The organism is Flavobacteriaceae bacterium GSB9 (assembly GCA_022749295.1).
In the GTDB taxonomy this organism is placed as follows: domain Bacteria; phylum Bacteroidota; class Bacteroidia; order Flavobacteriales; family Flavobacteriaceae; genus Flavisericum.
In genome coordinates this window covers 1,903,160-2,018,502 of the sequence record CP062007.1, presented here as the reverse complement: position 1 = coordinate 2,018,502, position 115,343 = coordinate 1,903,160, and the positions used below count along the sequence as shown (strand labels likewise).

The following is a 115,343-nucleotide window of genomic DNA, read 5'->3' as shown; positions in this document are numbered from 1 at the left end:
TGGAAATTAAATTCACGGTTTCGGGACCGCCCATTGGAGGCGCGAAGTCCGGTGTAAATTTCGACCCCACCGACCCAAGAAAAAGAGGTGTTCTAGAACGATGGTACGCCGTAGTTTCGCCCTTATTAAAAAGTTATTATGGTACTGGAGGCGATTTAAATGTCGATGAAGCTCACGAGGTAATACCCATTACAGAAGCAAGTGGTGTTTGGCATCCGCAAGAAGGGGTTTTTAATGGGTATTTTAAGCCTACCGAAGCCGATAAGATAAACCGAATTGGGCAGTTGCGCCAAGGTGTTATAAAGGTGATTGAAAACCCTTTGTATTCGCCAAGTGTTTCAAGAAAATACACCATAGCCGATATGATAACCGGTTTTGGCGTAGCCGAAGCTGTTAAACACTATTACAATATCTATGGTGGTTCGGTAAAAGGGAAAAGAGCTGTGGTGCAAGGTTTTGGTAATGTTGGAGCTGCAGCAGCCTTTTATTTAGCTCAAATGGGGGTTAAAATAGTAGGCATTATTGATGCAACAGGAGGTTTGATTAATGAAAATGGTTTCACTCTAAATGATATAAATCATTTTTTTCTTACCAAAAAGGGCAATACATTAGTGGCTGAAAATTTAATACCTTTTGAGGAAATTAATGAACAAATATGGTCGTTAAAAACCGAAATATTTGCACCTTGTGCAGCGTCACGATTAATAACCATCAATCAGATAGACGAAATGATTGATAGTGGATTGGAAGTGGTGTCTTGCGGAGCCAATGTTCCTTTTGCCGATAAAGAAATTTTCTTTGGCCCTATTATGGAGCATACCGATTACAAAATAAGCCTTATTCCCGATTTTATATCGAACTGTGGTATGGCTAGGGTTTTTGCTTATTTTATGGAACGCAGGGTGCTGATGACTGATGAAGCTATTTTTAATGACACGTCCAATAGGATTAAAGAAGCATTGCAAAAAATTTACAATAAGAATAAATCAAAAACCGAAATTAGTGCAACAGCCTTTGAAATTGCATTAAAACAAATTATCTAACACTAAATTATATGGAATCAGCGATTATTTTCGTATTTGTTATGGGCTATTTAGCCATCACTTTAGAGCATAGTATAAAAATAGACAAACTCATACCAGCATTGGTAATGATGGCCATTTGTTGGGCATTGATTGCTCTGGGTATTGATAACTTTCCGCAATGGTTCGATTCGGGCGCGCATGCTTTACTAGAAAACTTTGGGCTCTTGGGGCATGAGGAAAAAATGCACCTTATGGAAGAAACCTTATTACACCATTTAGGGAAAACTTCCGAAATATTGGTGTTCCTTTTAGGAGCCATGACTATTGTTGAAATTATTGATTATTTTGATGGATTTTCAACTATTAAAGGGTTTATTAAAACCAAAAAGAAATCCAAAATACTATGGATTTTCGCAATTTTAGCATTTATACTATCTGCTATAATAGATAACTTAACAGCTACAATAGTATTGATTTCAATACTTCAAAAAATTGTTAAAGATAGAGAGGTGCGTATTTGGTACGCAGGTTTGATTATTATAGCTGCCAATGCCGGAGGGGCATGGTCTCCAATTGGTGATGTAACAACAACTATGTTATGGATTGGCAACAAAGTCACAACAGGCCATTTGGTAGGATACTTATTGGTGCCATCGTTTTTATGTATGGCGGTACCTACCCTTATTGCGAGCTTTTTACCTGCCTTTAAAGGCGAATTGGAAATGCCAGAATCAAACGATAAAGATAAGCACCGCTTTAGTTCTACAATGTTGTATCTTGGTTTAGGGGCGATTGTATTTGTGCCTATATTTAAAACGGCGACTCATTTACCGCCATATGTGGGTATGATGTTGTCTTTAGGAATTGTGGCCACTTTTGCGGAGATTTATAGTAGTACAAAGTTTAGTTTGACTCATCATGATGCGGAAGAAAGTGATGCCCACGCACACCATAGTCCAGTGCATTATTCACTTTCAAAAATAGAATTGCCAAGTATCTTGTTTTTCTTGGGTATTTTAATGGCGGTAGCGGCATTAGAATCTTTAGGTATTTTGTTTGGTTTTGCGGCCTCTTTACAAGAAAGTATGCCAATGATGGGTACCGAGTTGCACCATGCTGGTGTATCTGATTTGGTAGTGTTATTGTTAGGTGTTGGTTCTGCCGTTATTGATAATGTTCCACTGGTAGCGGCTAGTTTAGGAATGTTTTCAGAACCTATGGACAATGAGCTTTGGCACTTTATTGCTTACTCTGCAGGAACCGGTGGTAGTATGTTAATTATTGGTTCGGCAGCTGGCGTTGTTGCTATGGGTATGGAAAAAATAGATTTCTTTTGGTACTTAAGAAAAATTGCATGGTTGGCATTTGTTGGTTTTTTGGTGGGTGCTGCGGCATTCATGGTAACCAGAACATTGTTCTAAACTTTGTTGTTTAACGATATTTAAAATGGAAAGATTAGGGTTTTTTGCCCATCTTTCCATTTTTGATTATGTAAATAATACTTAAAATATTTTTTATTATACTTTAGCGAAAAAACAAGCGTTATTAATTTGCATTAAATAGAAACTTTATGCTAAACACATTGATACAAAACACACAAGAAGGTGCAGAAGTGCCTATTGATGGTGAATCGGTTGAAAAAACACTTTCAATAATTGAGTTGATTACGAGTGGAGGAGTTGCTGGACAAGTAATAATAGCCCTTTTATTTTTATTACTCGTTGGTGCCATCTACATCTATTTTGAACGTATTTTTGCCATAAAAGCAGCATCAAATGTAGATGCTAATTTCATGAATCAAATTAAAGACCACGTGAGCAACGGAAAAATTGATTCAGCGCAAATGCTTTGTGCGCAAGTTAATTCACCTGTTTCTCGCTTAATTGGTAAAGGTATTTCAAGAATAGGAAAACCATTGGCCGATATCAATACGGCTATTGAAAATGCTGGCCGATTGGAAATTTATGGACTCGAGAAGAACATCAGTATTTTGGCTACGATTTCTGGTGCAGCACCCATGATTGGATTCCTAGGAACTGTAATTGGTATGATTTTGGCAATATTCGAACTAGCCAATGCTGGCGGTACCATAGAAATGGATGTATTGGCAAGCGGACTTTACACAGCCATGACCACCACGGTTGCTGGTTTAATTGTTGGTATTGTGGCTTATATGGCGTATAACCATCTGGTAGTAAAAACAGATAAAGTTGTCTATAAAATGGAAGCCAATTCTCTAGAGTTTTTAGACCACTTAAACGAACCAACCTAGATAAAATGAATTTTAGAGGAAGAAATAAAGTTACGCCAGAATTCAATATGTCGTCCATGACGGATATTGTATTTCTGTTGCTTATCTTTTTTATGATAGCATCTACCTTGGTCACCACTAATGCCATTGATATCTTGTTGCCCAAGGCTAGTGGTAAAACCGAAAATAAAAAATCGGTAGCCGTTAGCATAAAAAAAGATTTAACTTATTATATAGACCAAAAGCGCGTTGGTGAAAGTGTGCTGGAGAACGAATTGTTAGCAGCTCTGTCTTCTCAAGAAAAGCCAACCATTGTTTTGAGGGCCGAAAAATCGGTGCCCGTTGAAAATGTGGTAAAAGTTATGGATATTGCCAACAGGAATAAGTTTAAGGTAATCCTTGCGGTTAAGCCAAAATAAGTTACTTACAGTAAATTGAATAGAGTTTAAATAACATGAAATACTTTAAGACCAAACATGAAAGGAACTCAGCGAAATTAACCGCTTTAATTACGGTTATTATCGTTTTGTTGCTGTTTGTGGTTGGAACAAAGTATATGGATCCTCCAGAAGAATACGGTGTTGCCGTTAATTTTGGTAATTCTAATGTCGGAAGCGGCAACGTTCAGCCCTTAAAACCAGTGAAGTCTGAACCTAAAAAGGTTGAAGAACAGCCACAGCCCGACGTGTCTAAATCAGAACCAGAACCTGCAAAGTCATCTGAGGTGAAAGAAGAAGTTTTAACTGCCGATAATGCTGAAGAAATCGCCATAAAAAAGCAAAAAGAGGCAGAAGCCCGAGCTAAAGCAATAGCTGAAGCAAAAGCCAAGGCTGAAGCAGAGCGGATTGCTAAAGAAAAGCGCGAACAAGAAGAAAAGAAAAAAAAGTTGGACGCTTTGATTGGTGGCGTAAGCAAATCTGAAGGAACTGAAACTGGTAGCGAAGGAAACGATAGCCAAGTAGGTGATAAAGGGCAGTTGGATGGTAACCCGTATGCTCCAAGCTATTTTGGGGGCCAAGGAACAGGCAGTGGTGGTGTAGGTTACGGACTTAATGGTCGTGGTAAAGCATCCTTTAAGAGATTGAAGCAAGATTGCAACGAATCGGGTATGGTAATCGTCAAAATTGTTGTAAATCAAAATGGCAATGTTGTAGAAGCCGTTCCAGGTGTAAGGGGGACAACTAACACAGCGCAATGCTTGCTTGAACCAGCCAAAAAAATAGCTTTATCACATAAGTGGCCTGCAGATTCCAAAGCACCAACCCGTCAAATAGGTTTCGTTAGTGTTAACTTCCAACTTAGTCAGTAATTGCAATGACATACCAAAACACATTAAATTGGATGTTTTCGCAACTTCCTATGTATCAGCGTCAGGGTAGTGCGGCATTTAAAAAAGACCTGTCGAATACTTTAAAGCTTTCAAAGCACTTAAACTTTCCTGAAAAAAACTTTAAATCGGTTCACGTAGCCGGTACTAATGGAAAGGGCTCTACCAGCCATATGCTTGCATCTATTTTACAAGAAGCGGGATACAAGGTGGGATTGTACACCTCCCCCCATTTAAAAGACTTTAGGGAACGTATTAGGATTAACGGAAAACCTGTAGATGAAGAGTTTGTTGTTTGTTTTATTGAACAGAATAAACCTTTTTTTGAGAGCAATAAGTTATCGTTTTTTGAAATGACCGTCGGTATGGCATTCGATTATTTCTCTAAGGAAAATGTTGATATAGCCATAGTAGAAGTAGGTTTGGGCGGACGTCTAGATTCAACAAATATTATCACCCCAGAGGTGTCTGTGATTACTAATATAGGTTTGGATCACACGCAGTTTTTAGGTACAACGCTAAAAGAAATTGCTTCCGAGAAAGCTGGTATAATAAAACCAAGAGTGCCAGTAGTTATTGGTGAAACACAAAGCGAGACGACAACGGTATTTAAAGAAATAGCATACAAGAACGGGGCTGAAATAATATTTGCAGACCAAGAAAATCATGGTATTTATAAATCTGATTTGCTTGGCAGCTACCAGCAAAAAAATATAAAGACCGTTGTTGAAACTATAAAATTTTTGCAAAAGAAAGGATACAAGGTGTCCGAAACAAACTTAAAGGATGGGTTGTTGAATGTAGCTAAAAATTCTGGTTTGTTAGGGCGCTGGCAGGTTTTAGGAATTAAACCAAAAATAGTGTGCGATACAGGTCACAACCGTGAAGGCCTAAGTTTGGTTATGAACCAAATAAATGGAGAGAGCTTTGAGAAGTTACATATTGTTTTTGGAGTTGTAAACGATAAGGATTTAAGTTTGGTTTTAGACCTATTGCCCAAAAAAGCTATCTATTATTTTTGTAAGCCAGATATACCTCGAGGATTAGATACAGGAAGCCTAAAAGACCAATTTTTAAAACAAGGTTTTAAAGGAGAGGCTTATAGTTCTGTTAATGAGGCTTATAAATCTGCTTTAAATCAAGCTAACGAAGACGATTTTATTTTTGTTGGTGGAAGTACGTTTGTGGTAGCCGAAATAATTTGAAAATTTTTTGAAAAAGTTTTTGCAATATTAAAAACTAGCTTATATTTGCACACGCTAACAGCAAGGGCGCGTAGCTCAGTTGGTTCAGAGCACTTGGTTTACACCCAAGGGGTCAGGGGTTCGAATCCCTTCGCGCCCACAAAATCCTAAAACATTTGTTTTAGGATTTTTTTTTGCTCAAAATTTAAATAAATACTGATGGCAATTAGTATTTTTGGGAAAACCTCCCAACCAAATGAATTTTAATAGTATAAAAAGTACGTACAAAGAAATATTTAAATCTTATAATGTTCCATCTTTAGAAACGCATATTAAAAAAATCATTGAATCGGATGCCTTTTTGCCCTACAGCTCCACTTTTTTTTGCATCACTAATACCCAAGAGTTGTCTTTCGAGTATATTAGTAAAAACTATAAAGCCTGTTTGGGCTTAGATAGAAACACTCTAAAAGCAAAGGGGATGCGCTATTTTTGGAGCCGTATTCATCCAGACGATTTAGAGTCTTGGCTACAAGCACTTAACGACTTAATGAAGTTTACGTTAAGTGAGATTGACTTAACTGACCGTGGCAAAATGAGTTATACGTGGAATTACAGATTTAAAGATGTATCTGGTGAATACGTTAATATCATCCAAAATACAACGCCTTTAGAATTCGATTTAAATCAAAAGCCTATTATTGGTTTGGCACATTATACAGTGGTATCTGGTGAGCTTAAATTACCTATAACAGCTTCTGCCAAACTTCTTAATGAAAATAACGAATATAACACTGTTTACTATAATAATTTCTCACAAAAATTACTTGCTGATGGAGTTAGTAACCGAGAACGTGACGTAATCAGACTATTGGCACTCAATTTTTCCAGTAAGCAAATTGCCGAAAAACTTGGTATAAGCCCTAATACTGTTGATACGCATCGCAGAAATATTCTAAAAAAGCTGAATGTTTCATCAACGGGAGAGCTTATTGGAATGCTTAAAACAAGTAAAAAGTTTTTTTATTGATAAAAAATACTCAAATTGAGTATTGCTTTTAGGGTTTTATTCTTGCAACTTTGTTAGGCTATTAATTAATACTTAGGGAGTATAATTATAAAGTGCCTGTTAAAATCGAATTACTATTTTAAGGGCACTTTTTTTGTGCAATGATCAAACCTGTATTTTGGAGTTGTTACCTTGACAGGGTAGAAGTCACTGGTTCGAATCCAGTATGACCCACAAATTACAGTAATTCTAAAATCCGTTCTAAGGCCATACCACGTGAGCCTTTTATCAAGAGTGTGGTATTTTCAAGCTTAGATAAGCCGAAAGTTTCCTTAAAGACTTCAAAAGTATCGTATTTGTTAACTTTATTTTGGGTTGAAACTGTTTTGTAGAAATTCTGTCCAACAAGAGCAATTTCGTCAATATTTAAAGAACTTGCTAAATCCGCAATGTTTTGGTGTTCATGTTTGGCGTCTTTGCCCAATTCGAACATATCGCCCAAAATGGCTATTTTAAAACCATTCTGTTTTTCAAAATTACTCAGTGCAGCGGCCATGCTGGTTGGATTGGCGTTATAGGCGTCCAAAATAATTTTATTGGTTCCTTTTTGAATGATTTGCGACCTATTATTTGAAGGTGTATAGCTTTCAATGGCCTTTTTAATGTCAGTGTGGGAAACTTTAAAATAGTGTCCAATGGCAATGGCTGCGGCAATGTTGTTAAAATTGTATTCGCCAATAAGTTGACTTTTTATTTGTAAATTATTGTAATGGCATTTTACAAAGGGTTGGGCTTCTGTAAAGCTTATACCAACATTAGCGGATTGTTTGCTGTTTCCGAAGGAAAATATTAAAGCGTTTTGCGTTTTTTCAACTTGAATGGAATCATCTACATTAACAAAAATGGTTTTGTTGTTGGCAATGAGATAATCATACATTTCACTTTTGCCTTTTATAACACCTTCAACGCCACCAAAACCTTCTAAATGGGCTTTGCCGAAATTGGTAATGTAGCCGTAATCGGGTTGGGCAATGTTGCATAAAAACTCAATTTCCTTTAAGTGGTTGGCTCCCATTTCAACAATGCCAATTTCGGTGTTACCGTCCATAGACAGTAAAGTTAACGGAACGCCTATATGGTTGTTTAAGTTGCCAATAGTTGCCGAGGTTATAAACTTTTGTGATAGTACGGCGTTTATCAATTCTTTGGTGGTGGTTTTGCCATTGCTTCCCGTTAAAGCAATAATAGGAATTTTCAAAAAATTTCGATGAAATGTAGCGAGATCCTTTAATGTTTCAAGGACGTCGTTAACCAGTATTGTTTTTTCAGAAGAATGATATTTGGCTTCATCAACTATAGCGCATGCAGCTCCGAGCTCCAATGCCTTTTCAGCATAACTGTTCCCGTTAAAATTCTCGCCTTTTAGGGCAAAAAACATATCGTTCGGTTTTATTTTACGTGTATCGGTATTAGCGGCGTTACAGTTTAAAAACAGGCTGTGGAGTGCTTTTATTTCCAAAAGAGATGATTTTTTTTGTGGAATTAAATGTATAAAAAAAGTCCTGATACATCATCAGGACTTTTAAGGATATTTTTAAAAAACTAGGCTTAGTTTTTCTTTTTGTGTTTCATTTTACTTTTTGAGCCTACACGAGACATAGCACATCTAAACCCAATATAATCGGTAGCCATATCTTGTGGGAAGTAACGTCTTTGCGCTGGATCTAACCAATACTCTCTGTCTTTCCATGATCCACCTTTGTAAACCCTTACCTCGTCGTTGATTAAAGAGGTTCTAGTGTTGCTCTGGTCGTACTCTCTAATTATGTTTCCAAGAGAATCTCTTGTAATTCGGTGTTTTGGAGAGTTGTACATATTGCTAGTTGAAGAGGTTTCGCTGCCCTCATCTTCACCAAAACTTTGGTAATAGTTACGAGAAGAACGTCTGTCGCCATCTCTAAAGTTAATTTCATTACTTCTATTAAAATTAGTTCTTAAGTACGTTTCGTTTTCGTCAACAGGTACTTGCTTAATTTCACCCGGAAGGTTTCTTGCTATTACTTTTCCGTTAGAAAGGGTATCGTAAACAATTTCATCGGCAGTAACCACTTTAACGGTCCCATCTTCATTTAAGGCATTTTTGGTGTAAACATTACCACGGTAGTAGTTAAAATCGTTAAATTCATCATCTATAATAGGTCTGTAAACATCGGCTACCCATTCAGCTACGTTTCCGGCCATATCATACAATCCAAAATCGTTCGGTTCGTAAGATTTAACAGCATTGGTTATGTCGGCACCGTCATCAGACCAACCAGCAATTCCGCCGTAATCACCTTTTCCTTGTTTGAAGTTGGCTAATTGGTCACCACGGTATTTACGAGAGCCATTACGTGTATATTGGCCTTCCCATGGGTATTTTTTACGTCCACGATATAGATTATAGCTTCTAATTTCACTTAAGCCTAAAGCAGCGTATTCCCACTCTGTTTCGGTTGGTAGTCTGTATTTTGGAGGAATAACCCCAGTTTCACGAGAGGCATACACGCCAGACTCATTACCTTCTTCATCTACTCTAATGTTTCTGCTGCCACGTTCAGGTCTTAAAATTTCTTCATTGCCACCAAAAGCTTCTGTTGGTGCATTAATGTAAGTGTCTGTGCTAAACGTTTGGTCGGCATTTTCTTCAAGATGTGAGCCACGTTTTAGATAGCCTTCCATTTGCAGTGCGCGTTGTGCTACTTGGTCAGATCGCCAGTTAGCAAATTCAACAGCTTGAATCCAGCTAACGCCAACAACAGGGTATTCACTGTATGCTGGGTGGCGTAAATAGTTGTCTGTCATAACTTCATTATACCCCAAACGGTTTCTCCAAACTAAGGTGTCTGGCAAAGCGCCGGTGTAGATGGCTTTGTACATATCTTCAGAGGGTGGATATACACGTTTTAGGTAATCCAGATATTCAACATACATGATGTTGGTTACCTCGGTTTCATCCATGTAAAAAGATTGTACGTGCTGTTGGTTAGGACTGTTGTTCCAGTCGTGCATCACGTCGTCTTGTACACGGCCTTTAGTAAATGTACCGCCTTCTATGAACACTAGACCAGGTGAGGTTTCTTGTTCTTGAAAGTCAGTATTATATTGAAAGCCGCCTTCTCTCGAATTAATTTGCCATCCGGTTGCTCTTGAAGTGTTCTTGGAGCTCGAAGATTTTTTACAACCAGTTGCAGTGACTACTAGTGCTGTAACTAATAGAAACTTTAGTGCTACTACTTTTTTCATATCCATACTTTTTAAGTAAGCTAATAATGTTTTGGTGGTGCAATATAATAATTAAAGCCAATAACACAAGCTATTTTTTGCATTTTAACCAAAAAAATGTGTATTTCACCCTATTTTTTAAACCGTACATCGATGTTTTTGTCGTTTTTTGACGGTGTTTTGTGTTCTACTAACGCCTATTTTACCAATTTATTATTGTATTTTTGATCTTGTTTACGAAATTGTTATGTTTTTAATAATAACAAGGTGTTAATGACGTTATTTTAGCGATGAAAAAGAATATTTTAGTAATACTGTTGTTGGTTTCAACAACAATTTTAGCACAACAAAAAAATTATACGCTTACTTGGGAGGCTACAAAAACATTAGCCGTAGGTGATACGTCTGTTAAGGTTCCTGGTTTTGATAATGCGCATTTTATGTTTGATTTTGATCAGGGTTTGCAGTTTGTCGACCAATGGGAAACTCAGGGCACTGTTGACGAAAACTCGGTTTCAATAACAAATGTGTCCTATCAGCCAATATCGAAAGACGCCTTGGGCGATGTAAACCAAGAAACGGTACCTTCAGATTTAAAGTTCAGTTTAGGAAATTTAAAGTCACGCAATAAAATATATGCTCTTTTTCGACTTTCACCAATTGTGAAAGATGCTAATGGGCAGTTTAAAAAAATTGTTTCGCTTCAACTCAACTACAAAAGTGAATTAACACAATCCAGAAGCATTGCTCGTAGTAAGCGTGCGCAAGCCTCAAAAGTTATTACGAATTCTGTTTTAAGTTCTGGGGACTGGTATCGTTTTTATATTGATACCACGGGCGTTTTTAAATTGTCGAAGAGTTTTTTACAACGTTTGGGGGTTAATGTTAATAGTGTAGACCCAAGAACCATAAAATTATTTGGCCACGGGGGCCGAATGATTCCTTACTCCAATGCCGAGCCGTACCCGTTTGATGTTCCCGAAAACGCCATTAAGTTTGTGGGTGAGGAAGATGGGGTTTTTGATAACAACGATTATATTTTGTTTTATGGTGAAGGACCAAAAGGTTATAATAGCGATAGCAGGACACACATAAATTGTTACACCGATAAAACTTACTACTATATTAATGTAAGCTCTGGGAACGGTAAGCGTATTCAGCCTTTTACCCAGCCTTCTGGAGCTCCAAATCTCACGATTGGTACTTTTGAAGACTATCAATTTCATGAAGTAGATGAATATAACCTAGTTTCGTTAGGCAGGCGATGGTTTGGAAACCGCTTTGATGTGGATAACCAAAAAGAATTTGAGTTTGATTTCCCCGATCTTGTAACATCACAACCTATAAAATTAGCGGTTATTGCAGCAGCGGCAGGACAATCTGGAAGTGCGATGAACGTTCAGGTAAACGGAAACAATCAGGCGACATTATCGTTTCCGGGTGTGAGTAAGCCTTCATATGCCAGTGGATCAACATTTAGTGGCAATGTAAGCGTTAATTCATCAAAAGTCGTTGTAAGATTAGATTTCGATAATAGGGGCAACCCTAGTACTTTGGCGTATTTAGACTATATTTCGGTGGAAGGTTTTAGAAGTCTAAATTTCAACAATAAACAATTTCGGTTTAAAAACAGCATAACTGCAACCCAAACGGGTATTGCTCAATATAACATTACCAATACAGAACGACTTTCAGAAATATGGGATATTACCGATATCTATAATATTTCAAATTTCATAAACTCAGAAAACAGTTCAAGTTTAAGCTTTAAGGCAAACATGGGGAGTTTAAATACGTATTTGGCCGTGTCGCCTTCTGACTATTTTGAGCCTAAGTTTGATGCCAATACCACAGTAAGTAATCAAAATATAAAGGGCAGTATTTTTCAAAATGGCCAAGGTCAATTTCAAGATGTAGATTACATAATCGTGGCGCCAAACAATATGGTCAATCATGCTGAACGTTTGGCTCAGATTAATAGAAACCAATACAATTTAAATGTTAAGGTTTTAGGGCTTAACGAAATATATAATGAATTTAGTTCTGGCAACCCCGACATTGGGGCCATTAGGAACATGGTTAAGTATGTTTACGATAATGCCAGCTCGCCCGAAAACCGTATCAAGTATTTGTGCCTCTTTGGAGATGGTTCTTTTGATTATAAAGACAGGGTGCCCAACAACACCAATATAGTGCCCTCTTGGTATTCCTATAACAGTTTTAACTTAGCAAGTTCTTTTGTGTCTGATGATTTTTATGGTATGATGGATGATGACGAAGGCGATATGGGAACCTCCGATGGTCTAGATATTGCCGTTGGGAGGATTTTGGCAGATTCACAGCAGCGCGCCAAAGAATTAGTCGATAAAATAGAATCGTATTATGCCAAAGAATCTTTTGGGAGTTGGCGTAATAACTTTGTGGTGGTTTCTGATGATGTGGATCAAGATTGGGAAGGGCTACTTCAGGAAACCACAGATGAGGTAGGTAATTTGGTGACCAATGAAAAGCCCTTTATGAATGTGGTAAAAATACATTCTGATGCTTTTCAGCAGGAGTTTTCGGCCGGTGGTGAACGATATCCTGATGTAACGACCGAAATAGCCAATGCCGTAGATAACGGAGCCTTAGTGGTTAATTATTTTGGGCATGGAGGCGAGGACGGATTGGCCGAAGAACGTATTCTTCTTAAACCCGACGTAGAGAATTTCCGTAACTATAATAAACTCAACTGCTTTGTTACAGTTACTTGTGAGTTTTCAAGATTCGATAACCCTTACAGGCAAACAGCTGGAGAATTTACCTATTGGAATAAAAATGCAGGAGCCATAGGTTTAATTACCACAACCCGACAAATTTTCGTGAGTTTCGCGGTTAATTTCAATCGTATTTTGGGGCAGTATTTGTTTTCTTATAGTGACAACGATAACTTTGGCGATTATGAGTACCCGTCAATGGCAGAAGCTTTAAGACTGGCAAAAAGCGATGCGGGTGTTGCCAATTCCAGTCAAAAGCGCTTAATATTTTTTATAGGCGATCCAGCCATGAAATTGGCATTTTCTCAACCTAATATAAATCTAACTAAAATAAACGACGTTCCTATTGCACAAGCAACAGACACATTAAAAGCTTTAAGCTATGTTAAGCTATCGGGTGAAGTCACAGATCTTGCTGGAAATTTATTGACAGGTTACAATGGAAAGCTCTCAACAATCATCTATGATAAAGACATTGAAAGGCAAACCCTGGCGAATGATGGTGTTACTCTAAATGGAGAACTGGTTAAGCTTGACTTTAAAACGCTTGGCGAAATTATTTTCAGAGGGCAAGCCTCAGTGACAAACGGGCAGTTTGAGTTTGATTTTGTAGTGCCGAAAGATGTTGGGATACCTGTGGGTTATGGAAAGGTTAGTTTTTATGCTAAGAATGAAGAGTTGACTCAAGATCGTGCAGGGGCTAGTGTTAATACCGTAAAAATAGGAGGCCTTAATGAAAATGCGGCTGAAGACAACACAGGTCCTGTAATTGCCCTTTACATGAATGACGAAAGTTTTGTTTCGGGTGGTATTACAAACGAATCTCCTACTTTGTTGGCAAAAATTGAAGACCCTAATGGTATCAACACCGCTAGTGGTATTGGGCATGATATTGTGGCGATTATTGATGGAGACGAAACCAATCCAATTATTTTGAATGATTATTATCAAACAGAGGTAGACGATTATACTAAGGGTACGGTAAGTTTTCCAATGCGCGATTTAGATCCTGGGTTACATACCCTAACCCTCAAGGCTTGGGATGTTTATAATAATTCTTCTGTTTCTGAAATCCAATTTATCGTCTTCGATAAAGATCAGGATTTGGTCATCAATAATGTGCTCAATTACCCTAATCCGTTTGTTAATTACACAGAATTTTGGTTCAATCACAATAGTTCGGAGCCTTTAGACGTTTCTATACAAATATTCACCGTTTCAGGTAAATTAGTAAGAACCTTAAATGGACAAACTTCTGGTGGTGCCATAACGAATAGCTCACTGTCGAGAGATTTAGTTTGGGATGGCCGGGACGATTTTGGCGATAAAATAGGTAAGGGGGTTTACGTTTATAAATTAAGAGTACGCTCTAGCCTTTTAAATAAAACGGTCGAGAAAATAGAGAAACTTGTAATACTATAATAAAGATTTATATTTGCTAACTAAAAATTAATTCATGAAGAATCGAATATTGCTATTATTAGCATTAGCCATTGTTATAAAAATCAATGCCCAAGAAACCACTGTAATTATCCCTAACGATAACGATTCGAGGGTTATAACAACGGGTGTGCCTTTTGTGTTAATTGCTTCAGATGCGCGCGCAGCCTCAATGGGCGATATGGGGGTGGCCACCAGTGTAGATGCTTTTTCGCAACAGTGGAACTCCTCTAAATATGCGTTTTCAGAAACAAAATCTGGTGTCGGTGTAAGTTACACGCCATATTTGAGCAAATTGGTAAACGATATTTTTTTAGGAAATCTAACATACTTTAATCGCTTGGATGAACGTAGTGCCTTTGCAGCTAGTTTGAAATATTTTTCGTTGGGCGATATAGAATTTGTTGAGGATGAATTCTCTGAGGCTCTAATCCAACGGCCCAATGAATTAACAATTGACGCCTCGTATGCTTTGCGTTTGTCAGATCAATTTGCCATGTCCGTTGCTATGCGCTATTTGCGTTCAGATTTAAGATTGAATGGTATTGATGGTGATGCCTCGGCAGCCAATACTTTTGGTGTAGATATTTCAGGGTATTATCAAAGTGAAGAGCAAGCCTATTCAGATTATAATGGAAGGTGGCGTGGTGGTTTTGCCGTTCAAAACCTTGGCCCTAAATTTAAATATGATGAAGGTGGGGCAGAAAACTTTCAGCCAACAAATTTACGCTTAGGAGGCGGATTCGATTTTATATTTGATGACTACAATAAAGTATCGGTTACTGCTGAGGTGGCCAAACTTTTAGTGCCTACTCCTCCTAAATTAGGAACAGAGGTTGTTTTTGATGATTTAAACGGAAATGGAACTTATGAAGAAGGTGAAGACGATTTGATTAGTGAAACAGATAATGTTATTTACGAAGGTAAATCGCAAGACGTTAGTTTCCTGTCGGGAATATTCCAATCTTTTGGTGATGCGCCAGGCGGATTCAGTGAAGAATTAAAAGAGTTTACTTGGGCTTTAGGTGCCGAATATACCTATCAAGATTCCTTCGCTTTCCGTGGTGGTTATTTTAATGAAAGTGAAGAGAAAGGAGCAAGAAAATTTTTAGCCTTAGGCGCAGGCTTTAAGGCTAATGTGGTAAATATTGATTTATCGTATTTGTTCTCGGCGTCAAAAGTGCAAAGCCCGTTAGAAGGAACGTTACGTTTTTCTTTAACGTTTAATATCGGTGCTGGAGAGTATTACGAATACTAGAAATTGTATGTTATGCTGAACTTGTTTTCAGCATCTCATTCTACGTATATAGATTACAAAAAAAACTATTGCCACGGCAATAGTTTTTTTGTTTGTAATAGTTTGTTATTTTTACTGTGTACCTATTATGTATGAAAGAAATTAAATTAGAGTCGACATTGCAGCTTTTTGAAAGCCTTGAAACATTACCGCCTGAGGTGTTAGATTTAATGCAAAAGGCCATCGAAGCTAGAAAAAAGGCATATTCACCATATTCAAATTTTAGTGTAGGGGCAGCTATTCTTTTAGATAATCAAGAAATTGTAACTGGCAACAACCAAGAGAACGCATCATACCCATCGGGTTTATGTGCAGAGCGCACCGCTATTTATTATGCGGGTTCTCAGTTTCCTGACGCCAAGATTAAAACAATGGCCATTTGTGCAGGGTCTTTAAATCAGCCAACAGTAAGTCCAATTCCGCCTTGCGGTGCTTGTAGACAAGCTATAGCCGAGTATGAAATTAAACAGCAAAGAGCAATTGAAATATATTTTATGGGTGAAAAAGGACATGTAGCGAAATCTAGCTCGTTGAAAAACCTATTACCTTTTATGTTTGATAAATCGGTATTGTAAAGTCTATAAAGCTCTTTTATTGATTGATGTAATCGATTGAATTTTAAATAAAAACACTAAAGAATCAAAATAATTAATAAATGTTTAAAGATGAAAGAAAGAAGTAAATTATTTGTATTTTTTCTACTTTAGTTAAATTGGGTTTTTCCAATACAGTACAAAGTGTTACTTTTGTATTTCGCTTATTAATATTATATATAGTATTCCATGCAAAAAATTACAAAAGAGGTTTACCTCAAATGGTATGAAGACATGTTATTCTGGAGAAAGTTTGAAGACAAACTAGCTGCAGTGTATATTCAACAAAAAGTAAGAGGATTTCTTCACTTGTACAATGGTCAAGAAGCCGTGTTAGCAGGAGCTTTACACGCTATGGATTTGACTAAAGACAAAATGATAACCGCCTATCGTAACCACGTACAGCCTATTGGTATGGGTGTGGATCCAAAACGTGTTATGGCAGAATTGTATGGAAAAGGTACCGGTACCTCGCAAGGATTGGGAGGCTCAATGCACATCTTCTCTAAAGAACACCGTTTTTACGGAGGACATGGTATTGTAGGTGGCCAAATTCCATTGGGTGCAGGCATTGCATTTGGCGACAAGTATCACGGCAGTGATGCGGTGACTTTATGTTGTTTCGGTGATGGTGCAGCACGTCAAGGTTCGCTTCATGAAGCTTTTAACTTGGCTATGCTGTGGAATCTTCCTGTAGTATTTGTTTGTGAAAACAATGGCTATGCTATGGGTACCTCTGTTGAGCGTACAGCAAACCATACTGAAATCTGGAAATTAGGTTTAGGGTACGATATGCCTTGTGCTCCAGTTGATGGTATGAATCCAGTAAAAGTAGCCGAAGCTTTCGATGAAGCCATCCAAAGAGGACGTAATGGTGGGGGGCCAACATTTTTAGAGCTTAAAACTTACCGTTATAGAGGTCACTCCATGAGTGATGCTCAACATTATAGAACAAAAGATGAAGTAGAGGAATACAAGAAAATAGACCCGATTACTCAGGTTAAAGATGTAATTCTAGAAAAGAAATATGCTTCTGAAGACGATATTAAAGCCATCGACAAACGAGTGAAAGAACGCGTTTCAGAATGTGAAAAATTTGCTGAAGAATCGCCATTCCCAGAAAAGAACGTAATGTACGATGTGGTTTACGAGCAAGAAGATTATCCATTTATTCAACACAAAATATAAACTATGGCAATAGTAGTAAATATGCCGCGTTTAAGCGATACCATGGAAGAAGGTACCGTTGCGGCTTGGTTAAAAAAAGTAGGAGATAAGATTGAAGAAGGAGATATTTTAGCTGAAATTGAAACCGATAAAGCAACAATGGAGTTCGAGTCCTTCAATGAAGGAACCTTGCTTCACATTGGTGTACAAGAAGGGGAAACTACAAAAGTAGATGAACTATTGGCTATTATTGGTGAAGAAGGAGAAGATATATCAGATTTACTGAATGGAGGGGGTAGTGCTTCAGAGGATGGAGATAATGAAGAATCAGATGATTCTACTGAAGAAGATGCATCGTCCAGTGAGGAAGCAGCTAATGAAGCATCAGGTGGGTCTGCAGATTTGCCAGAGGGTGTAATTGTAGTTACCATGCCACGCTTAAGTGATACTATGGAAGAAGGTACGGTTGCTACATGGCTTAAAAAAGTTGGAGACAAAGTTGAGGAAGGTGATATTTTAGCAGAAATAGAAACCGATAAAGCAACTATGGAATTTGAATCATTCCAATCGGGTACTTTATTGGAAATTGGCTTACAAGAAGGCGAATCTGCAAAAGTAGATGAGCTATTAGCGATTATTGGCCCTGAAGGAACCGATGTTTCTGGTGTGGCTTCTAATTTTTCCGCGGCACCGGCCAAAAAGGAAGAGGCTCCTAAGGCTGAGCCTAAAAAAGAAGCGCCTAAAGCTTCTGCACCAGCACCTTCAAAACCAAAATCGAGTGCACCTGCGCCAACACCGGTAACCGAAAACGGCCGTGTTTTTGTGTCGCCGTTAGCTAAAAAATTGGCCGAAGAAAAAGGAATTAACCTAACTAAAGTTCAAGGTTCTGGTGAAAACGGACGTATAGTTAAGCGCGATATCGAAAATTATGAACCAGCTGCAGGCGCAGCTGCTGCAGGTAAGTTTTTGCCATTAGGACAGGAAGATTTTGACGATGTGCCAAACTCGCAAATGCGTAAGGCTATTGCAAAATCGTTAACCAAATCTAAATTCTCTGCGCCACATTATTACTTGGCCGTAGAGTTCGATATGGATAATGCAATCGCTTTTAGAACACAGTTTAACTCCATTCCAGATACAAAAATATCGTTTAACGATATCGTAGTTAAGGCTTGTGCGTTAGCGTTAAAAGAACATCCGCAAGTTAATTCGCAATGGTTTGACGATAAAATGAGATTGAATAACCACGTACATATTGGTGTAGCAGTCGCTGTTCCTGACGGTTTGGTAGTGCCTGTTGTGCGTTTTGCTAATGAGCAATCGCTTCCACAAATTGGAGCAGGTGTCAAAGAGCTTGCCATTAAAGCCAAGAACAAAAAACTTACTCCAGATGAGATGTCCGGCAGTACGTTTACAGTGTCAAACTTAGGTATGTTTGGTATTGATTACTTTACATCTATTATCAATCAACCTAATTCGGCGATTCTGTCTGTTGGTGCTATTGTGCAAAAACCAGTAGTTAAAAATGGCGAGATTGTAGTTGGTAATACCATGAAATTAACATTGGCTTGTGATCACCGTACGGTTGATGGCGCTACAGGAGCTCAATTCCTTCAAACTTTAAAAGGATACATTGAGAACCCAGTAACCATGTTAGTGTAAGTTATATTGAAAACGTGTCGGTCTGAATTAAATTTCAGTATCAAAGCATTTATAAAAAGCAAAAACCTGTTTCAAATTTGAGAAACAGGTTTTTTTATGCCTTTTAATTATTGGGTTTTATGTTTTGATTAACCCTAAATAAATTATCAGGATCATATTTTGCTTTTATTTTTGTTAATTGCTGGTAGTTATGTTTATAGCTAGCTTGAACGCGTTCTTGTCCCTCTTCCATCATAAAATTAGAATAGGCTCCTCCTGAGGAATAAGGATGGAGTGCTTCCCAATAATTTTTACACCAATTAGTAATCTTTGCATCGTCTGAAGCGTCGGGTGAAACTCCAACAATAACTCCGGCATACTTAGCATCACGATATGCCCATGGCGTTTCTTCCGGCCCCACACGGCTTGCTGCACCAGTTATGGGATATAGGTGCATTTGAGAAAGTGGTGTAGGGATTTTTGATCCAAAATTTAAGTGTTCGGCCCTTATCTCTGGGCCAAGTTCATTAAAAAAATCAGCTCTCCAGTACCAATGTAGCCCAGGAGGCATTAGCCCATCAAATAAAGTTTGAATGGCTGGATATGGCATTTCGCCAACATGGCTAAAAACAGGTTCCAAATCTAATGCAGGTTTTATGAGTTCGTCAAAATCATCCTGACTGCCCGTATAGCACCAAACAATGCCACAGTATTGGTTGCCATGCAAAAAATCTGGAAAAGGAGGCCCAGGAATAACCATTGTAGCAATAAAACCATTTAATTCCTCTGGTGCATTGTGAATAAATGCATGGTACCATTCCATGATTTCTTCGGTTCTTTCAATTGGCCATAAGGTTGGCCCGCCAATTACCGTTTTTAAAGGGTGTGCCTGAAATTTAAACGATGTTACAATCCCAAAATTTCCGCCTCCACCCCGAATAGCCCAAAACAAATCGGTGTTTTGTTTTGCATTAACCGTAACAAATGAGCCATCCGCCAAAACCATATCGGCTTCCAGCAGGTTATCAATTGTTAAACCGAATTTTCGTGATAAATGGCCAACACCACCACCTAGTGTTAAGCCACCAACTCCGGTAGTGGAAATAATTCCTGCGGGCACCGCTAAACCAAACGCATGAGTGGCATGGTCAACTTCGCCCCAAAGATTACCACCGCCCACTCTAACGGTATTGTCTGATGTGTCTACACGTACAAACTTAATTCCAGATAAATCTATTACTAAGCCTCCGTCGCATAAACCTAAACCACCGCCATTATGGCCGCCGCCCCTTACGGCTATCAACAGGTTGTTTTCTCTACCAAAGTTTACAGCCGCAATAACATCGGCAACATCTACACACATAACGAATAAGCCAGGGTGTTTATCTATCATCCCATTGTAGACTTTTCTTGTAGCGTTATAGTTTTTGTCATTTGAACTGATAATTTGGCCTCTTAGCTTTGAGGCTAAAGCCTCTAACAACTCTGGTTTTAAGTCTTCTACTAATGTTTTCATGATTTTAGTTGGATTTATTTACCGATGATCATGTCTTTTAATGACCATAAAATTGATAGCACTTCTTTTTTTGAGTCTTCATCAATATTGTTTTTATCTAGTGCTATAAAAATGTCATCAACGACATGCATGTATTCTTCTGGACTAATGTTCATTCCAGTATGCGCTGTTACCATATCTTTGCCCGTATATTGGTTTGGTCCGCCACTACCAGCCGCGAAAAAATCAACGGTATGTTGTTTAATAATAGATAAGTGTTCTGGCCGTTCTAAAAATGGTAAAAACCGAGCATTAACATGTGGGTTTTTCATGTGTTCGTTAACGGTGTCTTCGACGATTGAAGATATACCGCTATTACCTCCAAGGCGTTCAAATAGTGTTTTCATAATTCTAATTTGATTGGTGTTATGCCATTAAAATTATAAAAGAAGAAATAAACCTACCTCTACATTTAATTCAAATAAGTAGAATTTTGAACCATGGAAGAAACAGAGCAGATAATATGTTTTTTAAGCTAAATGCTGTTGAATATATGTTGAAGGAAGAATGCCGTACTTGCTTAAAAAACATTTTGAGAAATAAGCGGCACTGTTAAAACCAGCTTCAAAAGCTATTTCTGATATATTTCCTTTTTGATTTCGAAACAGATCTAAAGCTTTATGTAACCTATATTCTTTTAAAAAATTATTGGGTGATTTTCCACTGAGGTTGGTTAGTTTTCTGTAGAGTTGAGATTTGCTTAAACCTAAAGACTTGCCAAAGTCGTTGACTTTTAAGTTAGGATTGTCCCATGTGGTTTCTAAAAAATCAACGAACTGTGTTAAGAATTTTTCTTCGCTTGGTTTAAGCGTTTTAACGAGTTTATTGTCAATTGATGCATTTTGATTTTCACTTTCGTACAAAAGTTTTACATCATTAGAAATAACGAGGGGTTCTTTTACAAAGTTGCACATTCTGGTACTTAATGCTATAGTGTCTTCAAAAATATTTTCTTTTTGAGTTACGGGAACACCACAACTTAAGCCAATGTTAAGTTGAACAACACCAGAATCGGGTTTACAGAAATTAGAACTATTCATAGTATTTGATGCACATAAAACGGCATCTGTAACAGAATGAAATGAAATTAAGTAATTGTTATGGTCTTTTTTTACAACCCTTCCGTTAAATTTTTTTATTGTTTCAGCTATATTTTTGTGAAGCTTTTGGGCAAATAAATTGAATTGGAGGTCTTCAATTTCACTGAAGTAATAGCTTAGTTCAACAGCCATAAGCACCCTAAAAGCAGGGTCGTTTATAATATTTAGTTCCGTGTTTTGAGATTTTTCGGGGTCTTCAATTCTCCCCAAAAAGGATTCTACAATATTTTCGTCCACTTCAATTATTCGCAAAGGGACATCTCCATGTGCATTTTCATGGAGTTCTTTAATAGCTTTTTTATTTGGAGCTTCGATAAGACAGAAAGCTGTTTGACGCTTTTCATCGCACCAATAAGTAAGGCCTCTACAATTAAATTCATGTTCAATTTTTAAATCGGCTTGGTGCATTTCAGCAACATGTTCTGCTGTAACGCCATTTGGCATTTCATGACGGTCTAAATAAATTGGCATGGCTTTAAGTTTCTAACAAATTAGTGAATTTTAATGGGTTATGCAAGATGAACGATTTCTAATACTTTTTTGTATAATTAAGGCTGTTAATGTACTGCGCTTTAACGAAGTTTTTTATCTTTAATTTTTTACAATTTTTAATATGAATAAATTTTTGGTTTTAATAGGCTGTTTGCTCCTCTTGGCCTGCGGTTCACAAAAGAAAACGGCTAACGTGATTGGTAAAACACCTGAAGTTATCATTCCCAAAATGCCTGAAACCGATATGAAATCGGCCTTGGAATATTTAGCTTCCGATGCCTTAAAAGGCAGACAAACAGGAACTATTGGAATTGAGGCTGCAGCAAAATTTATAGAATATATTTTCCAAAAGCATAACGTACAACCCTATTTTAAAACCTACCGAGATAGTTTTAAGGTAAAAAAACTTAATGGTTATAATGTAGTGGGTTATTTGGAGGGTAGCGACCCCGAACTTAAAAACGAGTTTGTTGTTTTGGGTGCCCATTACGACCATATTGGTGTCGCTAAAGAAGTTGATGGCGATAAAATTGCCAATGGCGCTAACGATGATGCTTCTGGAACTGTAGCTGTTTTGGAGTGGGCCAAATATTTCTCAAAAACCAAAAATAACAAACGGAGTCTTTTGTTTACCCTGTATGATGCTGAAGAAATGGGGTTAAAAGGATCAGAACATTTGGCAGATAAACTTAAAAATAATGGACTAAACCTCTATACCATGATTAATTTCGAAATGGTAGGTGTGCCAAGGGCAGCAGGTGAAGCCATGGCTTATATCACGGGGTTTAAAATGTCGAATATGGCTGAAAAACTTAACGAATATGCGCAAAATAAAATTGTTGGGTTTTTGCCTCAAGCCAAGCAGTATAATTTGTTTAAACGCTCGGACAATTATCCGTTTTATAATGCATTTAAAATTCCGGCCCAAGCTATTTCAACTTTCGATTTTACAAATTTTGACTATTATCACCACGTAGATGATGAGGTCGATAAAATGGATTTTAAACATATGCAGGATTTTATAAATCAAATGATTCCGGCATTGGAGGGTATGATAAATGCACCAACCCAAGAAATACAATTGAACAATGAGTAATAACATTATCATAACAGGAACAAGCAGAGGCATAGGGTTTGAATTGGTAAAACTTTTTGCAAAGGCAGGACATCAAGTATTGGCGCTTTCGCGGAATGAAAAACCAGTTAGAGATTTAAAACTAAAAAATGTATCATGCTTTTCTTTTGATTTGAGTGAAGTTGAAGCCTATAAAGCGGTTGAAGATTTTGTGAATGAGAATTGGAAGCAAGTTGACGTATTAATCAACAACGCAGGGATGCTGGTCAACAAGCCCTTTTCTGAAATCACTATGCAGGATTTTGAAGCGGTTTACAAAACCAATGTTTACGGTGTTGCCGAACTCACCCGAGTGGTATTGCCATTTATGAGCAAAGACAGCCATGTAGTTACAGTTAGTTCGATGGGTGGCGTACAGGGTAGCGTGAAATTTCCGGGGTTAGCTGCATACAGTTCCAGTAAAGCGGCCGTAATTACGCTAACCGAGTTACTGGCTGAGGAGTATAAAGAATCGGGGATTTCGTTTAATGTTTTGGCATTGGGAGCAGTGCAAACAGAAATGTTAGAAGAAGCCTTTCCGGGTTACAAAGCGCCCACTACCGCCTTGGAAATGGCAGAATATATATTTGGGTTTTCTTTAACGGGACAAAAATATTACAACGGAAAGTTGTTACAGGTTTCTAATTCTACGCCATAAATTTCGTCGTAATTTTCTGTATAAAAACCGAAAAGCGCGGATAACTTGAGAGCTTTTTCTATTTTAGTCTCATGAAGAATATTCTTGCGTTACTATTTCTGTTTTTTAGTTTTGGTTTATCGGCTCAAATTACCTTAACTCATAATGTGGGTAATACGCCTATTGAAACAGGGATGCCTTCTTGTGAAAGAGACGAATCATGGGCACGTGTGTTTAAATTATCGGAATTTGGTATATCTACATCTGAACAATTTATCGTAAAATCAGGGCAAGTTGCTCTAAGTAAAGCATACGGAGGTGCATCCATTGGGTTTGGAGTTTTTAGTATTGATTCAGATTTTCCTGAATCTACGCCTCGTTATTTGGGTGGAGGTGGATTAGCAACTTTACCTGTTGTAAGTGGGGCTCCTCAAATTTTTCAAGTAGACTTCAATCATCCAATCGTAGTACCAGCAGAAGTTGAAAGAATATTGGTAGTGGTAAACAAAAGAGACGATTCTTATAACTCCAATTCCGCTGAGGTAGTTATTGCGGGTACTGAACTGGATAATGCGGAATCGTGGTATTTGGGTTGTAGGAAGTATTATAATTATGTAACGACCGAAAACCTTAATAATCCGGTACCCAATGCAAATTTTTTCATAAATGTTACAGGCGAGACATATGATAATAAAAGCTTAGGAGCATCTACAACTTTAACCCATAATGTTTGCGACCAGCCTATTTGGGTAAACCAATATGGATGTTCAGGAGGGGCTATTAATTTTTCTAGAAGATTTGTTTTGGATGATTTTGGAATCTCGAATAATGAAGAGTTTGTAATAAATAATGGGCAAGTTGCCTTTTCTGCTGTAGGAGATTGGGATGTTAGGATCCAATTCAATATTTATAAAATAGATGCAAATTTTCCAAATTCTTTTTCAGAGTCAGATTTAATAGGCAGTAGTCAAGAATTAAGACTCCCACCTTCCAGTGATAGACTTAATCCTAAAATTTTTAATTTAGAATTTGATTCACCAATCGTTGTACCTAAGGATGTGGAATACTTACTTGTTGAAGTAAACCATTTGTGGAGCACAGGGTATTCAGCAGCTTTTATTGCTGGTACCGAGTATGATAATGATGTTTCTTGGATTAAATCTAACACACCAGGATGTACTCCACATGGATATTATGAATCAAGAGACATTAGCTATTACATCAACGTAACAGGAAACGTAAATCATGTGACCAACAACTTCGAAATGAACATTTCAAATATTTGTTCAGAATTTTTAAAGGAATTCAGTGTAGAAAAGAAAGATGATGTAGCTTCTGTTATATGGGATTTTGGCGACCCCGCATCGGGGGCTGATAATACGTCAACAGATTTATCTCCATTTCACGATTTTTCGGCAGACGGGACTTATACCATCACGGCAATGGTTACGGGAAATGACGGTTCAGTTGAGGAACTAACAGAAACTTTTGATGTAAAAGAACCACCAAATGCCAATAGTATAGACGATATTTATGCTTGTGAAGATGATTTTTCTACTGGTTTTTCATCCGCTTTTGATGTTTCTGCAGTTAAACAGGAAATTTTAGGTGGGCAAACCAATAAGTTGGTCAAGTTTGTTGATGGGTCAGGTAATGAATATGATGATCTGCCAAACCCGTTTACCAATACGGTTAAAGATAGAGAAACGATAACGGTTCGTGTAGCCCATAACGACAATCCGTGCTGCTATTCAGAAACCACCTTCGATTTATTGGTAAGGCCGCTACCAAATTTAATTTCGGTTGAAGATTTAGTTTTGTGTGATAGCCAGACCAATGGCTATGCTTATTTCGATTTACAAAAGGTTAAGGATGGTATTTTAGAAAACAACTCCGGAATCAATATTGAATTTTACCATGAAAATGGCCAAAAAATACAAGAACCTTTAAATGCTGTTGAAAATAAGATTGTAAATGAAGAGGTGATACGTGTTCGCGTAATAAACATAAGTACAACTTGCTTTAGCGAGAGTATATTTAAATTAAAGGTAAACCCTTTGCCTGAAGCAAATACTTTAACCGAGCTGATTGGTTGCGACGAGAATAATGATGGTATTTCAGAATATTTCGATACAACTAACATTGAAGATGAGGTTTTGGGTAATCAAACAAATATGATAGTATCTTACTATGATTCCAATGGAAATATGTTAGGTGGCCCGTTGCCAAATCCGTTTACTAATTCAATACCAAACCAAGAAATTATTACTGTTAGAGTAACAAATCCTTTAACATCTTGTTATGCAGAAACGCCTTTGACCCTAACTGCTGCAGCACAGCCCAAAATAAATAAACCATCAAATTTGTACGCCTGTGATGAAGGCGGTGGGTATGGCACTTTTAATACCGCTGCAATTGAAAGTGAAATTATAGGAAACCAAACTGGTTTGAATGTGTTATATTTCGATTCGGCAGGTAATTCATTGACTGATACTTTTTTGTCGTTCGAGAATACAGAGGCATGGTTTCAAACTATTTATGTTCGCGTTGAAAACCAACAAAATAATTTATGCTATTCTGAAACCAATTTCGATTTGGTAGTGAATAAATTACCAAAGGTTAGTATTGAAGAAACCTATTTTTTATGCAATCTAGAGCCTTATTTGTATACAAATATAGACTTAGGATTTGATACGTATTCGTGGCAATATGAAGATGGGCAAGTGCTTTCAAATACTAATGAAGTAGATTTGGTTGATGCGGGACATTATAAATTGACTGTAGGGAAAAACAAAAATGGAATATATTGTGAAAATAATTTTGAATTTCAATTGATACGTTCCGTTCTTCCAGCAATTGATAAGGTCAATTACAAGGAGCTTTCAGACGATAACTATATAGAAATTTTTGCCTCTGGTGATGGTGATTTTGAATATTCGATTAATGGTGTCGATTATCAAGATAGTAATTTGTTTACTAGGCTTGCAGGAGGCATTTACACAGCTTATGCACGCGATAAGTTTGGATGTGGGGAAGATTCCATAGAAGTGGTGGTTATTGATTACCCCAAATTCTTTACCCCGAATGGAGACGGCATAAACGATTATTGGCAAATTCGAGGGGTTTCTGCTTATCCCAATGCTGAAATATTTATTTATGATAGGTATGGTAAACTTTTAAAGCAAGTTTTAGCGCGTAATAAAGGTTGGGATGGAACGTTTAAAGGGCAAAATATGGGTGCGACAGATTATTGGTTTACGGTAAAGCTCAACGAGAGTCAAAAGTTCAATGGACATTTTAGTTTAAAGCGCTAGATAATATAAAAGCATCACCTTTTCCATCCTTTATATTTATCATGTAGCCCTTCGTCATTTAAAATTTTGCCACAGCACTTTTCAATTCTAGACACACGGGTTTTAGATTGTTTGGGAGCCGAAAAGTAAAGAATGTAGCCACGTTGTCGCCCTGGGGTTAGGGCTTCAAATGCATTTTTTATGTCGTTTTTAAGTTTTTTTATTCTTTCAGAGGAGGTGAATTTAATCAAACGGACTGCTTGTGAGTTTTCTCCGGGTTTTTCCAAAATGTTCTTGGTGTCGTTGAGTAAAGCTCCTTTAAAAAAACTAATGGCACAATAGTGTTTAAAGGCGCTAACCATCAAAACATTTTTATTGTTAAAAGTGTAATAGGGCATGCCCCATTTACTTTCTTCGGTTAAGCCACATTGTAGAGCCAATCTTCGTAATAATTCTAACGCCTCAGTCCATTAGTGAACTTTGCAATTGGGTGTGCCTCCAAGCGAACACCTTCCACAGCCTTCTTTAAAATATTGTTCTACACGTTCGGTTATGCAATTTTTATTTAAACATTGTAGCCCAATTTCAGTAAACTTTTCAGTAAAGTCAAATTTCTATTTGCTAAAAATCCATTATTTTAGCGGTAATGCAAGAAACGCTTCAAAACTATATTCCGCCTAAGGCCATGTTGAAAGTTTTAGACTTATTGGAACATGATAACCTTTTGGTTAAAATAAAAAAGGAGCGAAAAACACGTCATGGAGATTATGTGCGATTTCCGAATGGGAAACATCAAATTACGATAAACTCAAACCTAAATCCGTATCGTTTTTTAATCACTTTAGTGCATGAAATAGCACATTTTGAAGCTTACAACACCTACGGAAGATTTATAAAACCGCATGGTATAGAGTGGAAACGAACCTTTCAGCATTTAATGCTACCATTTCTAAATCCTGAAGTTTTTCCGCACAATTTATTACCTTTATTAGCGAAGCATTTTAAAAACCCTAAAGCTTCGAGCGATACAGATGCGGCATTGGCGCTAGCTTTAAAACAGTTTGACGAACCAAATGATAAAAAATTTGTTTTCGAAGTGGCATTTGGGCAACACTTTAAGCTGTATAACGGGCGGATTTTTAAAATGGGTAAAAAGCGTGTAAAGCGTTTTGAGTGCGTTGAGGTGAAAACAGGAAAATTGTATTTGTTCAATCCCAATGCCGAAGTAGAATTATTAAATTAACTGAAGTAAAGAGGCTTCTTGGATACTTTATAATTATAAAAAGTAAAAAACGGTCACTTTAATAAAATGGAAATAAATGAAAAACAATTATTACGCCATATTAATGGCAGGAGGAGTAGGATCTAGATTTTGGCCAGTTAGTACACAGGAATTCCCTAAGCAATTTCATGATATGTTGGGGACAGGAGATACATTAATACAGAAAACATTCCATCGCTTGGCCGATTTAATACCTAAAGAAAACATTTATATTTTAACCAACGAACGCTACAACGATTTGGTACTAGAGCAATTACCAGAAGTTGCCCAAAAGCAAGTAGTTTTAGAGCCCGCCATGCGTAACACGGCACCATGTATTTTGTATGCCTCGTTGAAAATACAAAAAGAAAATCCAGACGCGGTAATGATTGTTGCGCCTAGCGACCATTGGATCGAGGACGAAAAAACCTTTTCCAGTAATGTAAAACAGGCTTTTGAATTCTGTTCAAAAAATGATGCCTTAATGACTTTGGGCATTCAGCCAACATTTCCAAACACAGGCTATGGTTACATTGAATTCGATAAATCTTCGTCTGAAGCGATAAAACCTGTAAACCAATTCAGGGAAAAACCAGACTATGAAACAGCAAAAAAGTTCATTGAGCAAGGAAATTTTTTATGGAATGCAGGGATATTTATGTGGAGTGTGAAAAGTGTTGTTGATGCGTTTAAGAAAAACCAACCCAGTCTTTTTGCGTATTTTGAAGCAGGGATTTCAGTATATAACACCAATGAAGAAGCAGCCTTTATAGAAGAGAATTATCCGAAAGCTGAAAACGTATCGGTAGATTATGCCATTATGGAAAAATCGAATAACGTATTTGTTATCGCCGCAGATTTCGATTGGAACGATCTAGGTACATGGGGCAGTCTTTACGATAAATTGGATAAAGATGGGAACAATAACGCTGTTGTAAATGCACGAACATTAGCCGAAGATGCTAGCGGAAATATGATTAGTACCCGCAAAAATAAAATAGTGGTTGTTGATGGCATTCAAGATTATATTATCGTTGATAAAGACGAAGTTTTACTTATCTTTCCTAAATCAAAAGAACAAGATATAAAGAAAACCCTCCAGCAGGTTAAAGACAAGTTTGGAGAGCAATATGGCTAATCATGAACGAAGAAAGTAAGTTTGACTTTTCTGAAGAAGAGAAAAAGAAAGAAACTAAGGTTGAGCAATCAAAAGAAGCCGTAAAAAAAGATGCTCAAGGGTTAGTGGCGAGTATCAACAAATTTCTACGCGAACTTTTGGATTTTAGAGACGATACCGATAGAGATTCTACTATCAAAGCCATACAGACCGATATTTCGTTTAAAGGAGCCACAGCATGGATTTTGGTTTGTTCCATTTTTGTGGCCTCAATTGGGTTAAATGCCAACTCTACAGCGGTGGTTATTGGGGCTATGCTAATATCGCCATTAATGGGGCCTATTTTAGGGGTAGGGCTTTCCATTGCCATAAACGATGTAGACACTTTAAAGCGGTCCTTAGTTAATTTGGCTATAATGATTGTTTTAAGTTTAATAACAGCATTTTTATTCTTTTGGCTGTTTCCTCTTAGTGAAGATACTTCAGAGCTTTTAGGAAGAGTTAAACCAGATATTCGAGATGTTTTAATAGCGTTTTTTGGTGGATTGGCATTAATAATTGCACGTACAAAAAAAGGTACCATTGCATCGGTTATTTTTGGAGTGGCTATCGCAACGGCTTTAATGCCACCATTATGTACTGCTGGTTATGGTTTGGCTAAGGGTAAGTTCGATTATTTTCTTGGTGCAATGTACTTGTTTACAATTAATACCATTTTTATTGCGTTGGCAACATTTTTAGTTTTAAAGGTATTAAGGTTTCCCATGCTAAAATATGCCAATTCCGTAAAACGAAGACGTATATCAAGAATTGCAACAACGCTTGCAATTGTAGTGATGATTCCTGCTGTATGGACATTTGTGCAAGTTTTGAACGAGAGTAATTTTAAAAGGGATGCAAGTAATTTTGTTGAAAGGGAATTAGCGGCTTTACCCCATGCCGATTATTTAAAGAGAAATGCCTCTTTTAAGTATTCTGATAAAAAGAGCTCTGTTATAGAACTCAACACTTTTGGTTTGGACGATATTCCAGAATCTACAATTGCGCTTTTACAAAGTAGAATGGATGAGTACAGAGCGTTGAAAGATTGTAAGTTGGTAATTAACCAAAACCAATCTAAAAGCCTAGATAATTTTAGGTACATGGAAGAACTGAGAACCAGAGACTCCTTAGATTTGTTGTCACAAACACAGAAAATAGCCTTTCTGGAAAATAAGGTGAGAAACCTTTCAAAGCTAGAAAAGGGCTATATCGCCTTTGAAGAACTTGCCAAGGAAGTTAAAATTAATTATGAAACGGTTGAGCAGATTTCTTATGCTAATGTCATTAATTCAAATTTTACTAAAACAGACACTGTTTCGGTGTTTTCAGTAAAATGGATAGATTCTTTAGCTAAAGAAGAAACTAGAAAAAAGGATATAGATAGGCTTGAAAAATGGCTAAGGGTTAAGCTTAACTTAGATACTTTAGTAGTAAAGCGCATCAATTGATTTCCATTCGTTTTGTAATAATTTAAAATTTTCTTCTCATTGCATTTCAATAAAAATAAAATATGAAACAAGTATTATTTTTTTTAATAGTGACTTCACTTCTCTTTACATGTAAAAGTTTAAATCAGAGTGAGAAAATGCCAGTGCCTTCATCAAAAACGGTATTAAAAACTGCTGAGAAAGTAGCCGATTGGCAAATTGAAACTTTTGAGGACCAAGGAAAATATAGAGCTTTGCCTTCTGGCGAAAGACAGCCTTGGCAAAACCGAGAGAAACACCATGAATTAGATTGGACTAATGGAGCTCTTTATGCTGGAATGTTTGAGTTAAGCAAAGTGTCTCACGACCCTAAATACATCAATTGGCTTATACGAATGGGGGAACGGAATAACTGGAGACTACACAAAAGAATGTACCATGCAGACGATCACACTGTTGGCCAAACATACCTTAACTTAAGGCGGGTAAACGGGAGAAAGGAAATGCTGCAACCTACTAAGGAACGTTTCGATTCCATAATGAAAAGTGAAAAAGGAAAAGAGTACCATTGGGATTGGTGCGATGCCCTTTTTATGGCGCCTCCCGTTTGGGCAAAATTAGCTAGAATTACAAAAGATAGTACTTATTTAGAGTATATGGATAAGCAGTACCGCATGACTTATGATGAACTTTGGGATGCTAATGAGCAACTGTTTTTCCGTGATAAATCGTATTTTAATCAAACAGAAAAGAACGGTAACAAAATATTTTGGGCTAGAGGAAACGGTTGGGTTTTTGGTGGACTGGCCAATATAATTCCCGAATTGCCTGATGATTGGCAGGGTAAGGCATTTTACGTGAATTTGTTTAAAAAAATGGCCGAGACTTTAATTAAAATACAGAGGCCAGACGGAACTTGGTCTGCCGGTTTATTGGGCGACATAAAAGATTACCCTAATGTGGAGACCAGTGGTACATCGTTTTTTACTTTTGGACTAACTTGGGGCGTTAATAATGGCTTGTTGGACAAGGCTATTTACGAACCTGTATTGCTGAAAGCCTATAATGCACTCGAGAAATGTGTAAATGAAGAAGGTATGTTGGGCTATGTGCAACCCATTGGTGCAGCACCAGGAGAAAGTTTTAAAGACTATACCGAGGTTTATGGTATCGGTGCATTTTTGGCGGCAAGTTCAGAACTTTATAAGTACCTTAATAAATTCTATCCCATTGAGAAAGTAACCAACCATACAACTTTTATGGAAGATGGCGGTTGGTGCTGGTACCAAGATCCAAGAGCTGTTATAAGTAACGACAAATTGGTTATGGGAGGCATAAGTGGGCAGAGCGGCGATGTAAGATTGGGAGTTTACGACCTTAAAAAGGAGAAAATAGATAGTACTTTAGTTTTAAGCAAAAACTTTCAGAAAGACGATCATGATGTTCCTGCTTTGTATAAAAGACCAGATGGCAGTTTACTGGCCGTTTGGGCAAAACATGTGAATGAAAAAATTCATCATTACAATATTTCAGCACCCAACAATTATTTAAAATGGGGAAGGCCTAAAGAATTTCATCATCATTACGATAGTAAAGTGGGCGTAACCTATATGAATTTATTTTATTTAAAAAACGAAGGTCTACTTTACAATTTCTTTAGGGATGGACTAACGTTTAATCCTGCTTTTATAACCTCAGACAATCATGGAGAAACATGGGGGAATAGAACCCATTTTATAGTGAATGATGTTACGGGTTTTCAACGACCTTACGCAAGATATATGCAATTAGATGACAATACAATAGGTGTCTCTTATACTGATGGCCATCCCAGAAAGTATGGTAATAGTTTGTATTATGTAGAATATCGTGACAATAATTTTTATAAGGTTGATGGTACAAAAATTAAAAGTTTAGATGAAGGTCCATTAGTTACTATAGAGGGCGAAAAACTCTATCAAGGCAGTGAAACCAAGAAAAAGCCAGTGGTAAATGAAAGTGTGCCAAATAGTGCTTGGACATGTGCTATGCAGAAAGATAGTGATAATAACCCACATATTGGGTATACACTTTACTTAAACGATAGTGATCACAGGTTTAGAATATCGTCTTGGGATGGCAAAAAATGGAATGATCGTGAAATTGCTTATGCAGGAAAATGTTTGTACAAGATTGAAAGCAGCTATACCGGTTTAATGGCATTTGATCCTACCGATGTTACCAATATCTTTATTTCAACAGATGTTAATCCATCAACTGGTGAGGACCTAGGCGGAACCCACGAAATATATCAAGCTAACATTGGTCCTAATGACGATATCTCAACGATTAATTGGAAACCAATTACGTCTAATTCAAATTATAGAAATATCCGTCCAATAGTTGTTGCAGATAATGGATATAAAGTGCTATTATGGCTATACGGACCTTGGCACACTTACACAAATTACGATTCTAATGTTGTAGGTGTAATTTTAGAAAAGCCTTAACACCAACAATAAAGCCGTTAAAATGTAAAAAATCTTTACAGAAATACACTACGGTTAGCATCATAGGAAAAACATAACTAAATTATTTCGAAAATAACCTAGTTCATGAAGGGGCAAAGAAAACCCAAAAAAGCATTTCAGACTTAAAGTTGTTTATAAAGAATCCTTACAGCAGCAAAAAAGAAACAAATTACTGATTTTCTTCCAAGTACATTTTTCGTACTTTTTTAAATAATTCTGAAGAATAAACAAAATCGGTAACCGCTTTGTTGTCTGTTTTGAAAATAGTTTCGTTAGATCCTTCCCATTCCTTAATCCCATTTTTTAAGAACACAATTTTCTCACCAATTTCCATCACCGAATTCATGTCGTGAGAGTTTATTACGGTAATAATTTGGTACTCATCTGTAATTTCCTGGATTAGATTGTCAATTACAATGGCTGTTTTCGGGTCAAGTCCTGAATTAGGTTCGTCGCAAAACAAGTATTTAGGTTTGTTTACAATGGCACGAGCAATAGCTACGCGTTTCTGCATCCCGCCCGAGGCTTCACTAGGCATTTTTTTATTCGCGTTTTCTAGGTTAACACGTTTAAGAACAAAGTTTGCTCGGTCTTGCATTTCACTTTTGCTCATTTTTGTGAACATTTTTAACGGAAACATAACGTTTTCTTCAATGGTCATAGAATCAAAAAGAGCACTACCTTGAAAAACCATGCCTATTTTTGCACGTAGGTTGCGCTTTTGGTCTTCCGATAGTTGCGAAAAAATCTTTCCGTCATAGGCAATACACCCTTTTTCATAATTAAATAGGCCTAATAAACATTTTAAAAACACGGTTTTTCCTGAACCACTCTGGCCAATGACAAGGCTTGTTTTTCCTTTTTCAAATGTTGTACTAATGCCTTTTAGAATATGGGCGTCACCGAACGATTTATGTAAATCTTTAACTTCAATCATTATCCTAGCAGCATATCGGTTAATAAATAATTCAATAATATAATGGCAACCGAAGTCCAAACAAAAGCTGTTGTGCTAGCTTTGCCAACTTCAAGTGCACCTCCTTTCATATAGTAACCGTAATATGAAGGAATGGTAGCCAGTAAAATGGCGAAAACAAATGTTTTTATAAACGCATAAATAATATGGAAGGCTTCAAAATCTGTTTGTATACCCATAATGTAATCTTCTAAAGAGGAATACCCTCCAAAAACACATGCCGCCATACCGCCTAGAATACCCAAAAACATACCAATAGCTATAGCAAAAGGGTATAACATTAAGGCGATGGTTTTAGGAAAAACCAGATAATTTAACGAGTTTATCCCCATCACTTCGAGTGCGTCAATCTGCTCGGTAACGCGCATGGTGCCTATGCTGGAAGTGATGAACGACCCTACCTTGCCGGCCATGATAATGGATGTAAAAGTAGGAGCAAACTCCAAAACAACAGACTGTCTGGTGGCAAACCCAACCAGGTATCTGGGGATAAGTGGGTTGTCTATATTTAATGCGGTTTGTATGGTAATAACTCCTCCAACAAAAAATGATATAAAAGCTATAATACCAAGAGAGCCTATAATGAGGTCGTCGATATCTTTGAGTATTAATGTTTTCATAACCGACCATTTGGTGGGTTTTCGAAACATTTCGATAACCATTAAAAAATAGGCGCCAATGTTTTTAAGGTAAGTCATATACAAATTTGTCTATGCTAAAGTAAAAAAAAGTTAGAGGTATTTAACTTTAATTTTAAATAATGATGTGTTTAAATATTTATTTTTGGTCAAAATTAAAATGAAGATGAAAAATACATTAATAGCTGTTTTTATTTTGGCCGTTGGACTTTCCTCTAAATCGCAAAACCATGTGGTTTCAGCAAAACACGCCAATGAGTCATCAAAACCTAAATTGGTTGTTGGTATTGTAGTAGACCAAATGCGGTACGATTATTTAACTCGTTTCTATAATAAATTTGGCGATGGTGGTTTTAAGCGTTTGGTAAATGAAGGTTATAACTGTAAGAACAATCACTATAATTATGTGCCAACAAAAACAGGGCCAGGGCATGCTTCCATTTTCACAGGAACAACGCCAAAATACCATGGTATTTTGGGTAATGATTGGTTTGATAAAAGGTTAAGAAAAAACGTAAATTGCGTTGAAGATAATACGGTAAATCCCATTGGGACACAAAGTAAGGATGGTAAAAAATCGCCACACAGAATGTTGGCGACCACCTTTGCTGACGAAAACAGATTGTTCACCCAGTTTCGAGGGAAAACCATTGGTGTATCATTCAAACATAGAGGTGCTATTTTACCTGCTGGACACACCGCTAATGCGGCTTATTGGCTAGATTATGAACACGATGGTTCGGGTAATTGGATAACCAGTTCGTTTTATATGGAAAAATTACCAAAATGGGTATACAACTTCAATAAGTCGAATATTGCTGAGTCTTATTTTAAAGAATGGAACACACTTTACGATATAGAAACCTACACCGAAAGCGGAAGTGATTTGAATCCTTATGAGGGTAGTTTTAAAGGGAAAAGAACATCTGTATTTCCACACGATTTGAACCGACTTAAAGATGATAATGGGGTATATGATGCTATTGGCCATTCACCTTATGGAAACAGTTTAATTACAGATTTTGTTATAGCTGCCATTGAAGGAGAACAATTGGGAAAAGACAATTATACAGATGTTTTAACTATAAGTTACTCAAGTACTGATAAAGTAGGCCATAAGTTTGGGGTTAATGCAATAGAAACGGAAGATACCTATTTAAGGTTGGATTTGGATCTAGAAAGGCTGTTCAATACGTTGGATCAGAAAGTTGGTGTTGGGCAGTACACGGTATTTTTAACCTCTGACCATGGTGCGCCCTATGCGCCCGGTTATTTGAAATCAAAAAAAATACCTGCAGGCTTTTTTAATGAAAGTGAGATGCATAAAGACCTTAATGCCATGTTGCTAAAAAAGTATGGCGTTTCTAATTTGGTTTTAAGTAGAATAAATTATCAAATATTTTTAGACCATGAAGCTATTGATAAAAATAAATTACAATTAGAAGTCATTAAGGAAGATGTGGCTAAAAAGCTATTGGAATATGAATTGATTGACAAGGTGTATGTTACTTCCGGTATCAATCAACTGGAAGTCCCTGAGGGTTATATTGAAACTTTATTACAGAATGGCCATCATCAAAAACGTTCGGGCGATGTATTGTTTGTGTACAATCCTTCTGTTTTTAAAGATGTCTCATGGAACAGAACAGGTACTGCTCATGGAACGGGATTAAATTACGACACGCATGTACCTTTGTTGTTTTACGGAAAAGGTATTAAGCACGGGCAAACCTTAAAGAAAACAGAGATTACTGATATAGCTCCTACAATTTCTACACTTTTGGGTATTAGTTTTCCCAATGCCTCCATTGGTCAGCCATTGGAGTTTGTTTTTGAATAATGAGTAAAAGAACGATTTATTCGATTATCGCCATTGTTATTGTTGTTGCGATTTATGGCTATGAGCATTTTTTAGAGGAAGAAGAAAAAGCCGAAGTAGTTGCCGATGGTAAAACCATAAAAACAGAAACCAACGAATACTTATTACCAACCAGTACAACCGGACAAGTTGTGCATCATTACGGTTATTCTTTGTCTTATAGCGAAGTCCACGAGCAGGCTGAATGGGTAGCATACGAACTAAAAAAATCGCATTTATCCAGAACCAATTATAAACGGCCTTATTTTGAAATTGACGAAGCCGTAAAAACCGGTGCAGCCCATTGGCGTAACTACAAAAACTCTGGTTACGACCGCGGACATCTTTGTCCAGCAGGCGATAGACGTTACAGTGAGCAAGCATACAATGAAACTTTTTTAACAAGTAATATTAGTCCGCAGCAGCACAAGTTTAATGCTGGTATTTGGAACAGCTTAGAACAGAAAGTACGCTATTGGGCCAACAAATACGATGGCGTTTTTGTAGTTACAGGCGGTATTTTCAATGACGATATGAAACGTATTGGAGATGAAAATGTTTCAGTACCCAATCAATTTTATAAGATTTTGATTGATAATAACAGCACCAACCCCAAAATGATTGCATTTTTGATTCCACATGCCGACTCAAATAAACCATTATACGAATTTGTGGTTTCTATCGACTCTATTGAAAAACTTACCGCAATTGATTTTTTTCCAGAACTTGAAGATGGCATTGAAAACAAATTGGAGGCTTCTAGTGTATATAAAAACTGGAGTTTTAACTAATTGTCGATGATATTTGCATTTGAAATCTTAAATAGTGATATAATTTACTTTTTTCATAACTTATAGGGAATATTAATTTGTTAATCAATTAGTTATGAAAGTGAAGATACTCTCGAGAACCCCAAATCACGTTTTAAAATTCAGTAAAACCTTTCTCTTTTTACCATTATTTTTGATTGGGATATTTAGTCTTACGGCTCAAAATCATAATTCCAATGAAAATGCAACCGTATATGGAGGGGATATTACTTTTGCTGATGGCGAAACCTATAACAGTGTATGTGTTGGTGATGGCGAACCCGATTATGTAGACGTCATACTAGAAAATGCTTCAGGACGAGTAAAGCAATGGATTGTCACTGATGAAGACGGCGATATTTTAGCCTTGCCCGATAACCCTTCAGATATCAATTTTGATGATGCTGAAGTGGGAATATGTTTAATTTATCATCTTGCTTATAACGGTATAAAACCTTTGATTGATCCTTCCGGTCAAGGTAAGTTTACAAAAAATATTAATGATATTGTGGGAAGGTTTCATTTGTCTGAACCCATTATGGTTGAAAGGTTTTTACAGCCAACAGGAGGCACCCTAGAAGGGGGCCCATTTGAGTTTTGCGTGGGAGATGGAGCAGTTGATAATATTCCAGATGGAGCCATCACGCTTTCGGGGAACAGTGGCACGAACTCGGCCTGGGTGGTAACGGATTCAGAGGGTAACATTTTGGGATTGCCAGCATCGCCATACGATGTGAATTTTGATGAGGCGCCAGCAGGCCTGTGCTTGGTTTGGCACTTAAGTTATGAGGACAACGTAAGTTTGGATATTGCCAACGCTAACGAGTTAATGGGGTGTTATGCGTTGACGAACCCCATAGAGGTCAATAGGTACCAACAGCCAACAGGAGGCACCCTAGAAGGGGGCCCATTTGAGTTTTGCGTGGGAGATGGAGCAGTTGATAATATTCCAGATGGAGCCATCACGCTTTCGGGGAACAGTGGAACGAACTCTGCCTGGGTGGTAACGGATTCAGAGGGTAACATTTTGGGATTGCCAGCATCGCCATACGATGTGAATTTTGACGAGGCTCCAGCAGGCCTGTGCTTGGTTTGGCACTTAAGTTATGAGGACAACGTAAGTTTGGATATTGCCAACGCTAACGAGTTAATGGGGTGTTATGCGTTGACGAACCCCATAGAAGTCAATAGGTACCAACAGCCAACAGGAGGCACCCTAGAAGGGGGCCCATTTGAGTTTTGCGTGGGAGATGGAGCAGTTGATAATATTCCAGATGGAGCCATCACGCTTTCGGGGAACAGTGGCACGAACTCTGCCTGGGTGGTAACGGATTCAGAGGGTAACATTTTGGGATTGCCAGCGTCGCCATACGATGTGAATTTTGATGAGGCGCCAGCAGGCCTGTGCTTGGTTTGGCACTTAAGTTATGAGGACAACGTAAGTTTGGACATTGCCAACGCTAACGAGTTAATGGGGTGTTATGCGTTGACGAACCCCATAGAGGTCAATAGGTACCAACAGCCAACAGGAGGCACCCTAGAAGGGGGCCCATTTGAGTTTTGCGTGGGAGATGGAGCAGTTGATAATATTCCAGATGGAGCCATCACGCTTTCGGGGAACAGTGGCACGAACTCTGCCTGGGTGGTAACGGATTCAGAGGGTAACATTTTGGGATTGCCAGCATCGCCATACGATGTGAATTTTGACGAGGCTCCAGCAGGCCTGTGCTTGGTTTGGCACTTAAGTTATGAAGATAATGTTAGTTTTGAAGGTGTAGAAAATGCAGATGACCTTATGGGATGCTTTGCTTTGTCCAATTCAATTTCTGTTGTTAGAACTGAAGTTGATGGAGGGACAATTACTGGAGGAACAGAAAATAGTTTTAGCTTTACAGTAGGTGACGGTAATGAAGATAAAATTCCCGTCGATGGTATCATGCTAGAAGGTAATTTGGGTACAAACTCTGCCTGGGTAATAACTAATGAGGATGCCACGGTTATTTTGGGTTTACCTGAAAATTATTCAGATGTTAATTTTGATGAGACTGAAGCAGGTACTTCTTTAATTTGGCATTTAAGTTATGAAGATGGTCTTGAAGGGTTTACGCCACCTGATGAAGGAGATCATTTAATTTCAGGCTTATCGGGGTGCTTTAGCCTATCAAATTCAATTTCAGTAATTAAAACTCAAGCAAGTTCTAGTAGAGTATCGGTTTACCCTAACCCTTCAAAGGGCTCAATAAATGTAGATTATAAAGGCATTGCGAATGCAGATGTTAATGTTGGTATTTACAGTCTGAGAAACGTACTGTTGGTGAGTAAGGATTATCGAACAGCGAATAAAAAAGTAGTTCTAGATGTTAGTGAGTACCAAAATGGAATTTATTTTGTTCGTGTTACTGATAACAGAACGGGGGAAAGTATTGTAAGAAGATTGGTTATAAATTAAGCGTATAGAGTAAATATAAGAGAAGAGAGGTGCAAAACACTAATTTGCACCTCTTTTGTTTAACATCCCTTTCCAACGTAGGTTGCGAATAAATTTCCCTTCATCTTCTGAAACTAAAAATTTGATTTTTTCTTTTTTTGCTTTAAAATAACCTATCAAATAATCTTTAAACAAAGAGAAACTACCTTTTTTGTAAGCCAGTTTTAGGGCAGAAATAAAGGTGATTAGAAAGCCATAACGCATTTTGTACATGGCTTCACCCTGTAAGTATTTTGAAGCTTTGTTGTAGCTTATTCCTGTTGGTTTGAGATGTTTAACGTGTAATGATTCGTCCGTTAAAATATCCCAACCGTAGTATTTTGCCAAAAGCTCATCCACAGTATCCCATCCCATGGAAGGTTTTAGTTTTCCCATTTCTAAAAAGCATGCTTTTCTGTAAGCTTTCAAGGCCCCGCGAATGTGGTCTTTTCGGGTTAAATTTTCTAAAACCCAGTCACCTTTTCTTTCAATATAGCAAAAACCAGAGGCCATGCCTAGTTTTGGGTTGTTGTTAAAATGAATGACGAGTTGTTCTAAATAATCTTTTGGAAAAATTAAATCGGCATCAAATTTACAAATCACATCATAATCATCATCTAAAATCTCATAACCTTTATAAAAGGCATTAATGATTTTTGAACCTGGCAAGTGCTGGTTTGAAGATTTTGAATTTACCAACGAAATAAAGTTGTATTTTTCGGTGTAAGCCTCAACGATGTCCTGCGTGTTGTCTGTTGAGTTGTCGTTAACAATAACCACTTGTTTAGGCAGAAGAGACTGGTTTAAAAGGGAGTCTAGAGTTAGCCCAATAGAACTTTCTTCGTTGTGTGCAGGTATGATTATACAAAATTTCATTTTGTAAATCTCAATATAAAAAACACAAAATCCAATTAATTAAGATTTCAATTTATTACAATTTCGATGTAGATGGTAATATATCTTGAAATAAAATAACCAAAAACGGACCAATTCTTGTTTTTTTTAGAATTGGCCATTTTTGGCTATTTACTATTTTTTTATTGTATTTTGAAAGCTTAATTAGTCCGTTTTAATAATCTTTAAGGTTACAGGTTCAGACAAATTAATTTTTAAGAAATACAATCCAGAAGGTTTATCTGTAATATCCAGTTGGAAGTTTTTTCCGTTTAATTCATGATTTTGTATAGAAATCAAAGCGCCATTAGTGTTATATAATTCACTACTGACATTACTAATGGACATAGGAAGATTAATATCATAAATACCATTAGAAGGATTTGGATAAATATTTATGCCTTCTGTTATGTTCTTTTCAGCCACATCTAATGTTCCCCCGGTAACCAATTGGATATTAGGAGCAGGTGGTGTATCCATTCCGCCGCCAAAATAAAAACTAAGATTAGGAGGCTGGTTATATGAATTCATCTGCCATGCAATAGCAGATCTGTAGTTAGGGTCATGCATTAAAGTGTACATTCTTTGCTCTGTTGGGTAAGGCGTAACAAAAACAGCCAGACCAGTATTATCAGAAAGCCTGTAAATAACTTCTTCTCGCCAATCTCCTAAAATATCAGCCATAAGGCAAGGATTGGATTTAGAACCGTTATTGTCAGAAATTGATGCTATATTATATAAAGTAGCTACCCTGTCTGTACCATTTCCATTCCATTTGGTAATTACAGTTCTATCGAGTATTTCACGTTGAACATCACCATCCCACCAGACACCAAAATTATAAGAATTTCCACCTCCTGCGGTAGTTGGTATTGAGGTTGATATAAGTTGACCAGTACAGCTACGAAGACCAGAACCATCAGACCCCCATACTTCCATACCTTTGTGGTTTGCATCTACATCGGCAGCCATACATCTTCCTATATCACCACTTGACCAGTTTGCCCATTGTACTTCACCAGTCATGGCATTTCTTATTGATATGCCGGGAACTGATCCTCCAGCATGCTCTTGGCAGCTAAAATATTCCATACCGTCAATATTAGGATTAATATCTGCTAAATGCGCAGCATCGCCATGACCAAAAGTGGTAGAGTAAAGGCCATTACCGTTTTCGTCAACGGTCATACCTCCGTAGGTTATCTCATCTCTACCATCGCCATCAACATCGCCGGCAGCAAGATTGTGGTTGCCTTGTCCGTGATAATCAGAGGCTATCCCGTTAGGACTACTATCCCAAGCCCATTCCTTTGTCAAAGTTCCATTTCCAAAATTCCATGCTTCAAGTTTTATACGTTCATAAATTCCCCTGCCAATTACAATACTTGGATTTACACCATCAAGATAAGCAACTGCCCACATACACTTGGTAGCTCTGTGGCCAAGTTGAGAAAGGTTTTGGCCTGGTCGTCCCCATTGTTCTATAGGGGTTAAACTGATGTAAAAGTCCCATGCAATCTCTTCACCGGTTTGACCATCAAATATTGATATATAATCAGGGCCATAGGTTCTAAACCAAAAAGGCCCATTTTGTACCGCTGAAGCACGATAATCGATAAATCCGTCTTCATCTCTGTCGCCAATATTATTACCTAAGCCATCAATCATGCCATCTGATGTTCTAGTGGCAACTTCGGCCTTACCGTCATTATCAAAATCATACACCAAAAAGTTCACCTCTACCGCATGTAATAAATTAGGCCCCAAATCAACGGCCCACATAAATGTACCATCAAGTTCATAAGCTTCAAGGTAGTGGTTGTAGGGTGAATTAGGAGATTCATCATTTGAAAGTCTTTTTATAACAATTTCGTATTCGCCGTCTCCATCTAAATCGCCAACAGAAGCATCATTTAAATGATGAGTGTTGTAACCACCATTAACCGATCTTACTGGAATAGTAAAATACGCTCCTGATATACGGGCTTTACCTGCTGAACGTTCTTGCTCTGTTCCGTCAATGACAGCTGCTACACTATAATTGCCAGGAAAGAATGCCTGTGTATCGATATAATTTGAAACACTCAGGTTTGATGCAATTTTTGTTGACCCTCGATATACGTTATAGGTAGCATTCTGGGCATATTCTGTGCCGAGAATTCGCCAACTGACCAATACTGAGTTAGTGCCAGTTTCCATGGCAAATACTCCTCTGTCAAGGTTTTCCATGTAACGTTGTCCGTGAAGTGTAAAACTCCAAAGCGTCATGATACAGATCAAAGACAGGCTCATAAGTAACCTGTTTTTTAATAATTTTTCAACCATAACTTGGTGGGTTAATAGCGTGTTTTTAATGGTAAGCTTCGTTTTCATGAATCAGCTTTTAAGATTAAGATATGATGTTTAGTTATACTGTTGGGTGCTGGAGCATGTATGTTAACCGTTTTATTAAGTTGATTACTGTTCCAGTGACACAAATTAGTTTGGTTGATGGTTTGCAAGCGTATTAAATATACTTAATTTAGCAATTTATAACAAAAATATTTATGGTTTTACAACTTTCCGTCCTGTACTTACCCGTTATAAATTTATATTTGCAAATATTTTGAAAAATAGAAGATAAATCCATCATGTTTTGTAATTTTTGATTAACTGAAATACAATTTGACATATAATCTATCTTAGTTGTATTAGGTTGGTTTTTTTTAAGTTTTTATTTTCTAAAGTAAATCATATGAATGAGTTAAGCTTTTATTTGGCAGAAGGGATTCGACACATAACAGACCCTAAAGGTTTTGACCATATGTTGTTTGTAGTAACCTTATGCTCTTTTTATCAATTGAATGAAATAAAAAAAATATTAATTCTTGTTACGGCTTTTACAATAGGACATTCGGTTACTTTGGCACTTTCTTCATTGGATATTATTCGAGTAAACCAAACGGCGGTTGAATTATTAATTCCAATTACAATCTTTCTTACCAGTATGTTCAATATTACTGCAAAACAGAAAATAAATTCAAAATTTGGTCTAAATTATTTGTTGGCTCTTTTTTTTGGTTTGATACACGGCATGGGTTTTTCCAACTTTTTTAGGTCTATGATGATGGGGATTCAAGACGGTTCCATCGCCTTACCGCTGTTCGGATTTAATTTAGGCATAGAAATTGGTCAGTTAACAATAGTAGCTGTATTTTTAGTACTATTATTTGTATATACCAATCTTTTTAAAGGCGTACATAGAGATTGGAAGATTTTTTTTAGCGGAGCGGGAGCAGCACTATCAATTTCTTTAATTTTAAATCAATTATAAAATGAAACGGTTTATTTTATTTTCGATACTCGTATTTTCTTTTGCTTTTGCTGAAGCCCATCCCATAAAGATGACTACCGGACGTATATTTTATGATAATGACCAACAAAAAAGCTTCTTGCTGATAAATTTCTTTACCGATGATTTAGCAAAACATCTCGCCGAACTTTACCATACCCCAATTAACGAAGATAATATTACAGAACAGTCGAATAGAGAAATGTTTATGGATTATTTCAGAAAAAAATTTTCCATTTATGAAGGTGCTAAAGAAGTTTCCTGTAAAACGGTATATATGAAACACTCTGATGATAATGTTTTACAAGTAAAATTTATTTTGAATAATTTCAATATCAAATCAAAAGAAGATATTAAAGTGATAAATACCTTGATGTTTGATGCTTTTGATAATCAATCCAATATTATCCATTTTGAGTTAAAACCCCAAAAAGAAATCGTTCTTTTTAGCGTAACTAAGCCATTCCATGTGTTTCATTTATAAGGTGTGAAATAAAACCTGCTCCCCTTTATTTAAAATACTTCTTGTTCCATTTCTTAGCAAAGTCTTTGTAGCGCAAAACTGCCCATGTTTGCTTCTTGCAAGCTTCACTGAGCTTGTAATGATTTAACATGAGAACAATGCCTTTCTTGGTGAGATAAAAATCAGGAAAACGAAACGTTTTTTCATGAGTATAAATACACTTTGAATTATTTATTTCTTTTGCGTAAGAATCAATTATATATTCTCTTATCTTTTTTTCAAAAACCTCACTTCGATATTTAAAATATTCACGAGATCCATTGCGAGGCGTTGTCCCTTCTCCCAGCCAAAGTAAATCTTCAATATTTAACTTCTTAAGGTTCTTTAAATCTAAAGTTAAATAGGTAATAGAGGCAGTTGCTTTGGTGTTGCTTATGCTGCTCTTTGTTGACTCAACCATGCTAAGTATATAAGGGCTCACATAGGAAATATTTATTTCTGTTTCGTAATTTTCATAATTATATGCGTTTAGTATATCTTTTATAAAAAAGCTTTCAAGATAATTATTTATTTTAACCATTGTAGAATCTGAAAACCCTTCAATAAAACGGAATAGTTTGGTATGCGAAATTGTTTCGTTAAGCCATTCTATTTTTATTCCTTTTTTAAATTTTTGAACAGATATTGGTTTATATTCTATATCTCTAAGAAGACTGTAATTGTATGGTGATAATTTCTTTTTTAATTTTTCGCTATTTAGTGCATGAGGTACAGGTTGCGTTGTTTTAATAGGGCGCAGGAAAACCTTTTTTATCTTGCTATCTGAAGTTATTTGTTCTCCGTGCCAATTATTTAGAGAATCTTCGGTTATAACAATCTTGTTATATAATTCCTGTTTATTTGTTTTCTGGTTGTATCGTAGCGATTTTAGAGTAAATGTAAGAGAATCAAATTCAACCTCCATATAGATAGGTTTTTTTTCATCACGGAAACAATATCTGCCATTGTAATAGCCCTCAACATTTCTAATCTCCATAATTACCTCTCTATCCCCTATGGTACCTTCTAAGCTGTATACCTCTTCTATGTGTGCCAATGCAGTTATGGTAGAAAAAGAACAAAGCAGATATAATAGAAACGTTTTTTTGAAATTTATCATAGCAATTGGTTTTGGAAACTCAAACGCCCAAATTAAGAATATAAATTAGCATAAATTAGGCTTGGTTTGATGGGTATAGAACTTTTTTTAAATATAGAAAAAACAGGAGGTATTCACAATTTTCAATTTTTTTTAAAGTGAGTGGCGAGTTGTTCTAAATCATAATGTTTCAGAAAAATTAAATAGGCATCAATTTTATATACGTTCGGCGTAAACTATATAATATCTTGGAGTAAACCAACGCAATATTGGACGGACACCAATTTTTTTGGTCGGGTTGGTCCATTTTTGTCTGTCCAAAATTTTCCAGCCTGTTTTTTCTAAAAGCCAATCGAATTGCCAATCTTCAAATTCGTGGTAATGGCGGTCCCATTTGTCTGTTTTGCTTCTGTAAGCAGGGGAGAACCATAGTTTTAAAGGCACACTAGCTACAAGTTTATCTGATTTAATAGATTCTAAAACGGTAAACGGAGATAGCAAATGTTCAAAAATTTCAAAAGCGGTTACCACATTGGCATTCGAGTTTTTAATTAAAGAAGTGTCGATATCTAAATCTTCTCCCTTGGTGTTTTCAACAAAGTAACCGTGTTGTTTCATAATTTCTGAAAAAGGGTTGGTTACTCCCAAATCCAAAATGCTTTCAGAAGTAGAAACGTGCTTTTCCAAAAATTCTAAAGTATATCTAAAGCGTTTATTTGGAAATGTGTTTTCGTACATTCGTAAGTCTACAAGTGTTAATATTGATAAACAATAGCATTAATATGCATGCCAGCACCTACGCTTGCAAAAATAACAACGTCACCTTTACTGATATTATGGCCTTCCAATTGGTTGCGTTTAACCAAATCAAAAAGCGTGGGTACCGTAGCTACCGAACTGTTGCCTAACTTTTGGATACTCATGGGCATAATGCCTTTAGGGATTTCAGTTTTATACAAACGGTAAAAGCGTTTTAAAATGGCTTCGTCCATTTTTTCGTTAGCTTGATGTATAAAAATCTTTTTAACGTCTTTTATGTCAATACCGCTGTTGTCCAAACAGGTTTTCATAGCCTGAGGTACGTTGGTGAGTGCAAACTCATAAATTTTTCGGCCATCCATTTTAATGTAACGTGTATCCTGTGGAAGCTCTGGGTTATTTGATTTTCCAAAGAACAAATAGTAGGCTTCGTCATATGTAAAACTTGCTGTTTCGTGCGCCAGAATACCACCTTCTCCATCACTTGCTTCAATAATGGTAGCGCCAGCACCGTCTGAAAAAATCATGGCATCTCGGTCATGTTTATCAGTAACACGCGATAAGGTTTCTGTACCAATGACTAAACAGCGTTTGGCCATGCCAGTTTTTATAAATGCCTGTGCTTGAATAACACCCTCTATCCAACCTGGGCAACCAAATAAAATATCGTAAGCTACACATTTCGGGTTTTTTATGCGTAAACTGTGCTTAATGCGCGACGCCAACGATGGCAGCATATCACTTTGGATGGTATTATGCTTAACATCACCAAAGTTATGTGCCACAATTATGTAGTCAATCGTTTCGGGGTCTATTTTGGCATCTTCAATGGCTTTTTCGGCAGCAAAAAAACCTAAATCTGAAGAGTTTAGATGGTCTTTTGCATAACGACGTTCAGCAATTCCAGTAATTTCTTTAAACTTCTCTACGATAACCTCATTTGGTGCGTTTAGGGCCGATCCATCAGTATTTAAAAAGTGGTGGTTATGGAAGGCTGTATTTTTTTCAACAGTACTTGGAATGTAGCTGCCTGTACCAGTGATTTTAATATTCATAAATCAATTTGCCTTAATAATTTTAGTATCGAGCAAGATAGTGGCTTTTTGCAAAACAAAATTTTCATTTGATTAAAATTTACGATGTTCAACATACTTTTATGCTTCGGCATAGGCTTCAATAGGTGCGCAAGAACACACCAAATTTCGGTCGCCAAAAGCATCATTCACACGTCTTACGCTTGGCCAAAATTTATTGTTTTTAATATAGTCCAAAGGATAAGCAGCCTCTTGCCTAGAGTATGGGAAATGCCATTCATCGGCGGTTAACATACTTAGTGTGTGTGGTGCGTTTTTTAAAAGGTTGTTGTCGTCTTCTTTTGCGACTTGATCAATTTCATTTTTAATAGAAATTAAAGCATCACAAAAACGGTCTAGTTCTGCTTTACTCTCGCTTTCCGTTGGCTCAATCATTAGGGTTCCAGCTACTGGAAAAGATACTGTAGGTGCATGAAAACCGTAATCAATTAAACGTTTGGCTATGTCTGACACTTCAATGCCATTTGCTTTAAAAGCACGACAGTCAACAATCATTTCATGTGCTGCTCTTCCACGTTCGCCGGAATATAAAGTTTCAAAACTCCCCTGCAAACGTTGTTTTATGTAATTGGCATTTAAAATGGCTGTTTTAGTAGCTGCAGTTAACCCTTCGGCACCAAGCATTTTTATGTAGCCATAAGAAATAAGGCATGCTAAGGCCGATCCATAGGGTGCTGCGGAAATGGCTGTAATTGCCTGTTTGCCGCCAGTTTTTAAAACAGGATTGCCCGGCAAAAACGGAACAAGCTGTTTGGCCACACAAATGGGGCCAACACCAGGGCCACCACCACCATGCGGTATGGCAAAAGTTTTGTGGAGGTTGAGGTGACATACATCGGCTCCAATATTCCCTGGGTTTGTTAATCCCACTTGGGCATTCATATTAGCGCCGTCCATGTAAACTTGCCCGCCATTATCATGAATTATTTTGGTGATTTCTTTAATTGCCGATTCATAAACACCGTGGGTTGATGGGTATGTTACCATTAAGCATGATAGGTTGTCTTTATAAAACTCTGCTTTTTCACGTAAATCGTCTACATCAATATTTCCTTCATCAGTCGATTTGGTAACAACCACTTCCATGCCTGCCATCACTGCACTAGCAGGATTGGTGCCATGCGCAGAAGAAGGGATTAGGCAAATATTTCTATGGTGTTCTCCTCGAGATTCGTGGTATGCTTTTATTACCATAAGTCCGGCAAATTCCCCTTGGGCACCAGAATTTGGTTGTAGTGAGGTTGCAGCAAACCCAGTGATTTCAGTAAGTTGGTCTTCTAGTTCTTTTAGAACTTTAGCGTATCCTTTGGCTTGTTTTAAAGGTGCAAACGGATGGATGTTGCCCCATTTAAACCAACTTAACGGTAACATTTCCGCAGCGGCATTGAGTTTCATGGTGCAAGAGCCCAATGAAATCATAGAATGGTTCAAGGCTAAATCTTTGCGTTCAAGAGATTTGATATAACGCATCAATTCGGTTTCAGAGTGGTATTGGTTAAATACAGGTTCAGTCAAAAAATCTGTAGTTCTTTGAACGAACTCATCGATATTGTTTTCTTCAGAAATACTTGAAATGATAATTGTTTCTTTTTTTGCAGCTTCAGCAAAAATCGAAATTAAATAATTAAGGTCTCTAATCGAGGTTGTTTCGTTAACGGAAACCGTTACTGTTTCTTTATTGGGGTAATAAAGGTTTATCTTTTTTTCGGTGGCTACTTTTTTAACTTTTTTAGCCTTGGTTTTTATTTGAAGCGTATCAAAATAAGACGAGTTGATTTGTTCGTAACCCAAACGCTTCAAGGTATTTGCTAGAATTACCGTTTTGTTATGTACTTTATTAGCGATAAATTTAAGTCCTTTAGGACCGTGATACACCGCATACATACCGGCCATAACCGCCAATAAAACCTGAGCGGTGCAAATATTGGAAGTAGCTCTATCTCTTTTTATGTGTTGCTCTCGTGTTTGTAGTGCCATGCGTAGTGCGCGATTTCCATCGGCATCTTTGGTAACCCCAATTATGCGACCAGGCAAAAAACGTTTGTAAGCTTCTTTGGTGGCAAAGTAAGCGGCATGCGGGCCGCCATATCCCATAGGTATTCCAAAACGCTGCGTAGTTCCTACAACAACATCCGCCCCAAATTTGCCAGGGGCTTCAAGTTTTACCAAGCTTAAAATATCGGCAGCAACAGCTACTTTTATTCCAGAGGTATTGGCTTTTTCTATAAACGATTTTATATCTGTAATCTGTCCATGTTTTCCTGGATATTGTAAAATAGCACCAAAGAAATCCGAAGTAAAATCAAAAGATTCCTCACTGCCAACAACCAACTCTATGTCAATAGGCGTGGCTCTAGTTTGTAGTGTTGATAAGGTTTGGGGTAAGATGTGTTCGGAAACAAAAAATTTGTTAATCCCTGCTTTTTTCTGTTTGCGAGAACGGACAGCAAAAAGTAAACCCATAGCTTCTGCAGCAGCGGTTCCTTCATCGAGAAGCGATGCATTTGCAATCTCCATGCCAGTTAAATCCATGACCATGGTTTGGAAGTTTAAAAGAGCTTCCAATCGTCCTTGGGCAATTTCAGCCTGATAAGGCGTGTAAGCTGTGTACCAGCCCGGATTTTCGAGAATATTTCGTTGTATTACTGCTGGGAGAATTGTTGGGTGATACCCTAAACCGATATACGTGGTGTAAGCTTTATTCTTTTTTGAAAGCTCATGAATATGTAATAGATATTCATGTTCGGTCATGGGTTCATCTAAATTCAACTCTTTTTTTAAACGAATATCATCTGGAATGGTTTCATAGATTAATTGATCTAAACTATCAAGACCAAGGGTTTCCAACATGTGTTTTTGGTCCTTTTCACTTGGGCCAATATGTCTAAGTGCAAAAGCATTTGTGTTCATGAAAATGGGTTTTCAATATATAATTCGCAAAAATACGTATTATTTAAGCGGTTTTATTGCATATAATGGAAAGTTTTCAACCATGCCGATGCCTTATTAACAGTTTGTTTATTTTTGTTCGATGAAGGTACTTAAACACGCGTTCAACTTTTATATCCATGCCAGTATTCATGTGGCTTTGGCTGTGTATGCATTGTCGTGGGTAACACTTATTGAATTCAGAATTCCTTATGATGAAAATGTGCTGTATTTCATTTTTTATGCATCTATTACAGGATATAATTTCGTGAAGTATTTTGGTGTTGCCAGATTTCATCACAGGAGTTTGGCTAATTGGCTTAAGGCTATTCAGGTTTTTTCCTTTTTTTCCTTTTTGCTGATGTGTTATTATGGTTGGCAACTCAGCAAAACGACGCTCATTTACATTGCAATTTTTGGAGCTGTCACTTTCTTTTACGCCGTTCCGTTTTTACCAAAACATTTTTATGTGGACAGCCAGAATAACCTAAGGAATATAAGTGGAATAAAAATTTATCTGATTGCTTTAGTATGGTGTGGTGTTACGGTTTTTCTCCCGTTAATAAATAATTACCATGCTTTGAACTTTAATGTTGCAATTACGGCCATACAGCGTTTTGCTTTTGTGTTGGTTTTAATGTTGCCTTTTGAAATAAGGGATTTAAAATATGATAGTTTGAAATTATCTACGATGCCTCAGAAAATTGGGATAAAACAAACCAAACTGCTAGGCGTAGCATTGTTAACCATAATGTTCTTTATAGAGTTTTTTAAGGATGAAACTTCAAGTTTATATGTTATTGCTTTGTTGTTGGTCTCTGTTGTAACCGGTATTTTTGTGATTTCTTCTAAAATAGAGCAGAAACCTTATTATAGTGCGTTTTGGGTAGAAGGACTGCCTATTTTTTGGTTGGTGCTTTTGTGTCTATTGGGTTAGGCAGATTGTTCTTTAATGGCTTTATCAAGCTCTTTTTTCATGTGTTCCTTACAGTTTTTGTCCAAACAATCTACTTTAGAAACTTTTACCGCTTTGGTGAGTTTTCTGTTGTTTTTTGAGTAACCACGGCAGGCCTTACAATAAACTAAATGGATATTGAGTAATAGTTTTTCCCTAAGGCTGGCGTCTCGGTACTGTGTTTTGTCGCACACATGATTCGCTTTGTCGCAAGGCATTAGCACCTTAAATTTTGCACACATATTTTAAAACCAATTTTCTTTTAGGCATTCGGCCAAAGCGGTACGAGCACGATGGATGATTACCCAAAGGTTAGACGGTGTAATATTTAGTTCATTACAAATGGCTTCAGTTTCATGGCCGAGTATGGTTTTCATTTTGAACACTTCGGCTTGTTTTTGGGGCAGTTTTTCTAGGCAGTTGTAAATGGCTTCACCCAGTTCTTCGTTTTCAAGGGTGTCCTGAGCCGTTTTATCAAAAGGGTCTCCAACGCGTTCTTCTAGCCAATCGCCTTCATTTTCTTCTCCTGTGCTATAATTAACCCTGATTTCTGCTTTGCCCTTTTTTGAATTGATTTTTCTGTAATAATCAATTATTTTACGCTTTAGAATAGAGATGAGCCAGGTACGCTCGCTAGCTTCTCCTTTAAAGTTTTTCATAGACTTTAGCCCTGCCAAAAAGGTGTCTTGTACCAAATCTTCAGCAATAACCCTATCGCTCACTCGTGCAATGGTATAGTTGAATAAGTAATCGGAATATAAATCTATCCACTTATTCGGGTCTATCTTGTGGTTGGGCATTTTTGTACAATTTTTCTTTTATCAAAAATAGGATAAAAAAATGGATATATTTTATAGTTCCATAAAGTTGAAAGCATTTCCAAGAAATTTTACTAAATTTAATGTATGGCCACTGGATATTATAAAAGACGCGATGTTCTAAAACTTTCTGGGCTTGCCGGCATGGCTGCTATAATGCATCCGATACTGACTGCGTTAAATTATAAAAGTGAAATTTTAAAAAGAAAAATACCTTCATCAAATCAGTTATTGCCTGTTGTTGGACTCGGAACTTGGCAAACTTTCGATGTTAGCCTTTCGGAAGGCGTAAAGAATACTTTAAGTCAAGTGTTGTTTGAGATGAATAAACTAGGAGGGTGTGTTGTTGATTCATCGCCAATGTATGGGCGTTCTGAAAGTGTGGTTGGCATACTAACACAAAACCAAAATTTTGCAGACGATTTATTTTATGCCACAAAAGTTTGGATTACAGGAAAAGAAGCTGGAATGCGTCAAATGAATAAGTCGTTTGAATTAATGAAAAGAAAGCAAATGGATTTAATGCAAATTCATAATCTTCTAGATTGGGAGGTACATGTTAAAACACTTAAGGAGTGGAAAGAACAGGGTAAAATTAAATACTGGGGTATTACGCATTATACAGATAGTTCACATGCTCGTCTTGAGCATATTATTAAAACGGAAAACCCAGATTTTGTTCAGTTTAATTATTCCATTTTGTCAAGACACGCAGAAGTTTCATTGTTTAAAACTATCAGGAAACACAATACGGCAGTTTTAATTAATCGCCCCTATGAAAGTGGTGAACTCTTTAGTGTGGTGAAAGGTATAAGTGTGCCGAAATGGGCTGAAGAATTTGATATAAAGAGCTGGGGGCAATTCTTTTTAAAATTTATATTATCCAACCAATTGGTTAACTGTGTAATTCCGGGCACGTCCAAGCCGCATCACATGATAGATAATTTGATGGCAGGGTATGGAAGAATGCCCGATCAAAAAACAAGGGAAAAGATGTACGCTTTTATGAAGAATTTATGAAAGTGTACGTTTTTCAATCAACCCAGCACGTCTTAATAACGCATCAGGTTGCGGTTCCTTTCCGCGGAAACGTTTGTATAGTTCCATGGGGTTATCGGTGCCCCCTTGCGATAGCACATTGTCTTTAAATTTTTGAGCAACGGTTTTGCTAAAAATACCTTCCTCCTTAAAATATTCAAAGGCATCGGCATCCAAAACTTCGGCCCATTTATAGCTATAGTAGCCAGAAGAGTAACCGCCTTGAAAAATATGGGCAAACGATGTGCTCATACAATTGCTTTCAACATCTGGATAAAGTTGTGTGCCTTTAAAGGCTTCAGTTTCGTGGGCTTTTACATTGTCGATTTTTTCTGGCGATTCGATGGCATGCCAGCTCATATCAAGTAACCCAAAACTCAACTGGCGGAGTGTTTGCATGCCTTCGTTGAAGGTTGCAGACGCTTTTATTTTTTCGATTAACTCCATTGGGATAACCTCACCAGTTTCATAATGCGTAGCGAACAATTCTAAAGCTTCTTTTTCATAACACCAGTTTTCCATCACCTGACTGGGCAGTTCTACAAAATCCCAATACACACTTGTGCCCGATAAACTTGGGTAGGTAGTATTGGCCAACATACCATGCAGGGCGTGCCCAAATTCATGGAATAAGGTCGTGACTTCATTGAATGTAAGCAGTGATGGCTTACTTTTTGTTGGCTTAGTAAAGTTGCAAACAATTGAAATATGTGGGCGGCTGTTTTCGCCTTTTTTAACATACTGTGGTTTGTAAACGGTCATCCAAGCACCGTTTCGTTTTCCAGATCTTGGAAAGAAATCAGCATAGAAAACAGCTATAAAATTTCCTTTTAAATTGGTAACCTTATAGGTCAACACTTCATCGTGATATTTATCGATATCATTAATTTCTTCAAATTGTAAACCGAAAAGTTTGCTTGCCACGGTAAAAGCACCGTTAATAACGTTTTCTAATTTAAAATAGGGTTTTAGTTTTTCGTCATCTAAATCAAATAATTTCTGTTTTAGTTTTTCAGAGTAATAGGCACCATCCCATTTTTGGAGTTGATCAATACCGTCGGTCTCTTTAGCAAAACCACTTAATGCTTCAAATTCGCGTTTGGCGGCAGGCTTTGCTTTTTCTAAAAGCTCGTTTAAAAACGATTGTACTTTTTCTGGAGTTTGCGCCATTCGTTCTTCCAAAACAAAATGCGCATGTGTTTTGTAGCCTAAAAGCTTGGCACGTTTGTGTCTTAATTTTACAATTTCTAACACGATATTTTGGTTGTCCAAATCATCGCCTTTAAACGATTTAGCCCCAAAAGCTAATGCTAATTTTTTTCGTAATTCACGATTATCGGCATAGGTCATAAACGGAATATAGCTCGGGTAGTGCAGGGTAAATAGCCAACCTTCTTTTTCTTTGCTTTCGGCAAGTTGTTTTGCCGCTTCAATGGCACCTTCTGGTAATCCAGAAAGGTCATTTTTATTGGTAATAAGCATTTCAAATGCATTGGTTTCGGCCAACACGTTTTCACCAAATTTAAGTTTTAGGGTGCTAAGCTTTTTGTCAATATCTCTAAGTTTTAGCTTTTTGTCCTCGGATAAATTGGCGCCATTTCTAGAGAAGCTTTTGTATTTTTTGTCGAGAAGCGTTTCTTGTTCCGTAGTGAGTTTTAGCGTATCTTTTTGCTCGTACACAGCCTTTACGCGTTGAAATAACTCTTGATTTAAGGTAATGTCGTTACTGAATTCAGATAACAAAGGCGAAACCTCTTGCGCTATTTTTTGAATCTCGTCATTGGTTTCGGCGGAATTCAAATTGAAAAAGATACTCGAAATACGGTCTAATTGTTCGCCAGTGAAGTCTAGTGCCTCTATTGTGTTTTCAAAAGTCGGCGGCTCGGTATTGTAGACAATGCTATCTATTTCACTTTTAGCCATTTCTATAGCTTCTTTTATAGTTGGGAGAAAGTCAGAATTTTCAATTTTTGAAAATGGAGCGGTGTTATATTTAGTATTAAATGGGGTAATTAGCGATTTCTTTATCATTTTATCAAAGAATGTGTTAAAAATTATTTTTACTATGTATGCATAGTAAAATTTTTATATTTTTGCCGCGACAATAAGGAAGAGTGACTAACTCATGAGAATTATTTGTTAATAGCTGAAGGCCCCGAAACATATTCGGGGCTTTTTTTATAGGTCTTTTGCCGACTCGTGAACCTTGATTTTAAGGCCTTCTTTGTAAGCGACAACTTTATCTAGTACGCATTTGTCGCTCGAGCCAATAATTTGTGCTGCCAATATCCCTGCATTTTTTGCGCCATTTAGAGCTACTGTTGCCACGGGAACACCGCCTGGCATTTGTAAGATGGAAAGTACAGAATCCCATCCATCAATGGAGTTGCTGCTTTTTACCGGAACGCCAATTACGGGTAGCGGTGATAATGAGGCAATCATGCCCGGTAAATGGGCCGCACCACCTGCTCCTGCAATAATTACAGAAAACCCTTTGGTGTGTGCATTTTTTCCATATTCAAATAGTTTTTCTGGTGTACGGTGCGCTGAAACAATGTCAACTTCAACCTCAATATCAAATCCTTTTAAGATGTCTATTGCATCTTGCATTACAGGAAGGTCGCTTTTGCTTCCCATAATTACTCCTACCTTGCTCATATCTTTTTACTTATAACTTTTATGGTTTTTTTTACGTCTTCTGCAACTTTTCGTGCTTCACCTAAATTTTCATTCACAATGGTAACGTGTCCCATTTTTCTAAACGGACGGGTTTGTTTTTTACCATAAATATGTGGGGTAACACCATCCATACCCATAATGCTTTCAATATTTTGGTAAACCACGTTTCCGGTGTGGCCCTCAGCACCTACTAAATTTACCATAACACCGCCCACTTTACTATCGGTTCTTCCTAATGGTAAATCTAGAATGGCTCGGATATGTTGCTCGAACTGCGAGGTATAACTCGCTTCAATGGTTTGGTGGCCCGAATTGTGTGGACGGGGAGCCACTTCGTTTATTAAAATTTTATCGTCTTGCGTTTGAAACATTTCAACGGCCAAAAGGCCTACGTGGTTAAAGGACTTAGAAACATTTAAAGCCACTTCTTGTGCTTTTTTTGCCACGGCTTCATCTATCCGTGCCGGGCAAATCACGTACTCCACTTGGTTGGCTTCAGGGTGAAACTCCATTTCAACAACTGGATACGTTTTAGTTTCTCCTGATGGGTTTCGAGCCACGATTACAGCCAATTCGTTTTTAAAAGGCACTAAGTTTTCAGCAATGCATTCGCCTTTAGGTAAGCCTTCTAAATCTGATAGTTTTCGTACTACCTTAACACCATTGCCGTCGTAGCCAAACTGTGCCGCTTTCCAAACAAACGGGAAGTTAAGCCCTCCGTTTTCAATGGCATCTTCAATTTCCGATAGGTAAGCAAAGCGTGAAAATGGCGCTGTTGGTAAGTTGTTGTCTACATAAAAAAGCTTTTGTTTGGCTTTGTTTTGAATGGTTCGCAATGTTTTTGATGCTGGATAAACCTTTACACCTTCTTTTTCAAGGGCTTCTAGGGCATCTACGTTTACGTTTTCTATTTCAATGGTTAATACATCAACCTGTTTCCCAAAATTATAAACCGCATTATAATCCAATAAATCACCTAAATGGAACTCATCGCAAGCAATTTTACAGGGCGCATCTTCGCTCGCTTCTAAAATACAGGTGTGGATATCAAACTTTCTCGTATTGTATAATAGCATTTTTCCTAGTTGGCCGCCGCCTAAAATACCGAGTTTAAAATCTGAAGAAAAGTAATTCATTGAAAATATTTTAACTAAATTCTTTAAATTGTTACGCAAAAATACACTTAAATCTTAAATTAGTTCCTAAAACACAAATCAAAAAATGGTTATTGGTTAATCTATTGATTATCTTTGCCACTTTCAAAAATAATAACCGTGATTAAGCTACACGATAAATATTTTAAGCCATTTATTTCTGCCCGTCAAATTGACGAGGCTTTGCAGCGAATGGCCGATGAAATTGCGGAAGACGTTGGTGACGACATTCCGGTTTTTGTGGGTATACTTAATGGTTCGTTCATGCTAACGAGCGATTTTGTGAAAAAATACCCAAAAACTTGCGAAGTAACTTTTATAAAACTCGCATCTTACGAAGGCTTAAAATCTTCCGAAGACATCCAGCGATTAATTGGACTGACTCAAGATTTAACAGGCCGAACCGTCATTATTTTAGAAGATATTATAGATTCTGGAAAGACTTTGGCTGAGGTGCACCGCATCTTTAAAAACGAAAAGGTGAAATCTCTAAAAATAGCCACCTTGTTTTACAAACCAGAAGCTTACAAAAAAGACTTTAAACTACACTATGTTGGTATTGATATCCCAGATAAGTTTATTGTGGGCTATGGATTAGACTACGATGGCCTTGGGCGCAATCTAACAGAAGTATATCAAATTAAACAAACACAACATATGACAAACTTAGTATTATTTGGTCCTCCGGGAGCAGGAAAGGGAACGCAAGCAGAATTTTTAAAAGAAAAGTACAATTTAGTACACATTTCAACGGGCGATGTTTTTAGGTTTAACATTAAAAACGAAACCGCTTTAGGCATGTTGGCAAAATCGTACATAGATAAAGGCGAACTGGTTCCAGACCAAGTAACTATTGATATGTTGAATGCTGAGGTAGAAAAAAATGCCGATGCAAACGGCTTTATTTTTGACGGTTTCCCAAGAACCAATGCGCAAGCCGAAGCTTTGGATAAATTGATGGACAGCAAAGATTCGCAAATAAATGCTATGATTGCACTTGAGGTCGAAGATGAAATTTTGGTAAAACGCCTTATTGGAAGAGGAAAAACTAGTGGGCGAGCCGATGATGCCGATGAGTCCATCATTAGAAACCGCATTAAAGAGTATTACAACAAAACCGCTATTTTAAAAGACTACTATTCTGCCCAAGATAAATACCACGGTGTTGATGGCGTGGGCAGTATTGAAGAGATTACCGAGCGTTTGAGCAAGGTAATCGATAAGTTATAGTTGAGGCGTTTATTCGTTTAGTTGTTTAAAGTTTATCAATACAACTGAACAACTACACAAAAAACAAATAAACATAGAAAATGACTGAAGGAAATTTTGTCGATTACGTAAAAATGTATGTGTCTTCCGGTAACGGAGGTAAAGGTTCTGCCCACCTGCATCGCGAAAAATATATTGCTAAGGGAGGACCTGATGGAGGTGATGGCGGGCGTGGTGGTCACGTTATTGTAAGGGGCAAAGAAAACCTTTGGACACTCTTTCATTTAAAATTTAAAAAGCACATTCGTGCTGGACATGGCGAACATGGCAGTAGTAACCGCAGTTTTGGTGCCGATGGTGATGATGTGTATATCGATGTGCCTTTAGGAACGGTAGTGCGCGATACCGAAACCAACAAGGTTCTTTTTGAAATTACCGACGATGGTGAAGAAAAAATCTTGGCCGAAGGCGGAAAAGGCGGACTTGGCAACTGGCATTTTAAGTCGTCAACCAACCAAACACCGCGTTATGCACAGCCTGGTTTGCCCATGGAAGAGAAGTACGTTACCATGGAGCTGAAAGTGCTTGCCGATGTAGGCTTGGTAGGCTTTCCAAACGCAGGGAAATCCACCTTGCTTTCTGTGATGACTTCAGCAAAGCCAAAAATCGCCGATTATGAATTCACAACTTTAAAACCCAATTTAGGAATTGTTGAATACCGCGATTTCCAAACGTTTATTATGGCCGATATACCGGGAATTATTGAAGGTGCTGCTGAAGGCAAAGGACTGGGGCATTACTTTTTGCGGCATATTGAGCGTAACTCCATATTATTGTTTTTAATTCCTGCTGATGCAAACAATATAAAAAAGCAATATGATATCCTGTTGGACGAATTGCGCCGTTACAACCCAGAGATGCTCGATAAAGAACGCATAATTGCCATTTCAAAAAGTGACATGCTGGATGACGAGCTAAAAGCTGAAATGAAAAAAGAATTGGATAAACAATTGCCTATTCCGTATCTCTTTATTTCATCGGTGGCTCAAAAAGGGATTACCGAATTAAAGGATAAGCTTTGGAAGATGCTGAACAATTAACTAAAACTTGATGTTCAATTGCTGTTGCTTTACGCCTTCATCGGTGTTATACTCATAAACCCAATTGTCTCCCGATTTATAAATAATGGCATCTTCACCTTCAACCAAAAACAGATTTTCGCGTCCAGTTTTTTTGATTTTGCAAACCACTTTTGGGGTTCGGTCGACCAACTGAAAGCCGTTTTCAATTTCTTGGGCGTATAGTGTCTGCGTTGCAGGTAATACCGTTTTCATGGGGGGTTTATTTCCTTTCGGAAATTTTGACTTTACCAGTGCTTTTATTTCTTGTTGTTTCGCTTGCTTAAGCGATTCGGCTTCTTCGGTTGAAACTTGTTTTTCGGGAGCCTTTTCAATTTTAGCCTCTTTTTCCTTCTTTAAATTTTCAATTTCTTGTTTGAGTTGCGCAATTTCGGTTGATGTATTGTTTTTTGAAACATTGTTTTGGGCAGGGATCACCAAATTATTTTCACTGGGTTCGAATTTATAATTTAGCGCTTCTATAGATTCAAAAGCATCCCTTAAAGCCAAATTATAAGCACTTCTATAATCTTTCTCACGGCTTTCACCCATTTTTGAGGTGAAAACGGTTTGACCGTTACAATCTTTTAGTGTGAGGATGACTTTTGTCTTAAACAGGCCCGATTCTTTCATAAGGTCTGAATTTAAGGCCAAACAGCGGTTTCTCATTAAATCTTCAGGGTAATCGGCACCTTCCATTAAGGCTTCAAAACCATATTTGTTGAACAAAAATTGCGTTAAAGCATTTAATTGGTATTGATTGGGTTCCTTTAAAAAACTGTACTGTTTGGGGACAATAACATATTTATAATTGTTAATGGAGTTTTGCGAAAATACTGTTGTAGCGATACAACAGGTGATTATAAATGTGAAAAGTTTGATGTTCATTTTTAATAAAATTTTTCTGAAATGGGATATTTAAACTGCAGCGCAGAACCTACCTGCAACTTACAAATATTTCTTTAATTGGATGAGGTTATTGATTTTTTTAACGCCATCTTCAGCTATAGAAGTGTCGCTTAAATCAAAATGCACAACATCCATGCCAATATGCTTTGCGCCTAAAATGTCGGCTTCATAATTATCGCCAATCATAACGCTGTTTTGTGCGCTGGTTTTGGCTTGGTCAAGTGCATAATTAAATATTTTAGGATTTGGCTTTTTTACGCCCGCATTTTCTGAATTGGTCACCGTTTTAAAATAAGTGTTGATTTTAGACCTAGTTAGTTTGGTATTCTGTACCTCGTTAAACCCGTTTGTGATAATATGAAGCTTGTACCGGAGGCTTAAATAATCTAAAATTTCAAATGTGTTTTCAAACAAATGATTGAAGCTGGTTAAATGGGTTATATAATCGTTGGCCAATTTATGTACCAATCGATTTTCAATTGTAAAACTTAAAGACTGAAAGGTGTCACTAAGTCTTGCAAAACGAAGATCATTTTTCTCAATTTTTTCTTCCCGGTAAAGCTTCCAATATTTGAGGTTTATGGGCTCGTAATGACTTAAAAATGCATCGACGTCTAAACATACTTGGTTGATTTCAAATATCTTTTTAAATGTTAACGCTGAGTTTTTATTGAAATCCCACAGCGTATGATCTAAGTCGAAAAAAATATCAGTAATGGCATTAGTTCTCATCGGCAGAATTCAGTATCATATTAAACAAATCTTTAAAGCCTTTCCAACGGGTATTATCGCTAAAGGTATAATTATGAAATATGGGCACCAACATACCGTTTACCTGTTTCACTTCTTGAATAATAGCCTTTAGGGCTTGCTTTTTGTCTAGTAACGACCGGTGCTTTAAAAGCGAGTAGTCCATAACGTGATAGGGTACTATTTTAAGAGGTGTCTGTACTTCATAATCTAAATCGTAAAATAGAAAAGGTGTGCATGAGCCTGCTCTGAAACCAATATGGTCTACATAGCCCATGGTGTAATCTTCCTTGATTTCCAAAGAAATAAGATTTCTGTAAGATTCGGGTAAATTTAATTTAGAAAACGATTGCCTGGAAGCAGCAAGGTTGGTGTTCATAATTTCTTCCATTCTTGTTTTCTCCTTTTTTAAAACAGTAACATTGCTTATGGCAAAATATGATGCTTTAAGTCCAACATCACAATAGTCTCCAATGTGTTTTATTAATGAGACATATTTTTTCTTGTTTGGGTTAATACCTTTATCGTAGGTTGTGTAACTGCCAATTAAAAAGAAAAAAAGAAACTTAAAGCTGCTGCTTTTTTGTCTATTGATAATGTATTTATAGGTGTCGTAGGGATCGTGCTTAAACCCTAAAAGGACTAAAAACCGAGTGTAAAGGCTTTTAATCTTGAGCTTAAAAAAATCTTTTAGGGTGCCGCCGAGCGTTCGCATAATGCCTTTTAAATTATATTTATAGGCACTTGGTACGTCTATAATGGGTCTGGCACTGTATGTTTTTATTGGAAACACAAACTCAGGAAACTGCTTTTGTATTGCTGCTTTAAACTTATATGCCCAAATATCTACCACGGGTTGGTGTAGAAATCCTTCGTTGTAAGCTAGGCTTTCGGTTGCCGTAAATCTGCCGTAATCATCTTTTAAATGTGGAAGATACTCTTCGTAACGCGATAACAGGTAAAATGAAGCCGAAAAAATATCGAAAGGTATGCTGCTTTTTTCACCGATATAAAAAAAACATTTGGTGTTTTCCCAATCGTGTATGTGTATTTCAATATCGTTTAAACCCTGTTCGAACAAAATATCATGGCTTTTTACAAAAAACTCGTTGCCCAATTGTTTTGTGGTATACGACATTTTTATACTGTCGTGAGCAATAAAGGCTTCTATTTGGGTGGTAAAATCCACGTCTATGTCCAGCACTCTTTTACAAATGTGCTTAAATACATATTTTAAACGTGGCGATATTTTATGGGTGTAAACTAATAGCATAAACTTAGTAAGCAATTTTCAGTCGCGGTAATTATTTAAAGGGTTTCATTTAAATCAATTATAAAATTCCTTCGTCGGCAAAACTAAAGTATACTTTTTCGGTTACAATCAGGTGGTCTAATACTTTAATATCTAAACTTATGGCTGCGATTTTTAATTTTTCTGTAATTTGTTTGTCGGCTTCACTTGGTTTTAATGTTCCTGACGGGTGATTGTGCGCCAAAATTAAACCCGTTGCACCAACTTCAAGTGCGCTTTTTAGCACGAGCCTAACATCAACCAAAGTACCTGTTATGCCGCCTTTACTCAGTTGGTTTTTTTGGATGACTTTGTTGGAATTGTTTAAATAAATAATCCAAAATTCTTCGTGTTCTAATTCACCAATAATGGGTTGCATGAGTTCAAAAACATCGCTGCTGGAGGTTATTTTTTTCTTTTGAAGCGCGTCTTCGCTTCGTCTTCTACGTCCCAATTCCAATGCAGCAGCAATGGTTATGGCTTTGGCTTCACCTATACCTTTAAACGCCATAAGTTGTTTTATGGATAGCTTTCCCAGTTGGCTCAAATTATTATCGACACTCGCTAATATGCGTTTGCATAGAGCCACCGCACTTTCTTCACGATTTCCCGAACCTATTAAAATAGCAACTAGTTCGGCATCACTCAAAGCGGCTCGGCCTTTATGCAGTAATTTTTCACGAGGCTGGTCGTCTTGGTTCCAGTTTTTTATTGAAAAGGAAGGTTTTTTTTCTGTCACGCATTAAAGATAAATATTGTAAATTTAAGAAGAAGTAAAATAACATGAAAACAACTCCTAAACATAACGCCCAAATAGCAAAATTGACTTTTGCATCGGTTTATCCGCATTATGTTACAAAGGTTGAAAAAAAGGGCAGGACAAAAGATGAGTTGCATCAAGTTATTGAATGGCTTACTGGGTTTGGTGAGGAAAAAATACAGAAACTCATTGATGAAAAAGTAACTTTTGAAACCTTTTTTTCTAAAGCAAAACTAAATCCCAATGCTCATTTAATTACAGGTGTTATTTGCGGTTACCGTATTGAAGAGATTGAAAGCCAACTCACAAGAAATGTGCGATATTTGGACAAGTTGGTGGATGAATTGGCCAAAGGTAGAAAAATGGAAAAGATTTTGCGGAAATCATGAAAAATCCGATTCAATCGTCATTAAGAACCTTTCGACTGTCGCTAAAGACAGGTTTAATTGAAGTAATCTTTTAAATTTTTAAATCGTTTTGCTGAAACAACGTATTGGCAATTTATTTGGAGTTGCAAGAGGTAGTATCAGTTTACGTTATAGGAAAATAGCTGTCTAATCATTACTGGGGTGTCTAAGGCTATTAAGGATACGGAATCTTGAATTAAACCCACGCCTTCAGCATAGTAATAATTGTCCATTGAAGGAAGCTGTTCTCCGTCTGGTGTTCGAGCATATTGTTGTTTGTTATAACATAGAAAAGTGCCCGAAGGAACCTTAATAGTTGATAAATCTTCTGCTAATTTTTGAAATATGCTTCCCCATGTCGCCTCAATAATAGTATGTTCTGTGTAATCCGTTGTTGTAAATATAATCTCATTGTTTTCATTGACTAAATTTCCATCAACTTCTCTAAAATAATCAAACTTGATTCCATTAGGATTACTGTAGGGTGTTCCCGAATCAGTGCTTCCTGTTGTTTTTGTTTTAAATTTGAAATAAGTAATACCTAAAATATTTTCAGTTCCAACGACGGAAACAGAATCTATAATTTCTGTTTCTTTATATGCTTGTTCACTAATATCATACTTCATACTTTTGTAAACCCATGAGTTGCCAACCTGTAAAGCATAAAAACTTTTGACTTTTTGTTCTTGTTCTTCATTTTGAGAATTTTCAGAATGAGTACAAGAACAATATAAAAATGTGATACATATAATTAATAGTGTTTTCTTCATTATAGCTGTTTTCGCACATAGCTTATAAGGTAAGAATGGCTGCCTAATATTATAATTATTTTTAATAAAAATCAACGGATTAATTTTTTCACTTCATCAAAATTCAATCCGCCATAATTGCCGGAACTCATTAATAACAAGGCTTTATTGTTAAAATTCTGTTCAAAAAGGAAAGCCTTAAAATCGTCTGGATTGGTATAAATTTTTAAATCGTTTCGCTGAAACGCATCGGCAATTTGGTCATGGGTTACCGCATCAAGCTTTTTAATTTCAACGGCGTGTGGTGAGTAAAACACGACGGCTATATCGGCAGCAACCAAGGTGCCTTTGTATTCTTTTAAAAACTCTGCATTTAAACTGCTATAAGTATGCAATTCTAAGCAAGCGACTAAGGAGCGGTTGGCATATTGTTCCTTAACAGCTTTGGTTGTGGCTTCTACTTTACTTGGCGAATGCGCAAAATCCTTAAAGGCAACAGCATTATTACTTTCGGCAATTTTTTCCAAACGTTTACTGGCACCTTTAAAGGTGGCAATGGCTTCGTAAAAATCATCTTCGTCAATACCCATGTGTTGGCAAATCCATTTGGCACCAGCCAAGTTGTTGAGGTTGTGTTTTCCAAAAATTTCAATGGGCAGTGGACCTTCAGGCGTTTCCAAAAGCGTTTCGCCGTTTTCAACGGTATATTCAGGCGTGTGGTAAGCAATTTTTCTTATGGTATTTTCACTGGCTTCAACCACGCTTTTTACTTCGGGGTCTTCTTCGTTGTAATTAATACTGCCGCCGCTAACAATCGAATCGACAAAAATACTGAACTGCTCCACATAGTTTACATAGGTGGGGAATACGTTTATATGATCCCATGCAATGCCACTGAGCAAGGCAATATTGGGTTTGTATAAATGGAATTTTGGACGTCTATCAATGGGCGAGCTCAAATATTCGTCGCCCTCTAAAACTATAAAATCATTGTTTTCGGTGAGTTTTACCATCATGTCAAAGCCTTCTAATTGGGCGCCCACCATATAATCCACATCACGGTCGTGATAGTGCATAACGTGTAAAATCATAGAAGTAATGGTGGTTTTACCGTGGCTTCCGCCAATGACTACCCTGGTTTTTCCTTTAGATTGTTCGTATAAAAATTCGGGATATGAGTAAATTTTTAGTCCCAATTCCTGAGCCTTCAATAATTCAGGGTTATCGGCCTTAGCGTGCATGCCCAAAACAACAGCATCAAGGTTTTTGGTAATTTTTTCGGGAAACCAGCCAAACTGTTTTGGTAATAAACCTTTGGCTTCCAGCCTGGATTTTGAAGGTTCGAAAATGGTATCGTCGCTGCCCGTTACCTGATATCCTTTGTTATGTAAGGCTAGTGCCAAATTGTGCATGGCAGCACCGCCAATGGCTATAAAATGTACGTTCATAAACTAAATTTGTAGACTGTAAAGATACTGATTGAATAATTTTTACTGAAAGCTAAGCGATGTTTTATTTTGAATGATACCTTATCAAAAATAATTGTTCTCGATTTCTTCTATTTTTAGTAATAACGCTTTGTCTTGGTGTTTTTTGTAGGCTTCGTTAAGGTTTGAAATCGCTTTTTTAGGCTGATTTTGAGCTAAATAAAACTTGGTAAGTTTGTCGTAACATAATAGTGAACCCCCTTCCTTTATGGCCATTTTATAGTTTTTTTCAGCAAGTTCGGGGTCGCTATCGTACTCGTAGATGTAGCCTTTAGCTAGGTAGCCATCGACCTTAGAAAGCGCTTCAAGCTCTTCTGCAAACTTTAGTGCTTTGCTTTTGCTACCACCAAAAACACCTGGAAGTTGCATATATAATTCTACTAAAGCCCAGCGGGTACCAATGTGTGTTGAATCTAATTCGGCCGCTTTTAAAAAAGACGACTTTATATCGCCAACATAAGCGATCGATTTTAGTTTGTTTTCCAATGCTTTCATGCCCAAAGCGCCACCGTATTTGTAGTGGTAATTGGCATTTTTGTTATTTGCTTCAACCAATCTTTTATATTGATTTGAAGCGGCATCCCATTTTTTTTGTTTTGAATAGGTGTCGCCCAATAATTCAATGGCGTTTAAATGATTTGGATGGGATTTTAAAAATAAAACCAAGGTTTTTCCAGTGTCAGTAAACTGTTTTTTTTCGAATAACAACTTCGCTTTTTCAAAATTGGATTGCCCGAAAGCCAAAACCGGCAACAAAAAAAGATATAAAAACGTATTGGTCATATTATGAGGTCGAAAATTCAAAGTTAATCTTTTCTGCTTCACTATAAAAATGGTTAAATTCACTCAACAAAACCTTAGTTTGCCTCATTCACTGTTGTTTTGGTACAGCTTTTGAAACTAATTTAGGGTAAAATCAACGAGTAAATGGCGTTTTGTTATCAGTTATCTATTTAAACGCCTTTTAATCTGTAAAACGCACACTAATGAAACGCATATTTTTCTTGTTTATGGTACTTCTTTTCTCGTCGACTTCAAATGCCCAAAATAACGATTTATGGCTAAAGGTCGAAACGCTTGAAGCTGAAGGTTTGCCTAAATCGGCCTTAAAAGTAGTAGAAGACATTCAGCAAAAGGCCATTAAAGGCAACAATAGTGTGCAGCTGGTAAAAACCATGCTTTTTAAAGGTAAGTTTGCTTTGGTTTTAGAGGAAGATGCACAACTAAACATAGTTGACGATTTTAGAAATCAGATTGAAAAAAGTGCGTTTCCAACAAAAAATATTCTAGAAAATATGCTTGCCAATATGTTTTGGCAGTATTTCAACCAAAATCGTTGGCAGTTTTATAACCGCACAAAGACTTCTGAAAAGGTTAATAAAAACGATTTTAGAACCTGGGATTTAGAAACCCTTTTTAACGAGGTACACCTACATTTTCAAAATTCACTGCAAAACGGATTGATGCTTCAGCAGGAAAAACTGAACCAATACAGTGTGCTGTTGCAAGAAGTAAAAGGTTCTAAAAAATTTAGGCCAACGCTCTATGATTTTTTGAGCCATCAAGCCTTAGAATTTTACACAACCAACGAAACTCATATTACCAAGCCAGCGTATAAATTTGAGCTGGATAATCCCGAGTTCTTAGCGGATGCCAGAAGGTTTTCTGAGTTAAGAATAACATCAAAAGATTCCACGGCGTTACAACTAAATGCTCTAAAAATCTATCAGGACTTAATTCAGTTTCATTTAAAGGGAAAATCAGCCTATCCTTTGGCCGATGTTGATATTGAGCGTTTGAAATTTGTATACGAACACGGTATATTCAATAATAATGAAGCCTTGCTTTTAGAGGCTTTAAAAGCACAAAGTGAACAATTAAGCGGTCATGAAACCTCTGGTTTATACGATTTTGAAATAGCTTCATTGTATTTTCAGCTAAGTCAAAATTTCCAACCCTCTGCCAACGAAATCCATCGTTGGAAAGCTAAAGAGGCTTTAGAAATTTGCAATGGCGTTATCTCAAAATTCCCTAAAAGTACAGCGGCCGAAAAGTGTAAAACCTTAAAATCGCAAATTGAATACCAATCGCTTCAAATTACTGCCGAAGCATTTTTGCCCATCCAAGCCCATTCAAGGCTATTGGTGCGGTATAAAAATTTGGACGAATTGCATTTCAAAATATTGAAGCTTTCTGAAAAGGAATTTGAAGCTTTCAAGAAAATATACCGAAAAGATGAGCAATTGCCATTTTTAAATACACTTGATGTTACCGACACGTGGAAAAGTCCATTAAAAAATGAAGAAGATTACCAAGTGCACAGTAGCGAAATTGTAGTGCCAAAACTGAATAATGGCCGTTATGTGGTTTTAGCAACGGTTGAAGGTGCCGAAAATGTATTCGGTTTTGCCCACATACAGGTTACAGATTTGGCATTGGTTGAAACCGAAACACCACAGCATAAGGTTTTTCAAATTATAAATCGAAATAACGGAGCGCCAATCTCAAATGCCGAGATAGTGCTTAGTTTTTACAAAAATAATAACAGAACCACTCAATCCAAGACGTACAATACAAATGGCGTGGGGCAGATAGAAATAGCGAAGTCTCAAGTGCGCTACAGCCATATTTTAGCCAAGGTTAAGTATGGCAAGGACACCGCTTATTTTGGCAATTACTATATAAGTCCGTATTACGATAGAAACGAAGAAAAAGAAACTTATAAAGCTTTTGTTTTTACCGACAGAAGTATTTATCGTCCAGGGCAAACGGTATATTTTAAGGCCATTGCGATGAAAACCATAGATGGTAATTCTGAGGTGGCAGCTAACGAGCTGGTTTATGCGACACTTTACAATGTAAATGATGAGGAGGTAGCCGAACTGGAGTTTAAAACCAATGCCTTTGGGTCGGTAGCGGGCGAATTTATTTTGCCCAACAATGGTCTCAACGGTCAATATTACATTGAATTTGATGGTGATGAGGAAGACTTTTTTACCGAGCATTACATTTCGGTTGAAGAATACAAACGCCCAAAATTTAAAACCGAATTTCAACCCATTACTAAAAACTACAAAGTCAATGACTCTATTACGGTTAAAGGTACTGCTTTGGCTTATGCTGGAAGCCATATTACTGAAGCCAAAGTGGTGTACCGCGTTCACAGAAAAGTGCAATACCCGCGTTGGTATTATTGGTATCGACCTTGGTTTAACAGCGAACCACAGGAAATTTTGCATGGCGAAACATTAACCGATGAAAAAGGTGACTTTACCATTACCTTTAAAGCGCTTCCAGACCAAAGTATCGATAAAAGCAATTTGCCCATTTTTCATTATGAAATAACCGCCGACGTTACCGATTTAAATGGAGAAACCCGAAGTACTACTAGTATTGTAAACGTGGGGTATCATGCCTTAGTAGCTACCATGGATGTGCCTAAGATATTAGATAAAACCAATAAGGAGCATACCATAAACATAGAAACTAAAAATTTAAATGGTGAATTTGTTTCCGCCAAAGGAACGATTGAAATTTATAAACTGAAAGCTCCTAATGCTGTCTTACGTAAACGTCCTTGGGCTGCACCAGATTATCAAACACTATCGAAAGAAGCCTTCAAAAAAATGTTCCCACATGAGGCTTATACCAACGAGCATGAATCTGAAAATTGGGAAAAAGACAAATTGATGCTTACCAAAACTTTCGACACCAAATTTTCAAAAGAAGTAGAACTTGGGAAAATAAAAAAATGGGTGTCTGGACAGTATCTTGTACTTTTAAAAAGCAAGGACCGATTTGGACAAACCGTTACAGACCAAGCTAAAATAAGTGTGTTTAGCGAAAGTGATAAGGTTCTGGCCGATAATCAATTATTCAGCATTTCTAGCGATAAAGCTTCTTATCATGCTGGTGAAATGGCAGAAATCACCTTGGCCTCTGCAACAGAAGACCTTTCGGTTACCGTATCAGTTGAAAAAGACGGTGATATTATAAAAACAGAAGTTATTACACTTAATGCCAATAAAAAATCTATTCAAATTCCTGTTAACCAGAATGATTTAGGAGGCTTTGCGGTGCATTACAGTTTTGCCGTGTTTAATAGTTTTCAATCTGGTACGTTGAACATGTCAGTACCTTATCCAAAAACTGATTTAGATATTGAAACCCTTACGTTTCGTGATAAGTTGCAGCCTGGCACCGATGAGACTTGGCAGTTTAAAATTAAAGGCCCACTAGGTGAAAAGGTGAGTGCTGAGCTTTTAGCCAGTATGTACGATGCATCTTTAGATCAGTTTAAATCGCATTCATGGAACTTTTCACCACTATATCAACCCACTTACAATCCGCATGTGTATAGCCAACATAGTAAAAGTTTTGGAACCCAAAATTTTAGGGTTTACAACGGCAAAATGCGTATAAGATACCCGCAACAGGATTATGACCAATGGAATTGGTTTGGGTTTAGTTTTAATTTTAATAAATGGTACTATGACAATTATATAAGAACATTAAGGCTTAAAACGGTTTCAAGGTATGATGATTCAATAAAAAATGGGTTTGTTTCTGGTTTGGTGATAGACGAGGAAGGTAACCCTTTACCCGGAGTTAATGTGCTTGTTAAGGGGACGACAAGAGGCACAACCACTGATTTTGATGGCAAGTTTAGTATAAAGGCTTCTAAAACAGAAACATTGGTTCTTAGTTTTATTGGCTTTGTAAGTAGATCTGTAAATATTAATGACGATAATTTTTTAAAATTATCAATGGCAGAAGATAGTGCTCAATTAAACGAAGTTGTTGTTGCTGGGTATGGAGCGAGAAAGAAAAGCGATATTACTGGAGCTGTTTCAACAATTCAAGCTGCTCCTTTGAAAGAAGAAATGAATATGGAATTGAAAGAAGATGTTATTGAAGAAAATAATGACAAGCGTAACTTCGATAATATCCAAATCCGCAAAAATTTACAAGAAACTGCTTTTTTCTTCCCACAATTGCAAACCGATGCAGATGGAAATATAAGCTTTAGTTTCACTACTCCCGAAGCTTTAACCCAATGGAAATTGCAACTGTTGGCGCACACCAAAACTTTGGAAAGTACAGTGACGCAATTGGAAACTGTAACCCAAAAAGAACTTATGGTCATTCCCAATGCGCCTCGGTTTTTACGGGAAGGCGATAAAATTACTATCAGCACTAAAATTGCAAATCTTACTGAAAAAAAAGTATCGGGTGAAGCAAAACTCATTTTAACCGATGCGATTTCAGGTGAGGAAATAAACGAAATGCTTGTCACGTCGAGCGCAGTCGAGACGTTTTCGGTTCTACCTAGTGGAAACACCCAGGTATCATGGAATTTAACCATTCCTGAAAATGTAAATGCCGTGCAATATAAAATTGCAGCCCAAGCTGGAGATTTTAGCGATGGCGAACAAAGTGCATTGCCCGTTTTAAGTAATCGTATGTTGGTTACCGAAACCATGCCCATGTGGGTGAAAAGTAATGAAACCCAAACATTCACTTTGGATAAATTGCAGACCAATACTTCGTCAACACTTAAAAACCATAAATTAACTTTAGAAATAACGTCTAACCCGGCATGGTATGCAGTACAAGCCTTGCCCTATTTAATGGAATATCCGTACCAATGCAACGAGCAAACATTTTCGAGGTATTATGCCAATGCTTTGGCGAGCCATATTGTAAACAGCAACCCTAGAATTCAGGAAGTTTTTAATCAGTGGGCCTCTCAAGCCGCCTTAATTTCCAACCTTGAAAAAAATCAAGAATTAAAGTCAATTTTAATTCAGGAAACACCGTGGTTGCGCGATGCCCAAAGCGAAACAGATCAAAAAAAACGTATCGCCCTTCTATTCGATTTAAATAAAATGAACAACGAACTGGAGATGGCCATGCGTAAGTTAAAAAATAACCAAATGTCGTCGGGTGCTTGGGCATGGTTTAACGGTGGCTACGAAAACCGATATGTAACCCAACATATCATTACAGGTTTTGGACATCTTTTAAAACTTAATGTCATTCAAGGCGATACAGCAAAAAAAATGCTAGAAAAGGCCATTAATTATTTAGATAGTGAGTTTATAAAAGAATATAAAGACATCAGAAAATATAATCCTACGGTTGATTTAAACGAAGACCATTTAAGTTACACGCAATTTCATTATCTATATATGAGAAGCTTTTTCCCAGAAATAAAAAGGTCTAATGAAGTGGAGGAATTTATGGCGTATTACCAATCGCAAATCCAGAAATATTGGCTAAGCCGTTCGCTTTATGCAAAAGGTCTAATGGCTTTGGTGTCGCACAGAAACGGTGATGAAAAAACCGCTTCAAAAATTTTGAAATCGTTGAAGGAAACTAGTATTACTTCAGAAGAATTGGGCATGTATTGGAAAACAAACACCAATTCGTGGTTTTGGTACCAAGCGCCTATTGAAACACAAGCCTTGTTGATTGAAGCGTTTTCGGAAATCGAAAATGACATAGAAACCATCGATAATCTAAAAATCTGGTTGCTCAAAAACAAGCAAACCAACCGTTGGAAAACCACCAAAGCCACAACCGATGCAGTTTATGCGTTACTATTGCAGGGTAGCGATTGGTTGAGTGTAACCGATGCTGTTGATGTTGTCGTTGGTAATGAAAAAATAGAAACTGCCAAGCTGGAAAATGTAAATATTGAAGCGGGGACAGGCTATTTTAAAACCTCGTGGAACGCTTCTGAAATAAAACCAGAGATGGCCAAAGTTACCATTTCGAAAAAGGGAAATGGTATAGCTTGGGGAGGATTGTATTGGCAGTATTTTGAAGATTTAGATAAGATTACTTCAGCCGAAACCCCACTTAAATTGAAGAAACAACTCTTTTTGAAGAAGAATACCGATACGGGCGAGCAAATTTCAGAAATCACAAAAAATAGCCCTTTGAAAGTCGGTGATTTGGTTCGTGTTCGTATAGAATTGCGCAGCGATCGCGCTATGGAATTTGTTCACATGAAAGATATGCGTGCCGCCGGATTAGAGCCTGTAAATGTATTGAGTGCATACAAATGGCAGGATGGTTTGGGGTATTATGAAAGCACAAAGGATGCCAGTACCAATTTCTTTTTCGATTATTTGCCCAAAGGCATTTACGTTTTTGAATACGATTTACGTGTTAATAATGCTGGTGAAATGAGCAATGGTATTACAACCACTCAAAGTATGTATGCACCAGAGTTTAGTAGCCATAGCGAAGGAACTAAAATTTATGTAGAGTAAGGCCGTAAAAGATGATTTTTGCGAATGGAGGCATCATAAAAATATAACCTAACAAATTATTTAATCGTTATATTTGCTATGCGTCAAAGCTTACAAGTTTAAATATGTTGTTGCCCAATCTAAAAGACAAATCTGTAAACAAATCGATGTTTCTGGTTTGTTTTTTGCTTATGGTCTTTTCATGCGGAACCAGTAAAAAAGCTAGTGTCCCTCTAAAACCAAAAGTTAGCAACACCATTGTTTTTTTGAATTATAAGTTGAAAAAACTGCCTAATGGAAATAAGGAGGTAGAATTTATAAGCAAAAAGGTGACCGAAGGAATATTAAAAAAGGGGGTTGCCGAGGCAACGAATAATCCAGAAAATTTGGTGTGTATTCAGTACAATAAAAACGGTAAGGCATTGAACAAGACGATTATTGAAAATCCACTTCGTAAATCTCTAGAGTTTATTGACGATGAAATGCGTTTAAAAACAAAAGTTTTAGATTTGAAAGAAGCTGATTTTTCCGTGAGGATGCAACTTGATCCCAAGGCTAAGTATGTTTTAATGAAGAATTTTTTAGAAGACATAACTCTAATAAAAACCAAAATTAATCCGTGATGAAAGGTATCTTTTTTGGAGTTTTTCTGTTTATAAATGTATTTCGGGGTTACACCCAAAGCTTTCAAGTTACCCCGATAAAAGTAGCCGGACCAGATAACGAGCGCATTAATTTGGTGATTTTAGGTGAGGGTTATCAAAGCACTGAGTTGCCCGACTTTTTAGCCGATGCAACAACGTTTAGCAATAACATGTTCAGTCAAAGTCCTTTTAAGGAGTATGCCGATTATTTTAATGTGTACGCCATAGAAGTGCCTTCAAACGAAAGTGGTGCCGATCACCCTGCAACGGCCACAGATGTTGATGAAACAGGTAGCAGCCCATATTTTGTTGACACTTATTTTGATGCCACATTTGATGCTTTTGGGTATCATCGATATCTTTATTACGGGATAGATTATGCCGATGCCGCCAGTGCTGAAATGAAAATACGGTCGGTTTTGGCTGATAACTTCCCAACTTACGACCAAGCTTTAATTTTGGTAAATACGCCAACATATGGAGGAACGGGAGGTGAGTTTCCTATCGCATCAACCCATGCAAGTTCTAGTGAAATTGCGATACATGAGTTGGGACATTCCATGTTCCATTTAAAGGATGAATATTTGGTGCCCGATGTATATTATGCCGAGGCAATAAACATGACACAAGAAACCGATGCCAATATCGTGAAATGGAAAAATTGGTTGGGAATTAACGGTGTTGGCCTTTACGCGTATGGTACATCGGGGACACCAGCTACATGGTACAAACCAAGAAGAGGTGAATGTAAAATGGAAGTTTTAAACAAACCTTTTTGTGCAGTATGTAGAGAAGGAATGGTTGAAAAGATACACGAATTAATATCGCCGTTGAGGTCTTTTTCACCGAGCAGTTCGATTACTAATGACCCGACAAGTTTTCCTATGCAATTCGAAATTGATTTGCTGAAACCTAGTCCAAATACTTTAGAAAGTGCATGGACTTTAAACAGTACAAATATTGTTAACAACATAGATGCCGTTTCAATTGAAGAAGCAAATTTTATAGAGGGTGAAAACATGCTTACTGTCGCAGTTCATGATAATAGTCCGTTTTTAAAAGTAGACCATCATGAAACCATACACGTTTATTCTATAACTTGGACTATTAATTATTCAACATTAGGAATTGAAGATATTAAAAGCTCTGTTAATGATTTGAGCATAGACATGTATCCCAACCCAGCAAATAGCATAGTGAACTTTAAATTTAAGAACACAAACAACTTCAATTTAAATGTAGCTATTGTTAGCATAGAAGGTAAACAGCTAAAACGCTTTTCTGTTTCAAATCAAAGCAGCCAAAAAGTTGATATCAGCGAATTAAAAACAGGCGTATATCTTGCCAATTTTTATGTTGATGATGTTTTGCTAGTCACCAAAAAAATAATAAAAAACTAATTATTTTTTTGGTGGCATAGAGGGCCGCACTTCTACTTTGCTAGGCAGTGTACGTGGGTGCATTTTTAATAAATCTACCGTTAATTCGCCAATGTCTTCAATTTGTATTTTCCAGTCGTCGTTTTCACCGGGTGTATGATTGTTAAAATAAGTAGATACCGAACCAGGCATTATAGTGCTTACTTTTACACCATGATGTCTTAAATCGAGCATTACAGCTTGCGTAAAGCCTGTGAGTCCAAATTTACTGGCATTGTAAGCCGAACCATTTGTAAAGAAGTTGGTGCCTGCCAAACTTGAAATGGTAATAAAATAGCCTTTCGATTTTTTTAAAGCATCAACCGTAGACTTGATCGTGTAAAATACCCCAGTAAGATTAGTGTCTATGGTTTCGTGCCATTGTTCTAACGTTAAATCTTCGATGCTTCCATAATGTCCTAAACCAGCATTGGCTACTACAATATCTAAATTATCAAATTGCGCTAAAACTTGTTTTACTGCGTTTTGTTGGCTTTCAAAATCTCTTACGTCAGCTTTAATGCCTATAGCTTTTGCTTTTGTTGTACTTGTATTTAATGTGTCGGCTGCTTTTTGGGCCGCAGACTCACTCCTACTGGTTACGGCAACGTTAACGCCTTCTGCTAATAGAGCTTTGGCAATACCAAAACCTATACCTTTAGAGCCTCCAGTAATTAAGGCTACTTTATTTTTTATATCGTTCATGATCTTTCTTTTTCGTAAAACTACAAAATGAAAAAAAGACTAAAGCATTTAAAATGTTATGATAATTATAAAATATGGTTGATTATCTTTTTTTTATGATATAACGTTTGTTTTCGTCATGCTGAACTTGTTTCAGCATCCCATGGTGCGTGTGTTACTATTTTATAAGGAAACCCTTGAAACAAGTCAAATGGTGACAAGTAATCTTGTGAAAGATTATAGGCTTTCGTAAATATTAGAACTATTTCATAGGCGGGTATTCTGAAAGCACTTTTTTTGCAACAGCACGAAATATTTCTTCCCGTTTTTCGGGAGTGGCATTCAGGTTAAAGCCAAATTCACTTACGGCTTGCCAAAAGAGTTGCTTTTTGTTTTCATCAACAAAATCGATGGTTATTTGTCGGTTTATGTTGCTTTGCCCAACGGGAATACCAATTGAAATACCACCACCAACATTGCGGCCACTACCACCTAAACCCACGCCAACAGAACTACGTTGCGAATTTTGGTATTCAACACTTTTAATATCGATAAAGAAATCTGGGTGTTCCGAAATTGAAAAGCCTTTTGCTATCATTTGGGCATCAATGGCGTCCAAAAGGCGTTTGGTGTCGAGTTCATTCAATCCCGTTTCCATATCACCATAGTATTGATAGGTTTTGTAATTACTGAACATGGCCTGTTTGTCGTAATCGTAATTAACGCGAATAGGGGCACAAGCTACCAAAAGTAGGGCTAAAAGGGCCGTATATAGAAATTTCATAGCGGTAGTTTTATGGTAAATTTAATCAAAAATTATTCCAATGCTGTTATTAAGTTCGGGTTTGCGCTAAGGATTGAAATGGAAAGCCCACAGTGACCCGATAGCTATCGGGGAAGCGGGGACTTGCAATGAAAAGCCCGACCCTTGCGGTAGCGCCCAAATAAAAAATTAATAGTTGTATTTATCTTTCCAACGTTGTTTTAAAAATTCGCGATGTGCATTTTCGCGCGCATTGTTTCCAGGTTCGTAAAGTTTGGTGTTTTTAATGGCGTCTGGCATAAACTCTTGGGTGGCAAAATTATTTTCGTAGTTATGGGCGTATTTGTAATTATCGCCATAGCCTAGTTCTTTCATGAGTTTGGTAGGGGCGTTTCTAATATCTAATGGGACACTTAAATCGCCTGTTTGTTTTACTAGTTGTTGTGCGTTGCCAATAGCTTGGTAAGCGGCGTTGCTTTTTGGCGAGCAGGCCAAATATGTGGCACATTGGCTTAAAATAATTCTAGATTCTGGATAGCCTATGGTGCTAACGGCCTGAAACGTGTTGTTGGCAATAACCAAAGCAGTTGGGTTGGCATTGCCGATGTCTTCACTGGCCGATATGAGCAGGCGCCGTGCAATGAATTTAACATCTTCGCCACCTTCAATCATTCGTGCGAGCCAATACACGGCTGCATTGGGGTCGCTACCACGAATGGATTTTATAAAAGCCGATATAATGTCGTAGTGCTGTTCTCCGGTTTTGTCGTAGCGTACCGTGTTGTTTTGAACACGCTGTAGGACGGTATCATCGGTAATAACTACCTTTTTAGTATCGAAAGAATTGACGATCAATTCAAAAATATTCAGCAATTTACGGGCATCGCCTCCAGACAGTTTTATGAGTGCGTTAGTTTCTTTTAGGGTAATGTTTTTTTTAGAAAGGAACTCATCTTTTTCAATGGCTCGATGTAACAACTGTTCTAAATCGGCTTTTTCAAAAGCATTTAATATATAAACTTGACAGCGTGAAAGCAACGCAGAAATCACCTCAAAACTGGGGTTTTCGGTAGTGGCGCCAATTAGTGTAATCCAACCCTTTTCAACGGCTTGCAGCAGCGAGTCTTGTTGCGATTTACTAAACCTATGAATTTCATCGATGAATAAAATAGGGTTTTTGGTAGTAAACAAACCGCCGCTTTTTTTGGCTTTTTCAATAATATCTCTTACATCTTTAACTCCAGAATTTATAGCACTAAGCGTATAAAACGGGCGTTTGGATTCTGTAGCGATAATATTGGCCAACGTGGTTTTTCCTATGCCCGGAGGACCCCAGAAAATCATGGACGGAATGAGCCCTTGTTTTATGTGCAGTGTTAATGCGCCACCTTGTCCAACCAAATGGGTCTGGCTCACGTAATCGTCTAATGTTTTTGGGCGTAATCGTTCAGCTAAGGGCTCGTTTGCGTTCATAAGTGTAAAATTAAAGTAATTTTTTTAAGTTTTTGGGCGTGCCCCCAATAAAAATCGGGGATGGGCTTTACGCTACAATCTTTTTATTCGTACCTCATAAAAAGGATTTCCGCTCCAATCCCTCACGCGGTACAAACTGCCAATTTAGCATATAACAAAAGTTGGATTACAATTTGCTATCTTTAGTTTTATGAAATCACACGAACAATTCAAATTTTCAACAGGCGTCATTGCTTACCCTATTTTTTTTGTGCTGATTATTTGGTTGGTGTTCTGGTTTGAGGTTCGCTTTGGTTATAATTTTAGTAAATATGGTATTTACCCACAAACTTTAAAGGGCTTACGTGGTATTGTACTAAGTCCTTTTATTCATGGTGACATTCAGCATATTTACCATAATACGATACCTCTGTTTGTGCTTTCTGCCGCTTTATTTTATTTCTATCGGCCAATTGCTTGGAAAGTATTGTTTTATGGAATCCTATTATCGGGGTTGTTAACGTGGTGTGTTGGGCGTTCATCGTATCATATTGGAGCCAGCGGACTCATCTATGTATTGGTGAGCTTTACCTTTTTTAAGGGCGTGTTTGCTAAGCATTTTCGACTTATTGCTTTATCGCTCTTAGTTGTTTTTCTCTACGGAAGTATGATTTGGTATACCATGCCTATTAAAGAAGGTATATCTTGGGAAGGCCATTTAGCAGGTTTAATTACGGGTTTTTTATTTGCATTAATTTTTAAAAAACAAATAGCCAAACCCAAAAAATATGAATGGGAGGAAGATACTTATGATGAAGACGACGATCCTTTTCTAAAGCATTTTGATGAAGAGGGAAATTTTATAGAAACCAAAGAGGTTGATAAAGAGCCGCTTAAAATAAAGTATGATTTTAAGGAAAACGATACTAATTAGCGACGTTGCCTAAGGGCCTCATATAAAAAAGCCCCACAAGCCACCGATACATTCAACGATTCAATATCGCCCATTAATGGTAGTTTTGCTTTGGCGTCAACTACTTTTAATGTTGAGGGGTTAATACCTCTGCCTTCAGAGCCCATTATAATGGCACAGGGTTCGGTAAATGAAACATCATAAATGGTGTCATTGGTTTTTTCGGTTGCAGCTATAACTTTTACTCCAGAAGCCTGCATGTAAAAAACAGCATCTTTAATGTGGTCTACTTTACAAATAGGAACATTAAAAATAGCCCCTGCACTTGTTTTTATGGTGTCGCCATTAATTGGTGCTGCTCCTTTTTTTTGAATAATTATACCATCCACACCAGTACATTCAGCAGTTCTTATTATGGCTCCAAAATTTCGAACATCACTTAGTTGATCTAATAATAAAAACAATGGTGTTTTGCCCGATTCCATAACTTGTAAAATCAGTTCTTCCATGTTATGGAAAGCAATTGGCGATATTTGCGCCACGGCACCTTGGTGGTTGCCTTTGGTTAACTTATTAAGCTTTTCAACAGGAACATAGGATTTGTTTATGCCTTTTTTGTTTATTAGTGACTCAAGTTCACTAAATAAGTCACTTTTTAAACCTTTTTGAAGAAAAACTTTATCAATAGTCTCTCCAGCATTAATAGCTTCAATTATAGCTCTTGTTCCAAAAATTTGTGTTAGCTTTTGCATGGTGTAAAGGTATAAAAAAACCACTCTCTAAAGAGTGGTTTTTTTATAGTTTAAAAAGTAAAATTACTAGTTAAAAAGACTTGTGTTAGTTTTGGAAAACAACCGTTCCAGAATCTGAATCTGTTACAGTATAATCGCTTCCAGAAATTGTTAGTATATACTTTACTAAATAAGCATCAGAGTTTCCGTCCTGCTGACCACCATCTTCTGTATTCCAAACGTTTGATAAGTCAACATTTTCGAGAGCTACCCCAGGTTTTGCAAAAGTAACCATTGCAGGTATGTTTTGTTTGCTTGCTGGAGGCACTCCAGTAGCTTCCCAAAAACTAGGCACTAACCAATAGTCACCATCAGGTAAGTCTCCTGGTGATAATCTGATTTCTTCAGGACAGCTACTATAGCTAGCGGCTAACAAATCGTTAAAATCAGCTGAATAAATCTCTAAATCTAAATCGTAGTCACAAAAATGGTGTTCGCCACCTCCATCATCGAAGTAGGTACCATCCCAATCCATCTTGAAGACAAAATCGTCAGAAGTTGAGTTTTCAATAGTCAATGAAACGGTTGGGGTTCCCAAAACTTCATATAAATCAGGAACAGCAGCAGGCGTAATTTCTAATTCTACAGATTCAGGATCTTCTACGATTATATCATCATTAATGTTAACTTCCATGGTGGTAGAAGTTTGATAAGCTGGTACTACAGCAGAGCCCACGGAAAAGTCGTTAGCGGAAGCTGAGCCACCTACTTGTGTAGCGATAAATGTTGTTGTTGTTTTTATCGGTTTATCCATGTTAATGGTAATAGTAACAGTAGGTGAATCACTTTCACTGATACTAGATGAAGATATGGTTGCCGTAACAACTGGTTTGGCACTTTGGTCAATCACTGGGTCCACATCATAATCGTCACAACCATAAGCAACACCTATAAGTAAAACAAAAAGTAATATATTTTTAATTTTTTTCATTTCGTTAATTTTTAAAGTTAAACTTATTGTCTTACATAGGTTGAGGTCCATGAGCCAGCCCAATTGCCTGTAAAAGTTTGTCTGTGTTGCATGGTAAGTATACCGTTTTCAGCATCCCATGTGCCACCAAGAATAGTACCTAAATCCAAGAAACCATATTCCAAATCATCAGTGGGTATGATTTCGCCACATAATTCTACTATATTTGCAAAATTGTTTAATCCACCGTTTGCGGTGCAACTATAACCTAAGAAACCTCCATCTCCAATTCCGAGAAACCAAGAGCCATCTGCATTTTGAGTAATGGTTGTCATTGTACCAATGCTACCATTATCACAACCGTCATTGGTTACTAGATAGGTTCCTGATAAATCAGCAAAACACTGATAAATAATCGTTAAGGTAGTAGATTTTCCGCTAGAAATAACATTTGTACCATTAGCATCGGTGAATTCAAGTGTTAATTCAGGTGCAACGGCCAGAGGAGGTTCTATGCCATCAGTAATAATACTAACTGGAATAGTTCCAATATAATTATTTGCTTTCGTTAATGTTAATGAAGTTGAGTTAAGGGTGTAATGAACACCTTCAACAGCTGTTGTATTGGCTGCATCAACCGCAATAGTAAGAGCAACGTCTTCAGAAAACCCGACTAGTGTAGGGCCTTGGAGTTCAATATTTACATTAGCTGTAACGATGTTACCATCAGCTACGGCACTTACTGTCTGGTTTAAATTAGAAAAACTAGTAAAGTTTGGTCCATCGTTAAATGAATCTGCTAGATTTGTATCATCGAGCAAACATGAAGTAACAGATAACCCCATAACAATAAGTAATGTAATGGATTTGATTATATTTTTCATATTGATATATTTTTAAATTATTATTATTACTGCATCCAAAATGTATGCCTGTCAAATGCGGCACTAGATGTTTGAGAGGGTACATTGTCTGGGTTCGTAGCCGTTTCAGTTTCTGGGTACAATAAATTTGAAGGGAAAGTAGTATTACGAGCACCTTGTGGAATCGGAATGTCAGACGGGAAATTTGTTCTAACACGATCCATCCATACTTCAAAACCAGAAATAAATCCTAAAGCCACCCACTTTTGGGTTATAATAGCTTCAATCTCTTTACCTTCGGCTACTGCTAAATCCCATCCAACTAGTGGGCTGAACCCGCCAGCTTCATATGCGGCGGCAGCTGTTGCAGCGTCTTCAACACCTAATTCAGCAAAAGAAGCAGCAATTCCTGCTCTGTAAAGGGCTCCGGCGTCACCAGATATGTAACCTCTTTGAGCGGCTTCGGCCTGAAGGAATAATGATTCTGAGCCAGCCATAACAAATAATTGTTGGTCACTTCCTTTCAAAAGGCCTGGACCCAATTGTGATGTAGCGGTTGTTCTATAATCATTAGTATAAACGTTTTGTGGTACACCGCGAAACTCACCATCACTTTCAGCTGGTTCAAAAAGTCTTGATAGTCTATCATCACTGTTATCCTTTAAAAAGTTTACATAAAATTCATTTCCACGAGTAGCTTCATTGTTTCTTGCAGGTGCACCACCCCCCGGAATTAAACCAAATACGGTGTAGAAAGGATTTTGTTTTTCATTATTATCTGAATATCCAGGATTAATGGACGCAGTACCGTTTAAGAAGCCAATACCGTTATTGTCTATCTCGTTAAACTTTGCCGATAAATTTTCACCAGTATTTACTTGTCGCAACAACATCCTTAATTTTAAGGTGTTGGCAAATTGCTGCCAACGCAACATATTACCTTGAAACATGGCATCATTTTCTAGTGGGTCAAAAGTCCCATTGGGAGCATCATCAATCATGTTTATGGCAACGTTTAGCTCATTATAAATGGCATTGTAAACGTCTTGGTCATCATCATAAGCTGGCTCTGTAAGACTACCTCTTCCAAAGGCTTCCGTATATGGAATGTCACCATAAGTATCAACGAGCATAGCAAAATGGAAGGATTTCATGATTTTTGCAATGGCTTTATAATAGTCCCATGTGTCTCCTTCAAAGTTCTCAATTATGTCATAATTCATTAAGGTAAGCGTGTATGTATTATTCCATATTCTCTGATAGGTCGTGTTGATAATCAAATATTGTTGTTCAGGTTCATACCATACTCGGTCACCTGAATCTGAAATTACCCCTGCATGAATACCTCCAATTAAGTTAAAAGAATCCCCAGATCCATTAAGTACGTCAGCATTCCAAAGCATGTCAGCAGAGTTTTTTAGAGCTGCTGGTAATAATAAGTCTGGAGTACCAGAGGATGGACTTGCAGAACTTTGATTTACATCTAAGTAACTCTCACTACACGATACGGAAAGCATCAATATCGATAGCAGAATAAGATTTTTTATATTTTTCATTTTCAATTTTTTTAAAATTTAACATTTAACTTAAATCCGTAAGTTCCTGTTGGAGGACCTTGTGAAGAAGACCCAATACCAGTAATACCATTTTGAACTTGGGTGTTATTGGTAGCTCCAATTCCAATATTTTGACCAGCTCCAGAATTCACTGAAAATTCAGGATCTGTATAAATATTTTCAGCTGCTCTCCACATAATCAAGTTATTTGCTACAAACCCAATTGTAATTCCTTCAAAAGGTGTTTTGGATAAGAATTTTTCTGGTAGGGTGTAGTCTAATGCTATTTCTCTAATTTTAATAGCGGTTGCATCTACAACGTAGTTTTCTTTTATTTCGTTATAGGATGTTTGCCAAAAGTTTCTTGTACCATCGGTTGTTGGTCTGTCAGTATTTTCAACATATACAGGGTTTTCAGCTGTTCCAGTATTATAAACCGAATTAGGAAAGATAAATGGTTGTCTGTTTGTCGAAACACTATTTTTGGTTAAGCCTGCAAATTCCAAAGCTTCAACCAAAGTACTGTAAAATACATGGCCAGTTTTATAATCTGCCACAGCCCTTAACGAAAGTCCTTTGTAGGCTAGCTTAGTAGTTACACCTGCAATGATATCAGGTACTGTGCTACCTAGATTAATCAATTCTGAACTTGGAGCAGGGTTACCATTGGCTTCAACAATAATTCTTCCTTGAGGGTCTCTATTATAACCTGGAGCGAATAACGATGGGTAAGGGTCACCAACCTTTGCGAAAATGGTGGCGGTATTTTGGAACCCTAAGCCTACCTGTAATCTATCAGGCCCTCCTAAGTCAACAACCTCTGATTCGTTTTTCGTGAAAGTGAATCCAACATCCCATTTGAAATTTTCAGTTTGTATTGGAACAACGTTTAAATCTATTTCAATCCCTTTGTTAGTTATTTCTCCAAGGTTAGTAAGATATGAACTTGCTCCTGAAGCACGAGAAATACCTACGGAGTTAATTTGATCAGTAGAGGATACATCATAGTAATTGGCATCAAGTGTAATCCTGCTTTTAAAGAACTCTGCTCTAAAACCGGCTTCTATTGACTCCGGAAATTCTGGGCTTAAATTAGGATCAACAGCAGCTGTAGTTGCTCTCAATCCAGCAGTGCCCATAGGAAATCCAGTTGGTACAATGAAGTTTTCATTGGCCTGCCCAATACCAGCATCATTACCTACCAAAGCATAACTGGCATTTAACTTTAAGAAGTTAAGAACATTTCCTTTAAGTCCTTCTATAGCATCGGTAGCAATTAAAGAAATACCGGCACTATAATAATCATAAGTATTATTTTGCACTGGAAGCGTAGATGATGTATCCTGCCTCCATGCTCCTGTTAGGAATAAATAATCCCTAAAACCAAAAGTAACATCCCCTAGATAAGAATATAATCTTTTTCTTGAGTTTGTTTGAGGAGAAGCAAAGTTAGTTGAGTTGAACCCTAGTTCACCAGTTCTTACGCCTACATTAAATATTTCATTAGTAAACAGATTGTTTCCAACAATATTTATTTGATTACTTCTAAATTCTTCTAAATGCGTTCCAAGAATGACCCTTAAACTAAAGTCATCTGATAGTTGCCCTTCTATATTAACCAATAAATCTGAGTTTAACCTAAAGTTACTTCCCATACCACTTAAAACGGCATTGACTTCATCACTTGGTCTTGTATAAGATGTTGGTTGATAGGTATATGCTTCCTGAGTATTTTTGGTTTCTCTATTAAACCACGTTCCACCTAAATTGTAAGTAGCAGATACCCAATCGTTAAAAGTATATTTTAAATTAGCTATAGCTTGAATACGATTCGTGTAATTGATATCTCTATTTTGATCTACAATTTGATATGGATTCTTAAAGTACGCATTGAAATACGTTTCTGGAGTTGAATACAACTCATTTCTCCAGTCTCTGTAATCACTTAATTTATAGTGAGCAGGTGTATTTAACAAGATTCTATAAAAGCTACCGTCAGTAGGACTGGGCCCAGCTACATTTGCTTTATCTTGGAATAAAGAAACTGAGGCACCAGTTTCTAATTTACCATATTTTCGAGTAGCATTAAACCTGAAATTATCCCTCCAATATTTGTCTCCTGGTGTTATACCAGTTTTATCTACACGTTGCGCTGAAAAGAAATAGGTAGAGTTTTCATCTCCACCACTTAAAGAAATGCCATTTTGGGTAGTGATACCAGTATCAAAGAAGCTTTCTCTTCCTTTTCTAACTGGGGCATATGGCAACATTTGAAAAGTACCATCTGCTAAAACCGGCCCAACTTGTCTTAAAGTTCCGTCATATCTTGGTCCCCAACTTTCATTTTCATCGGGCGTGTAATTAAAGTTGTTACTCGAACCACTACCGTATTGACTTTGAGTTTCAGGGAAAAATTTGAGAATTTCAAAAGTAACGGCAGAATTAACGGAAACACTTAATTTTCCATTGTTTTTACCTCTTTTGGTCGTAATAATTAAAGCACCATTTGCACCTTGTGAACCATATAAGGTTACAGAAGAAGCTCCTTTAAGGATATTTACAGATTCAATATCATTAGGGTTGATGTCTCCCAGGGCTGTATCTGCCTGAGGGATACCATCGATAACAATTAAGGCATCATTATTTCCAGATAAAGATGAATTCGCTCTAAGCCTTACAGTGGAATTGGGTTTTACACCATTATCACTAAAGTTAATATTTAGACCAGAAGATTTACCAACCAATGCTGATACGGGATCTACGGGTGCAGCTTGAACCAAAGCATCTTGCTCGATTACGGTTGTGGCATAAGCCAACTCCTTAGGTTTACGTTTGATACCCAACGCTGTAACTATAACCTCTTCTAATGCCTGAGCGTCTTCTTGAAGAACAACATTAATTGTATTTGAGGCTCCTACCGGGATTTCTTTGGTAGTATACCCAACAAAGCTAAAAACCAAGACAGAACCTTGGGAAGCCTTTATTGAATAATTACCATCAAAATCTGAAGACGTACCTGTTGTAGTACCTTTGATTAAGACAGTTGCTCCAGGTAGGGGAAGGCCAGAACCATCCGAAACTGTACCTGAAATTGTCTTTTCCTGTGCAAAAGTTAATTGCACAACAAACGCTAGTAATAGCGTTAGAATTCCACTAAACTTTGTTTTCATTTTATAATTATTTGAATTAGTCAATGTCAAAAATCCTAAAATAAAGTTAATTAAACAATAATTTCCCGTTAAAATTTCAATTTGGGTTTAAAATATATTGTGCATTTTGCATCAAAAAGCGGGAAAGAGATAATATAATTTAAAAATTTTTTGGGTTTGTTGTTAATTCTTTTGTTTGGAAATCATTTATTTATGCATGCATAATGTTTTGGTGCTTCAATTTTCTTGGACTTTTCGCTAGACCGAAATTTTTTTAGTTTTAAATTTTAAAATGGAGTGGTTTTAGCTAAAAATTAGCTGTTAAGCTCAAGTGGATCTTAGAGTCTGATAGTTTAAAATTGGAATCTTCGGTCTTGCCGTTGGCGTAATTCAATTTAAAAAGCCCCGCTTTCGTTAGTAAGCCAAAACCAAAACCATAGCCAAACAGTTTTTGTTTGGTTATGGTAATTTTGTTCTCAAAATAGCCGGCGTCAAAAACGCTGTGTATATATATTGAATTGCTTAACCGAAACCTATATTCAGTATTCATATAGGTATAAAGCGAAGCAAAAAGACTGTTTTCTTCAAAACCTCTAATAGAGTTGATGCCCCCAAAGCGAAATAGTTCGTTTTCAAAATAAGTGTCGCTAGACAAATAAGCGCTACGCGTTCTTAAATAAATGGAGTTTTTATGGTTTAAGTTGAATATATGAAAGGCATCTAGGTTTAAATGGACTTGTTTTTGGGTGTGAATATCAGTTTTTCTTTTTCCCATGCTGGTTTCAATCGAAAGATGTGACTTTATAGGAAATAACACATCATAAGCTTGTGGGTTGGTGTATGTGTGCCCAATACTAAAGAGGTTGGTTTTAAAATCTTGAATTGTGGTTGAAGCTGTAGAGCGCAAATAGTTTGATTCGGTTGAATTGATTCCAGTAAAAATCTTGTGTTTAGGGTTTATCTGGTAATGTAGTTTTGCCATTTGACTCGCGGTAGTGAACGAGGTGTCTTTTTTGAAAATCCTCAGGGATAAATCGATACCAATGGGCGATTTGAACAAATATGGCAATGAGGTATTGGCCTCAAAGGTTTTTTGGTCGTTTTCGTCACTTTTGTACAGTAGCTGTAGCGATTCGCCATAATGTAGGTTGTTTGTTAGGTTTAAATTTAAGTAACCGTCAAACTCAAGTTTATTGGTGTTTTCGTTGCTGCCGAAGCCTAAAAACCCATCAAATGCGTTGCTTGCTCTTTTTTCAATGTATAAGTATAAAATAGTAGAGTCTTTTGAAAATAAAACTTCGGGTGGTTTGAGTTCGTTGGCAAAATTGAGGTTTGCAAGCTGTTCGGTCTTGTTTTTTACGGTTTGCAAGTCAAAAACTTGCGAAGGTTTTATTTTTAGAAAATGTTTGATGTAAGCCTGCGGGAATTTCTCGTACCCTTTTATTATGATATCATCAACAGTACGTTTTTTCTGATTGGTGTCAACGCCAAGTGTGGCTTCAAGGCTGTTGTTGTCTCTAATTTTAATATTTGAGAGTTGGAGTTTTGAAAAGGGATAGCCTTTTTTTGAAATTTCATTGGATATGGAGTTTATGGCGTTTTCCAGTTCATGGAATTTTATTTTAAAATAGTCTTTAAAAACGGTGCCAGAAACTTGATTTAATATGGAACGGTCAACAATATTTTCGTCGTAGTATATATGTATGGTATTGAATTTATGGTTTAATGAAATTTGGGCAACGAATAATGAATCGTTTACTCTTTTAATGTGCTTTGTTTCGTTTTCAATGTAGCCTAATTTGTAAAGTGTATTTTGTACCGAATCGACTTCAGCTTTTATTGAATTATAATCTTTGTGGGTTTTAGTGTGATTAAGTGAGTCGATGGTTTGGTTCTCAACCTCGGTTTTACCAGTGATTTTTAACGATAGGTTTTGGCAAAATCCTTCCGAAGAAAAAATCACATATATAATAAGGTATAAAATTCGCTGTTTGAACACTTAAAACGGACGGTTTTTCGATGTAAATCTAACGGAAAATTCAAGCTAATAATATGTTGGGCCCTATAATTTTTAAATTCAACTGAAAATTAATGAATTAGGATTTGAATTATTCATTTTAATTTCTACCTTTGCAGCCCTCTAAATAGAGGATTTTAAAATTTATATAAAAATTTATGCCAACAATTTCGCAATTAGTAAGAAAAGGAAGAGCCAAAATAACCAAGAAGAGTAAATCGGCTGCTTTGGATTCTTGTCCGCAAAGACGTGGTGTATGTACTCGTGTTTATACAACAACGCCTAAAAAACCTAACTCAGCAATGCGTAAGGTAGCAAGGGTTCGTTTAACAAACGGAAATGAGGTGAATGCATACATTGGCGGTGAAGGGCACAATCTGCAAGAGCACTCGATAGTATTGGTTAGAGGTGGAAGGGTAAAAGATTTACCAGGTGTTAGATATCACATTGTGCGTGGCGCGCTTGATACCGCAGGTGTTAACGGCCGTACGCAACGTCGATCTAAGTATGGTGCAAAACGCCCTAAAAAGTAATTAAAACTTTAAGAAGAAGACATGAGAAAAAGAGCAGCAAAAAAGAGACCGCTTTTACCGGATCCACGGTTTAACGATCAGTTAGTGACGCGTTTCGTTAACATGATGATGTGGGATGGTAAAAAGTCTGTGGCTTTTAAAGTATTCTACGATGCTATTGATATTGTAGATTCGAAAAAAACTGACGAAGAAAAAACAGCTTTGGAAATTTGGAAAGACGCTTTGTCTAATGTGATGCCTCACGTTGAAGTGCGTAGCCGTCGTGTTGGTGGAGCAACATTTCAAATCCCAATGCAAATTCGTCCAGACAGAAAAGTTTCAACAGCCATGAAATGGTTGATTAGTTATGCTAGAAAGCGTAATGAGAAATCAATGGCGTTGCGTTTAGCTTCAGAAATTTTAGCAGCAGCTAAAGAAGAAGGGGCGGCAGTTAAGAAAAGAGTAGATACTCATAAAATGGCAGAGGCTAACAAAGCATTCTCTCACTTTAGATTTTAATAAGAAATGGCAAGAGATTTAAAATATACAAGAAATATTGGTATTGCCGCTCATATTGATGCTGGTAAAACAACAACAACAGAGCGTATACTTTATTATACAGGAGTTTCCCATAAAATTGGTGAGGTGCATGATGGTGCGGCTACTATGGACTGGATGGAGCAAGAGCAGGAGCGTGGTATTACCATTACATCTGCAGCGACAACTTGTACATGGAAATTTCCAATGGAAAATGCGCAACCACTACCAGAAACGATGGATTATCACTTCAATATTATTGATACTCCGGGCCACGTTGACTTTACAGTAGAGGTAAATCGTTCGTTACGTGTATTGGATGGTTTGGTTTTCTTGTTTAGTGCGGTTGATGGTGTTGAGCCACAATCTGAAACTAACTGGAGACTTGCAGACAACTATAAAGTGCCACGTATTGGTTTCGTAAATAAAATGGATCGTCAAGGCTCAAACTTCTTGGCTGTGTGTCAGCAAGTAAAAGATATGTTGAAATCTAACGCTGTGCCGATTGTGTTGAACATCGGTGATGAAATGGATTTCAAAGGTATCATCGACTTAGTGAAAAACAGAGCCGTTGTATGGCACGACGAAACCCAGGGAGCTACTTTTGACGTAATCGATATCCCAGAAGAATTAAAAGAAGAGGCTCGTAAGTATCGTGCGCTTTTAATTGAAGAGGTTGCTACTTACGACGAGAACCTTCTTGAAAAATTCATGGAAGATGAAGATTCTATTACAGAAGACGAAGTGCATGCTGCACTTAGAGCTGCTGTAATGGATATGGCTATCATTCCAATGGTTTGTGGTTCTTCATTTAAAAATAAAGGTGTTCAGTTCTTGTTGGATGCTGTGTGTCGTTATTTGCCTTCTCCTTTAGATAGAGATAATGTAGTGGGTACAAATCCAAACACAGGAGAAGAAGAAACTCGTAAACCAGACGCTAAAGCCCCTTTTTCAGCATTGGCATTTAAAATTGCTACCGACCCTTTTGTTGGTCGTTTAGCATTCTTCCGTGCTTATTCAGGTCGTTTAGATGCAGGTTCTTATGTGATGAACAACCGTTCTGGTAAAAAAGAGCGTATCTCTCGTATTTACCAAATGCATTCGAACAAACAAAACGCTATCGATTTTATCGAAGCTGGAGATATTGGTGCGGCCGTAGGTTTTAAAGATATTAAAACTGGTGATACGTTATCAGATGAAAAGCATCCAATTGTTTTAGAATCAATGGAATTCCCTGATCCAGTAATTGGTATCGCGGTTGAGCCAAAAACTAAGGCAGACGTAGATAAGTTAGGTATGGCTTTGGCTAAATTAGCTGAAGAAGATCCAACGTTCACGGCTAGAACAGACGAAGCTTCAGGACAGACAATTATTTCTGGAATGGGTGAGCTTCATTTAGATATTATTGTTGACCGTCTTAAGCGTGAGTTTAAGGTAGAGGTAACCCAAGGTCAACCACAAGTAGAGTACAAAGAAGCGATTACGCAACGTGCCGAGCACAGAGAGGTCTACAAGAAACAATCTGGTGGACGTGGTAAATTCGCCGACATTGTATTTACAATTGAACCAGCTGAAGAAGGCAAACATGGTCTTGAATTTGTTTCTGAAATTAAAGGTGGTAACGTTCCTAAGGAATTTATCCCTTCAGTAGAAAAAGGATTCCAAATGGCAATGGTTAACGGGCCTTTAGCAGGATACGAAGTTGATGCTATGAAAGTAACATTAACCGATGGTTCTTACCACGACGTGGATTCTGATCAATTATCATTCGAATTGGCTGCAAAACTTGGTTTCAAAGCTGCTGCAAAAGCTGCAAAAGCTGTAATCATGGAGCCAATGATGAAACTTGAAGTAATTACTCCAGAAGAAAATATGGGTGATATCGTAGGTGATTTGAACAGAAGAAGAGGTCAAGTTAGCGACATGAGCGATAGGGCAGGTGCCAAAGTAGTGAAAGCTATGGTGCCACTATCGGAAATGTTTGGATATGTTACGACATTAAGAACATTATCATCAGGTCGTGCAACGTCAACAATGGAATTTTCGCATTATGCTGAAACACCTCAGAATATTTCTGATGAAGTGATAAAAGCAGCTAAAGGTGTTGAAGCTTAAAATCTAAGAAAATGAGTCAAAAAATCAGAATAAAATTAAAATCTTACGATCACAACTTGGTAGATAAATCTGCCGATAAGATTGTAAAAACAGTAAAAAGTACTGGAGCTGTTGTAACTGGACCAATTCCATTACCAACTCACAAAAAAATCTTTACTGTATTACGTTCTCCGCACGTAAACAAGAAATCAAGAGAGCAATTCCAATTATCATCTTATAAAAGATTGATGGATATTTACTCGTCGTCATCAAAAACCATTGATGCCTTGATGAAACTTGAGTTGCCAAGTGGTGTTGAAGTAGAGATTAAGGTTTAATAAACGGTGGCCACATGATGTGGCCGCAACACATGTCCCACCGATGCGGTCGCGGGAAAAACGGAAAAATACATTTCAGGGACGAAAGGTATTTTGTCCCTGAAATTTTTTAAACAAGTAATAAATAAATTAATAATTAAATTATGTCTGGGTTAATTGGAAAAAAAATCGGTATGACCAGCATTTTCGATGAAAACGGGAAAAATATTCCTTGTACTGTAATCGAAGCTGGCCCATGTATCGTTACCCAAGTCAGAACTGAAGAAGTTGACGGCTACGAAGCCGTACAATTAGGTTTCGATGACGCGACAGAAAAAAGCGCTACAAAGGCAGACATCGGTCATGCCAAAAAAGCGGGTACTTCTGTAAAACGCAAAGTTGTTGAGTTCAAAGGTTTTGAGGAGGAGTACAAATTAGGAGATTCTATCACAGTAGATCACTTTGTAGAAGGTGAATTTGTTGATGTGTCTGGAGTTTCAAAAGGAAAAGGATTCCAAGGTGTTGTAAAACGTCATGGTTTTGGTGGTGTAGGTCAAGCTACCCACGGTCAGCACAACCGTTTAAGAGCACCGGGTTCTATTGGAGCCGCTTCTTATCCTGCTAGAGTATTCAAAGGCATGAAAATGGCCGGAAGAATGGGTGGTGAAAAAGTGAAAGTTGAAAATTTAAGAGTGTTGAAAGTAGTTGCTGAAAAGAACCTACTTGTTGTAAAAGGTTGTGTGCCTGGTCATAAAAACTCTTATGTAATTATTAGAAAGTAATGAAAGTAGCAGTTTTAGATATAAACGGAAAAGACACAGGTAGAAAGGCAGACCTTTCTAAAGATGTGTTTGCTATTGAGCCTAATAATCACGCTGTATATTTGGATGTTAAACAATATTTAGCAAACCAACGTCAAGGTACTCACAAATCTAAAGAAAGAGGAGAGATTGCCGGAAGTACACGTAAAATTAAAAAACAAAAAGGAACTGGTACTGCAAGAGCAGGTAGCATTAAGTCTGGAGTTTTTAAAGGTGGTGGCCGTATGTTTGGTCCAAGACCAAGAAACTACAGTTTCAAACTTAACAAAAACCTTAAGCGTTTAGCACGTAAATCTGCATTAAGTATTAAAGCAGGAGAAAAATCAATTACAGTTTTAGAAGACTTTAATTTTGATGCTCCAAAAACAAAAAACTTCACTGCAGTATTGAAAGCCTTAGAGTTAGACAACAAAAAGTCTCTGTTTGTGTTGGGTGGGTCAAATAATAACGTATATTTGTCGTCGCGCAATTTAAAAGGCTCGGAAGTTGTAACAGCTTCAGAATTAAGCACATACAAAATAATGAATGCAAATCAGGTGGTGCTTTTAGAAGGAGCTATAGAAGGAATAGAATCAAACTTAAGTAAATAAGAAACAGATGAGTATCTTAATTAAACCTATAATCACAGAAAAAGCGACTGCAGATAGCGAGTTAAGAAACTGCTATACTTTCGCGGTGAACACAAAGGCGAACAAGGTAGAAATCAAAAAAGCAGTTGAAGCTGCTTATGGTGTTTCTGTTGAAAAAGTTCGTACTATAAATGTCCGTCCAGATAGAAGAACCCGTTATACAAAAACAGGTCTTCAACATGGTAAAACAAATGCTGTTAAAAAGGCAATTGTACAACTGGCGGAAGGTGAAATGATTGATTTATACAGTAACATGTAATTAGACAAACAATGTCAGTAAGAAAATTAAAACCAATCACACCAGGACAGCGTTTTAGAGTAGTAAATGGGTATGACGCCATAACTACTGATAAGCCGGAAAAGAGCTTGCTCGTTCCGAATAAAAAGTCTGGTGGTAGAAACAGTCAAGGAAAAATGACCATGCGCTACATAGGTGGCGGTCATAAAAGAAAGTATCGTTTAGTAGATTTTAAAAGAGACAAAGCGGGAATCCCTGCCGAAGTTAAGTCTATAGAGTACGATCCAAACAGAACAGCTTTTATCGCTTTGGTAAACTACCAAGATGGCGATAAAAGATATGTAATTGCTCAAAATGGTTTACAAGTTGGGCAAAACATTGTATCTGGTAAAACAGGCGTAGCTCCAGAAATTGGTAATGCCATGCCGTTAAGTGAAATTCCATTAGGAACTATTATTTCTTGTGTAGAGCTGCGTCCAGGACAAGGAGCTGTTATGGCTCGTAGTGCTGGTGCTTTTGCTCAGTTAATGGCAAGAGATGGTAAGTTTGCCACGATAAAATTACCTTCAGGTGAAACAAGATTAATTCTTGGAACTTGTATGGCTACTATTGGGGTGGTTTCTAACTCAGACCATATCTTACAAGTAAGTGGTAAAGCAGGTAGAACAAGATGGTTAGGTAGAAGACCAAGAACTAGACCAGTGGTAATGAACCCGATTGATCACCCAATGGGTGGTGGTGAAGGTAAATCTTCAGGAGGTCACCCAAGATCTAGAAATGGTATTCCAGCTAAAGGTTATAGAACACGTTCTAGAACAAAAGCAAGTAACAAATATATTGTAGAACGTAGAAAGAAATAAAACATGGCAAGATCATTAAAAAAAGGACCTTACGTTCATTATAAATTAGAAAGAAAGGTAGCTGCAAATGTTGAAGCTAACAAAAAGACTGTAATCAAAACTTGGTCTAGAGCCTCTATGATTACTCCAGATTTTGTTGGGCAAACTATAGCAGTGCACAACGGCCGCCAATTTGTGCCAGTATATGTAACTGAAAACATGGTAGGTCATAAATTAGGAGAATTTTCACCAACACGTTCATTCCGTGGGCATGCAGGTGCTAAAAACAAAGGTAAAAAGTAGTAAGCTATGGGAAGTCGTAAAAAACAAATGGCAGACGCTATTAAGGAAGCTAAAAAGCAAGTTGCTTTTGCAAAACTTAATAATTGTCCTACGTCACCAAGAAAAATGCGCTTAGTAGCCGATTTAGTAAGAGGTGAAAAGGTAGAGAATGCACTTAATATCTTAAAATTCAACAATAAAGAAGCGTCTGGTCGTTTAGAAAAGTTGTTATTATCAGCTATTGCTAACTGGCAAGCTAAAAATGAAGATGCCGATGTTGAATCTGCAGAATTATTTGTAAAAGAGATTAAAGTGGATAGCGGATCAATGTTAAAAAGATTGCGTCCAGCACCACAAGGTCGTGCGCACAGAATTAGAAAACGTTCAAACCATGTAACATTAGTGGTTGGAGCTAACAATAACACACAAGCTTAATAAGAGTATGGGACAAAAAACAAATCCAATCGGAAATCGCTTAGGAATTATCAGAGGATGGGAATCTAACTGGTACGGAGGAAACGATTATGGTGATAAACTTGCCGAAGACGATAAGATTAGAAAATACGTTCACGCGCGTCTTTCTAAAGCTAGTGTAAGTAGAGTAATTATTGAAAGAACTTTAAAACTTGTAACCGTTACTATCACGACGGCTCGCCCAGGTATCATTATTGGTAAAGGAGGTCAAGAGGTAGACAAGTTAAAAGAAGAGCTTAAAAAAATTACTGGTAAAGAAGTTCAGATTAATATTTTTGAAATTAAAAGACCTGAACTGGATGCATTTTTAGTAGCATCAAGTATTGCCCGTCAAATAGAGAATCGTATCTCTTACCGTCGTGCAATAAAAATGGCTATTGCTGCTACCATGAGAATGAATGCAGAAGGAATAAAAATTCAAATTAGTGGGCGTTTAAACGGAGCTGAAATGGCACGTAGTGAACACTACAAAGAAGGACGAATTCCTTTATCAACTTTTAGAGCCGATATTGACTATGCTTTAGTTGAGGCACACACTACTTATGGTAGATTGGGTGTTAAAGTATGGATTATGAAAGGCGAAGTATACGGTAAAAGAGAGCTTTCTCCACTTGTTGGTTTATCCAAAAAAGGTGGAAAAGGCGGAGGAGGACGTGGAAACAAAGGGCCTCGTCGTAGAAAGTAATTTTTTATAAAGTAAAGAAAAATGTTACAGCCAAAAAGAACAAAATTTCGTAAGCAGCAAAAAGGACGCATGAAAGGTAATGCCGGTAGAGGGCACCAACTTTCAAGTGGGACTTTTGGAATAAAAGCATTAGACTCTGTGTTTATAACATCGCGTCAAATAGAAGCAGCGCGTATCGCCGCTACACGTTACATGAAAAGAGAAGGGCAACTCTGGATTAAAATATTTCCAGACAAGCCAATCACAAAAAAGCCTCTTGAAGTACGTATGGGTAAAGGTAAAGGTGCTGTAGAACTATGGGTAGCCGTAGTAAAACCAGGACGAGTGCTTTTTGAAGTAGGTGGTGTGCCATTAGACATTGCAAGAGAAGCATTGCGCCTTGCAGCACAAAAACTACCGGTAAAGACTAAGTTTATAATTGCTAGAGATTACGAAGCATAATTTATTTGATATTATGAAACAATCAGAAATTAAAGAATTATCTGTAGCTGAGTTACAAGAAAAGCTTAGTGAAACTAAAAAGAGTTATGCTGAACTAAAATTAGCTCATGCAATTTCTCCTTTAGAAAATCCAATTCAATTACGCAACATTAGAAAAAGCGTAGCCAGAATTGCGACTGAATTAACTAAAAGAGATTCACAATAATTCTGCTGAAAGATGGAAACAAGAAATTTAAGAAAAGAACGTATAGGAGTTGTTACTAGTAACAAAATGCAGAAATCTATTGTGGTTTCTGAGGTGAAAAAAGTAAAGCACCCTATGTATGGTAAGTTCGTGTTGAAAACAAAAAAATATGTTGCGCACGACGAGCAAAATGACTGCAACGAAGGAGATACTGTAAGAATCATGGAAACACGACCTTTAAGTAAATCTAAATGTTGGAGATTAGTTGAAATAATTGAAAGAGCTAAGTAATTATGGTACAACAAGAATCAAGACTTAAAGTAGCAGACAACACTGGAGCAAAAGAAGTATTAACAATACGTGTTCTAGGTGGTACTAAAAGAAGATACGCTTCTGTAGGAGACAAAATTGTAGTTTCTGTAAAAGATGCAACACCTAATGGAAACATTAAAAAAGGTGCTGTTTCTACTGCAGTAGTAGTGCGTACCGTAAAAGAAGTGCGACGTCCAGACGGATCTTATATTAGATTTGACGACAATGCCTGTGTATTATTGAACCCTACCGGTGAGATGAGAGGTACTCGTGTATTTGGCCCAGTTGCAAGAGAGCTTCGTGACAAACAATTCATGAAGATTGTATCATTGGCACCAGAGGTGCTTTAATGCAAAATATTAAGATGGGAAAGCTTAAAATAAAAACTGGAGATACCGTAAAAGTAATTGCTGGAGACCACAAAGGTGCTGAAGGTAAAGTGCAAAAGGTATTAATAGAAAAGAACAAAGCGATCGTTGAGGGCGTAAACTTGGTAAAGAAACATACAAAACCAAGTGCACAAAACCCACAAGGCGGTATCGTAGAAAAAGAAGCAGCTATTCATGTTTCTAACTTAGCGTTGTTAACCTCAAAAGGAGAAACAACTCGTGTTGGTTACAGAATGGAAGGCGATAAAAAAGTAAGATTTTCTAAAAAATCTAATGAAGTAATATAGTTATGGCATATTCACCAAGACTTAAAGAAGAGTATAAAAGCAGAGTAATTGCAGCTCTTACAGACGAATTTGGATATAATAATGTAATGCAAGTTCCTAAACTAGAAAAGATAGTTTTATCTAGAGGTGTAGGAGCTGCAGTAGCAGATAAAAAGTTAATCGACCACGCTGTGGACGAGTTAACTGCTATATCCGGACAAAAAGCCGTAGCAACGATGTCTAAAAAAGACGTTGCATCTTTTAAATTACGAAAAGGAATGCCAATTGGCGCTAAAGTAACTTTGCGTGGTGAAAGAATGTACGAATTTTTAGATCGTTTAGTAACTTCTGCACTTCCACGTGTTAGAGATTTTAACGGAATCAAAGCTACAGGATTTGACGGACGTGGTAATTACAACTTAGGAATTACCGAACAAATCATCTTTCCAGAAATTAACATTGATAAAGTGAACAAAATTTCTGGTATGGATATTACATTTGTTACGTCTGCTGAAACTGATAAAGAAGCAAAATCATTATTAACTGAATTAGGATTACCTTTTCAAAAGAATTAAGATATGGCTAAAGAATCAATGAAAGCCCGTGAGGTAAAAAGAGCAAAAACAGTAGCTAAGTATGCTGCAAAACGCAAAGCTTTAAAAGAAGCAGGCGATTACGAAGCACTACAAAAGTTACCGAAAAACGCATCTCCTATCCGTCAGCATAATAGATGTAAATTAACAGGTAGACCAAAAGGTTATATGAGAACTTTCGGTATTTCTCGTGTAATGTTCAGAGAAATGGCCAATCAAGGTCTTATACCTGGAGTTAAAAAAGCAAGTTGGTAATATTATTTAAATAATCAGGTTTTAGGTTCGGGACAACCCGAAAACCAAGACCACAAAATCAATTCATTATGTACTCAGATCCAATTGCGGATTATTTGACAAGAATTAGAAATGCAGTGCGTGCCAGTCACAGAGTGGTGGAAATTCCTGCTTCTAATTTAAAAAAGGATATCACTAAAATATTATTCGAACAAGGATATATTTTAAGTTACAAATTTGATGATTCCACAGTACAAGGCACTATTAAAATAGCGCTTAAGTACAACAAAGAAACTAAAGAACCAGTAATTAAAAAACTTCAAAGAATTAGTACGCCAGGTTTACGTCAGTACGCAGGTGCTAATGAACTACCTAGAATCCTTAATGGTCTTGGTGTTGCCATCGTATCTACCTCTCATGGGGTAATGACTGGTAAACAAGCTAAGCAGGAAAATGTTGGTGGTGAAGTTTTATGTTACGTTTACTAATTTTAATACCCAAAAGAAATGTCAAGAATAGGAAATAATCCAGTAGCCATTCCAGAAGGTGTAACAGTTGATGTTAAAGACAAGGTTGTAACTGTAAAAGGAAAATTAGGTGAACTAACACAAGAGTTCGACACAGTTGATATAAAGATTGAAGAAGGTAAAATTATAGTTGAGCGTTCTTCAGATGCAAAAGATCATAAATCTAAGCATGGTCTTTACAGAGCTTTATTGAACAATATGATTCAAGGAGTTTCAAAAGGTTGGACTAAAGAACTAGAATTGGTAGGTGTAGGTTACAGAGCATCTAACCAAGGGCAAAAATTAGATTTAGCATTAGGTTTTTCACATAACATCGTTATCGATTTAGCTCCAGAGGTTAAAGTTGAAACGGTTTCTGAAAAAGGTAAAAATCCATTAGTTAAATTAACTTCTCATGATAAACAATTAGTTGGTCAAGTAGCAGCGAAGATTCGTGGTTTTAGAAAGCCTGAACCTTACAAAGGTAAAGGAATCAAGTTTGTTGGTGAAGAAATAAGAAGAAAAGCAGGTAAATCAGCTTAATAATTAAGTTATGGCATTGACAAAGAACGAAAGAAGACTAAGAATAAAAAACAGAATCCGTAAGGTTGTTTCTGGTACAGAAGCAAGACCAAGATTGGCTGTTTATAGAAGTAACAAAGAAATTTATGCTCAATTGATAGATGATTTAACTGGTAATACCATCAGTGCAGCATCTTCAAGAGATAAAGATATTAGTTCTGCGAAAGCAACTAAAGCTGAAGTAGCTAAATTAGTAGGTAAATCACTTGCTGAAAAAGCTGTTAAAGCTGGTATTGAAACGGTTTCTTTTGATAGAGGCGGTTACCTTTACCACGGTAGAGTAAAACAATTAGCTGAAGGAGCTAGAGAAGGCGGACTAAAATTCTAAGATATTATGTTTCAAAAATATAAAAGTGCAGAGTTAGTAAAACCAGGTGGACTAGATCTTAAAGATCGTTTGGTTGGTGTACAAAGAGTTACAAAAGTAACTAAAGGTGGTAGAGCATTTGGTTTTTCAGCAATCGTAGTTGTTGGTGACGAAGCCGGTGTTGTAGGCCAAGGTTTAGGGAAATCTAAAGATGTTGCCAGTGCTATTGCAAAGGCCGTTGAAGATGCAAAGAAAAACTTGGTTAGAATTCCAATTATTAAAGGAACTTTACCACACGAGCAAAAAGGTAAATACGGTGGAGCTAGAGTAAATATTATTCCTGCTGCTCCTGGTACTGGTGTAATTGCTGGTGGAGCTGTAAGAACAGTATTAGAGGCTGTTGGTGTACACGATGTATTATCAAAATCTCAAGGGTCATCAAACCCGCACAACGTTGTAAAAGCAACTTTTGATGCTTTATTACAATTAAGAGATGCTAATACTATTGCGAGAGACCGAGGTATTTCACTTGAAAAAGTTTTTAACGCTTAATACAGACAGAAATGGGAAAGATTAAAGTAACAAAAGTTAAAAGCGCTATCAATCGCACGCAAAGACAAAAGAGAATTTTAGAATCTTTAGGTCTTAAAAAGATTGGTCAAGTAAAAGAGCACGATGCTACACCAAATATTTTAGGAATGGTAGCTAAAGTTTCACACTTAGTTTCTGTAGAAGAAGCTTAAAAATATAAACTGAAAAATGGATTTAAGTAATTTAAAACCTGCAGAAGGTTCAGTAAAAAGCCAAGGGAAACGAGTAGGTAGAGGGCAAGGTTCTGGTAAAGGTGGTACCGCAACACGTGGACACAAAGGAGCTAAGTCGCGTTCTGGTTATTCTAAAAAGCTAGGATTTGAAGGAGGGCAAATGCCACTTCAAAGACGTGTGCCTAAATTTGGTTTTAATAACATTAACCGTGTAGAGTATCAAGGTATCAATTTAGATACGTTGCAACAATTGGTTGATGATAAAAAGATAAAAGATACAGTAGATTTTGAAACCTTGTTTGCTAACCGTTTGGTTGGTAAAAACGACCTAGTTAAAGTATTAGGTAGAGGTGAACTAAAAGCTAAATTAAAAGTATCTGCTCATAAGTTTACTGCTTCGGCTAAAGCTGCTATTGAAGCTGCTGGAGGAGAGGCTGTAACTATATAAGACTTGTTATAAGTATGAAATTTATAGAATCAATAAAAAATGTTTGGAAAATAGAGGAACTAAGAAACAGAATCATTGTGACTTTGAGTCTGTTATTGGTTTATCGTTTTGGTGCCCAAGTGGTTTTACCTGGTATTGATGCCGCTCAATTAAGCGGTTTAGCCGATAAAACCGATAGCGGTTTATTAGGCTTGTTAAACGCCTTTACTGGTGGAGCATTTGCCAACGCCTCGGTATTTGCATTGGGTATCATGCCTTACATTTCTGCTTCTATTGTTGTTCAGCTAATGGGTATTGCTATTCCTTACTTGCAGAAATTGCAAAAAGAGGGAGCCAGTGGACAAAAAAAGATTACTCAAATTACACGTTGGTTAACGATTGCTATTTGTTTGGTTCAAGCACCAGGTTATTTGGCGAGTCTACCAGCTTTGGGTATTCCTACTAGTGCGTTTTTATTAGGAACGGGACCTTTGTTTTATTTTTCATCAGTTACCATTTTAGTAACAGGCTGTATTTTCGCAATGTGGTTGGGTGAAAAAATAACAGATAAAGGAATCGGTAATGGTATTTCCCTATTAATTATGGTAGGTATTATAGCGACTTTACCACAAGCATTTTTACAAAATGCAGCTACTAGATTAGAAGGTGGCGGTAATGGAGGCCTAATGATGGTACTTATTGAGTTTGTTATCTGGTTTGTTATCATTTTGGCTTCTATTATGTTAGTAATGGGAGTAAGAAAAATAGCAGTACAGTATGCTAGAAGAACAGCAAGTGGTGGTTACGAAAAAAGTGCAGCTGCTGGCTCAAGACAGTACATCCCATTAAAGCTTAATGCCTCTGGGGTAATGCCTATTATATTTGCACAAGCTATTATGTTTGTGCCTGGTTTAATAGGTGGTTCGTCTTTCTTAAAGGAAACGGCTACCGGTACGTGGCTACAAACCAATTATTCTGATATTTTCGGGTTGGTTTACAACATTACCTTTGCATTATTAATTATTGTGTTTACTTATTTTTACACCGCAATTACAGTTCCAACCAATAAAATGGCGGATGACTTAAAGCGTAGTGGTGGATTTATTCCTGGTATTCGCCCAGGTTCTGAAACCTCTGAATATTTAGATAAAATAATGTCTCAGATAACCTTACCAGGTTCTATATTTTTAGCACTTATTGCAGTATTTCCTGCTTTAATTGTTAAACTTTTAGGAGTACAACAAGGATGGGCCTTATTTTTTGGAGGAACTTCTTTGTTGATTATGGTTGGTGTAGCAATAGACACTATGCAGCAAATAAACTCTTATTTGTTGAACAGACATTACGACGGTTTGATGAAGACAGGAAAAAATAGAAAAGCAGTAGCTTAAATTAGACGATAGTTAAATAGTCTTTAGATAATTAGATTGATATAGTAGATTTGTAAAACGTATAAAGTTCTAAAAACTAACGACTAAGTACTAAAAACTATATTATGGCAAAACAAGCAGCAATAGAACAAGATGGAACAATTATAGAAGCATTATCAAATGCGATGTTTCGTGTTGAATTAGAAAACGGTCACATTGTGACGGCACATATCTCTGGTAAAATGCGTATGCATTACATTAAATTGTTACCAGGTGATAAAGTAAAATTAGAAATGAGCCCTTATGATTTAACTAAGGCTCGAATAACTTATAGATACTAAAAACGAGTTAAGAAGTTAAAAGTTTAAAAGTTGTAAAGTCATCAGCTTTTAAACTTTTAAACTTGAAACTTTTAAACACGATAGAGATGAAAGTAAGAGCATCAGTGAAAAAAAGAAGCGCAGATTGTAAAATCGTGCGAAGAAAAGGAAGACTTTACGTTATCAACAAAAAGAATCCTAGATTTAAACAAAGACAAGGTTAATTTGTACATGAGTTATTAGTGTTTGGAAGTTAGATGAATCTGTTTGAAATAGCAATGTTTAGGATTCTAACAACTAAAAACTAGCAACTAGAAACTAATAAAAACAATATGGCAAGAATTGCAGGTGTAGACATACCAAAAAACAAAAGAGGAGTTATTGCTTTAACTTATATCTATGGGATAGGTAAAAGTAGAGCCCAAGAAATTTTAGCGACTGCTAAGGTTGACGAAAACATAAAAGTTCAAGACTGGACAGACGACCAAATTAGTGGCGTTCGTGAAGCAGTTGGGGCTTTTACCATTGAAGGTGAATTACGTTCTGAAACACAATTAAACATTAAACGTTTAATGGATATAGGGTGTTACAGAGGTATCCGCCATAGAGCAGGACTTCCTTTAAGAGGTCAACGTACCAAAAACAACTCAAGAACCAGAAAAGGTAGAAGAAAAACAGTTGCTAACAAGAAAAAAGCAACTAAGTAATAAATAGTCTTTAGTCTTTAGACGTTGGAAGGAATCTGTTTGAAATTGATACGGTTTAGGATTCTAGCGACTATTGCTAATAGCTAAAAACTAAAAGAATATGGCAAAAACAAGCACAAAAAAACGTAAAGTTATTGTTGATTCTGTAGGTGAAGCTCACGTTACAGCATCATTTAACAATATTATTATTTCACTTACCAACAAAAACGGAGACGTAATTTCTTGGTCTTCTGCTGGTAAAATGGGATTTAGAGGATCAAAGAAAAACACACCTTACGCTGCTCAATTAGCTGCTGAAGATGCTGCTGCTGTAGCACAAGAAGCAGGGTTGAAAAAAGTAAAGGTTTACGTTAAAGGCCCTGGAAATGGTAGAGAATCTGCTATCCGATCAATTCATAATGCTGGTATCGAAGTAACCGAAATTATCGATGTTACTCCACTACCACATAATGGTTGTCGTCCACCAAAAAGACGTAGAGTTTAAAAATATGTACATAGAAGGATGAATATCAGTTGTTTTTTGCAATTGATATTCATTTTTTATACGTACATTTGCACACCGAAAAAAATAACAAAACAAGTATAACCGAGAGGTATACGATTATCGAAGGATAAGATTAAGACCTTAATTCATAATCACTCTCAAAATTAATTTAAAATGGCAAGATATACTGGTCCTAAAACTAAAATAGCTCGTAAGTTTGGCGAAGCTATTTTCGGAGACGACAAGTCATTCGAAAAAAGAAATTACCCTCCAGGGCAACACGGAAACAATAGACGCCGTGGTAAAAAATCTGAATACGCAATCCAGTTGCAGGAAAAGCAAAAAGCAAAATACACTTACGGTATTTTAGAGCGTCAGTTTAGAGGATTGTTTAAAAAAGCTAGAACAGCACAAGGTATTACTGGTGAGGTGCTTTTACAATTATGTGAATCTAGATTGGATAATGTCGTTTTCAGAATGGGAATTGCTCCAACAAGAAGCGCTGCAAGACAATTAGTTTCTCACAGACACATTACAGTAAACGGCGAGTTGGTAAACATTCCTTCTTACCAATTAAAAGCTGGTGATGTGGTAGCTGTAAGAGAAAAATCGAAATCGCTTGAAACTATTGAAAAATCGCTTTCAAATTCGAGCAATGTTTACGAGTGGATTACTTGGAACAACGAAACCAAGCAAGGAACTTATGTTTCTGTGCCTGCAAGAATACAGATACCTGAAAATATCAACGAGCAATTCATCGTCGAATTGTACTCTAAATAATAATTAACAACATTGGTACTTGGCCAAAGGGTTTGTTCGTACTTCTTCAAACTTATAAACCGCGCAACTAAGTAACAATTAAAACGAAGAAAAAAATGGCAGTATTTAATTTCCAAAAGCCCGACAAAGTAATCATGATTGATTCTACTGATTTCGAAGGTAAATTCGAATTCAGACCACTAGAACCAGGTTATGGATTAACAGTTGGTAATGCTCTAAGAAGAGTGTTGTTATCATCTTTAGAAGGGTTTGCAATTACATCAGTTAGAATTGAAGGCGTTGATCATGAGTTTTCAGCAATTGCTGGTGTGGTTGAAGATGTAACAGAAATCATCTTAAACTTAAAACAGATTCGTTTTAAGAGACAAATTGAAGATATTGATAACGAATCAATCTCTATTTCAATTTCTGGACAAGAACGTATAACAGCGGGCGATTTCCAAAAATTTATCTCAGGTTTCCAAGTGTTGAACACTGAACTAGTAATCTGTAACTTAGATCCTAAGGTTAACCTTAACATGGAAATCACTATTGAAAAAGGTAGAGGTTATGTGCCTGCAGAAGAGAATAAAAAAGCTTCTGCGCCAATAGGTACCATTTTTACCGATTCAATTTATACGCCTATAAAAAACGTTAAGTACAGTATTGAAAACTATCGTGTAGAACAAAAAACGGATTACGAAAAGTTAGTTTTCGAAATCATTACCGATGGTTCAATTACGCCGCAAGACGCTTTAACTGAAGCTGCAAAAACACTCATTCACCACTTTATGTTATTCTCTGACGAGCGTATCACTTTAGAGGCCGATGAAATTGCACAAACAGAGACTTATGATGAAGAATCACTTCACATGCGTCAGTTGCTTAAAACAAAGCTTATCGATATGGATCTTTCTGTTCGTGCGCTTAACTGTTTAAAAGCTGCCGAAGTTGATACTTTAGGAGACTTGGTATCATTCAACAAAAATGATTTAATGAAATTCAGAAACTTTGGTAAAAAATCTTTAACAGAGCTTGAAGAGCTTGTAAACGTTAAAGGTCTTAATTTCGGAATGGATTTAAGTAAATATAAATTAGATAAAGATTAATTCTAACTCCTTTATAGTTTGCTCCTTAAAAAAGTAGAAGCAAGATAGAGGTTTAAAACAAATGTCATGAGACACGGAAAAAAATTCAACCACTTAGGCAGAAAAACTGCTCACAGAAGATCAATGTTGGCTAATATGGCTTGTTCATTAATCGAACACAAGCGTATCAACACTACGGTAGCTAAGGCGAAAGCTTTAAAGCAGTTTGTTGAGCCAGTAATTACAAAGTCTAAGGAAGATACGACGCATAACAGACGTATTGTAATGTCTAAACTTAGACAAAAAGAAGCAGTAACCGAGTTGTTTAGAGAGGTGGCTACAAAAATAGCAGATAGACCAGGTGGTTACACTAGAATTATAAAACTAGGAAATCGTTTAGGAGATAACGCCGATATGGCTATGATCGAGCTTGTAGATTACAACGAAATTTATAACGCCGATAAGCCTAAGAAAAAGTCGACTAGAAGAAGTAGAAGAGGTGGTTCTAAACCAGCAGCTGCTCCAGTTGAAACTAAAGCTTCAAACGAAGAAGAATAAATGTTAACAGACATTTTAAATATAAAAGGATAAACTATTTTAGTTTATCCTTTTTTTTGTGCAATTTTGTAAAACTTTTCGAATTTATGAAATATCAAAAAAGACAAAAAGCCATCGTTCTACTAGCAGATGGTACAATTTTTTACGGTAAAGCTGTTGGTAACAAACAAGGTACATCATTTGGTGAGGTGTGCTTTAATACAGGGATGACCGGATACCAAGAAATTTTTACGGATCCGTCGTACTACGGACAACTTATGGTAGCCACCAACGCACATATTGGTAACTACGGAACCAATGCAGATGAGGTGGAATCTGATTCTATTAAAATCGCTGGGCTCATAGTTAAAAATTTTAGTTACGACTACTCTAGAGATGCAGCCGATGATTCATTGGGTAATTTCCTTGAAAAGAACAACCTATTGGCCATTTCAGATGTCGATACCAGAGCCTTAGTAAGTTACATTAGGGAGCACGGAGCTATGAATGCTGTTATTTCAACAGATGTTGATAATATCGACGGCCTTAAAAAGCAATTGGACGAAGTGCCTAACATGGAAGGTTTGGAGTTGGCTTCAAAAGTATCAACAAAAGAACCGTATTGTTTTGGTGATGAAAATGCAACTTACAGAGTCGCAGCTCTGGATATTGGCATTAAAAAGAACATTCTACGAAATATAGCCAATAGAGATGCATATATAAAAGTGTTTCCTTATAATGCAAAATTCGAAGATTTACAGGCATTCAATCCAGATGGATACTTTTTGTCTAATGGACCTGGGGATCCTGAGCCTTTAGAAGAAGCCCAAGCCGTGGCCAAAGAGATTATTAAACGTGACTTACCATTATTTGGTATTTGTTTAGGTCACCAAGTTATAGCATTGGCCAATGGAGCAACAACGTATAAAATGTACAATGGTCACCGAGGAATAAACCATCCGGTTAAAAACTTAAAAACTGGTAAAGGAGAAATTACATCTCAAAACCACGGGTTTGCAGTAAATAGAGAATCAGTTGAAAACAACCCAGAACTAGAGGTAACCCATGTACATTTAAATGATGATACCGTTGCTGGTTTGGCTATGAAAAATAAAAATGTATTTTCGGTTCAATACCATCCAGAAGCTAGCCCAGGGCCACACGATTCATCTTATCTTTTCGATCAATTTATAGAAAATATAAAAAAGCAAAAGTTAAGCACAAGTGAGGTGTAGGCATTTGTTTTTAAGGAATGTAGTTACTAAAACGTTGTAGCCGTTTTTGTGATAAATTCTTAAAAAACATCTTAAATTAAACAAGATTTAAACGTAAATTTGAAGTAACAAATTTGAATATAAAACAAACCAATTATGAGTATAATAATTAACGTTCATGCTAGACAAATTCTAGATTCGAGAGGAAACCCTACGGTAGAAGTAGATGTAGTAACAGAAAATAATATTTTAGGTAGAGCAGCTGTGCCGTCAGGAGCTTCTACAGGAGAGCACGAAGCCGTAGAGTTGCGTGATGGTGGAGATACTTACATGGGTAAAGGTGTATTAAAAGCAGTAGAAAACGTTAATACCATAATTGCCGAAGAGTTAATAGGAATCTCTGTATTCGAACAAAACCTAATTGATAAAGTAATGATTGATTTAGATGGTACGCCAAATAAATCAAAATTAGGAGCTAATGCAATATTAGGAGTGTCGTTAGCGGTAGCTAAGGCTGCAGCCAACGAGCTAAATATGCCTTTGTACAGATATGTTGGTGGGGTATCGGCAAATACACTTCCAGTTCCAATGATGAACATTATCAACGGTGGTTCACATAGTGATGCGCCAATTGCATTCCAAGAGTTTATGATTATGCCGGTTAAGGCCAAAGATTTTACACACGCTATGCAAATGGGAACCGAAATTTTCCATAACCTGAAAAAGGTATTGCATGATAGAGGCTTGAGTACGGCTGTTGGAGATGAAGGTGGTTTTGCACCTAATTTAGAAGGCGGTACTGAAGATGCTTTAGATTCTATAAAAATAGCAGTTGAAAAAGCAGGTTACTCTTTTGGTGATGACGTTATGATTGCACTCGATTGTGCTTCTGCAGAGTTCTATAAAGATGGAAAATACGATTACACTGAGTTTGAAGGTGATAAAGGAAAAGTAAGAACATCAGCCGAACAAGCTGAGTACTTGGCAGAGTTAACATCAAAATACCCAATTATCTCTATTGAAGATGGTATGGATGAAAACGACTGGGAAGGTTGGAAATTATTAACCGAAAAGATAGGTGATAAAGTACAATTGGTTGGTGATGATTTATTTGTAACCAATGTAGAGCGTTTGTCAAGAGGTATTGAAAACGGTATTGCTAATTCAATCCTAATCAAAGTAAACCAAATCGGTTCTTTAACCGAAACGATTGCCGCTGTAAACATGGCTAAAAATGCTGGATATACTTCAGTGATGTCTCACCGATCGGGTGAAACGGAAGATAATACCATTGCAGATTTGGCGGTAGCATTAAATTGCGGACAAATAAAAACAGGTTCTGCATCACGTAGCGACCGTATGGCAAAATACAACCAACTACTTCGTATTGAAGAAGAATTGGGAGATGTTGCTTATTTTCCTCAGGAAAAGGCGTTCAAAGTGAAATAATGCCTATTAAAAATTTTTAAGAAAAGCGATTATTTTTTAATAATCGCTTTTTTTTTTGAGTGCAATTGTAATAATCTGTTAATAGATTAAATCATTCTAAATTATCTTTAGAAATAAGGGGATATTTCGTAAATTAGCATTCTTCTAAACAAAAAAAACTTACAAAACAGAATGGCAAACACAGCTAGTATAGAAATAGACGGAAAGAAATACGAATTACCTTTAGTAAAAGGTACAGAGGATGAAGTAGCAATTGATATCACGAAGCTTAGAAGTGCAACAGGTGGCGTAATCACTTTAGATCCAGGTTATAAAAACACAGGGTCTTGTGAGAGTGCCATTACTTTTTTGGATGGCGAAAAAGGGATTTTAAGATACCGTGGGTACTCTATTGAAGAGTTGGCAGAAAAAGCCGATTTTTTAGAAGTAGCCTATCTTTTAATTTTTGGAGAGTTGCCAACAAAAGCGCAAAGCGAAAAATTTCATAGCGATATAAAAGCTGAGTCTGTAGTTGATGAAGATGTTCACAAGATATTGGATGCTTTTCCAAAAGCAGCACACCCAATGGGAGTATTGTCGTCTTTAACCAGTGCGTTAACGGCGTTTAACCCTTCAAGTGTTAATGTGAATTCTGAAGAAGACATGTATAAGTCTGTTGTACGTATTTTAGGTAAATTCCCTGTTTTGGTTGCGTGGACTATGCGTAAGAAAAGTGGATTGCCACTAGATTATGGTAATAAGAACTTAGGGTATGTGGAAAACATTTTGAAAATGATGTTTAAAGTGCCTCATGAAGAATATACACAGAACCCAATTCTAGTAAATGCGCTGGACAAATTGTTAATCCTTCATGCAGACCACGAGCAAAACTGCTCTACTTCAACGGTGAGAATTACTGGGTCTTCGCATGCAGGTTTGTTTGTTTCGTTGGCTGCAGGAATATCAGCACTTTGGGGGCCACTTCATGGAGGGGCAAACCAAGCTGTACTTGAAATGCTTGAAGCGATTAAAGCGGATGGTGGAGACACTAAAAAGTATATGGCCAAAGCTAAAGATAAAAACGATCCTTTCCGTTTAATGGGATTTGGTCACAGAGTATACAAAAACTTCGACCCTCGTGCCAAGATTATTAAAAAGGCGGCCGACGAGGTTTTGGGCGATTTAGGTGTTGAAGATCCTATTTTGGGTATTGCCAAAGGACTTGAAAAAGAAGCTTTAGAAGATCAATACTTTGTTGATAGAAAATTATATCCAAATGTAGATTTCTATTCAGGTATCATTTACAGAGCTATGGGCATACCAACAGATATGTTTACTGTAATGTTCGCCTTAGGTCGTCTACCAGGTTGGATAGCACAATGGAGAGAAATGCGTTTGCGCAAAGAACCTATCGGAAGACCAAGACAAATTTATATTGGAGCTACAAAAAGAGATTTTGTGCCAATGGATAAGAGATAAATAACACTAGTTATTGAAATAAAAAAGCTCCTTAACATTTTAGTTACGGAGCTTTTTTATATTTACAACATGATAAAACTCAATGTTAAAAACGAAGTTTCGCGGTTGCGAACCGTTATTTTAGGAACTGCAGAAAGTAATGGTCCTGTGCCAAAGGTAGAAGATTGTTACGACCCCAAAAGCATTGAGCATGTTTTGGCCGGAACTTATCCCAAAGAAACAGATATGGTACAAGAAATGGATGCCGTTGCTAAAGTTTTTAAAAAATACAATGTAAAGGTTTTTAGGCCAGAAGTTATTAAGGATTGCAATCAGATTTTCACACGCGATATTGCCTTTGTTATCGAAGATAAAATTATCCGTTCTAACATTTTACCCAACAGAGAACAGGAAGTGGAGGCTATTAGGTATGTTTGGGATGAAATAGATCGCTCAAAAAGAATCCTGCTTCCAGAGGAATGTCATGTAGAAGGTGGTGATGTTATCCCTTGGAACGATTATATTTTTGTTGGGACTTATTCAGGTGAAGATTACGCAAAATTTATTACCGCACGTACGAATATGGATGCCGTAATTGCTATTCAAGAACTCTTTCCTAATAAAACTGTAAAGTCTTTCGAACTCAGAAAATCGAACACCAATGCTAAAGAAAATGCGCTGCATCTCGATTGTTGTTTCCAGCCCTTAGGAAAAGGTAAGGCTATTATCCATAAAAATGGTTTTCTTGCTGAAAAAGAATATAATTGGTTAGTTAATTTCTTTGGAAGAGAAAATATTTTTGAAATCACCAAAGACGAGATGTACCAAATGTATAGTAATGTTTTTTCTATATCGGAAGAGGTGGTGATTTCAGAGAAAAACTTTATTAGATTAAATAATTGGTTGCGCCAAAACGGTTTTACTGTTGAAGAAGTTCCGTATGCAGAAATAGGTAAACAGGAGGGGCTTTTAAGGTGCACCACACTTCCGTTAATTAGAGATTAAATTAAACTCTTTAAGTTGTTTAGACTGTGTGATTTCTGTGTTTTTAAACTCATTAATAGCCACTTGGTATAAATTGTTAGAGCCTGTTTTAGAGTATTCATTTTCAATAAAACCACCCAAAATCAGTAATTTATCATCACAGAAATACATGTGAGGTTCTTGAATATTTAGTCTAATGTTGTATTCGTTTAAAACACCTGAAACAATATTGAATGTTAAAATTTTTCCTTTAGTGAATATGTAAATACTATTGTTGTGATATGCCAAACCAGGTCTGCTACAAGGCTCAAATATCTCTCCAATTATTTCCCACACTCCTGTTAGGATGTTGTATCGTTCAACTGTTTTTAATGGTTTTCCATTGTTTCCTCCAATTAAATAGATAAAATTATCAATAAGAATGCCTTTGGCTTCCTTACATTCAAGCATATTGTTCAATTGATACCAATATCCTGTCTCAGTATTAAGCATATGGGCTTTATCAGTGAAAGTTTTTTGGCCTTTCTTGTCCTGTTTGATAGAACCGCCCATCATGATCAGGTTATTCTTGTAATTAAAGGAAGCAAAATTTATAGCTTGGTGTGGGTTGGTTTCGTCTAGAATAACCGAGTCTTTTTCCAAATTTAAAATTTCAATGGTATGGTCTAAATACTCTTTTTTATTATTGTTAGACAAACGTTTGCCTCCTAAAACATAGATGTTCTTTTGAGATAAATTAATGTTGTGATAAGCACGTTCTCTAAATCTAATATCTGAAATATACCATTTGTTTTCATTAATACTATAAACCTGTAATTGGTTCCTGTATCCTACCCAAGTAGGGTTTATAGATAGCCTTTTTAAGAGGTCCTTAAAACTTGAATTGGGAAATTTAGCAACTTCAAGAAATGCCTTTTTTTCCGTGTCTTCTAGATATGAACCATTGCCCGCAATAACATAAATAGAATCCTTAATTAAAGAAGAACCAAAAGCGTAAACAGGTTTTTTCATGGAAGCCAACCTTTTTACAGGTACATGCTTGTTGAGTTTTTTTTGGGGGTTAATAATAACAGGATTAAGGTTTTCCGTTTTTTTAATTAAAAGTATATCGAATCCTTTTTTCCTTAAATTAGACAGGGTAATGGTTTTGGGGATATAATTGACATGAGAGAATAATATAGAATCATTTGCTTTTATATTAAACTTTAATTGGAAAAAGCCATTTTGGTCACTTACAGTGCCTTTTTTTATGTTTTTCACATGTATTGAAACACCTTCGATTGGTAAGTTTGTTTGATGGTCCAAAACTTTCCCAGCTATGTTTTGAGAGATAGCAGAAAAAGTAATTAAAAATAAAATTAAGGTTAATTTCATTGTTCGTCCTTGAAACTTTACTATTTTCAAAAATTATACCCAATGATAAAGAATAAAGTTAAATAATCATACTTTTGATATTTGAAGTTAAGTTTATATGCAACAAATTACAAATACTGTTTTAATGGTCCGTCCAGTTAATTTTAGGATGAACGAGCAAACTACCGTAAACAATTACTATCAAGAGTCAACAAACTTGTTGCCTAATGACGCTACAGCTAAGGCACAGCAAGAATTTGATGCTTTTGTTGAAAAATTACGCGCAGTTGGAGTTCGTGTTATTGTGGTAGAAGATAATGAGGAAACCGATACGCCTGATGCCGTTTTTCCTAATAATTGGGTGTCATTCCATGAAAATGGCGATGTTGGTGTCTACCCCATGTTTGCCGAAAACAGGCGTCTGGAGCGGCGAGAGGATGTCTTGGAAATACTTGAAGTAGAAGGTTTTATAATTGAAAATATTATCGATTATACCAGCGCAGAAGATGATGGTGTTTTTCTTGAAGGAACGGGCAGTATTGTTTTAGACCGTACAAATCAAAAAGCCTACTGCGCCTTGTCGCCAAGGGCCGATGAAGATTTGTTTATAGAGTTTTGCGAAGATTTTGAATACACTCCAGTCATTTTTAGAGCAAACCAAACTGTTAACGGAAAGCGCAAACCTATTTACCATACTAATGTTATGATGTGCATAGCCGAGACGTTTGCCGTAATTTGTTTGGGCAGTATCGATGATAAGAACGAACGCAAAAATGTCGTAAAACATTTAAAAGACAATGGTAAAGAGGTTATCGATATTACTGAAGAACAGTTAAAACATTTCGCTGGAAATATGTTACAGCTTAGAGGTAAAAATGATGAGCGTTATTTGGTTATGAGCCAAGCAGCATATCAAGCGTTAAATACAGCACAAATGGATACTATAAATGAGCATTGTAAAATAATATATAGTTCTTTAGAAATAATAGAAACTTGTGGGGGAGGCAGTGCTCGCTGTATGATGGCCGAAATATTTTTACCTAAAGCTAAAGCTTAGCGCTTGTTGGCTAATCCGAGGGTTTTGATTTTGGTAGCTGCACGTAGAATGTACTACCAACACCTTGGGTGCTTTCTACCCAAATTTTACCATTGTTGAGTTCTACCAATTCTTTGCAAATAGACAGTCCTAAACCAGTGCCTTTTTCATTATCGGTGCCCCTAGTTGTAAACGAACTGTTTTTAAATAATTTTTCTAGGTTTTGCTTCGAAATACCAACACCTGTATCGGCAATACTGATGATACAACTACCATTGCTAATGTGGTTGGAAATGGTAATCGAGTCACCACGGTTACAAAACTTTAAGGCATTGGCTAATAGGTTTTGGATAACGATTTCGACCATGCTTCGGTCTGCATAGGCAAAATCACGTAACGAATGGTCAACCAAGGTTATGCCTTTGTTTTCCATTCTAGGCTCAATAAGTTTTACTTTTTCTTCAAAAACTTCCTGTACATCAAAAAGAGTGGGTTTAGGTGCTAAAGATTGCATTTGCGATTTAGACCAATTTAACAAGTTGAATAATAAAAGTGAAGCATTATTGGCATTTTCACTTAGCTCTGGAATTAGATTATCGAATTCCTCTCGAGAAAGCGAGCCATCTCTAAGTAAGTCTATGAAACCGTTTATGGACGAGAGCGAGTCTTTTAAATCGTGTGATACAATAGAGAACAATTTGTCTTTCACATTATTTACATTCTCAAGGTGCTTGGTTTGTTCTAAAAAGGCTTCGTTCTGTAGTTCTATTTTAATATTCTTCTCCTCAAGCTCCTGCATATATTTTATGTTGCTGTTTCGCTTTAAGTAAATAAGAACCAAAAAAGTTGAAACAATGGCAAGAGCCGCTAATAGCCCGTAAAAAATCAATTTAAATTTACCTAACCGGTCTTCAGATTTAGGTAGAGCTGCCATAGCTTCTTTGTCTGTTTCGGTGATTTTTTGGGAAGGGGTGGTTTCTGAATTAAAATTAAAACCTTCATGCTTGGCGGGGCTTTGGTCCACTACAGCTTCATTCTTTTTTAGCGCTTTGTTAAGTTCGTAATATTCACGTTGCCAAACAAAAGCCTTATTGAATTGCCCTCTTGTTGAATCGAGTGTTTTAAGTAGTTTGTAATGTTTTAGTAATTCAATTTTATTATCAAGGGCTTTGGCTAATTCTCCAGCTTCCTGTAATTGTTTTTCGGCCGTTTTAAATCGGTTTTGTCTAATGTTCAAATCGCCCAAATTGTTCAATGTTAAAAGCATTCCCAATTTGGTGTTATTGCTGTGGTTGAGGTTATAGCTTTGTACAAGATAGGTTGTGGCGTTGCCATAATCGTTAAATTTTAGGTATTCGCCACCTAATTTTGGCAATATAACACTACGGAGCGAATCGTTTAACGAACTGCTTTGTAAAACTTTTTGGTAATAGTCTATAGCCTTACGATGCTCTTTTCTGTTGGAGAAAAGTTCAGCTAACTTTAAATGAGATTCATTGATGCCCTTAACATCATTCAATATTTTTTGTTTTTCAAGAGCTTTTAAGTAAAACTCAATGGCATTGTCGTAAG

At 36.9% G+C, this 115,343-nt stretch carries 107 protein-coding genes and 1 tRNA gene (2 of these 108 running past the window's edge); 71 read left to right on the top strand and 37 right to left on the bottom strand.

The window, feature by feature from the left end; genetic code table 11:
* The 8 genes from GSB9_01761 to GSB9_01754 all read left to right on the top strand — a co-directional run.
* Nucleotides 1–1,043 carry the 3' portion of an amino acid dehydrogenase gene (locus GSB9_01761; protein UKM65198.1) on the top strand. It extends 184 nt beyond the left edge of the window, so the window shows 1,043 of its 1,227 coding nt (coding positions 185–1,227); its start codon lies beyond the left edge, outside the window; the stop codon is at nt 1,041–1,043.
* Between the two features lie 11 nt (nt 1,044–1,054).
* Complete coding sequence (nhaD, locus tag GSB9_01760; GenBank protein UKM65197.1) at nt 1,055–2,446, top strand: sodium:proton antiporter NhaD; 1,392 nt, start codon at nt 1,055–1,057, stop codon at nt 2,444–2,446.
* Nucleotides 2,447–2,595: 149 nt separating this feature from the next.
* Entirely contained in the window at nt 2,596–3,297 is a 702-nt protein-coding gene (locus tag GSB9_01759) for a MotA/TolQ/ExbB proton channel family protein (GenBank protein UKM65196.1), read from the top strand.
* 5 nt (nt 3,298–3,302) lie between these two features.
* Entirely contained in the window at nt 3,303–3,695 is a 393-nt protein-coding gene (locus GSB9_01758; protein ID UKM65195.1) for a biopolymer transporter ExbD, read from the top strand.
* Nucleotides 3,696–3,730: 35 nt separating this feature from the next.
* A complete protein-coding gene (locus GSB9_01757) occupies nt 3,731–4,585 on the top strand; it encodes an energy transducer TonB (GenBank protein UKM65194.1) in 855 nt (284 codons plus the stop codon).
* Between the two features lie 5 nt (nt 4,586–4,590).
* Nucleotides 4,591–5,808: a bifunctional folylpolyglutamate synthase/dihydrofolate synthase gene (locus tag GSB9_01756; GenBank protein ID UKM65193.1), complete on the top strand. Its 1,218-nt coding sequence runs from the start codon at nt 4,591–4,593 to the stop codon at nt 5,806–5,808.
* Between the two features lie 64 nt (nt 5,809–5,872).
* A tRNA-Val gene (locus tag GSB9_01755) sits at nt 5,873–5,947 on the top strand.
* Between the two features lie 96 nt (nt 5,948–6,043).
* Nucleotides 6,044–6,817: a LuxR C-terminal-related transcriptional regulator gene (locus tag GSB9_01754; protein UKM65192.1), complete on the top strand. Its 774-nt coding sequence runs from the start codon at nt 6,044–6,046 to the stop codon at nt 6,815–6,817.
* Nucleotides 6,818–7,034: 217 nt separating this feature from the next.
* On the opposite strand, the gene murF is transcribed toward GSB9_01754, so the two are convergent.
* Both murF and gldJ read right to left on the bottom strand, forming a co-directional pair.
* Nucleotides 7,035–8,315 carry a UDP-N-acetylmuramoyl-tripeptide--D-alanyl-D-alanine ligase gene (gene murF / locus GSB9_01753; protein ID UKM65191.1) on the bottom strand — a complete coding sequence of 427 codons (1,281 nt, stop codon included), beginning with the start codon at nt 8,313–8,315 and terminating at the stop codon, nt 7,035–7,037.
* Between the two features lie 89 nt (nt 8,316–8,404).
* The gene (gene gldJ / locus GSB9_01752; protein ID UKM65190.2) at nt 8,405–10,087 is read right to left on the bottom strand and encodes a gliding motility lipoprotein GldJ; all 1,683 of its coding nucleotides are present in this window, start codon (nt 10,085–10,087) and stop codon (nt 8,405–8,407) included.
* Nucleotides 10,088–10,350: 263 nt separating this feature from the next.
* On the opposite strand from gldJ, the gene porU reads away from it, so the two are divergent.
* The 5 genes from porU (at nt 10,351) to GSB9_01747 (ending at nt 18,975) form a co-directional block, all read left to right on the top strand.
* The gene (porU, locus tag GSB9_01751) at nt 10,351–14,238 is read left to right on the top strand and encodes a type IX secretion system sortase PorU (protein ID UKM65189.1); all 3,888 of its coding nucleotides are present in this window, start codon (nt 10,351–10,353) and stop codon (nt 14,236–14,238) included.
* A gap of 34 nt (nt 14,239–14,272) precedes the next feature.
* Nucleotides 14,273–15,514 (top strand): type IX secretion system outer membrane channel protein PorV, encoded by a 1,242-nt coding sequence (gene porV / locus GSB9_01750; protein ID UKM65188.1) that lies wholly within the window; start codon nt 14,273–14,275, stop codon nt 15,512–15,514.
* Nucleotides 15,515–15,645: 131 nt separating this feature from the next.
* Complete coding sequence (cdd, locus tag GSB9_01749; GenBank protein ID UKM65187.1) at nt 15,646–16,128, top strand: cytidine deaminase; 483 nt, start codon at nt 15,646–15,648, stop codon at nt 16,126–16,128.
* Between the two features lie 207 nt (nt 16,129–16,335).
* Nucleotides 16,336–17,334, top strand: coding sequence for a pyruvate dehydrogenase (acetyl-transferring) E1 component subunit alpha (gene pdhA, locus GSB9_01748; GenBank protein UKM65186.1), 999 nt, complete (start codon nt 16,336–16,338; stop codon nt 17,332–17,334).
* A 3-nt stretch (nt 17,335–17,337) separates the two neighbouring features.
* Nucleotides 17,338–18,975: a pyruvate dehydrogenase complex dihydrolipoamide acetyltransferase gene (locus tag GSB9_01747; protein UKM65185.1), complete on the top strand. Its 1,638-nt coding sequence runs from the start codon at nt 17,338–17,340 to the stop codon at nt 18,973–18,975.
* Nucleotides 18,976–19,078: 103 nt separating this feature from the next.
* Here the strand turns inward: GSB9_01747 and GSB9_01746 are convergent, their stop codons facing one another.
* The 3 genes from GSB9_01746 to GSB9_01744 all read right to left on the bottom strand — a co-directional run bounded on the left by GSB9_01746 (nt 19,079) and on the right by GSB9_01744 (nt 22,080).
* A complete protein-coding gene (locus GSB9_01746; GenBank protein UKM65184.1) occupies nt 19,079–20,470 on the bottom strand; it encodes an FAD-binding oxidoreductase in 1,392 nt (463 codons plus the stop codon).
* Between the two features lie 14 nt (nt 20,471–20,484).
* On the bottom strand, nt 20,485–20,856 hold the full coding sequence (locus tag GSB9_01745) for a group 1 truncated hemoglobin (GenBank protein ID UKM65183.1): 372 nt from the start codon (nt 20,854–20,856) through the stop codon (nt 20,485–20,487).
* Nucleotides 20,857–20,979: 123 nt separating this feature from the next.
* A complete protein-coding gene (locus GSB9_01744; protein ID UKM65182.1) occupies nt 20,980–22,080 on the bottom strand; it encodes a DUF4242 domain-containing protein in 1,101 nt (366 codons plus the stop codon).
* 142 nt (nt 22,081–22,222) lie between these two features.
* On the opposite strand from GSB9_01744, the gene GSB9_01743 reads away from it, so the two are divergent.
* From GSB9_01743 to GSB9_01741, 3 genes are all read left to right on the top strand, one after another.
* On the top strand, nt 22,223–23,197 hold the full coding sequence (locus tag GSB9_01743; protein ID UKM65181.1) for a M28 family peptidase: 975 nt from the start codon (nt 22,223–22,225) through the stop codon (nt 23,195–23,197).
* Nucleotides 23,190–23,873, top strand: a complete 684-nt coding sequence (locus GSB9_01742; protein UKM65180.1) for an SDR family oxidoreductase — start codon at nt 23,190–23,192, stop codon at nt 23,871–23,873. The genes GSB9_01743 and GSB9_01742 overlap by 8 nt, the downstream gene beginning before the upstream one ends.
* A gap of 71 nt (nt 23,874–23,944) precedes the next feature.
* On the top strand, nt 23,945–27,166 hold the full coding sequence (locus GSB9_01741) for a T9SS type B sorting domain-containing protein (protein ID UKM65179.1): 3,222 nt from the start codon (nt 23,945–23,947) through the stop codon (nt 27,164–27,166).
* A 14-nt stretch (nt 27,167–27,180) separates the two neighbouring features.
* On the opposite strand, the gene GSB9_01740 is transcribed toward GSB9_01741, so the two are convergent.
* On the bottom strand, nt 27,181–27,585 hold the full coding sequence (locus GSB9_01740) for a DUF1801 domain-containing protein (protein UKM65178.2): 405 nt from the start codon (nt 27,583–27,585) through the stop codon (nt 27,181–27,183).
* A gap of 206 nt (nt 27,586–27,791) precedes the next feature.
* Here GSB9_01740 and GSB9_01739 point away from each other — a divergent pair, with 206 nt between their 5' ends.
* From GSB9_01739 to GSB9_01736, 4 genes are all read left to right on the top strand, one after another.
* The gene (locus GSB9_01739; protein ID UKM65177.1) at nt 27,792–28,388 is read left to right on the top strand and encodes an ImmA/IrrE family metallo-endopeptidase; all 597 of its coding nucleotides are present in this window, start codon (nt 27,792–27,794) and stop codon (nt 28,386–28,388) included.
* A 76-nt stretch (nt 28,389–28,464) separates the two neighbouring features.
* Nucleotides 28,465–29,544 (top strand): mannose-1-phosphate guanylyltransferase, encoded by a 1,080-nt coding sequence (locus tag GSB9_01738; GenBank protein UKM65176.1) that lies wholly within the window; start codon nt 28,465–28,467, stop codon nt 29,542–29,544.
* Between the two features lie 2 nt (nt 29,545–29,546).
* Nucleotides 29,547–31,013 carry a DUF389 domain-containing protein gene (locus tag GSB9_01737; protein UKM65175.1) on the top strand — a complete coding sequence of 489 codons (1,467 nt, stop codon included), beginning with the start codon at nt 29,547–29,549 and terminating at the stop codon, nt 31,011–31,013.
* A 62-nt stretch (nt 31,014–31,075) separates the two neighbouring features.
* Complete coding sequence (locus GSB9_01736; GenBank protein ID UKM65174.1) at nt 31,076–33,481, top strand: glycoside hydrolase family 88 protein; 2,406 nt, start codon at nt 31,076–31,078, stop codon at nt 33,479–33,481.
* Nucleotides 33,482–33,671: 190 nt separating this feature from the next.
* On the opposite strand, the gene GSB9_01735 is transcribed toward GSB9_01736, so the two are convergent.
* Together GSB9_01735 and GSB9_01734 are read right to left on the bottom strand one after the other, a co-directional pair.
* Nucleotides 33,672–34,439: an ATP-binding cassette domain-containing protein gene (locus GSB9_01735; protein ID UKM65173.1), complete on the bottom strand. Its 768-nt coding sequence runs from the start codon at nt 34,437–34,439 to the stop codon at nt 33,672–33,674.
* Nucleotides 34,439–35,176: an ABC transporter permease gene (locus GSB9_01734; protein ID UKM65172.1), complete on the bottom strand. Its 738-nt coding sequence runs from the start codon at nt 35,174–35,176 to the stop codon at nt 34,439–34,441. The genes GSB9_01735 and GSB9_01734 overlap by 1 nt, the downstream gene beginning before the upstream one ends.
* Before the next feature lie 106 nt (nt 35,177–35,282).
* On the opposite strand from GSB9_01734, the gene GSB9_01733 reads away from it, so the two are divergent.
* The 3 genes from GSB9_01733 to GSB9_01731 all read left to right on the top strand — a co-directional run bounded on the left by GSB9_01733 (nt 35,283) and on the right by GSB9_01731 (nt 40,232).
* Nucleotides 35,283–36,956, top strand: a complete 1,674-nt coding sequence (locus GSB9_01733) for an alkaline phosphatase family protein (protein UKM65171.1) — start codon at nt 35,283–35,285, stop codon at nt 36,954–36,956.
* Entirely contained in the window at nt 36,956–37,765 is an 810-nt protein-coding gene (locus GSB9_01732) for a DNA/RNA non-specific endonuclease (GenBank protein ID UKM65170.1), read from the top strand. The genes GSB9_01733 and GSB9_01732 overlap by 1 nt, the downstream gene beginning before the upstream one ends.
* 94 nt (nt 37,766–37,859) lie before the next feature.
* Complete coding sequence (locus GSB9_01731; protein UKM65169.1) at nt 37,860–40,232, top strand: T9SS type A sorting domain-containing protein; 2,373 nt, start codon at nt 37,860–37,862, stop codon at nt 40,230–40,232.
* A 39-nt stretch (nt 40,233–40,271) separates the two neighbouring features.
* Here GSB9_01731 and GSB9_01730 read toward each other — a convergent pair whose 3' ends face one another.
* Nucleotides 40,272–41,126: a glycosyltransferase gene (locus GSB9_01730; protein UKM65168.1), complete on the bottom strand. Its 855-nt coding sequence runs from the start codon at nt 41,124–41,126 to the stop codon at nt 40,272–40,274.
* A gap of 183 nt (nt 41,127–41,309) precedes the next feature.
* Nucleotides 41,310–43,517: a T9SS type A sorting domain-containing protein gene (locus GSB9_01729; protein UKM65167.1), complete on the bottom strand. Its 2,208-nt coding sequence runs from the start codon at nt 43,515–43,517 to the stop codon at nt 41,310–41,312.
* 361 nt (nt 43,518–43,878) lie between these two features.
* Here GSB9_01729 and GSB9_01728 point away from each other — a divergent pair, with 361 nt between their 5' ends.
* Complete coding sequence (locus tag GSB9_01728; protein UKM65166.1) at nt 43,879–44,457, top strand: HupE/UreJ family protein; 579 nt, start codon at nt 43,879–43,881, stop codon at nt 44,455–44,457.
* Between the two features lies 1 nt (nt 44,458).
* Nucleotides 44,459–44,959 (top strand): hypothetical protein, encoded by a 501-nt coding sequence (locus GSB9_01727; protein UKM65165.1) that lies wholly within the window; start codon nt 44,459–44,461, stop codon nt 44,957–44,959.
* A 25-nt stretch (nt 44,960–44,984) separates the two neighbouring features.
* Here the strand turns inward: GSB9_01727 and GSB9_01726 are convergent, their stop codons facing one another.
* The 4 genes from GSB9_01726 to gcvP form a co-directional block, all read right to left on the bottom strand.
* Nucleotides 44,985–46,097, bottom strand: a complete 1,113-nt coding sequence (locus GSB9_01726; GenBank protein ID UKM65164.1) for a hypothetical protein — start codon at nt 46,095–46,097, stop codon at nt 44,985–44,987.
* Between the two features lie 195 nt (nt 46,098–46,292).
* On the bottom strand, nt 46,293–46,814 hold the full coding sequence (locus GSB9_01725; GenBank protein UKM65163.1) for a methyltransferase: 522 nt from the start codon (nt 46,812–46,814) through the stop codon (nt 46,293–46,295).
* Nucleotides 46,815–46,831: 17 nt separating this feature from the next.
* Entirely contained in the window at nt 46,832–47,890 is a 1,059-nt protein-coding gene (locus GSB9_01724) for a ketoacyl-ACP synthase III (protein UKM65162.1), read from the bottom strand.
* Between the two features lie 99 nt (nt 47,891–47,989).
* Nucleotides 47,990–50,839 carry an aminomethyl-transferring glycine dehydrogenase gene (gcvP, locus tag GSB9_01723; GenBank protein UKM65161.1) on the bottom strand — a complete coding sequence of 950 codons (2,850 nt, stop codon included), beginning with the start codon at nt 50,837–50,839 and terminating at the stop codon, nt 47,990–47,992.
* A gap of 121 nt (nt 50,840–50,960) precedes the next feature.
* Here gcvP and GSB9_01722 point away from each other — a divergent pair, with 121 nt between their 5' ends.
* On the top strand, nt 50,961–51,794 hold the full coding sequence (locus GSB9_01722) for a hypothetical protein (protein ID UKM65160.1): 834 nt from the start codon (nt 50,961–50,963) through the stop codon (nt 51,792–51,794).
* On the opposite strand, the gene GSB9_01721 is transcribed toward GSB9_01722, so the two are convergent.
* Nucleotides 51,791–52,054, bottom strand: coding sequence for a hypothetical protein (locus GSB9_01721; GenBank protein UKM65159.2), 264 nt, complete (start codon nt 52,052–52,054; stop codon nt 51,791–51,793). The two genes, GSB9_01722 and GSB9_01721, sit on opposite strands and share 4 nt — an antisense overlap.
* Before the next feature lie 3 nt (nt 52,055–52,057).
* Complete coding sequence (locus GSB9_01720; protein ID UKM65158.1) at nt 52,058–52,612, bottom strand: sigma-70 family RNA polymerase sigma factor; 555 nt, start codon at nt 52,610–52,612, stop codon at nt 52,058–52,060.
* Between the two features lie 105 nt (nt 52,613–52,717).
* Between GSB9_01720 and GSB9_01719 the strand changes: the two genes are divergently transcribed.
* Nucleotides 52,718–53,650: an aldo/keto reductase gene (locus tag GSB9_01719; protein UKM65157.1), complete on the top strand. Its 933-nt coding sequence runs from the start codon at nt 52,718–52,720 to the stop codon at nt 53,648–53,650.
* On the opposite strand, the gene GSB9_01718 is transcribed toward GSB9_01719, so the two are convergent.
* From GSB9_01718 to GSB9_01716, 3 genes are all read right to left on the bottom strand, one after another.
* Nucleotides 53,645–55,699, bottom strand: coding sequence for a M3 family metallopeptidase (locus GSB9_01718; protein ID UKM65156.1), 2,055 nt, complete (start codon nt 55,697–55,699; stop codon nt 53,645–53,647). The two genes, GSB9_01719 and GSB9_01718, sit on opposite strands and share 6 nt — an antisense overlap.
* 147 nt (nt 55,700–55,846) lie before the next feature.
* The gene (gene purE / locus GSB9_01717) at nt 55,847–56,326 is read right to left on the bottom strand and encodes a 5-(carboxyamino)imidazole ribonucleotide mutase (GenBank protein UKM65155.1); all 480 of its coding nucleotides are present in this window, start codon (nt 56,324–56,326) and stop codon (nt 55,847–55,849) included.
* Entirely contained in the window at nt 56,323–57,483 is a 1,161-nt protein-coding gene (locus tag GSB9_01716; protein ID UKM65154.1) for a 5-(carboxyamino)imidazole ribonucleotide synthase, read from the bottom strand. Before GSB9_01716 ends, purE begins: the two co-directional genes overlap by 4 nt.
* Before the next feature lie 138 nt (nt 57,484–57,621).
* Here GSB9_01716 and GSB9_01715 point away from each other — a divergent pair, with 138 nt between their 5' ends.
* Nucleotides 57,622–58,731, top strand: a complete 1,110-nt coding sequence (locus GSB9_01715; protein ID UKM65153.1) for an adenylate kinase — start codon at nt 57,622–57,624, stop codon at nt 58,729–58,731.
* An 80-nt stretch (nt 58,732–58,811) separates the two neighbouring features.
* Nucleotides 58,812–59,810, top strand: a complete 999-nt coding sequence (obgE, locus tag GSB9_01714) for a GTPase ObgE (protein UKM65152.1) — start codon at nt 58,812–58,814, stop codon at nt 59,808–59,810.
* On the opposite strand, the gene GSB9_01713 is transcribed toward obgE, so the two are convergent.
* Genes GSB9_01713 through radC form a run of 4 tightly spaced genes read right to left on the bottom strand, consistent with a single transcriptional unit; the run spans nt 59,811 to nt 63,517 of the window.
* A complete protein-coding gene (locus tag GSB9_01713) occupies nt 59,811–60,716 on the bottom strand; it encodes a hypothetical protein (protein UKM65151.1) in 906 nt (301 codons plus the stop codon).
* Between the two features lie 60 nt (nt 60,717–60,776).
* Nucleotides 60,777–61,469, bottom strand: a complete 693-nt coding sequence (locus GSB9_01712) for a YjjG family noncanonical pyrimidine nucleotidase (protein UKM65150.1) — start codon at nt 61,467–61,469, stop codon at nt 60,777–60,779.
* On the bottom strand, nt 61,459–62,760 hold the full coding sequence (locus GSB9_01711) for a polysaccharide deacetylase family protein (GenBank protein ID UKM65149.1): 1,302 nt from the start codon (nt 62,758–62,760) through the stop codon (nt 61,459–61,461). Before GSB9_01711 ends, GSB9_01712 begins: the two co-directional genes overlap by 11 nt.
* A gap of 58 nt (nt 62,761–62,818) precedes the next feature.
* Nucleotides 62,819–63,517, bottom strand: a complete 699-nt coding sequence (gene radC, locus GSB9_01710; GenBank protein ID UKM65148.1) for a DNA repair protein RadC — start codon at nt 63,515–63,517, stop codon at nt 62,819–62,821.
* Nucleotides 63,518–63,561: 44 nt separating this feature from the next.
* Here radC and GSB9_01709 point away from each other — a divergent pair, with 44 nt between their 5' ends.
* Nucleotides 63,562–63,927 carry a DUF2200 domain-containing protein gene (locus tag GSB9_01709; GenBank protein ID UKM65147.1) on the top strand — a complete coding sequence of 122 codons (366 nt, stop codon included), beginning with the start codon at nt 63,562–63,564 and terminating at the stop codon, nt 63,925–63,927.
* A 137-nt stretch (nt 63,928–64,064) separates the two neighbouring features.
* On the opposite strand, the gene GSB9_01708 is transcribed toward GSB9_01709, so the two are convergent.
* The 3 genes from GSB9_01708 to GSB9_01706 all read right to left on the bottom strand — a co-directional run bounded on the left by GSB9_01708 (nt 64,065) and on the right by GSB9_01706 (nt 66,964).
* Nucleotides 64,065–64,571, bottom strand: coding sequence for a hypothetical protein (locus GSB9_01708; GenBank protein ID UKM65146.2), 507 nt, complete (start codon nt 64,569–64,571; stop codon nt 64,065–64,067).
* 215 nt (nt 64,572–64,786) lie between these two features.
* Nucleotides 64,787–66,142: a Mur ligase family protein gene (locus GSB9_01707; protein UKM65145.1), complete on the bottom strand. Its 1,356-nt coding sequence runs from the start codon at nt 66,140–66,142 to the stop codon at nt 64,787–64,789.
* Between the two features lie 84 nt (nt 66,143–66,226).
* Complete coding sequence (locus GSB9_01706) at nt 66,227–66,964, bottom strand: hypothetical protein (protein ID UKM65144.1); 738 nt, start codon at nt 66,962–66,964, stop codon at nt 66,227–66,229.
* 203 nt (nt 66,965–67,167) lie between these two features.
* On the opposite strand from GSB9_01706, the gene GSB9_01705 reads away from it, so the two are divergent.
* From GSB9_01705 to GSB9_01703, 3 genes are all read left to right on the top strand, one after another.
* Nucleotides 67,168–73,461 (top strand): carboxypeptidase-like regulatory domain-containing protein, encoded by a 6,294-nt coding sequence (locus GSB9_01705; protein UKM65143.1) that lies wholly within the window; start codon nt 67,168–67,170, stop codon nt 73,459–73,461.
* A gap of 104 nt (nt 73,462–73,565) precedes the next feature.
* Complete coding sequence (locus GSB9_01704; protein UKM65142.2) at nt 73,566–74,063, top strand: hypothetical protein; 498 nt, start codon at nt 73,566–73,568, stop codon at nt 74,061–74,063.
* Nucleotides 74,063–75,484, top strand: a complete 1,422-nt coding sequence (locus tag GSB9_01703) for a M64 family metallo-endopeptidase (protein UKM65141.1) — start codon at nt 74,063–74,065, stop codon at nt 75,482–75,484. The genes GSB9_01704 and GSB9_01703 overlap by 1 nt, the downstream gene beginning before the upstream one ends.
* Here GSB9_01703 and GSB9_01702 read toward each other — a convergent pair whose 3' ends face one another.
* The 3 genes from GSB9_01702 to GSB9_01700 form a co-directional block, all read right to left on the bottom strand.
* Entirely contained in the window at nt 75,485–76,207 is a 723-nt protein-coding gene (locus GSB9_01702; GenBank protein UKM65140.1) for an SDR family oxidoreductase, read from the bottom strand.
* Between the two features lie 241 nt (nt 76,208–76,448).
* Nucleotides 76,449–76,970, bottom strand: a complete 522-nt coding sequence (locus tag GSB9_01701) for a DUF4136 domain-containing protein (GenBank protein ID UKM65139.1) — start codon at nt 76,968–76,970, stop codon at nt 76,449–76,451.
* A 168-nt stretch (nt 76,971–77,138) separates the two neighbouring features.
* Nucleotides 77,139–78,422: a replication-associated recombination protein A gene (locus tag GSB9_01700; protein ID UKM65138.1), complete on the bottom strand. Its 1,284-nt coding sequence runs from the start codon at nt 78,420–78,422 to the stop codon at nt 77,139–77,141.
* A 190-nt stretch (nt 78,423–78,612) separates the two neighbouring features.
* On the opposite strand from GSB9_01700, the gene GSB9_01699 reads away from it, so the two are divergent.
* A complete protein-coding gene (locus tag GSB9_01699) occupies nt 78,613–79,335 on the top strand; it encodes a rhomboid family intramembrane serine protease (protein ID UKM65137.1) in 723 nt (240 codons plus the stop codon).
* Here the strand turns inward: GSB9_01699 and rlmB are convergent.
* The 6 genes from rlmB to GSB9_01693 form a co-directional block, all read right to left on the bottom strand.
* Nucleotides 79,332–80,066 (bottom strand): 23S rRNA (guanosine(2251)-2'-O)-methyltransferase RlmB, encoded by a 735-nt coding sequence (gene rlmB, locus GSB9_01698; GenBank protein UKM65136.2) that lies wholly within the window; start codon nt 80,064–80,066, stop codon nt 79,332–79,334. The genes GSB9_01699 and rlmB overlap by 4 nt on opposite strands.
* Before the next feature lie 85 nt (nt 80,067–80,151).
* Nucleotides 80,152–81,036, bottom strand: a complete 885-nt coding sequence (locus tag GSB9_01697; protein ID UKM65135.1) for a hypothetical protein — start codon at nt 81,034–81,036, stop codon at nt 80,152–80,154.
* A gap of 23 nt (nt 81,037–81,059) precedes the next feature.
* Entirely contained in the window at nt 81,060–81,899 is an 840-nt protein-coding gene (locus GSB9_01696; protein UKM65134.1) for a hypothetical protein, read from the bottom strand.
* Nucleotides 81,900–81,925: 26 nt separating this feature from the next.
* Nucleotides 81,926–83,434, bottom strand: a complete 1,509-nt coding sequence (locus GSB9_01695; GenBank protein ID UKM65133.1) for a SusD/RagB family nutrient-binding outer membrane lipoprotein — start codon at nt 83,432–83,434, stop codon at nt 81,926–81,928.
* 11 nt (nt 83,435–83,445) lie between these two features.
* A complete protein-coding gene (locus GSB9_01694; protein ID UKM65132.1) occupies nt 83,446–86,604 on the bottom strand; it encodes a SusC/RagA family TonB-linked outer membrane protein in 3,159 nt (1,052 codons plus the stop codon).
* Nucleotides 86,605–86,890: 286 nt separating this feature from the next.
* Nucleotides 86,891–88,546 (bottom strand): BamA/TamA family outer membrane protein, encoded by a 1,656-nt coding sequence (locus tag GSB9_01693; protein ID UKM65131.2) that lies wholly within the window; start codon nt 88,544–88,546, stop codon nt 86,891–86,893.
* 212 nt (nt 88,547–88,758) lie between these two features.
* Between GSB9_01693 and rpsL the strand changes: the two genes are divergently transcribed.
* The 36 genes from rpsL to GSB9_01658 all read left to right on the top strand — a co-directional run bounded on the left by rpsL (nt 88,759) and on the right by GSB9_01658 (nt 111,403).
* Complete coding sequence (rpsL, locus tag GSB9_01692; GenBank protein UKM65130.1) at nt 88,759–89,133, top strand: 30S ribosomal protein S12; 375 nt, start codon at nt 88,759–88,761, stop codon at nt 89,131–89,133.
* Nucleotides 89,134–89,154: 21 nt separating this feature from the next.
* On the top strand, nt 89,155–89,631 hold the full coding sequence (rpsG, locus tag GSB9_01691) for a 30S ribosomal protein S7 (GenBank protein ID UKM65129.1): 477 nt from the start codon (nt 89,155–89,157) through the stop codon (nt 89,629–89,631).
* Nucleotides 89,632–89,637: 6 nt separating this feature from the next.
* Nucleotides 89,638–91,764 (top strand): elongation factor G, encoded by a 2,127-nt coding sequence (gene fusA, locus GSB9_01690; protein UKM65128.1) that lies wholly within the window; start codon nt 89,638–89,640, stop codon nt 91,762–91,764.
* Nucleotides 91,765–91,775: 11 nt separating this feature from the next.
* Nucleotides 91,776–92,081, top strand: coding sequence for a 30S ribosomal protein S10 (rpsJ, locus tag GSB9_01689; GenBank protein UKM65127.1), 306 nt, complete (start codon nt 91,776–91,778; stop codon nt 92,079–92,081).
* Between the two features lie 143 nt (nt 92,082–92,224).
* Complete coding sequence (gene rplC / locus GSB9_01688) at nt 92,225–92,842, top strand: 50S ribosomal protein L3 (protein UKM65126.1); 618 nt, start codon at nt 92,225–92,227, stop codon at nt 92,840–92,842.
* Nucleotides 92,842–93,471 carry a 50S ribosomal protein L4 gene (rplD, locus tag GSB9_01687; protein ID UKM65125.1) on the top strand — a complete coding sequence of 210 codons (630 nt, stop codon included), beginning with the start codon at nt 92,842–92,844 and terminating at the stop codon, nt 93,469–93,471. The genes rplC and rplD overlap by 1 nt, the downstream gene beginning before the upstream one ends.
* Nucleotides 93,472–93,478: 7 nt before the next feature.
* Nucleotides 93,479–93,769 carry a 50S ribosomal protein L23 gene (rplW, locus tag GSB9_01686; GenBank protein UKM65124.1) on the top strand — a complete coding sequence of 97 codons (291 nt, stop codon included), beginning with the start codon at nt 93,479–93,481 and terminating at the stop codon, nt 93,767–93,769.
* An 11-nt stretch (nt 93,770–93,780) separates the two neighbouring features.
* Nucleotides 93,781–94,608: a 50S ribosomal protein L2 gene (gene rplB, locus GSB9_01685; protein ID UKM65123.1), complete on the top strand. Its 828-nt coding sequence runs from the start codon at nt 93,781–93,783 to the stop codon at nt 94,606–94,608.
* Nucleotides 94,609–94,611: 3 nt separating this feature from the next.
* Nucleotides 94,612–94,890, top strand: a complete 279-nt coding sequence (gene rpsS / locus GSB9_01684) for a 30S ribosomal protein S19 (GenBank protein ID UKM65122.1) — start codon at nt 94,612–94,614, stop codon at nt 94,888–94,890.
* Nucleotides 94,891–94,896: 6 nt separating this feature from the next.
* A complete protein-coding gene (gene rplV / locus GSB9_01683) occupies nt 94,897–95,304 on the top strand; it encodes a 50S ribosomal protein L22 (protein ID UKM65121.1) in 408 nt (135 codons plus the stop codon).
* A 7-nt stretch (nt 95,305–95,311) separates the two neighbouring features.
* Nucleotides 95,312–96,028, top strand: coding sequence for a 30S ribosomal protein S3 (gene rpsC, locus GSB9_01682; GenBank protein UKM65120.1), 717 nt, complete (start codon nt 95,312–95,314; stop codon nt 96,026–96,028).
* A gap of 21 nt (nt 96,029–96,049) precedes the next feature.
* On the top strand, nt 96,050–96,469 hold the full coding sequence (gene rplP, locus GSB9_01681; GenBank protein ID UKM65119.1) for a 50S ribosomal protein L16: 420 nt from the start codon (nt 96,050–96,052) through the stop codon (nt 96,467–96,469).
* Between the two features lie 13 nt (nt 96,470–96,482).
* Nucleotides 96,483–96,674 carry a 50S ribosomal protein L29 gene (gene rpmC / locus GSB9_01680; protein UKM65118.1) on the top strand — a complete coding sequence of 64 codons (192 nt, stop codon included), beginning with the start codon at nt 96,483–96,485 and terminating at the stop codon, nt 96,672–96,674.
* Between the two features lie 12 nt (nt 96,675–96,686).
* On the top strand, nt 96,687–96,944 hold the full coding sequence (rpsQ, locus tag GSB9_01679; GenBank protein ID UKM65117.1) for a 30S ribosomal protein S17: 258 nt from the start codon (nt 96,687–96,689) through the stop codon (nt 96,942–96,944).
* A 2-nt stretch (nt 96,945–96,946) separates the two neighbouring features.
* Complete coding sequence (rplN, locus tag GSB9_01678; protein ID UKM65116.1) at nt 96,947–97,315, top strand: 50S ribosomal protein L14; 369 nt, start codon at nt 96,947–96,949, stop codon at nt 97,313–97,315.
* Between the two features lie 14 nt (nt 97,316–97,329).
* Nucleotides 97,330–97,641, top strand: a complete 312-nt coding sequence (gene rplX / locus GSB9_01677) for a 50S ribosomal protein L24 (GenBank protein UKM65115.1) — start codon at nt 97,330–97,332, stop codon at nt 97,639–97,641.
* A gap of 2 nt (nt 97,642–97,643) precedes the next feature.
* A complete protein-coding gene (gene rplE / locus GSB9_01676) occupies nt 97,644–98,195 on the top strand; it encodes a 50S ribosomal protein L5 (GenBank protein UKM65114.1) in 552 nt (183 codons plus the stop codon).
* A gap of 3 nt (nt 98,196–98,198) precedes the next feature.
* A complete protein-coding gene (gene rpsN / locus GSB9_01675) occupies nt 98,199–98,468 on the top strand; it encodes a 30S ribosomal protein S14 (GenBank protein ID UKM65113.1) in 270 nt (89 codons plus the stop codon).
* Nucleotides 98,469–98,536: 68 nt separating this feature from the next.
* Complete coding sequence (gene rpsH, locus GSB9_01674; GenBank protein UKM65112.1) at nt 98,537–98,935, top strand: 30S ribosomal protein S8; 399 nt, start codon at nt 98,537–98,539, stop codon at nt 98,933–98,935.
* Between the two features lie 18 nt (nt 98,936–98,953).
* On the top strand, nt 98,954–99,496 hold the full coding sequence (gene rplF, locus GSB9_01673; GenBank protein ID UKM65111.1) for a 50S ribosomal protein L6: 543 nt from the start codon (nt 98,954–98,956) through the stop codon (nt 99,494–99,496).
* Nucleotides 99,497–99,506: 10 nt separating this feature from the next.
* Complete coding sequence (gene rplR, locus GSB9_01672; GenBank protein ID UKM65110.1) at nt 99,507–99,863, top strand: 50S ribosomal protein L18; 357 nt, start codon at nt 99,507–99,509, stop codon at nt 99,861–99,863.
* A 6-nt stretch (nt 99,864–99,869) separates the two neighbouring features.
* Entirely contained in the window at nt 99,870–100,394 is a 525-nt protein-coding gene (gene rpsE / locus GSB9_01671) for a 30S ribosomal protein S5 (GenBank protein UKM65109.1), read from the top strand.
* An 11-nt stretch (nt 100,395–100,405) separates the two neighbouring features.
* A complete protein-coding gene (gene rpmD, locus GSB9_01670) occupies nt 100,406–100,585 on the top strand; it encodes a 50S ribosomal protein L30 (GenBank protein UKM65108.1) in 180 nt (59 codons plus the stop codon).
* Between the two features lie 16 nt (nt 100,586–100,601).
* A complete protein-coding gene (gene rplO, locus GSB9_01669; protein UKM65107.1) occupies nt 100,602–101,054 on the top strand; it encodes a 50S ribosomal protein L15 in 453 nt (150 codons plus the stop codon).
* Between the two features lie 14 nt (nt 101,055–101,068).
* Complete coding sequence (gene secY, locus GSB9_01668) at nt 101,069–102,424, top strand: preprotein translocase subunit SecY (protein UKM65106.1); 1,356 nt, start codon at nt 101,069–101,071, stop codon at nt 102,422–102,424.
* 104 nt (nt 102,425–102,528) lie between these two features.
* Complete coding sequence (gene infA, locus GSB9_01667) at nt 102,529–102,744, top strand: translation initiation factor IF-1 (protein UKM65105.1); 216 nt, start codon at nt 102,529–102,531, stop codon at nt 102,742–102,744.
* 86 nt (nt 102,745–102,830) lie between these two features.
* Nucleotides 102,831–102,947: a type B 50S ribosomal protein L36 gene (ykgO, locus tag GSB9_03310; protein ID UOR30047.1), complete on the top strand. Its 117-nt coding sequence runs from the start codon at nt 102,831–102,833 to the stop codon at nt 102,945–102,947.
* A 108-nt stretch (nt 102,948–103,055) separates the two neighbouring features.
* Nucleotides 103,056–103,430 carry a 30S ribosomal protein S13 gene (rpsM, locus tag GSB9_01666; GenBank protein UKM65104.1) on the top strand — a complete coding sequence of 125 codons (375 nt, stop codon included), beginning with the start codon at nt 103,056–103,058 and terminating at the stop codon, nt 103,428–103,430.
* Nucleotides 103,431–103,530: 100 nt separating this feature from the next.
* On the top strand, nt 103,531–103,914 hold the full coding sequence (rpsK, locus tag GSB9_01665) for a 30S ribosomal protein S11 (GenBank protein UKM65103.1): 384 nt from the start codon (nt 103,531–103,533) through the stop codon (nt 103,912–103,914).
* 174 nt (nt 103,915–104,088) lie between these two features.
* A complete protein-coding gene (gene rpsD, locus GSB9_01664) occupies nt 104,089–104,694 on the top strand; it encodes a 30S ribosomal protein S4 (protein ID UKM65102.1) in 606 nt (201 codons plus the stop codon).
* Between the two features lie 95 nt (nt 104,695–104,789).
* A complete protein-coding gene (locus GSB9_01663; GenBank protein UKM65101.1) occupies nt 104,790–105,782 on the top strand; it encodes a DNA-directed RNA polymerase subunit alpha in 993 nt (330 codons plus the stop codon).
* Between the two features lie 66 nt (nt 105,783–105,848).
* Nucleotides 105,849–106,319, top strand: coding sequence for a 50S ribosomal protein L17 (gene rplQ / locus GSB9_01662; protein UKM65100.1), 471 nt, complete (start codon nt 105,849–105,851; stop codon nt 106,317–106,319).
* 86 nt (nt 106,320–106,405) lie between these two features.
* The gene (carA, locus tag GSB9_01661; protein UKM65099.1) at nt 106,406–107,533 is read left to right on the top strand and encodes a glutamine-hydrolyzing carbamoyl-phosphate synthase small subunit; all 1,128 of its coding nucleotides are present in this window, start codon (nt 106,406–106,408) and stop codon (nt 107,531–107,533) included.
* Between the two features lie 135 nt (nt 107,534–107,668).
* The gene (eno, locus tag GSB9_01660; protein ID UKM65098.1) at nt 107,669–108,961 is read left to right on the top strand and encodes a phosphopyruvate hydratase; all 1,293 of its coding nucleotides are present in this window, start codon (nt 107,669–107,671) and stop codon (nt 108,959–108,961) included.
* Nucleotides 108,962–109,132: 171 nt separating this feature from the next.
* Entirely contained in the window at nt 109,133–110,419 is a 1,287-nt protein-coding gene (locus GSB9_01659; GenBank protein ID UKM65097.1) for a citrate synthase, read from the top strand.
* A gap of 69 nt (nt 110,420–110,488) precedes the next feature.
* A complete protein-coding gene (locus GSB9_01658; protein UKM65096.1) occupies nt 110,489–111,403 on the top strand; it encodes an arginine deiminase family protein in 915 nt (304 codons plus the stop codon).
* Here the strand turns inward: GSB9_01658 and GSB9_01657 are convergent.
* Nucleotides 111,389–112,756, bottom strand: a complete 1,368-nt coding sequence (locus GSB9_01657) for a carboxypeptidase-like regulatory domain-containing protein (GenBank protein ID UKM65095.2) — start codon at nt 112,754–112,756, stop codon at nt 111,389–111,391. The genes GSB9_01658 and GSB9_01657 overlap by 15 nt on opposite strands.
* A 97-nt stretch (nt 112,757–112,853) precedes the next feature.
* Between GSB9_01657 and GSB9_01656 the strand changes: the two genes are divergently transcribed.
* Nucleotides 112,854–113,792 (top strand): arginine deiminase-related protein, encoded by a 939-nt coding sequence (locus GSB9_01656; protein UKM65094.1) that lies wholly within the window; start codon nt 112,854–112,856, stop codon nt 113,790–113,792.
* A 10-nt stretch (nt 113,793–113,802) separates the two neighbouring features.
* On the opposite strand, the gene GSB9_01655 is transcribed toward GSB9_01656, so the two are convergent.
* Nucleotides 113,803–115,343: the 3' portion of a tetratricopeptide repeat-containing sensor histidine kinase gene (locus GSB9_01655; protein UKM65093.2), read on the bottom strand. Its footprint extends 529 nt past the window's final position; only the last 1,541 of its 2,070 coding nucleotides appear in the window; the start codon falls outside the window, past its right edge; the stop codon is at nt 113,803–113,805.

Bases quoted from the DNA above. Each gene is read 5' to 3' on its own strand.
- GSB9_01727 (UKM65165.1), top strand. From the start codon at position 44,459: ATGAAACGGTTTATTTTATTTTCGATACTCGTATTTTCTTTTGCTTTT.
- GSB9_01721 (UKM65159.2), bottom strand. From the start codon at position 52,054: ATGTGTGCAAAATTTAAGGTGCTAATGCCTTGCGACAAAGCGAATCAT.
- GSB9_01747 (UKM65185.1), top strand. From the start codon at position 17,338: ATGGCAATAGTAGTAAATATGCCGCGTTTAAGCGATACCATGGAAGAA.
- GSB9_01694 (UKM65132.1), bottom strand. From the start codon at position 86,604: ATGAAAACAAAGTTTAGTGGAATTCTAACGCTATTACTAGCGTTTGTT.
- rpsS (UKM65122.1), top strand. From the start codon at position 94,612: ATGGCAAGATCATTAAAAAAAGGACCTTACGTTCATTATAAATTAGAA.
- GSB9_01741 (UKM65179.1), top strand. From the start codon at position 23,945: ATGAAGAATATTCTTGCGTTACTATTTCTGTTTTTTAGTTTTGGTTTA.
- GSB9_01742 (UKM65180.1), top strand. From the start codon at position 23,190: ATGAGTAATAACATTATCATAACAGGAACAAGCAGAGGCATAGGGTTT.
- rpsN (UKM65113.1), top strand. From the start codon at position 98,199: ATGGCTAAAGAATCAATGAAAGCCCGTGAGGTAAAAAGAGCAAAAACA.
- GSB9_01700 (UKM65138.1), bottom strand. From the start codon at position 78,422: ATGAACGCAAACGAGCCCTTAGCTGAACGATTACGCCCAAAAACATTA.
- GSB9_01703 (UKM65141.1), top strand. From the start codon at position 74,063: ATGAAAGGTATCTTTTTTGGAGTTTTTCTGTTTATAAATGTATTTCGG.
- ykgO (UOR30047.1), top strand. From the start codon at position 102,831: ATGAAAGTAAGAGCATCAGTGAAAAAAAGAAGCGCAGATTGTAAAATC.
- porU (UKM65189.1), top strand. From the start codon at position 10,351: ATGAAAAAGAATATTTTAGTAATACTGTTGTTGGTTTCAACAACAATT.
- GSB9_01734 (UKM65172.1), bottom strand. From the start codon at position 35,176: ATGACTTACCTTAAAAACATTGGCGCCTATTTTTTAATGGTTATCGAA.
- rpsM (UKM65104.1), top strand. From the start codon at position 103,056: ATGGCAAGAATTGCAGGTGTAGACATACCAAAAAACAAAAGAGGAGTT.
- purE (UKM65155.1), bottom strand. From the start codon at position 56,326: ATGAGCAAGGTAGGAGTAATTATGGGAAGCAAAAGCGACCTTCCTGTA.
- rplX (UKM65115.1), top strand. From the start codon at position 97,330: ATGGGAAAGCTTAAAATAAAAACTGGAGATACCGTAAAAGTAATTGCT.
- GSB9_01730 (UKM65168.1), bottom strand. From the start codon at position 41,126: ATGAAATTTTGTATAATCATACCTGCACACAACGAAGAAAGTTCTATT.
- rplQ (UKM65100.1), top strand. From the start codon at position 105,849: ATGAGACACGGAAAAAAATTCAACCACTTAGGCAGAAAAACTGCTCAC.
- rpsK (UKM65103.1), top strand. From the start codon at position 103,531: ATGGCAAAAACAAGCACAAAAAAACGTAAAGTTATTGTTGATTCTGTA.
- GSB9_01699 (UKM65137.1), top strand. From the start codon at position 78,613: ATGAAATCACACGAACAATTCAAATTTTCAACAGGCGTCATTGCTTAC.
- GSB9_01726 (UKM65164.1), bottom strand. From the start codon at position 46,097: ATGATAAATTTCAAAAAAACGTTTCTATTATATCTGCTTTGTTCTTTT.
- GSB9_01754 (UKM65192.1), top strand. From the start codon at position 6,044: ATGAATTTTAATAGTATAAAAAGTACGTACAAAGAAATATTTAAATCT.
- GSB9_01725 (UKM65163.1), bottom strand. From the start codon at position 46,814: ATGTACGAAAACACATTTCCAAATAAACGCTTTAGATATACTTTAGAA.
- GSB9_01706 (UKM65144.1), bottom strand. From the start codon at position 66,964: ATGACCAATACGTTTTTATATCTTTTTTTGTTGCCGGTTTTGGCTTTC.
- GSB9_01757 (UKM65194.1), top strand. From the start codon at position 3,731: ATGAAATACTTTAAGACCAAACATGAAAGGAACTCAGCGAAATTAACC.
- GSB9_01756 (UKM65193.1), top strand. From the start codon at position 4,591: ATGACATACCAAAACACATTAAATTGGATGTTTTCGCAACTTCCTATG.
- rplR (UKM65110.1), top strand. From the start codon at position 99,507: ATGGCATTGACAAAGAACGAAAGAAGACTAAGAATAAAAAACAGAATC.
- GSB9_01737 (UKM65175.1), top strand. From the start codon at position 29,547: ATGAACGAAGAAAGTAAGTTTGACTTTTCTGAAGAAGAGAAAAAGAAA.
- GSB9_01658 (UKM65096.1), top strand. From the start codon at position 110,489: ATGATAAAACTCAATGTTAAAAACGAAGTTTCGCGGTTGCGAACCGTT.
- GSB9_01701 (UKM65139.1), bottom strand. From the start codon at position 76,970: ATGAAATTTCTATATACGGCCCTTTTAGCCCTACTTTTGGTAGCTTGT.
- GSB9_01738 (UKM65176.1), top strand. From the start codon at position 28,465: ATGAAAAACAATTATTACGCCATATTAATGGCAGGAGGAGTAGGATCT.
- rpsH (UKM65112.1), top strand. From the start codon at position 98,537: ATGTACTCAGATCCAATTGCGGATTATTTGACAAGAATTAGAAATGCA.
- rplO (UKM65107.1), top strand. From the start codon at position 100,602: ATGGATTTAAGTAATTTAAAACCTGCAGAAGGTTCAGTAAAAAGCCAA.
- rpsJ (UKM65127.1), top strand. From the start codon at position 91,776: ATGAGTCAAAAAATCAGAATAAAATTAAAATCTTACGATCACAACTTG.
- GSB9_01743 (UKM65181.1), top strand. From the start codon at position 22,223: ATGAATAAATTTTTGGTTTTAATAGGCTGTTTGCTCCTCTTGGCCTGC.
- GSB9_01696 (UKM65134.1), bottom strand. From the start codon at position 81,899: ATGAAAAATATAATCAAATCCATTACATTACTTATTGTTATGGGGTTA.
- rplB (UKM65123.1), top strand. From the start codon at position 93,781: ATGTCAGTAAGAAAATTAAAACCAATCACACCAGGACAGCGTTTTAGA.
- GSB9_01708 (UKM65146.2), bottom strand. From the start codon at position 64,571: ATGAAGTATGATATTAGTGAACAAGCATATAAAGAAACAGAAATTATA.
- GSB9_01705 (UKM65143.1), top strand. From the start codon at position 67,168: ATGAAACGCATATTTTTCTTGTTTATGGTACTTCTTTTCTCGTCGACT.
- GSB9_01713 (UKM65151.1), bottom strand. From the start codon at position 60,716: ATGAACATCAAACTTTTCACATTTATAATCACCTGTTGTATCGCTACA.
- gcvP (UKM65161.1), bottom strand. From the start codon at position 50,839: ATGAACACAAATGCTTTTGCACTTAGACATATTGGCCCAAGTGAAAAG.
- GSB9_01758 (UKM65195.1), top strand. From the start codon at position 3,303: ATGAATTTTAGAGGAAGAAATAAAGTTACGCCAGAATTCAATATGTCG.
- GSB9_01720 (UKM65158.1), bottom strand. From the start codon at position 52,612: ATGCCCAACCACAAGATAGACCCGAATAAGTGGATAGATTTATATTCC.
- fusA (UKM65128.1), top strand. From the start codon at position 89,638: ATGGCAAGAGATTTAAAATATACAAGAAATATTGGTATTGCCGCTCAT.
- GSB9_01719 (UKM65157.1), top strand. From the start codon at position 52,718: ATGGCCACTGGATATTATAAAAGACGCGATGTTCTAAAACTTTCTGGG.
- GSB9_01724 (UKM65162.1), bottom strand. From the start codon at position 47,890: ATGAATATTAAAATCACTGGTACAGGCAGCTACATTCCAAGTACTGTT.
- rpsD (UKM65102.1), top strand. From the start codon at position 104,089: ATGGCAAGATATACTGGTCCTAAAACTAAAATAGCTCGTAAGTTTGGC.
- rlmB (UKM65136.2), bottom strand. From the start codon at position 80,066: ATGCAAAAGCTAACACAAATTTTTGGAACAAGAGCTATAATTGAAGCT.
- cdd (UKM65187.1), top strand. From the start codon at position 15,646: ATGAAAGAAATTAAATTAGAGTCGACATTGCAGCTTTTTGAAAGCCTT.
- GSB9_01739 (UKM65177.1), top strand. From the start codon at position 27,792: ATGCAAGAAACGCTTCAAAACTATATTCCGCCTAAGGCCATGTTGAAA.
- infA (UKM65105.1), top strand. From the start codon at position 102,529: ATGGCAAAACAAGCAGCAATAGAACAAGATGGAACAATTATAGAAGCA.
- GSB9_01744 (UKM65182.1), bottom strand. From the start codon at position 22,080: ATGCCAATTTATTTAGACCGTCATGAAATGCCAAATGGCGTTACAGCA.
- obgE (UKM65152.1), top strand. From the start codon at position 58,812: ATGACTGAAGGAAATTTTGTCGATTACGTAAAAATGTATGTGTCTTCC.
- GSB9_01704 (UKM65142.2), top strand. From the start codon at position 73,566: ATGTTGTTGCCCAATCTAAAAGACAAATCTGTAAACAAATCGATGTTT.
- GSB9_01711 (UKM65149.1), bottom strand. From the start codon at position 62,760: ATGCTATTAGTTTACACCCATAAAATATCGCCACGTTTAAAATATGTA.
- GSB9_01709 (UKM65147.1), top strand. From the start codon at position 63,562: ATGAAAACAACTCCTAAACATAACGCCCAAATAGCAAAATTGACTTTT.
- eno (UKM65098.1), top strand. From the start codon at position 107,669: ATGAGTATAATAATTAACGTTCATGCTAGACAAATTCTAGATTCGAGA.
- GSB9_01735 (UKM65173.1), bottom strand. From the start codon at position 34,439: ATGATTGAAGTTAAAGATTTACATAAATCGTTCGGTGACGCCCATATT.
- GSB9_01728 (UKM65166.1), top strand. From the start codon at position 43,879: ATGAATGAGTTAAGCTTTTATTTGGCAGAAGGGATTCGACACATAACA.
- rpmD (UKM65108.1), top strand. From the start codon at position 100,406: ATGGGAAAGATTAAAGTAACAAAAGTTAAAAGCGCTATCAATCGCACG.
- rplN (UKM65116.1), top strand. From the start codon at position 96,947: ATGGTACAACAAGAATCAAGACTTAAAGTAGCAGACAACACTGGAGCA.
- gldJ (UKM65190.2), bottom strand. From the start codon at position 10,087: ATGGATATGAAAAAAGTAGTAGCACTAAAGTTTCTATTAGTTACAGCA.
- GSB9_01745 (UKM65183.1), bottom strand. From the start codon at position 20,856: ATGAAAACACTATTTGAACGCCTTGGAGGTAATAGCGGTATATCTTCA.
- GSB9_01697 (UKM65135.1), bottom strand. From the start codon at position 81,036: ATGAAAAAAATTAAAAATATATTACTTTTTGTTTTACTTATAGGTGTT.
- GSB9_01702 (UKM65140.1), bottom strand. From the start codon at position 76,207: ATGAACGATATAAAAAATAAAGTAGCCTTAATTACTGGAGGCTCTAAA.
- GSB9_01733 (UKM65171.1), top strand. From the start codon at position 35,283: ATGAAAAATACATTAATAGCTGTTTTTATTTTGGCCGTTGGACTTTCC.
- rpmC (UKM65118.1), top strand. From the start codon at position 96,483: ATGAAACAATCAGAAATTAAAGAATTATCTGTAGCTGAGTTACAAGAA.
- rplP (UKM65119.1), top strand. From the start codon at position 96,050: ATGTTACAGCCAAAAAGAACAAAATTTCGTAAGCAGCAAAAAGGACGC.
- rplF (UKM65111.1), top strand. From the start codon at position 98,954: ATGTCAAGAATAGGAAATAATCCAGTAGCCATTCCAGAAGGTGTAACA.
- porV (UKM65188.1), top strand. From the start codon at position 14,273: ATGAAGAATCGAATATTGCTATTATTAGCATTAGCCATTGTTATAAAA.
- GSB9_01663 (UKM65101.1), top strand. From the start codon at position 104,790: ATGGCAGTATTTAATTTCCAAAAGCCCGACAAAGTAATCATGATTGAT.
- GSB9_01759 (UKM65196.1), top strand. From the start codon at position 2,596: ATGCTAAACACATTGATACAAAACACACAAGAAGGTGCAGAAGTGCCT.
- GSB9_01659 (UKM65097.1), top strand. From the start codon at position 109,133: ATGGCAAACACAGCTAGTATAGAAATAGACGGAAAGAAATACGAATTA.
- rplV (UKM65121.1), top strand. From the start codon at position 94,897: ATGGGAAGTCGTAAAAAACAAATGGCAGACGCTATTAAGGAAGCTAAA.
- GSB9_01729 (UKM65167.1), bottom strand. From the start codon at position 43,517: ATGAAAACGAAGCTTACCATTAAAAACACGCTATTAACCCACCAAGTT.
- rpsL (UKM65130.1), top strand. From the start codon at position 88,759: ATGCCAACAATTTCGCAATTAGTAAGAAAAGGAAGAGCCAAAATAACC.
- rplC (UKM65126.1), top strand. From the start codon at position 92,225: ATGTCTGGGTTAATTGGAAAAAAAATCGGTATGACCAGCATTTTCGAT.
- GSB9_01732 (UKM65170.1), top strand. From the start codon at position 36,956: ATGAGTAAAAGAACGATTTATTCGATTATCGCCATTGTTATTGTTGTT.
- rpsE (UKM65109.1), top strand. From the start codon at position 99,870: ATGTTTCAAAAATATAAAAGTGCAGAGTTAGTAAAACCAGGTGGACTA.
- rpsQ (UKM65117.1), top strand. From the start codon at position 96,687: ATGGAAACAAGAAATTTAAGAAAAGAACGTATAGGAGTTGTTACTAGT.
- rplW (UKM65124.1), top strand. From the start codon at position 93,479: ATGAGTATCTTAATTAAACCTATAATCACAGAAAAAGCGACTGCAGAT.
- GSB9_01657 (UKM65095.2), bottom strand. From the start codon at position 112,756: ATGAAATTAACCTTAATTTTATTTTTAATTACTTTTTCTGCTATCTCT.
- nhaD (UKM65197.1), top strand. From the start codon at position 1,055: ATGGAATCAGCGATTATTTTCGTATTTGTTATGGGCTATTTAGCCATC.
- rpsG (UKM65129.1), top strand. From the start codon at position 89,155: ATGAGAAAAAGAGCAGCAAAAAAGAGACCGCTTTTACCGGATCCACGG.
- rplE (UKM65114.1), top strand. From the start codon at position 97,644: ATGGCATATTCACCAAGACTTAAAGAAGAGTATAAAAGCAGAGTAATT.
- GSB9_01707 (UKM65145.1), bottom strand. From the start codon at position 66,142: ATGAACGTACATTTTATAGCCATTGGCGGTGCTGCCATGCACAATTTG.
- carA (UKM65099.1), top strand. From the start codon at position 106,406: ATGAAATATCAAAAAAGACAAAAAGCCATCGTTCTACTAGCAGATGGT.
- GSB9_01712 (UKM65150.1), bottom strand. From the start codon at position 61,469: ATGAGAACTAATGCCATTACTGATATTTTTTTCGACTTAGATCATACG.
- rpsC (UKM65120.1), top strand. From the start codon at position 95,312: ATGGGACAAAAAACAAATCCAATCGGAAATCGCTTAGGAATTATCAGA.
- GSB9_01656 (UKM65094.1), top strand. From the start codon at position 112,854: ATGCAACAAATTACAAATACTGTTTTAATGGTCCGTCCAGTTAATTTT.
- GSB9_01722 (UKM65160.1), top strand. From the start codon at position 50,961: ATGAAGGTACTTAAACACGCGTTCAACTTTTATATCCATGCCAGTATT.
- rplD (UKM65125.1), top strand. From the start codon at position 92,842: ATGAAAGTAGCAGTTTTAGATATAAACGGAAAAGACACAGGTAGAAAG.
- pdhA (UKM65186.1), top strand. From the start codon at position 16,336: ATGCAAAAAATTACAAAAGAGGTTTACCTCAAATGGTATGAAGACATG.
- GSB9_01731 (UKM65169.1), top strand. From the start codon at position 37,860: ATGAAAGTGAAGATACTCTCGAGAACCCCAAATCACGTTTTAAAATTC.
- GSB9_01716 (UKM65154.1), bottom strand. From the start codon at position 57,483: ATGAATTACTTTTCTTCAGATTTTAAACTCGGTATTTTAGGCGGCGGC.
- GSB9_01718 (UKM65156.1), bottom strand. From the start codon at position 55,699: ATGATAAAGAAATCGCTAATTACCCCATTTAATACTAAATATAACACC.
- GSB9_01736 (UKM65174.1), top strand. From the start codon at position 31,076: ATGAAACAAGTATTATTTTTTTTAATAGTGACTTCACTTCTCTTTACA.
- secY (UKM65106.1), top strand. From the start codon at position 101,069: ATGAAATTTATAGAATCAATAAAAAATGTTTGGAAAATAGAGGAACTA.
- GSB9_01695 (UKM65133.1), bottom strand. From the start codon at position 83,434: ATGAAAAATATAAAAAATCTTATTCTGCTATCGATATTGATGCTTTCC.
- GSB9_01746 (UKM65184.1), bottom strand. From the start codon at position 20,470: ATGAAAACATTAGTAGAAGACTTAAAACCAGAGTTGTTAGAGGCTTTA.